The following is a 115,343-nucleotide window of genomic DNA, read 5'->3' on the forward strand; positions in this document are numbered from 1 at the left end:
GACAATCATACGCTTGAAGAAGTGGATCGTCTGACAGAAACGAGAGAAAGTACTACCTGGGAGAAGATTCACCCTTATGTATTTCCATTTTACATCGAGATGAAGTCCATGTATTCGAAGTTTGTGTACCCCCGCTTGCTGGGCTGGTCAGTAAAAGCCCTAGTGCTTAATGCAGTGTTGGCTGTGTTGCTGGCATTTCTATCCTACCGCCGGAAACAAAGCATCAAACCGCTGCAGCTTTTGTTGGTGCTATGTACCGGACTGTATGGACTTATAGCATTATGGCTTTTTAACGAGAAACAGCAGGAAACAAGAAATGTCATTCAATTAAAGTAGTAGACACATAATAACCCAAGATATAAGACTCAAGATGAAAGACTTCATTGGGTACAGATTGCCCTTCTAATAACAATTATTAAAAACAACAAATATGCAAAAAGTAGTATTAATGGCCTTGGTAGTATTAAGCGCTGCCTGCCAGACAAAAACCAATAACGCAGAACAAAACGAAGCTACAACAAAGGTCATGGCGGTTGAGCAGCTACTGGCCAATGCCGAAACAATGGTTGATACCGAGATTACGGTACAGGGTCATGTAACACACACCTGCAAGCACAGCGGCAAACGCTGCTTTATTGTGGGCGACAATCCTGAACTGAGCATCCGTGTTGAGGCGGGTGGCCAGATACAAGGGTTCAACCGCGAGTTAACCGGCAATACCATTGCTGTAAAGGGAGTTTTAAAAGAGCGCCGTTTAAGCGAAGAGTACATTGCACAGTGGGAAGAAAAGGTGAAACTGAAAGAAGCAAAGGAAGACGGCACAGCCGAAACCTGCGCCGCCGAAATGAGCAACATCAGCAACATGCGCCAGTGGATGGAAGCGAACAATAAAAACTACTACTCAATCTACTACGTAAACGGAGTGAGCTATGAAGTGGTCGACTAAAGTCAGAAAATGGCTCCGTATTATCCACCGCGATTTAGGCTACCTGTTGGCAGGCATAACAGTTATATATGGCATTTCGGGCTACCTGCTTAACCACATGGATGGCAAAGACCCGGCCTTTGACACCACTGAAGAAACTATCCAGATAAATAGTAAACTGAATAGCAATGCTTTGTATGCTGAGTTGCAAAGCAGACCTGACATGCCTGACTTAAAGCGCATCCTGCCACATGCCGAAGGTTTCTATAAGGTGTTGTTCGATGGTGGCATTGGGGTATATAACAGCCATACCGGTGAGCTGAGTTACGAATTTCATCGCAAGAAGCCATTTGTGTATGCCATTAATAAGCTGCATTACAACAAAGTGAAAGGCTGGACGCTGATGGGTGATTTTCTTGCCTTTTCACTCATCTTCCTAGCTGTTTCTGGCCTGTTTATGGTCAAAGGGAAGAATGGACTGCGCCAGCGTGGTGTATGGTTATTAGCTATTGGACTGACCATCCCAATTTTGTATATAGCATTTACATAACTAAAAAAAGGGAACCATTCAGTTCCCTTTTTTATTTGCTTCCTAATTATCAGCCATATCATCAAGCAGAACAATCTCTCCTTTTGAAATAATTTCTGTTTTACCAGCTTTTAGCGTATGGAACGGAGCATGTACACCCATTGAGAATTGAGAACTGACAGTTCCTCCTGCCCAGGTATTATCACCAATATAAAAGGTAAGCATACCTGCCATTTCCCATGATGCGTAGCGGCTTCCTTTGGTATAAACCCGGTCACGGTTAATACCTATATCAAATATAGACAGGCAGTTCTTGTCGTCCGGATTTGATTTGAGAGCCTCCATGAGGATATCAACTTTGCCATCGGCAGTTAAATCGGTAATTATACCATTTTTAAAGCTTATCCTGAGGTTGGTCATTACATCGCCACGGTAATTATAATGCGGAATGACCAATAATCCATTGGCCGATTGCGGTTCAACACATGTATAAACCTCACCTGCCGGTAACCAAGCTGATGTTGGGCCGCCATCATTGCTAAGCTTGGCACAATCACCACAATTTGTTCTCACTCCCGTGTCTGAAATCCTGAAGGTTAACATTGTACCTTCTTCACTTGACACTGTCATCTCGTGCCCCTTGGCGAGGTACTTTTTTAGTACTTCACTATCAATGTGCATTAGCTCATAGTTAGTATCAATAGCTTTCCAGAAGTTATTAAGCATATCAGCATAATTCATGCCCATCATATTAGCATACGATTCACTTGGGATACCGCCAGTTTGGCCAATATAAACCGCTCTGAATTTTGCCCGGTTAAAAGCGTCACGCAAAGCCATGTTTGCCGACCTGCTGGCCTTAAGTTTCTCTTCGGGCACATCGCTAAATAATGTTGGATCCTGCACAGAGCCAGCCGATATATAGCAATCAACCAGTCGCGCTTTCATCAGTGGATAAGGATTCACCATTTCCAGATACTCGATAGGTGTTTCCATAATGGCACGATGGTTAGCCGTTGGTAAGTCCAATTCAACAGAATAATGACCTCCTGCCTTGGCAATTTCCACTACCAGGGCTTCAATGAGCTCCAATTCGGCTGGCGTACCTGTAACAACCACCACTTCACCGGTTTTAACATCTAATGATTGATTAACAATTTTATCAGCTATGGACTGATAGTCTGGCTTTTCCTGAGCCATAAGAGACACAGTTAAGCAAGCCATAACAATAGTAATCAGCGCTTTCATAACGATTTGATTTTAAAGATTAGAAAAGGATGGAAAAGAGTAACAGGGCAGTATTGAGAGTTTGTGCAGGGTATAAATAGCAAACTCACCAGTTATTAAACCACATGCAACAATCGAACAAGTTTCACCAAAATTAACACATATACCAACTGATGGCAAGTGAAAGGTCTTTTTGCATTCACCAGTATAGCAAATATTATTACTAATCTGTCGTAATATGAAATTTTAAAAGGTGAACCTTACTCAAGCTATAGTCAGATTTTAATTAATTAAGTATCTTTGCATTCCTTATCTGTCAATAGATAAGTCTGTTATAAGTAAATAATTATAGATGAAGAATATACGTAATTTTTGCATCATTGCTCATATCGACCACGGTAAAAGTACTTTGGCCGACCGCTTGCTGGAATTCACCAAAACCGTTTCAGAGAAAGACCTCCAGGCACAGGTACTGGACAATATGGATCTGGAGCGCGAACGTGGTATTACCATTAAGAGTCATGCCATACAGATGGACTATGAGTTTGAAGGTGAAAAGTATGTTTTAAACCTGATTGACACGCCGGGACACGTTGATTTTTCATATGAGGTGTCGCGTTCTATTGCAGCCTGCGAAGGCGCTTTGCTTATTGTTGATGCTACGCAAGGTATCCAGGCGCAAACCATCTCCAACCTCTACCAGGCCATTGAGCACAATTTAGAGATCATTCCGGTAATGAATAAAATGGATTTGCCAAATGCCATGCCTGAAGAGGTGGAAGATCAAATTATTGATTTAATAGGCTGTGATCGAGAAGATATTATACGGGCCAGTGGAAAAACCGGCGAAGGGGTTGATGAAATATTAAGCGCCCTGATTCACCGCGTGCCTGCACCTGTAGGTGATGCGGATGCGCCTTTGCAATGTTTGATTTTCGATTCGGTATTCAACTCTTTCCGTGGTATCATCGCCTATTTTAAGGTGGTAAACGGAAGTATTAAGAAGGGCGACCATGTGAAGTTCTTCAATACCGGTAAAGAGTATCATGCTGATGAAGTAGGTGTCCTTCGTCTGGATATGGAGCCACGTAAAGAATTAAAGACTGGTGATGTAGGTTATATTATTTCAGGCATTAAAACCAGTAAAGAAGTAAAAGTAGGTGATACCATTACGCACGTAAAGAACCGCTGCGAGAAAGCCATTGGTGGCTTTGAGGATGTGAAACCCATGGTATTTGCGGGTGTTTACCCCATCGATGCCGAAGATTATGAGGATTTGCGCGCCGCCATGGAAAAATTACAGCTGAATGACGCCTCATTGACTTACGAGCCTGAATCGTCTGCCGCCTTAGGGTTCGGTTTCCGATGCGGATTCCTGGGCTTGCTGCACATGGAGATTATACAGGAGCGTCTGGACAGGGAGTTTGATATGGCGGTTATTACCACCGTGCCTAACGTGCCGTATATTGCGCACACAAAGAAAGGTGAAGTGATAAATATCCATACACCTTCAGAGCTTCCTGAGCCAACCGTATTAGAGAAAGTGGAAGAGCCCTACATCAGGGCATCGGTTATTACCAAGAGTGAGTACATTGGCAGTATTATGACGCTTTGCCTGGGCAAACGTGGCGAGCTGATTAAGCAACATTACCTGACAGCCGACCGCGTTGACCTGGAGTTTGACATGCCACTGGCCGAGATTGTATTTGATTTCTACGATAAGCTGAAAAGTATTTCGAAAGGTTACGCCTCGTTTGATTACCATCCGATTGAGTTTAGGGCTGCTAAACTGGTGCGACTGGATATTCTGTTGAATGGTGAAAGTGTGGATGCCCTGTCATCGTTGATACACTTTGACAATGCCCAGGTATTTGGTCGTCGTATGTGTGAAAAGCTGAAAGAGCTTATCCCGCGTCAGCAGTTCGACATTGCCATACAGGCCGCAATTGGTGCCAAGGTGATTGCTCGTGAGACCGTCAAAGCCGTTCGTAAGGATGTTACTGCCAAATGTTATGGTGGTGATATCTCGCGTAAGCGTAAGCTGCTGGAGAAGCAAAAGAAAGGTAAGAAGCGTATGAAGCAGGTAGGTAATGTGGAAGTACCACAAAAAGCCTTCCTGGCAGTATTGAAGCTGGATTAAAAAAAGCTCCCTGTTGGGAGATGGAAATAACTCGGGCTCGCTTAACTTGTTAAGCGGGCTTTTTTTTATACCACCTAATGACAGTCACACCCCTACTACAAGTAATTCACCTACAGAATGAATAACCCTCCATCTTCTAACAAAAAAAAAGCGGATGCTTTTCAACATCCGCTTTCTCAAATTAACTAATCAATATAATTATTGGCATGTACGTTTAGCCGGGCCAATCATATTTTCCGGCTTCAATATTTCTTTTAGTTCTTCCTCTGATAGAATACCTTCCTCCAGCACAATCTCATAAACACCTTTACCCGTTTTTAAAGCCTCCTTGGCAATGCGTGTACTGTTTTTGTAACCAATATGAGGATTTAAGGCGGTGACAATACCTATGCTCTTTAGCACCATATTTTCGCAAACATCTTCGTTGGCCGTAATGCCATCAATGCATTTAAGGCGCAAGGTATCCATGCCTCGCATTAAAAACTGGATAGACTCTAATATGCTATGAGCCAACACCGGCTCCATTACATTCAGTTGAAGCTGTCCGGCCTCGGCAGCAAAGGTCACTGTCAAATCGTTACCTATCACCTTAAAGCAAATCTGGTTCATCACCTCAGGTATCACCGGATTAACCTTACCTGGCATAATAGACGAGCCAGGCTGCATCGGCGGCAGGTTGATCTCGTTTAAACCAGCGCGTGGTCCTGACGATAATAAACGGAGGTCGTTACAGATTTTTGATACCTTAACAGCCATTCGCTTCAAAGCCGATGAGTAGATAACATATGAACCGGTATCAGGCGTTGCCTCAACCAAATCAGTCGCTAGTACTATAGGGTAGCCCGTTATCTCACACAAGTACTTCACACATGCTTCAGAATAGCCTTCCACTGAATTGATGCCAGTACCGATAGCTGTGGCACCCATATTCACCTCTCTAAACAGGTTGGCATTCTGCGTAAGTCGTTCAATCTCTTCGCTCAGGGTCATGGCATAGGCACAAAACTCCTGTCCCAAAGTCATAGGCACAGCATCCTGCAGCTGTGTACGGCCCATCTTAATGATATTTGCAAATTTATTCCCTTTCTTCTTGAAGGCATCGACCAACTGTTGCAAATGCTCAATCAGAATGTAATTCATTTTAATGAGCGATAGCTTAATGGCGGTCGGATAGGCATCATTGGTTGATTGCGACAGATTTACCACATCGTTGGGTGAGCAATGCTCATACTGCCCCTTTTCGTAACCCATTAATTCCAATGCCCGATTGGCGATAACCTCATTAGCATTCATATTGGTGCTGGTGCCAGCGCCTCCCTGTATCATGTCAATGGGAAACTCCTTGTCAAACTTGCCTTCCATAACCTCTTTACAAGCCTGTACAACGGCACTTTTCACCTTATCATCCACCAAACCCATTTCGTGATTGGCTTTGATAGCTGCCATTTTAACAACCCCAAGGGCCCATATAAAATGACGATATTGGCTCAGACGAGCCGTAGATATATTAAAATTTTCGACGGCACGTTGCGTTTGCACTCCATAATATGCATCAACGGGAACTTGTAATTCTCCTAGTAAATCGCTTTCGATACGTGTTGCCATAATAAATGGTTTTAATTTGTTTGTCGTACAAATGTTGATGTTTTTTCATATCAGAAACATGTCATTCGTCACTTTCAAATTAGGGGGTGTAACACCTCAAAACCATTTTAATAGCCAACCAGCCCCTTTTTAATTAAACTCACATGCCAGATTTCAGGCCATAGCCGAAAGATGACCTTTTATTATCTTTCACTTACAATTTGTAAGTTGAAATAAAATTTAGTGCTTATCTAATTTAGATTGCATATAAACAAAGTAACTCTAGAAGGCTTTATGTCAACAAAAAAAGGAGCCCGAAGGCTCCTTTTAAAGTATATTGAATGTGATAATTATTTACTAATCCACATTTTGGTTGAAATGAAGTTATCCCCATCATTTCCGTAGGTTGCCTGACGCTCCATAGCTGCGTTGATATTAGCCGTATTATTCATACGCTCCCTATCCGGGTAATCTAAACGACGAGGGCGAACACCACCTGTAATACCACCATTATGGAATGGAGTTGAGAAGAAGGCATCAGGAGTTTGCTCTACACCAGGAAGAGCGTCCTTGATGTTATCCCACTGATATTCTGGCAACTCAATATTTCTGTCATAAGGTATGCCAACAGGTGTTACCGAAACAAGCGTACGGTTCCATAACGCAAATGCCTCATAACCGTTCAGGAATAATGACTTCCAACGCTCCAGCTGAATAGTTTCAACAGTAGCAGCTCCCAGATTAGCAATGTAATCAGCAGCCATTTCTTCGTAGGTACGAGTATCACCGCTTGTTGCAGCATATTTGCTCATATAAGTTTCAGGTGAAGCACTTTCATTATACAAAGCTGGATATTTGCTGATGTTTAGTTCAACAGCCTTTGCTAAGTTTGTTGCAGCATCACCAGGCACGGTCCATCCTTTAGCAGCCGCTTCAGCAAGGATGAAATAAGTTTCATCACCTGTGAAGAAAATACTAGGTGCAGTGCGTGAACCAACTGTTTCAGGGTTGACAGCACACAAGGTACGATACTGTGCGTAATCTGCGTCGTAAGTATATGTGTAAAGCACGTTATCGCCGTCTTTTACTTCTACTTCATCACCAAGGCTACCTGCCGACACGAAATAGTCAGTAAATACCTGAACACCTTCTACTTTCATCAAACCTCTCACCGAGAATGATTCATCAGCACCACCTTTTTCAGGATTGAACACAACTGGCTTCCATGCCTCTCCCGGACGAGCTGCCTCTTCGAAAGGATTGAAGTGTGTTTGACCTGTCCATGCTATGAACTCACCATCCTGGTTTACAACCTGACAAGCTGTATAGAACAGACGCGGATCTTCATTTTGCTGTGCCAAACGTAAGTATTCCTCACCAACATAAGCATAGGCAAAACCACCTACTTTACCGTTGATAGCAGAACCGGCTCCATTTTCATGAATACCCCAAGGACCACCATTAGTACTGTGTTTCAATAGTGCAGCTCCCTCATCAACAGTTACGCCTGTAATAAAGCCAGCTGAATGTGCTGCTGCTTCTTCTACTACTTCTTTTGCCCATGCAGGATCCGCATTTGAAGCGCGCATACCAATGCGTAACAATAATGAATTAGCTAATTTTGCCCAGCTTTTACGTCTTGAATCATTGTCTAAATGTCCATAAATCAAGTCGTGGCTGCCAAAAGAATCACCATTGTCTGATAACAAGGTCTGTCTTGCAGCTCTTAACTTTTCAACCATTCCCTTATAAACATCTTCCTGAGTGTCATAAGCCGGATAGTAATTCAACTCATTGAATCCAAGACCACCTTCACTATAAGGAATATCACCATATAAATCGGTTAAACGCTGAGCAGCTAATTGAAGCACAATATCAGTCTGAGCTAACATAACAGCATTTGAACCATCTTCATCTTTTTCATTCAGGGTACGTTGCATATCCCTGGCATCTTTAACTACATTGGTATAAATAGCCGACCATTTAGCTTCTGAGAAACCATCAGAAAGTCCAAATGACTGCCCGGTGCGATAGCCACATTGGGTAATCCCCGAGATTGGACCTGTCATAATCAGGTTACCCCTCCATTCTTCATGTCCATTACCTGCATACATCAGCTGGATTTTGCCAAACTGAAAGCCGGCATCTAAATCCGTAACTCGGTTAGGATTGTCATTAATCGTCTCGAATTCATCGGTACAGGCACTAAACATTGTTAGCACTGCAGCGAATAATAATATATTTAGCTTCTTCATCTTTATTAAAATTTCACGTTAACATTGAAACCAAAGCTTGCCGGCAACGCCATGTTACCATACTCAATACCCTGACCTCCGTTACTAATTGAGTAAGTTGACTGAGGATCGATATTATCGGTTGAACGATACAGGTAACCAAGGTTTTTACCGAATAAGCCTAAACTTGCACCTTTAAAGTATTTGGCATCTTTAAATAACTGATTTGGCAGACGGTATGACAGGCTGATTTCACGCAATGATACGTAAGATGCATCATAAACAAATAACTCATCAACAGACGCCAGTGCACCATACAATTCTTCAGGACGGGCAGTTGTCCCCTGGCCTTCTAACTCTGAAGGATACCACACTTCACCAGCTACGTACTCACTTCTTCCCAGAGTATTTTCGTGCTTTCCACTTGCATAAGCAGAAGCTTCTGTTGCTGAATACACTTCACCGCCAAACTTAGAATCTAGCAATACATTCAGAGTAAATTGCTTATAAGTAAGAGTGTTGCTCCAACCCAGCATCACAGGATGGTAGGCGCCTCCTAGCTTTGTATACTCATTAGTTGCCTGTGGTAAGCCATTATCACCGATAATGATCTTTCCATCGTCACCGCGCTGGAATTCTCTACCCATAATTGTTCCGTACTCTTCTCCTACAGCTGCAATTACGTTAACACCAGCACCTGTCATCAGGTTAAGCTGAGTTACATCTTCAGCCAACTCTTTCACTTCGTTGATGTTATAAGAGAAGTTAACCGATGTATTCCATGAGAAGCTGGCGTTGCGATATGGTGTTGCATACAATACAACTTCCCAACCTTTGTTTTCAATTGAACCAGAGTTAACAATCGCCTGGTTATAGCCTGAAGTATTTGATACATCAATTGGCATAATCTGATCATCAGCAACCGAATTATAATAAGTTACATCTAATCCAAGACGGTTATTCAGGAACTTAATGTCTGCACCCACTTCGTATGAAGTCATAATAGAAGGCTTCAATGTTGCGTTAGGAATCGTACTTCCGTCAACACCTCCAACAACTATATTACCACCTCCCCAGTTTGGATGTGTATTGTCATCCAGCTTATACTGTAAAGCCAGTTGGTAAGGATCAGTATCTGAACCAACTTGTGCCCATGAACCACGTACTTTGGCAAAAGTAATCCAGCTAGGCATATCAACTACTTCTGATACAATGAAAGATGTACTTACAGATGGGTAGAAGTATGAGTTATTATCTGATGGAAGCGTTGATGACCAGTCATTACGGGCTGATAGGTCAACATATAACATGCTACCATAGCGGAATTGAGCAGTACTATACACTGAATTGATACGCTTGCGGCTATAATCAACTGCTTGTGTATTGTCTTTACCAAATCCTGGACGCTGTAAATCTGGCACTGAGAATCCAATCGAATAGACACTTAATCCTTCGTATTCACGATCCATTCGTGAGGCACCTGCATTCACCGTTAAACCAAACTTATCAGTAAAGTTACGGTCATAGTTAAGGATGAAGTCATAGTTCGATTCCACTTCATCAGCTTTCATCATGCTACCACGTCCATCCTCATAATAAGGAGTTCCAATTGGGTAAATAGACTCATTAGCAAAGAATGTCATATCACTACCCGCCCTTAATTGAGCATTCAAGTGGTCGGTAATGTGCAACTTGGCATTCACTAACGACATTACTCGTTTCTTTCTGTAGTTGTGATCAATCTCATTGGTTGTCCAGTAGATGTTGCTGTTACCGTTAACACCTAATCCAACAGGTAAACCTGTAACAGGATCTTTATAATTCTTAAGGTCGCTCAATGAAACGTTGTTTGGTACACCCAATAATTGCGATGTAGGGTTAAATGGTGTTGCACCCATCATGGCATTTTGAGAATCCTCATCCGTATAAGCAATCTTAGCATTAATCTCTAAACGATCATTAAAGGCTTTGGTACCACCTGACACGTTAAATGTATTACGGTCATATGAAGTTCCAGGAACCAAACCGTTATTGGTTGTGTTTGAGTATGACAAACGTAAGTTGGCTTTCTCTGTGTTGTGATTAACAGCTACTGAGTTAGTCCAGGTCATACCTGTATCAAAGAAGTTACGTTCGTTATCATGGAACTTATAGTCACGCTGCTCACCACGGTAGTTTACATACGAATCAACATCGCTGTATTTTGAACCCCACATAGAAGTTTGCTCACGGCCGGCTTCTGCAGTTTGCGGAGCCATACCGTTTGTACCCTGACCATATACTTCTTGCCAGTTAGAGTAGATACGTGCTTTGTCAAATGTCATGTTTGAGTTAAAGTCAACAGTTGTACCCTGCTCACCTTTACCTGACTTAGTAGTAACCAATACAACACCATTGATGGCACGAGAACCATATAATGCTGTTGCAGCAGGTCCTTTAAGTACAGAGATGTTTTCAATATCATCAGCTGCGATACCAGACAAACCGTTACCTGAGTCAACACCACCGTTATCTTTATCATCAGCGTTAGAGAACTGTGTATTTGAAATAGGCACACCGTCTACTACATACAATGGCTCGTTAGAGCCTGATAACACTGCAGCACCACGAATCAATACTGAAGATGAACCACCAGCACCCTGTGAAGACGTGTTGATTTGTACACCAGCCATACGTCCAGATAGTGCTCCCATTGGGTTAGCATCTTTCATATTTTCAAAAGCTTCCTCACCGACTTCAACAGCTGAGTATCCAAGGGCTTTCTTCTCACGCTTAATACCAAGAGCTGTAACAACCACTTCATCAACGTTCATTACATCTTCCTGCATGGTCACATCGTAAGAAGCTCCGGAAACCACGGCAACCTCTTGTGAGGCAAAACCGATAAATGAATAAACAATAGTACTGTTAGCTGGCACTTCTAGGGAGAACTGTCCATCTAAGTTAGTGATAGTACCAATTGTAGTACCCTTTACGGCTACGTTAACACCCGGGATACCCATTCCGAACTGGTCAACAACTGTACCGCTTATTTTAACTTTATCTTCCTGTGTATTAGCAGCAGCTTTGAACTCCTCTGCCAAGATGACAACCTGGTTGTCGTACATTTTGAATGTAGCGTTTTCAAGTACCTCATTCAATACTTTTTCTACACTTTCATTGATGGCATCAACAGATACTGTTTGATTAACATCTACCTGCTCTTCGTTATACACAAAAACCATATCACTCTGTGCTTCAATCGCTTTTAAGCACTCCTGAAGTGTTACTCCCTTCAATTTAAGGTTGACCTTTTGCTCTTTCAGCCGGCTGGATGCGAATGCATCATTAGAACCAAAAACCATGATTAAACAGGCAATTAAACCTGCTTTAATCAAATTTTTTGTTCTTACCGGAAAGAAAGATTTCCATTTCCCAGTGAAATTCATAAATTTGATGTTTAATTAAATGATTAAAAAATATTTAAGAGGGTGAGTTTTTGACCGAGCGCACCCTTTTATTGTTTTTCAAATACTACTTTATCTGCTACAATCCTGTAAGTCATTCCTGTTAAATCACACAAAGCTGAATATACCTGCTCAGGATCTTCATCTAATAATAACTTACCTGACAGTTGAGTTGGTACATTTATCAGTTCATGACTGATTACTAACTCACTATGATAAAATTGTTCTATCTGCTCAATTAATTTGCCCAAGCGGTTTTTATCCAGCATCAGGTAACCATCTTTCCACGACGTGTAAAAAGCGGTATTAACATTGGTTACATGCATCCTATCCTGCTTTGCTAGAAACTGGCTTTTTTGACCGGGTTTCAGAATCACCTTTTGCTTATTCAAAAGGGTCTTCTTTTCAACCTGTAACGATCCTTCTACCAGCACTGCGCTTACTGATGTACTATTGGGAAGTGATTGAATATTAAATGAGGTTCCCAGTACTGTGTAAACCATCTCATCAGTAATGACTTTAAATGGTTGATCGGCGTTATGAGACACATCGAAAAAAGCCTCGCCTATTAACACAACCTCTCTGTTTGGCTGCTTATTGAAGTGATCAGGAAATACAAAGCGGCTACCGGCATTAAGCCACACTTTGGTGCCATCTGCCAATAATAATTCAGCGGTTTTACCGTATGGCACAATAATCTGATTGATACCTGGCTTGGAGCTTTCGGCATCACCAATTTCCTCTACTACTTGCTTATCTTCCAGCAGGATTTGCTTCCCTTGCTCATCTACTTCAACCACTGAGTGTGAAGTTTCGAGCGTAATTTGCTCGCCGTCCGATAGGTTGATGGTCGTCTTTTCAGGCACTTCCGCAGCACTAGCTTCGGCCAAAATAGTCGAATAGTTGTCTTGAATATTGCTCATCAGATGAATAGAAACACCAACTACCAAAGAAATAGATGCTGCAATTGAAATAAATCCAAGCAAGCGTTTACCTTTCTTATTTGGCTTAACAGCATTGCCATATTTCTGCTCAAACTTTAACCAGTCGGCATTAGCCAAAGATTGCTGTTTCTGCTTACACTCTTGTTTAAGCTTAGTAAAAGCAACTTTGTTGGTTTCCGACTCATTAAGCCAGACATGAATAGCTGCTATCTCTTCGATTGATGCAGTACCATCGATATACTTTCCAACAAGCGTTTTTATATGTAGTAGATTATTATTCATCTGCGTGTGCTTACACCATTAATACAAGCTACAATGCAATACCCCACACTTTTTTTTGAAAATAAATTTACGGTAACAACGCCAATACAAATATGGCTGTTTTCAGATGCTTGAGTTTTGAACGTAGTGCCCTGTTGGCGAGAGTAATATGACGTTCAACACCTTTTGTAGTAATTGCTAACTCTTTGGCAATTTCGTTATGTGAATGTCCTTCAATTTTTGACAGCTGATAGACTTCCCGGCGTTTTTCGGGTAGACTTTCAATGGCCCTTTTTATTTCAGCCCAAACATAGAAATCGTCAGCATCATTCAAGGGCAATTCAAAATCATGTTTATACACCTTATCGATGGCCTCATAATTACTGGCAAATTCAATAAATTTCTCGTGTACCTTTTGCTGCTTTAGCTGATTGATGCATTGATTACGAATGGCGCGATACAGCCATCCAACCAAGGTTTGCTCCTCATTAATTGCCTCGCGATTATTCCATAGCTTAAAGAACGCCTCCTGCACTATATCTTCTGCTACATCAGACTGGTTGATAAACATAGCAGCATAATTAAGCAGACGCCTGAAATACGATTTATAAAACTCCTGGAATGCTTCAAGATTCCCTTCGCGAATCTGTTGGGCAATTTTTTTCTCTTGGATCATATCGCTTTTAGTAAATGCAAATAAATGTTAGCTGTGAATTTGCAAGGCTCGAAAGTAAATTAAAATGTATCCTGCAACAATGGTCAAATGTTCAGCAAGGTGGGTAAATGTGTAACCCCAAATATACACCTTGAATATCACTCACTTAGGAATACCCAAGGTCATTTATGGTGGGGTATATGATTGGTTAATCGCATGACAAACATCAGTTAAATAACATTATTTAAGAAATAAGTCTTTCAGGCATGTCCTATTTGTATACCATTTCACCACAACTTCTTTAACAAGAAGTAAGACTTATTTTGAAAGATTATGAATATTGATGCGCAATTAACCTTCGAAACTAATGACCACAAATGCGATTGCAATAAAAAAGGCCCCCTGAGATAAAGGAGGCCTTACTGCTGCTCTAGTTTTTTTATCTATTCTTTTTGCTCTAACTCATTTACATCATATGTCTTTAATGGATTCTTGCCAAGCTCAATATTCATCTGACGATTATGACAAACGTCTACCGCCAGGTACACAGCTTCTCTAAATGAATCTTCTTTTGCCTTATCCTGACCAGCAATTTCGAAAGCTGTTCCGTGATCGGGCGAGGTACGAATAAATGGCAGACCAGCCGTAAAGTTAACACCTTTTGAGAACGTGAGTGTTTTGAACGGCGCCAGCCCTTGATCGTGATACATCGCCAGAATGGCATCAAAGTTACGAAACTGCTCACTACCAAATAAGCCATCAGCAGGGTATGGCCCTAATGCCATAATTCCTTCTTCTTTAGCTTTATTAATGGCTGGTATAATAATATCCTGCTCTTCGCTCCCGATTACACCACCATCACCAGCATGGGGATTTAGTCCAAGAACGGCAATACGAGGACGACGTATCGAGAAATCTTGTTGCAAGGATTTATTTAGAGTACGTAACTTACTTAAGATACTTTCCTCAGTTATTTTAGAGGCTACCTCTTTAATAGGCACATGACCGGCAACCACACCTACTTTCATATGTTCCGAAACCATCAGCATCAAAGCTTCACCTTCACCTGCTTCCTGCTGCAAATATTCGGTATGCCCCGGAAATTTGAATGACTCCGATTGTATATTCTCCTTATTAATAGGGGCTGTCACCAACACATCAATCTTCCCCTCCTTTAAATCGCTCACCGCCATCTCAAGGGCTTTATAGGCTGCATCGCCTCCTATAGTGGTTGATTTGCCCAGCTCAACCCGAATATTATCATCTAAACAATTAATAATGTTGATACGCTTATTGTGCGCATCATCCACACTATTAATACTGTTTAAACTGAAGTTGGGAATATTAAGTGCCTTACGATGGTAGGCTGCCACCTTAGATGAACCATAAATAATAGGCACAAAAGCATCAAATACTCTGGCATCAGCCAAAGTTTTGAAGATGACTTCATACCCTATTCCATTAATATCGCCGTGGGTGATTCCCACTTTTATTTTATCACTCATAATTTCATTTTTTCTGCCACACACCTTGTGTTTCAGCTATTGGGCACTAAAATTAATATAATTTAGCAAACTAGCATCTGTTCTTAAGAAACTCATAGAGCATACGAACTCCAACTCCGGATGCACCAGAACCCCGATAACTGTCCTCTTTTTTAACAAAAGCAGGTCCGGCAATATCTAAATGAATCCATGGATTACTAACGAAATGGCTTAAGAACTTACCTGCTGTAATGGCTCCGGCCTCACGCCCACCAAGGTTTTTAATGTCTGCTATGTCCGACTTAATCAGCTCGCCATATTCTTCCCAGAATGGGAAACGTACGATGCGTTCGTACACACAGTTACCGGCTTTTTCAAGCTCATTAAAGACCTCATCAGATGCAGTACCCATACCTACCGTCGCATATTGACCCAATGCCATGACGGCACTTCCCGTGAGGGTCGCCAAATCAATAACCAACTCAGGTTCATACTTTTCTGAATACGATAAGGCATCGGCCAATATTAATCGGCCTTCAGCATCGGTATTCAGCACCTCGACTGTTTTACCATTGTGCATGGTAAGAATATCACCCGGTACAATCGCATTACCTCCCGGACGATTATCGGTCGCCGGAATTAAACCAATTACATGCACATGTAATTTATTGGCCGCAACAGCTACCAGGGTTCCAACTACAGAAGCTGCCCCGCCCATATCAGACTTCATATCATCCAGGCTACCAGGAGGTGTTTTCAGGTTAATTCCACCTGTGTCGTAAACCACTCCTTTACCTACCAATACAATGGGCTTGGCATTTTTTGCTTCTTCCGGCTTCCATTCTAGTATATGAAAAGCCGGAGGATCTACGCTTCCTTTATTGACACCCAGCAGGCCGCCGAACTTAAGTGTTTCAAGCTTTGTCTTGTTGAATACATCAACATCAAAACCATGAATGGCACCCAGCTCACTAATGGTTTCTGACAGCTCTTCGACATTCAAGGTTGAAACAGGTTCATTTACCAGATTACGCGTTACAAAAACGGCATTAGTCAGGAGACGTAGCTCATCTAAATCAGCTTGATTAAGAGCCGATGAAGCCACCCAGATGCAAATGTCCTTCGCTTCATCTTTTTGTTCAGTCTTATACTTATCAAAGCGGTATGATGATAAGGCAATGCCTTCGGTTAATGCCAATGTCAAAGGTTTATCGCCAATGACATCATATATACAAACATCTGACTGCTTATCCTTTTTCATGTTGGCATATACCGAGGATCCATCTTTACGCAGTGCCTCGTATAATTTGTTCGATGGCTCTTCATCGCTGACAATTCGCACATAGTAGACAGTGCTGTAGTTTTGGATGGTAATCAGGGTTTCCTTGGCCTCTATTTTAGCATCGACATATGCCAATGCTTCATTGTTAAAGCCAAAATCTTTTAGTACACTGGCATCTTTTACCAGGAATACATTGCGCACGCCATCAGGACGTTCGCCAGTATGTTTTATCGTTAATTGCATAATAATAGTTTTTAATCTGAAAGTTCAGGCGTTCCGCTATCTTTTGACTGACTCTGTGCCTTGAAATACTCGCGAATCATCACTTTCTTCATCTCCCGGTGAATTATCAGTTCAGTTAAGGCATCTTCATACGAGACACCTCCCATCTCTCGCTGATAAACGGCCACTTGTCCTTCTGTAACATCTATCCGATACAAAAAGTTGAGAAACTGCGAATAGTGTTCCCCCATGATGCTTTCAATGTGCACCTTCATTTGCTTGAACACCTCTTCGTAAAAGCCTTCAACATCGCCTGAAAATGATACTTCAAAGCCAAACTCGGCAAAATCCTTAATAATCTGAGCAGCTGCTTTTCTGATCAAATCTTCGCGGCCGCAAGCCTGTCGCAAAGCAGCACTATTTAGTTGTGGCAGCATAGTTTATTTAAAAGTAAGCGTATACATCAGGGCCTCCATTTGACGAATTTTATCTCGCTTATCAGGCTTCTCTGGAGAGTAAACAAAACCATCAGTTATTACCACGCGGTTACTTTTCTTGTCGTAATGCGCTTGCAAAACAAACGGCCCGCCCATCATATCGTTCTGCACCTTCCATAAACCGCGCATCTCAACCACCTCATTGCCATTAATTTCAGTTTTCTTGTATATAACCGGGTATAAATGTTCAGTTGTCATAAATGAACCTTTAGATGGCCCGGGAACATTTTTGTGCAAAATTGAATCGCGTTTATTAAGCAGATACTCTTTGGAGAAAGTGCCTTCACCCACATATGGAACCTCATATAAGAACATGCCTTGAAAACCCCAATCAGCCGCTTCATTCATCCAAATAAAAGACTTGGTTGACCTTTTATTGCTTAAACTATTGGGAATAGACATGTGCACGTGAAACGTTGAATCCGCCAGTTTCATCAATTCATCACTTGCAAATTTCTTATATTCTCCGATAAAACGCTCACGCTCGGCCTTATTAAAGAAACTAAGTATCTTTAATTGATTAGCTTCCACCAGTTGCTTCAAGCTGGCCGTATCTTTGGCCGTAATACTTACAACTGCCTGAGGTCTGGCCCATCTATCATGGTAAAATTTCACGGCCTCTTCTTTAACGTCAGGTTTAACGGTTACCATCACGATATTTCGAATCGTTCGTAAAAAATTGGCAAATGAACGGTGCGGCGCCACACTCATTTTGAAATGAGGTTCCTCCTGCGGCAGACCGAGGTAGGTTTCAGTTAGCAAAGCCTGAAGTTCTTCTCCACCAGGTGACGTTCTAATCTTATCGTCCATAACAACAAGCATTTCACCGGCCTTACCTCCAACATTAGGTTTATAGCCTGTTTGCTTATCCTTACAACCAACCATTAACACAACAATGGCTATCAGTAAATATTTAAAGTGTCTCATACTATGAAATTTTATTTGATTAAGGTTTTTATTACTTATCATCAGAGGATTAAGTACCACTTCCATTTATTCGACTACTTAATGAAGCATTATCAACCACATAACCATTATCTACCCTAAGTAGAGGTTTAGCGCTTAACTTTTCATCTGCCACAAAGAAATATTCTTCCTGCTTAACTGGCCGCCACACCCACAGACGCTGATTGACATACAGCTTTCGATTGGGTAAGTTATTCCAATAGATTATATCGCTGATACGACATTCATTGTCGATGGCAATTTTATGAAAGAACTCCCCTTTACTAACAACGTGAACCGCCAATCGTCTGCCTGTTTTGTCACCAACAGGTAAGGCTTCTGAAACAGGTGCCTCCGCATTTCTTAGTGCCTTCTCAGCCCGTACAAACTTAAGCACTCCGCTTTTAGGCAGAAAAACCGGCACTGCACTATTATTTACAGGAATGTACTTTTGCGTATATGAAGGATTTAACCACTCGATGATTTCCATAGAAGTTTGAGAGGCCTCCTTAATTTGCTCAAACGTGAGCGACTTATGAATATAGACCGTATCCACTTCATCAAACTTTAAAGGAGCAGGCGTTGCCACCACATCATGTCGCTGATAATTGTTCATTACATAATTAACCGCAATAAATGCCGGCACATAACTCTGCACTGCCTTTGGTAAGTATGGTTGCAGTTCCCAAAAATTGGTTTTACCTCCTGAACGTTCAATGGCTTTTTGCACTACCCCAATCCCACCATTATAAGCAGCCAGTGCCAATTGCCAGTCGTTCAGATTGTGATATAAGTACTTCAGGTATCGGCAAGCGGCCTCTGTACTTTTTACCGGATCACAGCGCTCATCTACATAATTATCAACCTTAAGGTCGAACATGCGTGAGGCATGATACAGAAACTGCCACAGCCCCATAGCCCCGGAACTGGATTTAGCTGTCGGCTCTAAAGCTGATTCGACTATTGCCAGGTACTTCAATTCGAGCGGCAAATTGTATTTGGCCAGATACTCTTCGAATAGGGGAAAATAATATTCAGAACGCCCAATGATATTGGAGAGATGCTCTCGTCTTTTAACCGTATATACATCAATATAGGCTTGAACTTTGGTGTTATAATCCAATTTTACAACGGTTGATTTATCCAACTCCTTTAAGCGGTTTTCATACATCCAGGCAGGATAGTGCGGATAATCATGTGTACCAACATATCGGGCAAATACATTTACCCCAGGTAAAATGATGGATAAAATTAGCAGCAATCGTAGCATTCAGAATTTAATTTATGGGTGTCGGAAATACACCAAAGGCCAACCCTCAATGAGGTTCGGCCTTCGCAATATACAATTGATAAGATCTAATGCTTACTTTGATGAATCGTCGATGGCCTCATTCTTTTTGTCACCATCTGACTTGTTATCATCGTCGTTACGCGCCTTCTTAAACTCTTTCATACCCTGTCCGAGTCCTTTCATTAACTCAGGAATTTTACGTCCACCAAACAACAATAACAAGGCAAGTATGATAAGAATCCACTCTGGTCCGCCGGGCAATGCCCATAATATTACGTAACTGTTCATCTCTTAATAGTTTTATTATACAAATTTAATAAACTCGCTTATTTAAAGAAAGCTTTAAAGATATCATTTCCATTGGCAAATAACAGTAGTCCTAACAAAAGAATCATGCCGGTTATTTGTGCGTACTCCATAAACTTATCACCTGGCTTACGGCCTGTTACAATCTCGTACATTAAAAACAATACATGACCACCATCCAGTGCCGGAATTGGCAAGATGTTCATAAAAGCAAGAATCATAGAAATTAACGCTGTGTTTGACCAGAAAACATACCAGTTCCAGGTTGAAGGAAACAATTTACCCATGGCACCGAAACCACCAACCTGCTTAGCACCTTCTTTTGTGAAAATAAGTCGTAGTTGTTTCACATAGCCCACTAAGATGTCAACACCTTTGGTAATACCTTTTGGACAAGCCTCCCAGAATCCATACTCATGACTTTGAATATCAACATAGTTATCAGCTGTCACAAGGTAGAATCCTATTTTCCCTGATTTAGGAACAACCAGATTAAGCGACATTAATGAATCCTGACGAACAAAACCCAGTTCAATTTCTTCCTCTACATTATCAGTTAATGCCTTGGTAAATTCATTGTAATAAGCTGTTGACGCCCCATTTATACTTACGATGCTATCACCAGCAAGTAAACCAGCTTCATCAGCACTGGAGCCTTTCATTAAATCTTCAACAACAACAGGAAAACGCACTTGCGCAAATGTTCTTACTTCTTCAGATATCATGCGCTGATCATAGCCTTCAGGAATGGCCAGCATCAGTGTTTGTACACCACGCTTAACAGTCAGCTGACGAGCATTTTCAAGTAAAATAAAACGGGCAATATCGCTACTTTCCTCAACTTCATGCTCATCAACCTTTAGCACCACATCACCATCCTGCAAGCCTATTTCTTTGGCCACTTCGTGATAATACAAACCATGTTTAGCCGACTGAACCGGTATATATTCCTCTCCCCAGGTATATAGCACCATCCAGTAGATAAAAAAGGCGGTGATAAAGTTCACCAAAACACCACCAACCATAATCATCAGTCGCTGCCAGGCCGGCTTTGAGCGGAACTCCCATGGCTGAGGCGGCTGAGCCATGGCTTCTTTATCCATCGACTCGTCTATCATCCCTGATATTTTAACATAGCCACCTAATGGCAGCCAACCAATTCCATACTCAGTTTCGCCTTTTTTATATTTGAAAAGCGTAAACCAGGGATTAAAGAATAAATAAAACTTCTCTACTCTGGTTTTAAATAAACGGGCAAAAAAGAAATGTCCGAATTCATGCAGTATTACCAGTATTGATAAGCTGAGTAATAGCTGCACTGTTTTTATAAAAATCTCCATCAATTATTCTGATTTTCTGAATTAAGCAACAAATATATTCTTTTCACATTAATAACCTGCTGATATTTCACAGCAGCTTAACTGTTGTATTGTAATAAACACCTCAAAACACAAAAAGGTCGAAGCAGCTCATTATCTGCCATTGATTATTTCTTCAGCAATGGCGCGAGCTTCTGCATTACTTTGTATGTAATCATCGAGTGATGGTTGATTAACAAGCGATGCCTTCATCATTGTTTTCTCAATCACATCCGACATTTCAACAAAACCAATTCTCTGCTTTAGAAAACCATCAACAGCCACTTCGTTGGCCGCATTAAGGATACAAGGCATATTACCACCTTTATGCATCGCCTGATAAGCCAGATCGAGGTTTTTAAACACTTTAACATCCACCTTTTCAAAGGTTAGCTCTGGATAATCCATAAAATTAAACCTCGGAAAATCGGACTTATAACGCTCGGGGAATGTCATGGCATATTGTATGGGCAGACGCATATCTGGCAGCCCAAGCTGTGCTTTAATGGAACCATCTTCAAACTGAACCAGCGAGTGCACAATTGATTGCGGATGAACCACTACTTCAATATCATCAGGCTTCACATTAAACAGCCACCTGGCTTCAATGGCTTCCAGGCCCTTATTCATCATTGATGCACTGTCGATGGTGATTTTATCGCCCATTGACCAGTTGGGATGATTCAAGGCCTGACACCTGGTGACTTTTCGCAAAAAATCAAGTTTCTTTCCCCTGAAAGGACCACCCGAAGCTGTAAGAATAATCTTCTCAATGGGATTATGAAACTCACCTGCCAGACACTGAAAAATAGCTGAATGCTCCGAATCAACCGGCAAAATACTTACCTTATTCTCCAATGCCAGTTTAGTTATAATATCGCCTGCTACCACCAAGGTTTCTTTATTGGCCAATGCAATCTGCTTACCAGCCTTGATGGCATTAATAGTTGGCAGTAAGCCTGAAAAACCCACCATGGCCGTTAACACAACATCAATGGTGCTGATTTGCACTACCTGCGCTATTGCATTATCGCCGGCATACACCTTAACATCGGTATCCTTGAGCGCATCACTTAATTGCTGGTATTTTTCTTCGTTACCAATTACAATGGTATTGGGATGATACTTTTTGGCCTGCTCAATAAGTAAATCAACGTTATTATTTGCAGTTAAAACCTCCACTTCGAATTGCCCAGAATGGGCATCAACAACCTCTAAAGCCTGAGTTCCTATTGAACCGGTAGAACCCAGTATCGCTATTCTTTTTGACATTAATTTTTACTGTTGTGTATATGTAAGTCACTATTCAAATGACATGTATTGCTCAGCATCAAGCGGCACACCATTGTACCACAATTCAAAATGCAAATGCGGGCCAGTGGTTAGCTCGCCTGAATTACCAACATTGGCTATGGCTTCACCTGCCTGCACCTTATCCCCCATGGTTTTGAGCAAACTTTCGTTGTGCTTATATATAGATATTAAATTATTGGAGTGCTGAATCTGAATGACATAACCAGTCTCAACTGTCCATCCGGTGAAAACTACTGTTCCGTCGAGAATGGCACTAACACGACTTCCGGGATTAGCCACCACATCAACTCCATAGTGTCCTTGGGTTTCTCCAAATTTATTCACCACTACTCCTTTAAGCGGGGTAAATAAGAAGCTGTGCTCCAGTTCAAACTTCGTGCCTTTATTGCCCAAAACTGCCAGATTAAATTTTTCTTCACGCTCAACCTGCTCACGGAATATTGAGTCTTCCTCTGACTTTTTGAAAACAACATTGCTGTTTGTACCTGGTCCCTCAGCATCCTCCAAATCTTCAGGCATGGCACCCTGTGGCACATCACCAGCCACAATTGCCCTTATGTCCTTGAAAAACTTATCGCGCCTTTCAATCTCCATAATAAGGCTATCTACTCGTTCGGAGTTTTGTATAATTAACCTTCGCTGCTGACCATCCGGGTAACCTGGTATATATTCGCGTAGGCCTGTAAATGCAATTAAAAAAATAACCAACACTATCAATACAGAAAGGCTTACTCCAACTATGGTAAACACATTGAGTCGGGATAAACGCATTCCAAAAACCTCCTCATAGGTTTGCTCATTAAAAATCGCTAAACGATACTTATGTCGGAGTTTATCAACTAATTTCTTTCCTTTATCTTCTCTTGCCATTAAGCTAAAAATTCAATTGAAGCAAAGGTAAAAAAAGTCATCAGAATACATTAAAAATACCGCAATAAGTCTTATCCTGCACTACATAACAACCTCAATTTTCCGCCACTATTAAAACAATATTAAAACATTGATTATCTTACCCTTAAGCCTTACAGCCTGTTTTTAAATTAATTTTAGTCAAAAAAAACAGTCCGTTTATGGAAGGCTTTTTTTTTTATAAGCGCCAACCACCCATTCAACATTGAAATTTAAACACTCATGGAATACCCTTTAAAACCTTTGGCTGAAACGGGACTGGCATCTACTTTTATACCTGAAAACAACACACCCGGACGGTTTTGTAAATAAGCTAAAAAGGAAAGAGTATGATTATTAAATTGATTACAGGACTTGGGGAAATACGTATGCACAGGAAAGTTGCAGGGATTGAGTTCCCCCGTAAAAACGAGGTTCAGGTCGTATTTAAAGATACTTATGCCGACTTGGTTATTCCAATTTCACCAGAGATGGATCACCAGCTTTTAGTTGGTATCTTTTACGATTACCTTAGCCACCCTGCCAGCCGAATTGCCATCGCATAATTATTTAGAAAGCATATCATAAGCTGCAAAAGAAATTTGAACTGAGATTTCTTTTGCAGTCTTTTTGATTTCTGTATCTTCATATACCTAAACATGCTATATATGAAAGATATCCAACTGCTCATTTTACTTCTGTCACTTATCATTTTTCAAACTTCCGCTCAGGACAGAATTACCGGCCTTAACTTTGCTTCGCGCAGTGAGGTCATCGCCCAAAATGGCATAGCCTGCACCAGTCACCCCCTGTCCACGCAAATTGCAATAGATATACTAAAACAAGGAGGTAATGCTATAGATGCCGCCATTGCTGCCAACGCAGCTTTGGGCTTAATGGAGCCAACCGGCTGTGGCATTGGCGGTGACCTTTTCGCCCTTATTTGGGATGCGAATACAAAACAACTATATGGGCTTAATGGCAGTGGTCGATCTCCTCAAACACTAAGCATCAACTATTTTAACAGTCAGAATCTTGATAAAATTCCTTCGTACGGTCCATTATCGGTGAGCGTTCCAGGCTGTGTAGATGCCTGGTTTGAATTACACCAGCGCTTTGGCCAACTTACAATGGAAGAAATATTAGCGCCAGCCATATCGTACGCCGAAAATGGCTTTCCCCTAAGTGAACTTATCGCTTATTACTGGGAGCGTTCGGTTAAGCTTCACCAAAAATATCCGAATGTAATTGAAACCTATACCTCCAATGGGAATATCCCCGTGAAAGGCGACATACTTAAAAATCCGTACCTGGCTGAAACATATAGACAATTGGCTAAACAAGGCAGAAACTATTTTTATAAGGGAAAATTGGCCGAAACCATTACCAAATTTATTAAGCAACAAGGCGGCTTCCTGAGCATAGAAGACCTGGCAAGCCATCGCTCACAATGGGTTGAACCTGTTTCTGTTAACTATCGCGGTTACGACATATGGGAATTACCACCTAACGGACAAGGCATTACAGCCCTCCAAATGCTAAACATTATTAAAGGGTACTCTTTTGAGAAAGAAGAATTTGGTACAGCACGCCATCTGCATCTTGTGACTGAGGCAAAGAAACTGGCTTTTGAGGACAGGGCAAAGTATTATGCTGATATGGATATGCAGAACGTACCTGTTGAGAAGCTTATTTCAGAAGAATATGCTAAGCAAAGAAGAGACTTAATTGATATGCAAAAAGCCGGACAATATATTGCCGGTACAATCAGCCATGGCGAAACGATATACCTGACCGTTGCAGACCGATGGGGCAATATGGTTTCGCTTATACAGAGCAACTACCGCGGTATGGGTTCGGGTATGGTACCGCCTCAATGTGGGTTTATGCTGCAAAACCGCGGCGAACTATTTTCATTAGATCCAGACGATGCCAATGCGTTAGCCCCTGGTAAAAGACCTTTTCACACAATCATACCTGCATTTGTAACAAAAAATCAACAGCCAGTTATGAGCTTTGGTGTAATGGGTGGTGACTTTCAACCGCAAGGGCATGTGCAGGTTTTAATGAATATTATTGATTTTGGCATGAATCTGCAGGAAGCTGGAGATGCACCACGATTCAGTCATACTGGCTCATCGCAACCAACAGGTAAAAGAGCGAAAGGGAAAGGTCAGCTAAATATCGAAACCGGTTTTAGCAACAAAACTATTTTAGAGCTCACAAAGATGGGTCACTCAGTAGGTTTCCTACCAGGCTCTTACGGCGGATATCAAGCTATATGGTACGACAGTAAAAGAGGCGTATACATTGGCGCATCAGAAAAACGGAAAGACGGAATGGCTGCCGGGTATTAAAGCGGTAAGTTAAAAACAAGTAAGCCCTTAACATTTTAATAAGCAATAAATCACCTTCAAACTATAAAAGTCGACCATTTGTCAAAAAAAGTTTAGTGCATATTCCTTTTTGAGTATTTTAAAAGTTCTTTAATCGGAAACCAGTATGAGTTTGACAAAACTGTTTGCAAATAAGAAATCTGTATTAAATCGTTTCAAAAAAATTGAACCGACCATTTACGACATTATTACACCCGTTAACCGTTATATTGGTCAGAAGTATTTTGAAGCCACAGCCATTCAGCTCTGTCAGCTAATTGAAGCAGATTATGTAATCATTGGCCGTTATTCAGCTCAAACAAATTCTGTTGAATCCATTGCCTTTGCCGATGGCACTAAAGTTATGCCTCAGGTCAATTACAGTCTTGAAAATACACCCTGCGACAACGTAATTGGCAAAAACACCTGCCGCATTACGTCCGGTGCCTGGGAGCGTTTCCCTGAAGACAGCTTTTTGGCAAATAAAAAAATAGAAGGCTATATAGGTATTCCGCTTTTTAATTCGGGCTACCAGCCCAATGGCATTTTTATTGCTCTTTACCGCAACCCAATTGCACAGGCTGAAGTTATCGAATCTCTCGTTTACCTCTTTACTCCGCGTATGAGTAGTGAAATTGAGCACATAAAGGCCAAAGAGGAACTCAACCTTAGAAATAAAGAGCTTGAAATCACCCACCTGGAGCTCAAGCGAAAAAATACTGAGTTGGACATTTCGTTAAAGAAACTGCATGAAGCGCAGAAAAAATCAGCAGAAAACGACCAACTCAAATCAACATTTTTAGCCAACCTAAGCCATGAAATCAGAACTCCCATGAATGTTATTCTCGGGTTTTCAGAACTACTAAAGACCGAATCCTTAAGTTCTGAAGACAGGGATGAGTATATCGGAATCATCAACCTGAACGGGCTACAGTTACTCAAGGTAATGGATAACCTGATAGATATTTCTAAACTACAGACCCGTTTAATTCAAGAAGGCCCTAAGCTTTTCAACCTAAATAGTTTATTGGAGAATATGCTAAAGCATTATATGCGTGAAGTTAAATTAATGCATAAACCTCTACAACTATACCTGGAAAAGGGACTGGAAGATAATAATGACCAAATCATTACCGATCAGCAAGGCCTGCTTAAGGTTTTAAATCACTTGCTTGATAATGCGGTTAAATTCACCAAAGACGGTTGGGTTAAATTTGGCTATACTATTGCAGAAGACCGTTTGTGGTTCTTTGTGAAAGATACCGGTATTGGCATACCTGAAGGAAAAGAAGAGGTGATATTTGATATGTTCAGACAGGTATCCACCTCCAACAACCGCGAATTTGGCGGCAACGGCTTAGGCTTGGCCATCTCACAAAAATACATCGACACACTAGGGGGTGAAATTTGGCTCGACAAAACCTATAAAGAAGGTGCTAAGTTTTGTTTTACTATCCCATTCCAAAAAACCCATAAACTAAGCAACGAGATTCCTAAAACAAGCCTTATGTAGCCATCAGAAGGCCGCCATCAATAAGCCTATATCTTTATAAGGCATATTAAACCTGCGGCCAATATAACTATTGGTCAGAATACCTTTGTAAAGGTATACGCCATTACTTAATCCAATATCCTCTTTAATAAGATGATGCATACCACCCGCCTCTCCCAATCGCAGGATAATAGGTGCAAAAATATTGCTTAACGCAATGGATGATGTTCGTGAAACGCGGGATGCAACATTTGGCACACAATGATGAATAACGCCATGCTTTGTAAATACCGGATGATCGAAATCGGTACATTTACTGGATTCAAAACAGCCACCTTGATCCATACTCAAATCAATGATTATGGAGCCCTTTTTCATCTGAGCCACCTGATCTTCGGTTACCATAAAAGAGCGTCCCGCATGCATATGACGTATGCTTCCCAGCACTGCATCGGCACTTTGCAATGCTTTTGTCAGCGCCTGCGGATGCAATACAGAAGTGAATATTCGTTGGCCAACATTACGTTCCAGCTCTCGTAGCTTGTGATAAGAATTATCAAACACTTTTACCGAAGCGCCCAGTCCCAAAGCAGCTTTGGCAGCAAACTCACCAGCCGTACCTGCTCCAAGTATCACCAAATCAGCAGGAGAGATACCTGTTACACCTCCCAATAAAACTCCTTTACCATTATGAGCTTTACTGAGGTACTCGCTGGCTATCATAACCGAGGTAGCTCCTTCTATCTCACTCATACTGCGTACAACCGGATAGCAGCCGTTTTCATCCTTTAGTAGTTCAAAAGCTATAGCATTCAAGCGCCTATCGAGCATTTTCTGCAACGATTCGCGCGTTTGATTATACAAATTCAGAAGGGAAATAATCAGCTGATTAGGTTCCAACTGATTGATTTCATCTTCGGTTAAAGCAGATACTTTAAGGATGATATCAGCTTTTAGTACTTGCGATTTTTCCTTAACAATCTGAGCACCGCATTCGGCAAAATCATGATCAAAATAATGCGCTCTATCACCCGCTCCAGATTCAAACAATACATTATGACCATTTTCGACCAATAGCTCCACACCCTGCGGTGTCAAAGCCACTCGGTTTTCAAAATGAGAACTTTCTTTTGGTATACCTATTGATAGTTTTTTCTTCTGTCTGCCTACCTCTAACATTTCCTCCTGCGGAAGCAGGTGGCTTTGTCCCATTGGGAAATAGGAAGTTTTATCGCCCATCATATTCTATCTGTTTACCTTTAATACAAGGCATCAAGATAGCAAAAAAAGACTAATAAAGGAATTAGCTAAACCTTCTGAACAGATATCTTTCTGCGTCCGTCTGTCATTTCCTCAAGGGTAACTTCCAGGCGGCCTTCAGGCAGCAAAGATGCAATCTTTTCAGGCCACTCAATCATACTATAATGCCCTGAATACAGGTAATCCTCGTAACCCATGTCGTAGGCTTCCTCCTCCTCCTTGAGTCGATAGAAATCGAAATGATAAACAACATCATCCTGAAGGGTGTGATACTCATTTACAATGGCAAAACTTGGACTATTAACCGTATCCTCCACATTAAGCACTTCACAAAGCGCTTTAATAAACGTTGTTTTACCAACCCCCATAGAACCATAAAACGCCAACACCCGTTCGCTTTTATAGTTTGATAAAAACTCTGCAGCAACAGCATTAATGGTATCCAAAGAATCAATGTAAAAAGTATCCATCGCATCAAATAATTAGTGAGGCAAAAATAATTGAAGTGCCTGAATAAGCAATAAAAGTAATACAAGTTTAGTAACGTTTTGTGTCATTAAACAATCTGTTAAGAGTTTTAAAAAAAAGCTAAAATTTCAGTCAATAGCAGATTGATATAACAATACCTTTTTAATGCTGTTAAGAACAATATCAATTCTAAAGGTCTGCTCCTATCAATTTCGAGATGTTCAGCTACCAATTTTCATTATCTACAATATGAATAATGAATAAAACCCAGCATCACCAGGTTTTACCAATTATCCAATTACTTCAACTCGTAACTTCATTCTTTTCTCTGAAACAACAAACCAAGAACTTCATTGCTTATAATCTGTCACTTTACTGCCACCACAAGCAGACGACAAACCTGACACTAAAAACCAAATACCGTTTGACAGTTGAGCAAAACAACTATTGTATTGTATTAACTTTAATTAGATATTTGCTCAAACAACAAGGAGCATAATTTAATATATTTGCTCAACACACTTTGTACATTCATTGGGAAATTGAGAACATATTTATGAGCACATTAACTGATAAGAAAGGCTTTGGAACAGCGCCAGTATTTTTTACTGCTATTTCAACAATTTTAGGTGCTATCCTGTTCCTGAGATTTGGAATGGCTGTTGGCAACCTGGGTTTCTATGGAGCACTAGGTATCATTATTCTGGGCCATATGATTACCATCCCAACAGCTTTGGCTATATCCGAAATAGCCACTAACAAACGCGTTGAAGGAGGTGGTGAATACTTTATTATATCCCGCTCATTCGGTTTAAATATTGGTGCCACTATTGGCATGGCACTATATTTCTCTCAAGCCATTAGTGTAGCTTTTTATGTCATTGCCTTTACCGAAGCATTTGAGCCTTTCTTTAACTGGATGCTATCATCTTTTGACATTGCATTGCCAAGACAGGTCATCAGCGTGCCAGCCATATTGATTTTAGCCTATATTGTATTACAAAAAGGCTCGGACATGGGTGTTAAAACACTATATGTTGTAGTGGCAGTGCTATTTATTTCTCTAACTCTCTTTTTTGTTGGACGCACATATTTTTTTGAAGCCGGTGATTACAGCCAAAACTTTGTGTTTAATAATCGTAACCAGTTTTTTGTGTGGTTTGCCATCTGTTTTCCGGCATTTACGGGCATGACAGCTGGTGTAGGGCTTAGTGGCGACCTTAAAAATCCTACCAAGTCAATACCGCGTGGTACTATGTGGGGTACCATTTGTGGCATGCTTATCTACATCTTTATCATCTATAAATTCTCTATTTCTTTAACCCCTGAAGAAATGAGCAGTTCACAGCTGGCCATGGCTAATGTGGCTGTTTTGGGCGCTATTATTATCCCGCTCGGATTAGGCGCCTCCACCATATCGTCTGCCATTGGGTCGGTGTTGGTAGCCCCACGAACCATACAAGCTCTGGCGGCGGATAAGAGCTTTCCGAGCGTAGCACTTAACAGATGGCTGGCCAAAGGCAAAGGCGAAACCAATGAGCCTTATAATGCAACCCTCATTACTATAGCCATCGCTCTGATATTTGTACTGATGGGTGAAGTAGATTTTGTAGCGCAAATCATCTCCATGTTTTTTATGATTACATATGGCTCTTTATGCCTGATATCCTTCCTGAATCATTTTGGAGCATCACCATCATACCGTCCGCAATTTAAATCGCATTGGGCCATTTCACTCATTGGCTTTTTATTATCAATGTGGGTGATGTTTAAAATCAATGCTGCTTATACAATTGCTGCCTATGTGGTTATCACTCTCTTATACCTGTACTTGAATTACATTCATAAGGAAAGAGGCGGCTTGCAAAAGATTTTCCTGGGAGCACTGTTTCAATTGAGTCGTCGCATTCAACTCTACATGCAAAAACACCGCAGCCATCAGACTGATGACGAAGAGTGGCGACCATCAGCCATTTGTATCTCATCCAACTCATTTAAGCACAGTAAGGTGTTTGATCTGATGAAATGGATTTCATACAAACATGGCTTTGGTACCTACTTTCACTTTCTGAAAGGGTATTACTCTAAGAATACAACTACAGAGGCCAAACAAATTGTAGATAAACTAATTGATGAACACCACGATCAGGAAAGCAGCCTGTATGTTGATTGTATGATTTCGCCATCCTATACCACTGCCATTGCACAGGCTATTCAAAGCCCAAGTATCAGTGGTATGGAGAACAATATGATTGTGTTTGAGTACAGGCGAAACGAAGCTGAGGCAATTGAGGCCATTTTGGATAATATTAGCCTGACCAGGGCTGGTAATTACGATGTTTGTGTCTTTTCTGATGCCAATAAAAATACGCATTTTAAAAATGGCATTCACATCTGGATACGTTCCATTGACATATTGAACGCCAACCTGATGATACTGCTTGGCTTTATCATATTATCGCACCCTGACTGGAAAAAGGGCTTCGTAAAAATATTCAGCATCTGCGACAAAGAAGATGTAGCCACAACGCGCAAACAACTGCAGGAGCTGGTTCAAACCGGGCGTTTGCCAATAACACTTTCCAATATTGAGATTATTGCTCAGGAGGAAGATAAATCATCAAAAAGTCTGATTAAAGATAAATCATCAAACGCAGGCCTGACCATTATTGGTTTTAGGGAAGAACAAACAAAGCACTCCGGATCTGAAGTTTTCGAAGGTTTTGATGATATGGGCGACATCCTTTTTGTTAACGCAAACAGGCAACAAACCATTGAATAAAAACTGATACAAGTTGGTGAAATGAATGTGGTTCTTTGTGAATTAATACAGATTTTTTAAACTGCTCAAACTAAGAAAGGAAACTTGACAATTGGATGCGCTTTCATAAAGCTCTTGCTCAGTGATAGAATGCGATAGTTTTATGATGTCATCTTAACTAAGCTTTACGTCTCTTCTAAAAATTAATAACTTTATTACTCATTTGATAAAACTCAAATCATGATGAGCCGTTTTGTTAGTGCATCCCTATTGTTATTGCTCTTTCTTCCTTTGAGAGCGCAGTACCCATCCACGCAAATAAATGAGGACTTGGAACTCATCCATCTGCAGGATTCTGTTTTTGTGCATGTTTCATGGGTAAATTCAGAAACTTATGGTCGCTTCTCATGCAATGGAATAGTCATTGTACGAAATAGTGAAGCTGTTTTGATTGATACGCCGATGAGCAATGAGCAAACCAAGCAACTTTGCGATTACCTGGTTGAGCATTTCAAAGTGACAATTCGGGCTTTAATTGCCGGACATTATCATGATGATTGTATCGGCGGGCTGGAGTATCTCCATTCTATCGGTGCCAGGTCACTAGCCTGCCAGTTGACCATTGATAAATGCGAAGAGGAAGGATTAGCGATTCCTAAAATTGCATTTGACAAGGAATACGACTGCCTGTTTAATAACGAACTGATTGAATGTAGGTTCTTTGGGCCTGGTCATTCATTTGACAACATCACTGTGTGGTTACCTCAGCAAAAAATCCTTTTTGGCGGTTGTCTGATTAAATCGGCTCAGTCGAAAGGTCTTGGTAATTTATCGGATGCTAATATTGACGAATGGAGCACCACCATAGAGAAAATTCAATATGCCTATCCCGATGCTAAATTAATTGTGCCGGGACATGGGCAAATTGGTAACAGTCAACTTTTAAGCCACACAATAACTTTAATTAAGAAGCAGAAAAAGGAATAAGCATATGCCCAGATACATTTCCATTCTTCGGGGCATCAATATTGGGGGTAAGCGGAAATTATTGATGACCGACCTCAAACAACTCTATCGTGAATTCGGATTTGACAATGTAGTTTCATACATACAAAGCGGCAACCTGATATTCACTTGCAACGTAACAAACACTTCTTTTATAGAGAATTCCATTGCAAAAGCGATTCTTGAACGTTTCGGCTATAATGTGCCTGTATTAGTTTTTAGCAGTGTTGAGTGGAAGCGCATGACCAGTGAAAACCCTTTCTCTACACACGACATTAACAAACTTCATGTTTCCCTATTGAAAGACCTGCCAACTGAATATGACGTGGAAGTTTTTAAATCTAAATATTTTACCCCGGATTTATACCACCTCAATGGGCAATATATCTATATTAAATGCGATGGTAAATACCACCAAAGTAAACTATCCAATACAGCCATTGAAAGACATTTAAAAGTAGAGGCCACAACCCGAAACTGGAAAACTGCGATCAAAATTTCTGAACTTCTAAATGAGTAAAAAAATAAAAGCACCTAGAAGGTGCTTTTATTTCATTATCTAATTGTCAACGGCAATTACTTCTACTATTTGTGGAACTGATTTCTTAACTACCATCTCCACGCCGCCTTTCAAGGTCTGCATACTAAGCGGACAGCCATCACACGAACCTTCCAAACGCACTTTTACTACAAAGTCATCCGTGATTTCCACAAGGCTTATGTCTCCGCCGTCTCCTTTGAGGTAAGGGCGGATCTCTTCAAGAGCAGCCTCTACCTGCTGTGTCAATTCTAGTTTATCCTCTCCCATGATTATCCAATTATTTCTTCATTTCAACAACCTTGGTTTCGGGCATGGTTTTATTTCTTAATTCCACCCGTTCAACCACTTTTTGTGCCAGATCTGCAAAAGCCAGTCCCGTCATTGAGCTTTCGTTCAATGCCGCTGGTTCACCAGCATCACCACCCTCGCGTATGCTTTGCACCAATGGAATTTGCCCCAGCAATGGGATACCCATTTTGTTAGCTAGTCTACTACCACCATCTTTACCAAAGATATAATACTTGTTATCGGGCAACTCGGCAGGTGTAAACCAGGCCATATTTTCAACCAGTCCTAATACAGGCACCTGTATATTTTTACTCTGGAACATACTCACCCCTTTCACTGCATCGGCCAGTGCCACATTCTGAGGGGTAGATACAATCACCGCACCTGTTATACTGATAGTTTGAACTATAGTCAGATGTATATCACTTGTACCAGGAGGTAAGTCAATTAACAAGTAATCCAGTTCGCCCCAGTTACCATCATTAATCAGCTGACGGATGGCATTGGTTGCCATGGCACCGCGCCATATCAAGGCATCATCAGGATTCACGAAATAACCTATACTCAACATTTTAACACCATACTTCTCCACCGGAAGGATTCTATCTTTGCCATCAATCTTCTCCAGCACCGGACGGGCATCTTCCGTTTGAAACATGATAGGCACCGATGGTCCGAAGATATCAGCATCTAATAAACCAACTGAATAGCCCGCTTTTGCCAAAGCCACAGCCAGGTTTGAAGTAACGGTTGATTTACCAACACCACCTTTACCTGAAGCAACGGCCACCACATTCTTCACATGTGGCAATGATTTCTGCTCTACCGGCTTTTGTTTAGGTTTTATTTTCACATAGATATTCCCTTCAATCTCGGCGGCCTCATCCACATAGGTCTTGATAGCCTGTACACAAGCTTTTTTAAGTGAACCAACCATTGGATCGTTAGCTCTGTCGAAAAGAAGGCTAAAGCTGATACGCTTCCCTTCAATGCGTATATCATCTTCTACCATACCCAACGACACAATATCCGTTCCTTTGCCCGGATGCACCACATGCTTCAATGCATCCAATATGAGATTTGGATAGTATTCCATCTTATCTTTATTTAAACCTTTTTAAAATTAGACTCAAAGGTATAAAAAAAAGAGAAACGTACTTTCTCTTCTTTATTGTATTATAAATGCTTTACAACAACTCGTTTGACGGGTCCCAAAACACTTCATTAAAATTTACAATCTGATTATCCTCTACCTGAACACCTTCATTTTCCAACAGTTCTTTCATCGTTTCTCCACCTGGAAAATGATGCTTACCGGTTAACAGACCTTTTCGGTTAACCACGCGATGAGCCGGTATAAACCGGTGCCAGCTGCTGCATTTGTTCAAAGCCCAGCCAACCATACGAGCACTGCGACTGCTTCCCAGGTATGTGGCAATGGCTCCATAAGAGGTCACCCGCCCTTGGGGAATTAATTCGGCTACCTGATACACCCGCTCGAAGAAATCTTTGTTGTCATTGGCCATATTGCAAGATTACTTACCCTTTCGACGTGCGTCGGCATGCTTAATAAGCGCCTCCTTCACTTTCACTACGCCTCGTCCGGCACTATGGTAGTTATCAAAATCTATTTCAATATCGGGTTCAATCCATTGCTCCCTGTCTTCGAGGTGAAACTGCAGGTACTTAATACTAAGGCCGTGCTTCAACCATTTGGATTCGTAATGGGTTTGAATCGACAAAATTTCATTGTCATAACCCGAACCATATAAATCACTTTCGTTGACTTCAACCTTAAAGCTGTTCTCTTTTGCCATCTCGGCCGTGTAAGTATAGAGGAAGTTAGAATCGGTTTTAAGATGAATCAAACCTCCCGGCTTCAGAAAGTTTTTATACAATTGCAAAAAGCGTGTTGATGACAGACGTTTATTCACCTTCTTCATCTGCGGATCGGGAAAAGTTAGCCAGATTTCATCTACCTCACTGGCTTCAAAAAAAGCAGTGATAAACTCGATGCGGGTGCGCACAAAAGCAACATTCTTAAGTCCTTTGTTTTTAGCATCGGTAGCCCCACGATGCATACGTGCTCCTTTAATGTCAATGCCAATAAAGTTTTTGTCTGGAAATAATTCGGCCAGTCCTACGGTGTACTCACCTTTACCACAACCAAGCTCTAAAACAATCGGATGATCATTTTTAAAAAAATTCTTATTCCAATTACCTTTCTGATAGAATGACTCTCCCTTCAGATCACTGTAATCGGCTTCAAAAACATGATCATAAGTTGCCATTTCGGCAAACTTCTTCAACTTATTCTTTCCCACCCTATTTATTCTTTTGCAACATTGGCCCGCTCAACTCTCAGACCAATATTATGAATTCCTTCCAAATCCTCATCGCGCATACCCTGCACTATTCTGAAGGAGTATGCCCCTGTTTCGGCAAATTTCACACCCAATTGATACGGTATCTTTGCATGATACAAATCGCCCCAACCTGAGCCTATCCATCGCCCGGCATCATCAGCCAAAACACAATCCACTTTATCTTGCATTGTTTGCCCCGAAGGACTGACCACCTCTACAAAAAGCCATAGGTTACTATTGGGATAATTGGAGCGGTTGCGCACATTTAATATTACATTGTATGGCTGCTCGGTGCTTTCTATATCAACTTTAAACACTGCCATCGAATCAACATGCCAGCCACCTTTGGGGATGGTTACATACTGATCAAATACAACTCCCCTATCGCAGGAACTCACAACAATGAGTCCTAACAATATAATTATGAGACTACTGCGCTTTATTTTGTCCATCGCCCCCTTGTTGTTTACGTTGATTATTAGGCCGGTAACGACGCTTGGATTTATTATACGGTTTCTTTCCACCAGCAGATTGCTGCTGATTGCTTTGTTTATTTTCAGCTGGTTTGGCATTTTGCTTACCTTCAGTTTTTTGAGCTCCCCCGCTTCGTCTTCGACTTGGTCTTCGCTTTTTCTTTTTCTGCTCATCAAACCTGGTCAAACTCTCCTGTCCAATCACATTGTCATAGGTAGGCTCAGCCACCACTGGCTTGAGTACTTCATTTGCCAGGCGATCCACCTTTTTACCTCTACGATTCAAACGAATAACCTCCTTCACACGATCAACAGAAACGGAAACAATGCCAGCCGGAATATCTTTGTCGGTGCTATACCACATGGTACGCGAGAAAATATCGGTTTTAAAATGGTAGTAGTTACCATCAACAGTTTCCAGCACAATGTTTGTACGAGGGAAATCCTGCTGTGCATCAATATAGGCATCCAGCTCGTAGTTGAGGCAACACTTAAGTTTACCACACTGGCCTGCCAGCTTTTGCGGATTGAGTGATATTTCCTGATAACGGGCTGCATTGGTGGTCACCGACACAAAGTTGGTCATCCAGGTAGAACAACAAAGCTCACGGCCACAAGGCCCAATTCCTCCTATTCGACCAGCTTCCTGGCGGGCACCAATCTGTCGCATTTCAATACGTACCCTGAAGGTTTCGGCCAACACTTTAATTAGTTGACGAAAATCCACCCGTTCATCGGCAATGTAATAGAAGATAGCCTTGGTTTTATCGCCCTGATACTCCACATCGCCAATCTTCATATCCAGATTAAGACGCTCGGCAATTCGGCGCGACTCCAGCATTGTTTCATGCTCAAGTCCCCTAGCTTCCTCCCATTTTTCTATATCAACAGGCTTAGCTTTCCTGTACACACGTTTAAACTCGAAGGTATCCAGATTAATATTATGCTTTTTCATCTGAAGCAGCACCAATTCACCAGTCAGTGTAACCGTACCGATATCGTGACCCGGCGAGGCTTCAACAGCCACAACATCCCCTTTTTCAATCCGAAGACCATTACTGTTTCTGAAATAGCCCTTGCGGGTGTTTTTAAACTGAACTTCTACAATATCGGTTGTATTGATGCTGGCAGGTAAATCGTCCAGCCAATCATAAACATTGAGTTTTCCGCACCGACTGGCGCAACCCGAACAACCCTTTTTCTCTGTATCTTGAATAATTTCTTCCATAAAATAAAAATAAAAGGCTCAGTGACCTTGTGAATCCATGCCTATTGCTTTAACAGCATAATTACCTTCAGGCACAAATCCATTAATATAATACGTGCATTCCCATTTTGTTCAAGATGAGAATGTGCCAAACTAAATTCCTCACTCAGTTGCAGTACATTTCCATCGTTAATAAACGGTGAAAAACGTACCGAGAAATTTTCCTCTTCAGGTGTAAGATACAATAAATCCTTTTCCTGAATGTTCATCATAAAATTTTCGCGAATTAATCGCAAAGCAAACTCAAAGAAGTTTTTCTGACGCTCTTTGGATTGACGATTCATTTCATCGCACCAATCTATCAGTTCAAATAGCTTACGCCCATAGGCTAAACGCATCAGACTTACAAACTTATCAAAAAAGAAGGTGCGTTCCTCGCTTTGATTGATTATTTCCCTGGCTGCCACATAATTCCCCACCGACAATTTAGCAAAGCGCTCACACTCTTCAGCACTCAGGCTATACTCTTTCTGCAATGCACCTGAGATATCCCCAATACTTAAGGCTGGTATATTCAGGCGCTGAGCCCGGCTCTGAATGGTTCCTAATATCTCATTAGGATTATCGGATACCAACAAAAACACAGTGCCCTCAGGCGGTTCTTCCAGTAGTTTCAGTAACTTATTGGCAGCTGCAACATGCATTTTCTCAGGCAGCCAGATGATCATTACTTTGTATTTGGCCTCAAAGGTTTTTAGGCTCAATTTTTTAATAATTTCCTGACTTTCCTGGCTATAAATCAATCCTTGTTTATCAGCATCCAGGTGATTAAACCACTGGTTAATATTAAAATAAGCATTGGACAAAACAAACTGACGCCACTCCGCAAGATAAGAGTCACTCACCGGATTTTTATACTTCGGACTTTTGACGACCGGAAATACAAAGTGCAGGTCGGGATGAATCAGCTTGCCATATTTAACACATGAGGCACACTCTCCACACGAATCTTCGTCCTGCCTGTTCTGACAATTAAGAAACTGGGCGAAAGCCAGCGCCAGGTTTACTTTCCCCACTCCCTCAGGACCACAAAATAACTGAGCATGACTAACACGATTTTCTCTCACCATGTTAATCAAATGTTTCTTTATACGTTCGTGTCCTATTACCTCGTTAAACTTCATTAAGCTGCCTAAAATTCAAGTCATCAAAGATAACAATTTAGTTGGTTGTTAAAAATGCCATTTTCGTTGGATATCCAGCTAACAAATTGGCTTGTCATGATCCAAATCATTAAGTGAAAAAGATGCGCATTAGCATTAAAGAACTAGATTTGCAAAAAAATTGTAGCATGTCTGTTTTTCTTTTTGATGAAATTGTTTTTGGACCAGTAAACAGTCGTCGTCTTGGCGTATCACTGGGTATGAACCTGATGCCTGTTAACCGAAAAATCTGTTCGTTTGACTGCATTTACTGTGAGTGTGGGCTCAATGGACAATTAGGCGATAAGAATGGACAGATACCTGAAAGACAAGTGGTGAAAGAAGCCTTAGGTAAGAAACTCACCAGCATGCTTAATAACAACTTAAAGCCAGACGTCATCACCTTTGCCGGCAATGGCGAACCAACACTTCATCCGGATTTTAAAGGAGTGATTGACGACACTATTGAACTGCGTAACAAGTATTGTCCGGAAGCCAGAATAGCCGTTCTTTCCAATGCATCGAGGCTTCACAAGCCGGAAGTAGTAGAAGCACTCCTTAAGGTTGACGACAATATTCAGAAACTTGATTCCGGATTAAAGGATACCATTCTGAAACTTGATCAACCGAACTACCCGTTTGACCTTGATACCACCATTGAGCAACTCTGTCGCTTTAACGGTCAGGTGATTATTCAAACAATGTTTGTTGAAGGTGAGACAAACAATGAAACCATCGATAACACAACAGAGGCCGATATTGCTGCCTGGCTAAAAGCTTTAGACAAAATCAAACCTGAAAAGGTCATGATTTACACCATCGAACGGGATACACCTTATAATTCATTAAAGAAAGTACCGATTGATAAGTTAAAACAAATTGCCCAAAGAGCGGAAGAGCAAGGACATAAAGTATCTGTTTCGGGATAAGCACTGCATGCGAGAGTTAGTTACTATATTTGTATAGTGACAGCCACCAACACATATCGCCGCATACTCGTTAGTCCACTGAATTGGGGCTTAGGTCATGCTACGCGTTTAATACCCATTGTTGATGCACTGGTCAAAAAAGGTCATTATGTGTTACTGGCTGGCCAATTGCCGTCTCTGGATGTATTGCGTCAAACCTTTCCCGAGCTCGACTGGGTTGAATTAAACGGATTTAATGTACAGCTGTCCGCCAGCAGGCATCAATGGCTACGCTTAATGAAGCAAATACCCTTTTTCTTTAGCTCAATTAAACAAGAACACAAACTCACCCAAAGCATCATCAAGCAATACAACATTGACTTAATTATATCTGATAATCGTTATGGTGTATGGTCAAAAGAAGTGCATTCTGTCATTATTACTCATCAAACAACACCCTCTGCCGGCAAGCATTTGTCATTTGTAAAACCTCTGTCGAACCTGGTAAGTAGACATTGGCTAAGAAAATTTGATGAATGCTGGGTGCCCGACATAGCTTCGCAAGATAATTTGTCTGGCACCTTATCAGGAACCATTAGTCAATTAAACACTCACCACATCGGATTGCCTTCAAGGCTTTCACTGGTCGATAGTACAACCGATGACACCTGCGAGGTATTAATCATTATTTCAGGTCCTGAACCTCAACGAAGCATACTGGAACATACGTTAATAAGTCGATTTAAGGATTCTCATTATCAAACCACCCTTTTGAGTGGAACACCAGGTGGATTCATCCGAAAAAAAGGCTCTGTTAAAATACTTCCTCATTGCAACGCCAAGCTACTAAAAAGCCTGATAATTAACAGCAGGTATATCATTTGCCGTTCGGGCTATTCAACACTAATCGATCTAATTCATTGCCAACAGACAGCCTTATTAGTTCCTACACCAGGCCAGTACGAACAGGAATATCTGGCTATTAGAGCAAGTGAACTGTGGGATTTTAGGTACATCAACCAACAACAGTTAGAGGAAGTGGCATTAGAATGCCTTTTACGCGAACAAAAAGCACCGCTACCATTCAACGGCTCAACCGAACTAAAGCTTCCAATGTGGCTTTAAATCCTTTTTTACACACTTCAACCATCATTTTGTGTCTTTCATCACAGAGTTTTAATATCTCATCAACAAAAACGTAACTTTTCCTGTCCATACGAGTATTACTAATCAGCATCGGCAAACAGATGCTAAAAATAATTAGCCCAGGTCTTTAATGGTTAAATATTATTAAAAAGACAAAATGACAACGCTACTCGTAATATTATTCGCACTTCTTGGATTCGGACTATGGTTCTGGAAAAAAGGTTTAGCACTTTTAGCTGAGAAAAATGCTTCCAAAGAACTGGAAAAAATTCTGTTTCCTAAGGGTGCCTCAGAAAAGGAAGCGACACTTGTCTCATTGCAAAAAATAACCAAAGACAAATACAACAACGATTTACTGTTAGATTATTTTCTCAAGATTAAAGGCTTACAGGTGATTAACATGTACGATCCGGTTAATTTCTGGACACGCAGGTTTTTAATGAGCCCTACGAAAGTTAAGCTCAACTACTTTGAACAGGTAAAATTTTACGAGAGCTTTTTAAATTATCCTCAAAGTTCAGCACGGATAATTTCAACTGCCAGTAAAGAATATATCACATCCGAATCAAATGGGGGCTTCTACAAGAAGCAACAACTGGCTTAGCCAGTTTAATAACAAAGGGAGCAAGCGGAAAACAATTGCCTCTTGCCAGGAAAGAGAAACGGGAAGCTAATGCTTCCCGTTTTGTTATATATCAAATCTGATTAAATTACTACTTCAACTCAAATGAACTTGTGCCAATATTAAATCCGTCAACAAACACATCAACCACATAAACACCTTTGAGCAATTCGCCATCTACAACTGAATAAAAGACGCATACATCAACATCTTCGCCACCATATTCAAACTCACGTTTCGCTGAAAAGTTAATGTCTTCCCCTTCGTATTCAAACACATTGTCTTTCGAACTAATCAGCAGCACCTCATCGGGTCGCATGATTCTTATATAAATGGTCTTCATTCCAACAGGTGCTGTAATGTTTTTCTCAATAGTACAACACATGCGGATTTTGGCAACATTTCTGATTTTTTTGGTATCGTTACCCTTGGCATTTAAGCCCATCAGTTCAATGTTCCGTGTTTCCAGTTGCGAGGCAATTTCCACTTTCTTATCCAACTTTTCTTTTACCTTTTCCAGCTCCTTATAAGATTGTGCTATTTTATCATGCTGCTTTCGGTACTCAATATTTTCCTGAACCAGCTCTTCATTCCGTCGGTTTAGTGAATCTATCTGAATCACAAAGTTACGCATCACCCCTCTCAAGGTAGAAAGCTCCTTTTTGTACTCCCTTATTTTACTGGCATTAGTGGCCTTAATGGTTTTAATCTCTTCTATCAGGTGAGTAATTTTTTCCCTTTCCTGCTCCAACTGCAGATTCAGTGTATCATTATTACTGTGCAGCGAATCATAATCCAAAGCCAAGGCCTGAAATTCTTCTGTCAATATCAGCTTTTCCTCTGTCATTTCTTCAACCACCGCCTGATATTGCTGCTTATTTGAAATAAACAAATACAATAATACAGCTATCACAACCAGGGCAATACTCCCTATAATGTATATTGCCTTGTTCGACGATGGTTTTTCAATATTATTCTCCATAATCAACAGTATTCTTTAAGGTCCAGGCACAAAGTTATTATTTTTTAGGTGGTCTGCAATGAACAAACCTTGTGTTAAGCATTGTCAAAAACAGGCTATGAAATTATTATTATAGCACATGTATGCATAATCTTTATAAATTTGTGACGAATAAAAAGCATCTGTTTTGAAGAAAAAGATATTTCAGTTAACCTTACTTGTTCTGTTAACACAGCTTTTCTGGTATTGTGCCAATGTTGGTATGCCAACCGGAGGCACAAAGGATGAGATTCCACCTGTTGTAATTAGGTCAATGCCTGAAGCTAATGCACTTAACTACACAAAAAAAACTATTTATATTGAGTTTGATGAGCTGATTCAGCTTAAAGACTACCGTTCAAAATTTGTGGTATCACCTCCGGTAAACAAACAACCAATCGTAGAAGCCAGAGGCAATCGGTTAATGGTGACTTTTGAAGAAGATCTGCAACCCAACACCACCTATACATTAGATTTTGCCGATGCCATTGTGGATAATAATGAAGGTAATGTTCTGGAAAACTATTCCTTTTCGTTCGCTACAGGCGAATATATCGACTCACTGCAGGTATCTGGCAACTTGTACGATGCCGATGACTTATCACCCTCAGAGGGCGTTCTAATCTTCCTACACAATAACCTGAACGATACAGCCATTCAAAAACTTGTGCCTATCCGCATGGCGAAGACCAACAAACAAGGACGATTCAACATTAGAAATGTGAGTCCGGGTAATTACCGCATCTATGCGCTGGATGATGCTAATCGTAATTACCTGTTTGATCAGCCGGGTGAAGCAATGGCCTGGTCTGATATCATTGTGGAACCCGGATTTGAATACCGGGAGTTTGCTGATACCATACGCATTGATTCGCTCGAAACTGATTCGATCCATTACTATGAAGAGCTTGTATATACGCCAGATAGCATCCAGCTTTTTAAGTTTCAGCACGATTACAAAAAGCAATATCTGATGAGTGAGGAGCGTAAAGAAAGAGCCAAACTCACCTATTACTTTAATCGTCCGCTGGAGGAAGATGCTAAACTAGTACTTACCGGCCAGGAGCAGTTGCAGAATGTTTTTTTAATGGATCGCTCAGTGAAAAATGATACGGTCTCGTTCTGGTTAAGAGACAGCACCTATTACAATCAGGACTCCTTATCAATATCGCTAAGCTACATTATGCGTGATTCACTGGATAATCCTTACACCAAAACAGATACCATCGCCATGTACTTTTTTGAGGTAAAGGAGAAAAAGAAGAAACGCAAAAAGGATGACGAACCGGAACCATTACCAACCATTAAATTAAGGAATGTCAAAAACAAGCTGGATGTATTTGGTCAGTTTCATTTTTCGCTACCGGCACCAGCTGTAGCCTTCGACACAAATGCCATAAAGCTATATAATCATAAAGACACTATACCTGAAGAGGAAACATTTGAGTTTATTCACAATCAACAGTCTATATTAAATTACACCATCAAAAACGACTGGGAACCGGGAGTTAAGTACGAAATGATTATTGATTCGGCAGCCATTCAAGATATATATGGACTGATGAATGATTCTACTAACCTGCAATTCACCGTAAAACCGCTCGACAGCTATGGTAAACTTTTTGTTAATATAGTTAACCCAGAAGACAATTGGTTAGTGCAAATACTCAATCGTAAAGAGGAGATTGTTCAGCAAACGTATATCAGAAACAAATCGGGTAAGATTGGTTTTCGCTATTTAAACCCGGGTGATTACATGCTCCGGATTGTAGTGGATGAAAACATGAATGGCCAGTGGGATAGCGGCAATTATTATGAGCGCATACAACCCGAAAGTCTGATGTATTATCCACAGAAGATAACCGTGCGCAAAAACTGGGAGATTGATGCTGAAACATGGGATCCGGCACTGTTTAATACCGATGAGTTCTCGAAACAATTCCGCAAACCAAAGAAAAAAGAAGAATAATGTCTGTACTACTTAACTTTGCTATGTTTCCTACCGACAAAGGAGACAGTGTCAGCCAATATGTCAGCCAGATAATCAATCACATTAAAGAAAGTGGCGTCAGTTATAAGCTTAATCCTATGGGCACAGCCATTGAAACCAATACCATGGAAGAAGCCCTTAAGATAGTGCAGGAAAGCTATGATATACTTGAACCAGTATCCAACAGGGTGTATTGTTCAATAAATATTGATGCCCAAAAGAACAAAGACAAACGCATTACCAGTAAAATAGCTTCCATTGAGGCAAAAATTGGTGATGTCAGCAAGTAAATACATGTAAAGGCACTGTTTTTGTAGCTCCCTGACTTTAATTTATTGATATGCAAAGATTAGTTTCGTTGATTCTTTTAACGCTGATAACACTGCAGATAAAAGCGCAATGCAACGATATAAATACTGCTTTTATAGCAGGTGAGCTTGTGAAATACCACGCCTATTACAACTGGGGTTTCATCTGGATCAATGCCGGTGAAGTGAGCTTTAGTGTGGATGCTGCCAGGGTTAATAATCAGCCTGGCTATCATCTGAAAGCACATGGAGCCACCTATAAATCCTATGATTTCTTGTTTAAAGTGCGTGATACCTTTGAAACAAAGGTAGACACACTCCACCTCGAACCATTTGAGTTTAAGCGCATCACCAACGAAGGAAGTTACAAGGCCAATTACCTGTACCATTTTGACCACGACAAACGTCTGATTAAAGCCAGTATCCAGAAAGAAAAGGCACCCAAACGCGATACAACGCTACAATGGAAGGATTGTTCTTTCGACTTGCTTACAATGGTATACAAAGCGCGAAATATTGATTACTCAAAATATAAGGTCAATGAAAAAATTCCCATCAGCATGGTGGTAGATGGTGAGATACATGATATTTACATTCGTTACCTGGGTAAAGAAACTATTAAGAACAGGGATGGCAGACGTTTCAAGTGCCTGAAATTCTCCCCTCTGTTGGTTGAAGGAACCATTTTTAAGAGTGGAGAAGATATGACCGTATGGGTAACTGATGATGCCAACCGCATCCCCATCATTGTTGAAGCAAAGATATTAATAGGATCGGTGAAAGCAGTTTTTGTAGATGCCATCAACACCCGCCACCCGGTAACAGCAGAAATTACAAAATAAACCGTGTACGCCAGTCGGCAAGAGGTGCTTCCGTTACTGCACACAAGTTGGTAAACTGCTGCTTCAATTCATCAGGGGCATTATCAACCACATATGTATTTTTAAAGGCACCCAGCATATCCAGGTCATTATAATCATTGCCCACTACTGACACATTAGCTTGCTCGACACCCTCCATCTCACATACCTCCAGTATCCCATTGGCCTTTGACACCTCACTGTGAAAACATTCCATCCAGATACTCACACCGTCAATAGGTGAAGTAGCCCTAACCACCTTTACTCCGTTCAATTTCTGCTCAATGGTTTTAAACATTTCCACATCTGGCATAAAGGCCAGTGTTTGGGTATAATCCAGCTGAGGCACACTACCATTAATCACCTCTGCATGTGCCTGGTTAAACTCCAGGTAGCGTTCAAAATCAGGATGCGGGTCGTCACCTTCGGGATGAAAAAACAAGTGGTTTTCTGGTATTGGATGGTGCAAGGTATACTCCACATGATGATGCTGAAAAACAGCCACCAACTCTTTTGTTTTCTCATAACCAAGATGCTTTGTTACCAGCAACTTTTGTTCTTTCCAGCAGTAGATACCCGCACCAGATGAGAACACAAGGTAATCAATCGGAAAATCACTATCTAAAACACTTAGAGCTGACTGCAAGGTACGACCGGTAGCCACTACCCGCACAACACCTTCGGTACCCAATTGCTGCAATACCTCAATATCTTTACGATGAAATGCGCCTTTATGAGCCAATATTGTTCCATCCAAATCGGTCGCCAGTAAATGTTTCATAACTATTGTATTTGTTCCAATTGAAAAGGAGTGGCCTGATATACGTAATAATTTAACCAGTTGGAATACAACAAACTGGCGTGACTACGCCATAAAACCAACGGTTCATTTTCTGGGTTATCATCCGGAAAATAGTTATCTGGAATTGCAATATCCAATCCTTTGGCTAAATCTCGGTCGTATTCCTCCTTAAGGGTTGAGGCATCGTACTCCGAATGACCCGTAACAAAAACCTGTCGCCTGTCTTTGGACATCACCATGTACACACCCGCTTTCTTCGATTTAGAAAGCAACACCAAATCAGGATGCTCCAGTATATCATTCTCCTTCACCTCGGTATACCTCGAATGAGGCGCATGGTACAAATCGTTAAACCCACGCATAAGAGGTTCTTCGGGCTGTTCAACAGTATGCTTGAATATGCCGAACATCTTTTTCTCAAGCGGATACTTTTTAATGCCGAAATGGTGAAATAAACCGGCTTGGGCTCCCCAGCAGATATGAAACGTACTGGTAGCATTCGTTTTGCTCCAGTCCATTATTTCGGTCAACTCGGGCCAATAGTTGACTTCTTCAAAATCCAGCAGTTCAACCGGTGCACCAGTAATAATCATGCCATCGTACTTATTGGAACGCACCTCATCAAACACCTTATAAAAGGCAAACAGATGCTCTCTGGGTGTATTCTTCGAAACATGGCTTGAAGTCATCAGAAAATCAACCTCCACCTGCAATGGACTGTTAGACAGAGCCCTCAACAGGTGTGTTTCAGTGGCAATTTTAAGCGGCATCAGGTTAAGAATCAGAATCCTTAGAGGTCTGATATCTTGATGCAGCGCTCGTGTTTCACCAATCACGAACACATTTTCATTTTCCAGCACATGACGTGCGGGCAATGCGTCAGGTATTTTAATTGGCATAATGTGGTATTAGTTGTGGTGGTTAATGTTTTGCTTGTTCTATCGTTTAACGATTCCAAAGAACAGAATATTCAGAATATTATCTATCTGTATCTTAAAATCATCAAAGTTATCCATGGACTGAAACAGCGGTCCTTCCAGCCCTTTCAGTGCTATGGCAATAGCGACGGCTGCCATATGTATATTTTTTACCTGGAAGCTGTTATCCTTCTGACCCTCCTCCAACATCTTGGTTAGTAAAGCAGCTTCTTCGGCCTCCCCCTTACCTCTCAATTTATCAAAGAAATCATAAACACCCAAAGCGTCATCCTTTAGCACCTTCATATAGTTTTCAAGCATATGAATGGTTTTCATCCGGGTAATCACATACTCCTTAAACTTATCTTTGGGTGATAAATCAGAATCTACCACCTTATTAAGCTCGGTAAAAAGTATGTCTTTTTCCTGCTCAATTACGGCCTGAAAAATTTCCTCCTTGTTCTTAAAGTAATAGTAAAGAGAACTTTTTCCCTTGCGCAGCGCATGCGCTATGTCTTCCATGGTTGTTTTTTTGTAACCAAACTTGGCAAACAGCTCCCTGGCTGCTTCAATGATTGCCACACGCATTCCATCACTACTTGTTTCAGATGGATAAGCAACTCCTAGTGTCATCCCGTCTATGTATTTAGAATTTTATTGCAACAAAAATATAAATACTTTTCCCTATTCAAAACCACCGACAAAACGATTCCAAAATAAAGCTGCATATTCAACTGAATTACTGCCCTTTAATAACTATCGAATTATTTAGTCGAATCGGCCTCACCATCAGCTAAAGCAAAATCCAACTGCTTCTTTTCGAGGTTAGCATTGGCTATCACAATCTTCAGTTGATCACCCAACTGGTACTTCTTATTATATTTACGGCCTACCAGGCAATAGTTGTCTTCGTCGAAGTGGTAAAAATCATCATCCAAATCACGAATAGGAATCATGCCCTCGCATTTATTCTCAATAATCTCAACGTATAGTCCCCATTCGGTAACACCAGATATCACGCCCTCAAAAGCCTGCCCAATGTGGTCTTTCATAAACTCCACCTGCTTGTATTTAATCGAAGCTCTTTCGGCATCGGCAGCGCGTTGCTCCATATCTGAGCTGTGCTCGCACATCTCCTCATAGGTTTCTTCACTCACTGAACGGCCGCCATCGAGGTAGCGTTGCAGCAAACGGTGTACCATCATGTCGGGATAGCGACGGATGGGCGAAGTAAAGTGTGAGTAAAACTTAAACGACAAGCCATAATGACCAATGTTATGGGTTGAATATACAGCCTTAGCCATGGTGCGGATAGCCAGCGTTTCAATCATGTTCTGCTCACCTTTGCCTTTCACTTCTTCAAGCAAGCGGTTGAGCGAAGCACTAACGGTTTCTACACCTTTAGGCATAGCTTCGTAGCCAAAGCGCCTCACAAACGAAGCAAAATTTTCAAATTTATCAGGATTAGGCACATCGTGAATACGATACACAAAGGTTTTAGGTTTACCTCGACTGCCTTTATCCAGTTCCTTATTGCCAATTAACTGAGCCACTTTTTTATTGGCCAGCAACATAAATTCTTCAATGAGCTTATTGGCATCTTTCGATTCTTTAAAGAACACACTTACCGGCTTCCCTTTTTCATCAATATTGAACTTTACCTCAACTCTTTCGAACCCTACAGAACCTTCACTGAATCGTTTATCACGCAGGGCTTTTGCCAGTTGATCAAGCGTCAATATCTCGTCGGACAAGTCCCCTTTACCTGTTTCAATAATTTCCTGGGCTTCCTCGTAGGTAAAACGTCTGTCGGAATAAATGACCGTTCGCCCGAACCAACTATTGATGACATTGGCCTGATCATCCATCTCAAACACGGCTGAAAAGCAAAGCTTCTCTTCATGCGGACGCAGTGAACAGATAAAATTACTTAAGCGCTCAGGTAGCATAGGCACCACCCGGTCAACCAGGTAAACGGAGGTAGCCCGGTCATAAGCCTCTTTTTCGAGCAGTGATTTGGGCTCCACATAATGTGTTACATCAGCAATATGTACCCCTACTTCCCAGTTACCATTATCCAGCTTTTGTAAAGATAAGGCATCGTCAAAATCCTTCGCATCAACCGGGTCGATGGTAAAGGTTGTTACTTGACGAAAATCGCGACGCTTCTGAATCTCTTCCGGCGATATTTCCGCATCAATGGTTTCGGCCTCGTCAATCACCTCCTGCGGATAGCGATACGGCAGGTTAAATTCAGCCAGTATGGCATGCATCTCTGCCTGGTTATCTCCCACATCACCCAATACATCAATGATTTCTCCAATCGGGTTTTTAGCACGTTCGGGCCACTCAACAATTCGTGCAATGGCTTTTTGTCCGTCTTTAGCACCATTAAGTGCCTTTGGCGGGATAAAAATATCATGGGGCATTACGCGATCATCGACCACCAAAAAGGCCAGTCCCCTGGATATTTGCATCACACCAACAAATGTCTCACGCTTTCGTTTCAGCACCTCAATGATCTCACCCTCAGGTTGGCGATTACGCCGGCGGGCATGCATAAACACTTTTACATGATCACCATGCAAAGCCTGATTCATATTATTGCGGGGGATAAAAATATCGCCACCCTCATTTTCCTCATCAGGCACCACATAGGCCGAACCGGTGGCAGTCATATCCACTACTCCTGTTAATGTAGAGCCTCTGCTCAGCAACTTATATTTACCAGCAGCCACCTCGGTAAGGTAGCCCGATTCAAATAACTCATTTAGTATTATCTGTACCTGTTGTCGGCCCGTTTTCTTTTTCACTTCAAGTAAGCCTGACACTTGCTTGTAATTAAATGTTCGTTTGGGATTATTGAAAAATAATCCTTGTATCAATTGTCTTAATTCCGTCTTTCTGGATGACTTCTTTTTCTTCTTTCCCATTATTAAATATTTAAGGTTAAGGGAGTAACTTTTGAAACGACAGGATGTTTCATTGATGAAGGGAATCTATTATTCACCTGTCTGTATAGTAACCAAAGGTATAAAATAATTCCGTTACCAAATCTTTTTAGGTTTATGATAACCTTTTAGTAATTTTTGAGTATAAAAAGGTCTATTGCAAATAAACATTTAACTACTACTATTCACCCAAAATAAAATGCGACACGCTTTTGTAATTATATGCCTGATAATAAGCAGCTCATTACTGGCTCAAAGCTATGAGCTTTATAAGGGCGACACAATTAACTGCACTGACCTGCAAAACCGCAAGCAAGGTTTGTGGATTAAATTTAATAATACAGGCGACAAGTTACTGGAACAAGGCCATTACAAGGCTGACAAAAAAGATGGCTTATGGGTTACGTATTTTCCAGATGGCAATATTAAGCACAAAATCACTTATAAGAATGGGAAAGCCATTGGACTGGCTCAGTTTTATTACGATAATGGTTTAATCTCTGAGGAAGGTATTTGGCACATTGACCACTGGCAGGGCAACTATAAGTTTTATAATAAAAACGGACGATTAGCTTATGACTGGCAATACGACGATAATGGCCAGCGAACGGGTACTCAAAAATACTACCACGAAAACGGCACCCTAAAATACACCGGCGAGTGGACAAATGGCAAAGCTACCGGCACATTAAAAATCTACAACGAAGAAGGATTATTGGTGACAGAGCGGGTATATAACGATGGTGAATTCATGGAAAACGTTGCCATAACAGAAACCATCACCACCGATGAAGTAGCTCCGCGGCAAACCCTGGCTCAGGCCAAGGACCATGGTACTTTTAAAGGAACTGGTAATCACACCGTCTATAACCTGCAGGGCTTGGTTGAAAAACAGGGATTCTTTGTCAATGGTAAAGTATTTACAGGCAAACATTTCTTCTATAATAACGATAAGCAGATAATAAAGGTAGTACACTACCAAAATGGCAATGTGGTGCAAACCGAAGAATATTAAAAGGTATTAACTAATAGCATTCAGCACCTCTTTCTCTCAGATTTTTGTAATTTAGCGGCTTGTTTAAACAATACGATTAGGTTTCAGCAAGCATGGAGAATACATTATACCTTTACAATACCCTTTCGCGTAAGAAAGAAGAGTTTCAGCCTATCAATCCCAAGCACGTTGGATTATACGTTTGCGGGCCAACGGTATATGGCGATCCGCATTTAGGTCACACACGTCCGGCCATCACTTTTGATATTTTATTTCGTTACCTGAAGCACAGCGGTTACAAAGTGCGATATGTGCGTAACATTACCGACGTGGGGCACCTGGAAAACGATGCTGATGCCGGTGAAGATAAGATTGCCAAGAAGGCACGCCTGGAGGAACTGGAACCTATGGAAGTGGTGCAGTACTATACCGATCGTTACCACTATTATATGGACCTGCTGAACGTGCAAAAGCCCAGTATTGAGCCGCGCGCATCGGGTCACATCATTGAACAACTACAAATAGTTGAAGACATCTTAAGCAAAGGCCTGGCATACGAGAGCAACGGTTCGGTGTATTTCGATGTAGAAAAATACAATAAAGACAATCATTACGGAGCTTTATCGGGTCGTAACATTGAAGACTTACTAAGTACTACCCGCGAACTGGACGGCCAAACCGAAAAGCGCAACAGCTTTGATTTTGCTTTATGGAAGAAAGCGGCTCCTGAGCACATTATGCGTTGGCCATCTCGATTCAGCGATGGATTCCCGGGCTGGCACCTGGAGTGTTCGGCTATGAGCGCCAGGTACCTGGGAACGGAGTTTGACATACACGGTGGCGGCATGGACCTGCTGTTTCCGCACCACGAGTGTGAGATTGCACAGAGCACAGTAGCCAATGGTCACACACCGGCCCGTTACTGGATGCACAACAACATGATTACCATCGATGGCCAGAAAATGGGCAAATCGCTGGGTAACTTCATCACGTTGGAACAAATGTTCTCAGGGAAACACGATAAGCTGGCCCAGGCCTACAGCCCAATGACCGTTCGCTTCTTCATTATGCAGGCGCACTACCGCAGCACACTTGATTTCTCGAATGAGGCATTGCAGGCATCGCAAAAAGGCATGGAACGTTTACTGGAGGCTACAGCCAATCTGGAAAAACTACAGGCGTCTGACAGCTCTTCATTCAGCGTAGCGGAACTGAAGGAAAAATGCTATGCAGCGCTTAACGACGACCTTAACACACCAATTTTAATTGCTCACCTGTTTGATGCGGTAAAAAGCATTAACAGCATGCTGGCCGGTAAAGCTTCGCTTACAACAGAAGATTTGCTATCATTGAAGCAACTGATGCACGATATGGTGATTGACATCTTAGGCCTGTCTATTAACACCTCAGGCTCGTCGGAAGGTAATGATGAGTTATTATCCGAAACCATTAACTTGCTACTTAACTTACGGATAGATGCCAAGGCCAATAAGGACTGGGGCACTGCTGATAAGATTCGCAATGAATTGCAGGCTTTAGGCGTTGAGATTAAAGACACTAAGGACGGCTTTGAATGGAGCATAAAATAAAACGATGCAGATGATATTAAAACATACAACAGCAGGTTTGGCACTGGTTGCCAGCCTGCTTTTTTTTAGCTGTAACTCAAAGAAATCGGATAACACATCAACCATTTCTACCAACAAAGCAACTAAAATAACAACGCCTGTTTTTAATGGCGATTCGGCATACAACTATGTGGCCCGGCAAGTGGCTTTTGGCCCTCGTGTACCCAATACACCTGAGCATGAAGCTTGCGCCAACTACCTGGCAGGCGAACTGAAGCGCTTTGGTGCCGATGTAATTGTTCAGGAAGCTGATGTGGTGGCTTTTGACAACACCATGCTGAAAGCTAAAAACATTATTGGACAGTTCAATCCTGAAAAAAACAACCGCATTCTTTTATTTGCCCATTGGGACACGCGCCCTTTTGCCGACTATGACAAGGATGCATCGAAACACAACACACCCATTGATGGCGCCAACGACGGTGGCAGTGGCGTTGGTGTATTATTGGAAATTGCCCGTCAGATTGGTAAAGCAGGTCACCACCTGGGCATCGACATCATCTTTTTTGATGCTGAGGATTACGGCCAACCCAATCACCTTGATTTACCATACAAGGAAGACACCTGGTGCCTGGGTTCGCAATACTGGGGAAAAAACCCGCATAAGCCCAATTATACAGCTCGATACGGCATATTGCTCGACATGGTAGGTGCTAAAAATGCGCTTTTCTACAAGGAACTTTATTCACTGGAGTTTGCACCTGAGCTGGTTAATAGAGTATGGAACACAGCTTCTGACCTGGGCTATGGACAATATTTTGCCTACGACCAAGGCGGCATGATAACAGATGACCATGTATACGTCTATCAATTGACAAATATCCCATGCATCGACATCATCCAGCACGACCCATCGTCGCCCACCAGCTTTGGTAGCTTCTGGCATACGCATGAGGATAATATGGACAACATTGATAAAAACACGCTGAAAGCAGTTGGGCAAACTGTGCTTGAGGTGATTTATAGTGAGAAGTGACAAGTCCGAAGTCCGGGGTAAGAAGACAAGAACGTCGGGTCACAACCACCCGACACTTCCTTAGCAACAAAAAGATGCTTAGGAAGTAGAAAGCACAAAGTCCGAAATCCGAAGCTGTCATTTCTAACTTCTGACCACTGACTAAAAAACCAAGACACCATGGCAAATTTACTTTCCTATCTACATAAAGACCTAATAGAAGCCGGTTGTGACGAAGCCGGGCGCGGTTGCCTGGCTGGGCCGGTGGTGGCGGCAGCAGTCATTCTGCCTCCCGACTTTAAGCACGAGCTGCTAAATGACTCTAAGCAACTGACAGAGAAACAACGTCAGAAACTGCGCCCTATAATTGAGCAGGAAGCTTTGGCATGGGCCGTTTCCTTTGTAGATCACCAGGAAATAGACGAGATAAACATTCTGAAAGCCTCATATGTAGCAATGCATCGCAGCGTTGATCAGCTAAAGACCAAGCCACAACATCTGCTGATTGATGGTAACCGCTTCATCCCCTACAAAGGCATCGACCACACCTGCATTGTTAAAGGCGATGGCAAATACCTGTCGATTGCTGCCGCCAGTGTGCTGGCAAAAACGCACCGCGACGAGTATATGGAGGCCATGCACGAGCAGCATCCGCACTACGCCTGGAACAAAAACAAGGGCTACCCCACAAAAGCACATCGGGCAGCTATTAAAGAACATGGCATCTCCCCCATTCACCGGCGCACCTTCCGCCTGCTGGACGAACAGATGAGTTTGTTTTAATATTGCTTTCCGGTTTTCAGTAGTCCTCCTGACTTCTGTTACATGCCAATAGCACTATCTGGATAAAGGGCTTGTTGAAAGGCTGAATCACCTTATCCTTTTATGTTATTCACAACTGTATTCATGAAGACTTCCAAGTCAGTTTTTCATTTTATGTATATACTTAAATACATTTTACCACATACTTAAATAAAACTTTAGTATATGGTAAAATATAAAAACACTTGCATATTAAACTGTTACCTGAGCTCACAACGGGCATCAACTAAACCTTAAACATCCATTAATACGCTTGTGTAAAAGCAAAAAGCCGGCATATGGCCGGCTCAATAGTATTTTTATAGTGCCTCTCAAAGGCAAAATACTGAAAACATCACTGATTCTCTTCACCAACTTCCATGACAGTCTCTGCCGCACTACTCCATATACCGGCTCCATTACTGACGTTACTATGTATTTGTACTGGTTCTGCAAACGGGTCTTCATCGTAATAGATATGCGATTGCACAGAGCTATAGTACAAGAATAAATCTTCATTGAGGTGCTGCAGTATAATGCGCAATGGTTTTGCACCATATGCATAGTGCGAGATACTTACACGTAGCTGATAGGTTTCCCCATCGAATAATGCATCGTCAAATACCATGTAGTTATTATCAGGATAATCGCTAAAATCGCTCTCATCACCACTTACCTTATTAAAATTCAGAACAGGATCAGACGAATTTATAAATGCCTTTACGTATCCTTCTTGAATTACATTACCATCATAATCATAAATGACATCATCTACATAAGCCAGCAAACGATAGTAATCATCGCCCGGCAGATCGGTTATAGCGAGTGTAACATCGGACATATAGGTATTTTCATTGTAAGCAGCAGATTGAATAATTACATCTGTCTTGGCTGGAACCTTGGTTTGACCAGTGATGGTTTCATAGCTTTTATGGCTAATCTTAAACGAATAGTTGTGTCCTTCCAGTGGTTTCAATGAAGCTGATCGGTAGTAACCATCCGGCGAATAAGGCAATACCTCCACCAACTCTTTATTTTGATACACTTCTACAACAGCGTCTCCAATTACCTTTATAGTTTCATCATCGAAGATGGTATTGCTGCGGGTTACCCGGCAACTGAGCAACGAGTCGGGCAATAACACCGAATTAACCACCATAAAGTTTTCAAGCTCTTTGCCCTTGTAGGCTATTTCCTTTTCGCAACTGCTCATCAAAAAGGCAGTCGCCAGTAATATATATATCGCTCTCATAGTATTAGAATTTATAGGAATAGGTGATTGATGGAAGTATTGGGAATAAAGACACTTGCTTCAGCACCTTTTGGCCACCATCGTTATGCCCGGTATAAATAAAGAAAGGATTTTTGCGGTTATACACATTATATACACTGATATTCCAGGTGCGCACACCCCGCTTCTTCTGCTTGTGGAAATTAATCCCCACATCCATGCGGTGATAATTGGGCATCCGATAGTTGTTTCGGTGCTCGTAGTACTTAACCGTTGGATTGTAATCACTGCCACCATCAATGCGTTCAATCTCGTAGGTTGGCAAGGTTATGGCATTACCGGTGCCAAATACCCAGGTGGTACCAATGTCTATCTTATCATTTATTTTATGACTAAGCACAATACTTGCATCATGCCGGCGATCATACCGCGCAGGAAACCACTCGCTAAAGTTCAGGTTATCAAACTGACGTTCCGTTTTTGACCACGTATAACCAACCCATCCGGTAGTGTTTCCAACATCCTTCTTCAGCATCAGTTCAACACCATAGGCCTTGCCCTGTCCAATCTCTACCTGCTCTTCCCATCCGCGCGATGAGCCAATAAATGACGCACCCTCTTTGTACTCAATCAGGTTATCCATCTCTTTATAGAATCCTTCAAGCGAAACATCAATATTCTTCAGGCCGCCGTAAACAGCACCAATTGCATATTGATGCGATACCTGAGGCTTCACACGTTTGGTAACAGGCAACCACAAATCGGTTGGCAGGCCAATGGTTGAGTTGCTTAGCAAGTGCAGGTATTGCTGCATTTTGGAGTAGGCCGCTTTAAGTGTTATCTGATCGGATGCCAGGTAACGTAAGCTGGCCCGGGGCTCAAGCGATGTGTACCAGGTATCTTCCACATTAAATGCCGAAGCATGCAGTCCAAGGTTGGCCTTTAAGCGTCCGGTGAGTTCAAAATCATCTTCGATATACACATTCATTTCATGTCCGTAGGTATTGTTGTTACCAATGGTGCGGTGCTCAATATCGCTCCCCTCACTATTATCCTTTATTACCTCAATACCTGGCTTAAAGGTATGGTAGATATAGGCCGACCCAAACTTTATCTGGTGACGTGGCGTAGGGTACCAGTCAAACTCTATTTTAGCACTCCAGTCCTCAATACCCGATCTATACTCATAAAAGGTATCCTGCTCTTTAATGCCATTCTCATAGCTTTTAGAATGGTCACTCACGTTGAAACGATAATCGCTGAAGGTTAGGGTGGTATTGGCAAACAACTTATTATTAAAAATATAGTTCCAGCGCAAGGCTGTGGTAATATTTCCCCAAAACAGTTTACTGTCGTATTCACTTTTGGAGCTACTACCCTCGTAACTGTAACTATCGTCATATTTGTTGTAGGCCTTATCGCGCCCGGCATAGGCGCTTAGGTACACACGGCTTTTATCCGAAAATTTATGATTCACCTTCACATTGGTATCATAAAAGAAATAGCCATTTGTCTCTTCCTGATTCATAAAAGGACGGGCAATCAGGTCGATATAGGTTCGACGTGCTGACACATGAAAAGCAGTACGGTCTTTTACAATGGGCCCTTCGACAAAAAAACGGGATGAAATAAGCCCGATTTGTGCTCCGCCATGAAATTCTTTTTCATTTCCTTCTTTCATGCGAATATCGACTACCGACGACAAACGCCCGCCAAAACGAGCGGGAAAACCACCCTTGTAGAGTGATACATTCTTTACCGCATCGGTATTAAACACCGAAAAGAATCCAAAGAGGTGACTGGCATTATAAACCGGCACGCCATCAAGCAACATCAGGTTTTGGTCAGGTCCACCACCACGTACATATAATCCGCTTGATGCTTCACTGCCCGACTGCACACCAGGCATCAACTGAAGGGTTTTCATCACATCAGCTTCACCCATGAATGCCGGCAGGCGCTCAATGGCCTCCATGCTGATGGTCTCCTTACTCATCTGCGAATCGGTTTGTTTATGGGTAACGGCTCCACCTACAACAGTCACTTCCTCAATAGCCTCAGCATAATTGAGATTGACATTTAACTGAACATCCGCAGTGAGATTAACCGTTTTGGTGATGGCTTTAAAACCAACGTAGGAATAAATAATGGTATACTGCCCGGCTGGAAGGGTTAAACTATAGAAGCCATAGACATTACTGACGGTTCCCCGAAGCTGTTCGGCCTCGTATACATTGGCATTTATCAGTTTTTCACCACTACCTGCATCGGTAATATAGCCGCTGAGGGTGTACTGTTTTGATTGAGCCTGCCCAATAAAACAGCATAGCAGCACCATAGCTGCTAAAAAAAGCTTTCTCATAAGTATAAGTTAGTGTTACGCCTTATTGACAAGTCAACACAGCTTTACCCGTATATCATTAAGCTTTTTTAACAACCAGTGCCGAGTAATAAAAAAAAGCCGGCACATGGCCGGCTTTATACTTTTATGAAGTTGATAAAAATTACTTCTTACCACCACCAATTTCGAAACCAACTTTAAATGACAAGTAGTTACGCGAATCCAATGCTGAATCAATTCCTGTTATTACGTTGTACTCCAAACCTAAACGGAAGTGCCCCATTAAAAGACCGGCACGTGGAGCAAAACCAAACTTTGAACCATAGTCTAATGTTCCCATGTTGCCATCCATAGCATCAACAGCACTATACTCCATAGTTCCCATTGAGTAGATACCAGCACCTAAACCTACAAATGGACGAACTTTTGAATCACCGAAATAGTAATCACCAGTTACTTGGTATGAACCCAAGGCCGAAATATCAACACTCATACCATCAACATCATCTGCTCCCATTACGGCCCATTCCATTTTTAAACCTAAAGCAATATTGTCAGTCAGGTTGTATTTAGGCTCAATGTAGAAACCAGCACCTGATTTTACACCATCTCCACCAGGGATGGCATACAATGCACCTGCATCTACTTTAAAGGCTTTGTAATTTTCGCTCTGAGCATTTGCTGAAGCAATACCTGCTACAAGTACTGCTACTAATAATAAAACTTTTTTCATGTTCGAATGTGTGTTAGTTATTTAATAACGAGCGGCTAAATTACATAATTTACTATAGCCACATATATCTTTTATCAATGTTTTTCATCCATTCATCAACTCATACAGCCCTTTCATCAACTACAGCTTGACTTTTACACACTAACCGTTTGCTAATTAGTCCTATTTTGACCGATACACCCAAGTTAATTTTGTTAATAGCATAGTCTGCTATGGGCATAAAAAAACCGGCACTAAGCCGGCATTTCTTTAGATTAAAACTATAATTCCCAAAATAAAGTAAGAAGCTTGTATTAACAGTTATTCCTTTATTGCAATTTCTTTATGTCAATATAATAGATAACTCCTGGTCGTTCAATACTAATTTTACCATCACTTATCTCTTTATAGAACTTCCAATAATGTCCTAAACAGACATACAGCCTATCTTCTTTATCTATGTATAAGTTCTCTATGTAGCACTTTAAAGGGAACGCAACTTGAGTAAACTCATCATCACATATTTTCTGTATTACCTGATATTCTATTTCGGCAAAGTTTTCTGATCCGTTTAAAACATCTTTAACTCGATAATTAACCTTTCTTTTAGCATCATAAACATTTCCAATCAGAGGATGAACTTCGTGATACTGAGCAGGCATCCCTAAATTCCAGCGTTGACCATAATCAATTGAATACACAAGCGGAGATAATCCAGCTTGTTGAAATTCAATACCTGATTCACCCTCAATATTCTGTCCTATGTAGCCCTCATACGCCATTATAGTATCGTTTTGGAAATGAAAAGATGAAAGGCCATGATTAGTTTTAAAAGTGTGTTTCCAACTTTTCCCCTTATCCACCGAATAATATAAATCATAACAGGTCATTGCAACCAAGGTATCATCAATACTTCCGTATACAGCTTGAATTACATCGCGCCCTGGGATTTCGATTTTTTTCCATTCCCCAAGCGTTGCAGGATAAACAAAATTACCATGTTCAAACTTATTATCAGATTTGTAACATGCCGAAAGCAACATTACAATCATCACAAATACTAAGATTCTATTCACCTCTGTCATCGGTTAGATATATCTATAAAAAAAGGCCAGATATTGCCCATAAATATGTATCAATAAACTACTTTAACTAGAAATACAACGAGAATCCTACGTTAACAGCCAGCCCTTTAACTTTCAATTTCATCTTTTCATCCTCTTTACTGGTAACTGTACCTCCTCCATAACCAAGACTAAAATCGATTGATGCAAATTCATTAATAAAGGCTGCAGCTCCACCGCCTATATCCCAGGCTGTAGCTTTTGCTTTACTTTCATCCACATCATTTTCTTCAGTTTGTGAACCGAAGTAGTATCCTGCCTGAACAAATGGCTTCACATTTGAGCTACCAATATAATAGCGTGCCATTGGGCCAACTAACAAAGAGTTACTGGTGATATCATCCTGTTTACTATTCTCAATATTGAAAGATAAACCCATAGCCAATCCATCTGCAACAAAATACCCGATGGTAGGTGTAAAATTAAACGATGAAAGATCTGCATCTCCGATTTCTTCACCATCATACTCCAAAGTCATTGTTGTAGAAGTGAGGCTAAGATCAGATGAACCCATAATAAACACTTTACCTTTTTCGGTTTGTGCTGATAAATTAATGGCTACCCCAGCCATCATTAATACAATCAATAAGATTTTTTTCATTTTGTCTAGTGCTAGATTTGCAATTAAGTACTTATAAATCTAATGATATTATATTAATAAACAATAGGCACAAAAAAACCGGCACAAGGCCGGTTACTAATTTTATATATAGTGAACAACTATTAGTTTCCACCAAATAATATGCCTACACTAAGAGCTACCTGCTCAAATGCAGTATCATACTTTACTTCTCCGTAGAATTTACCAAAGTTGATACCTGCACCCAAATCGATACCTATCTTACCCTCTGAGTCTTCAGCACTACCTGCAGCACCAAACATTGAACCTAAATCTTCACCCAAAACATCCTCAAAAAAGTCACCAACATCAACTTTTACTTTGGTATGGCTATAGTTCAAACCTCCTAAACCATAAATTGAAACAGATTCATTTGAATAGAAATGATACTGGGCATCGGCATTTAACTGCCATGCTTTTAAATCATAACCATCTGGTGCACCGGGGAAGAAATAAGTAATACCAGGAGAAACCTTGAACTTTTCGCTTATATCAAATACACCACGCACATTAATACCAAAACCAGCTTTATCTTCGAAGCTATCATTCATTCCCATTTTGGTACCCATTGTAACACCACCACCAAACTTAAACTGAGCTGAAGCAGAAGCCACAAATGCCATAACGGCTACAATCATTAAAATTTTTTTCATGTCTAATTAATTAAGTTAATATAAACTGGGGGACGAAAATATGATTTTATATGGTAAAACAAATAAGCTAAATATTACTTTAACATTAAAAAAAGTGTTATTAATCATCATAAATAAGCTATTCATCCTAAGTTTAATAACTTCCATCTAATTTTCAACAAAAACAGAATTATGGGGTTTATTGTTAATAGCAATGCGCTAAAAAATGGCCAGATATAAGACTCTGTCAGATTTAATGGAAAATTATATCTTTGACCGTCAAAATTAGATAATAAATTAACAGAGTTTGAAAGTTGAGCGAGCTTTGATTGTTGATAACTGTCCCATTTACAATCAATAATAACAATTAAAATTTGTAAGCAACTTCAAAATTTTAAAGGACAACATTTATGAGAAAGATTGCAGCATTATTGCTTATCAGCTGCCTGGGTTTTGTGCAGTTTGCCAAGGCAGATGAGGGGATGTGGCTTTTGCCACTTATTAATAAACTAAACATTGAAAAGATGCAGGAAATGGGCTTTCAGCTTTCGGCTGAAGACGTTTACAGCATCAACAACAGCAGCTTAAAGGATGCCATCGTTATTTTCGGGCGTGGCTGTACCGGTGAGATGATTTCTGATCAAGGATTGCTTCTTACCAACCACCACTGCGGATACGGCAATATTCAGGAGCTTAGCTCGGTTGAGCACAACTACCTGAAAGACGGTTTCTGGGCCAAGAGTCTGGAAGAAGAGCTGCCAGCTCCCGGTTTAACGGTTACTTTCTTAAAATACATGACCGATGTAACCGAAAAAATTACGGCTGAGCTAAACGATGAGATGAGTGAAGCGGATCGTGCCGCCAAAATCAAAGAAGTTTCAGCCAAATTGGTTGAGGAAGCCAAAGAAGGTAACGAGTACCAAATAAGAGTACAGGATTATTTCGAAGGCAACCAGTTTTTCCTGATTGCATACGAAACATTTGAGGATGTACGATTTGTTGGTGCACCGCCATCATCAATTGGTAAATTTGGTTTTGATACCGATAACTGGATGTGGCCTCGTCACACAGGCGACTTCAGCATGTTCCGTGTTTATTGCGGTCCTGATGGCAAACCAGCTAAATATTCGAAAGATAATAAACCATATAAGCCTGCTCATCACCTGCCAGTTTCATTAAAAGGTGTAGAAATGGATGACTATGCCATGACAATCGGTTTCCCGGGGAGCACCGAGCGTTACCTGACTTCATGGGGTATCACAGAACGCATGGACATTATTAACCATGCTCGCATTAAGCCTCGTGGCATTAAGCAAGATATCTGGTTAAAAGATATGCGTGCCGACGAGAAAGTGAATATTCAGTACGCCTCAAAATTTGCCCGCAGCTCAAACTACTGGAAAAACAGTATTGGTATGAACCGCGGCTTAGAGAAACTAAATGTACTTGGCAGCAAACGTGAACTTGAGAATGAGTTTACTACCTGGGTAAATGCCGATGCGCAGCGCAAAGAAAAGTATGGCAATGTGCTTAACGAATTGGAAAAAGCCTATGAAGCCCGTGCGCCTTTTATGTCAGCCACTTCATTTTTACTTGAATGCCAACTGCGTGGTGCCGAAGTTTTTTACTTTGCTTTAAATGCTCAAGGACTGGAAAAGGCCCTGGAAGAAGAAGACCAGGAGAAAATCAACAAAGCTGTTGAAGGTCTGAAAAAAGCCGGCGAAGGTTTCTTTAAAGATTACTATCCTGAAACAGACCGCAAAGTAATTGCTGCTTTGTTAAAGCTTTACAATGATGATATTGATGCACAATACCATCCTTCGTTCTATGCTGATGTCAACAAAAAGTTCAAGGGTGACTTCCAGAAATTTGCCGACAATGTTTACAGCAAGTCTGTTTTCATGGACGAGGCACGCTTCAATGCTTTCCTGGAGAAGCCTTCATTGAAAGTGCTACAAAAAGACCTTGCCTATATAGCTGGTATGTCATCACTGAACAAATACCGCGAGATTAAAGGCATGGAGAAAGAAAGTGCCATTGCTATTGACAAAAACAATCGTCTGTTCATTGCCGGTTTGATGGAAATGCAGCCTGATAAAGTATTCTATCCGGATGCCAACTTCACCATGCGCTTATCTTATGGTAAAGTAGGCGACTACGAACCTAAGGATGGGGTGATTTACAAGCATTTTACAACCATTGAAGGTATCATGGAAAAAGAAGATCCTGATAACTTCGAGTTTGAAGTGCCTGCTAAATTAAAAGAGCTTTGGAAAAACAAAGACTATGGCCAGTATGCCGATGCTGCCGGTTACATGCCTGTTTGTTTCACATCAAACAATGATATTACCGGTGGTAACAGTGGTAGTCCAGTTATCAACGCCGAAGGTCACCTGTTTGGACTGGCTTTTGACGGCAACTGGGAGGCTATGAGTGGTGACATTGCTTTTGAAACTGAATTACAGAAATGTATCAATGTGGACATCCGCTATGTGCTGTTCATCATCGACAAATATGCCGGTGCTACTAACCTGATTGATGAAATGACATTGGTTAAGTAGTCTGCTGCAGATAAGATATAGAAAGGGCTGCCGGAATATTCCGGCAGCTTTTTTTTTGTTAAAATTGTTTAAAAACACATTTAAATAATAGTAATCCCACTTATTATCTTGTAGTTTCGTGCCTCCCGATTAAAAGCTAACTATATCAATGCGAAATATTTTTGTCCTTCTAATTACACTAATGCTATCGCCTGCTATTAAAGCAGATGAAGGCATGTGGCTCCCCTTCCTGATAAGTGATCAACAAATTGAAATGATGCAACAAAAAGGTCTTGAGATACCTTTTGAAAGTATTTACAGCCACTCGGCACCATCACTCAAAGATGCAGTTGTTTCGCTCGACGATGGCGCCTGTACTGGAGAGTTTATCAGCAACAAAGGCTTGTTAATTACCAATCACCATTGTGGCTACAATGAAATCCAACAGCACAGTACACTGGAGCATAACTACCTTGAAGATGGTTTTTGGGCCAAAACGCTGGAGCAGGAATTACCGAATCCCGGAAAAACAGCTACACTTTTAATTGAAGCACATGATGTTACTCAGCGCATCCATGAGGCAGCACAGAATTTAATGGGAGCTGAACGCCAGCATGTCATTGACAGTATATGTGAAATAGTTGAAGTAGAAGCCTTTGAAAAAAGTAAGCTGGAAGCCACCGTAAAATCGTTTTTCTACGGCAATACCTATATCTTATTTTTGACCGAAACCTATGCTGATGTGAGATTGGTTGGCACACCTCCATCGTCTATTGGTAAGTTTGGGGGCGATACCGACAACTGGATGTGGCCCCGCCACACAGGCGACTTCAGTTTTTTCAGGGTGTATTGTGCACCGGATGGTTCACCAGCTGAATATTCGCCTGAAAATATCCCATTTACGCCTAAAATGCATTTTAAAATAAATTCGCAGGGCTATAATAAAGGTGACTTTACCATGACCATGGGATATCCGGGTTACACACAGCGCTACCTGACCTCGCACGGCGTTCAGGAAATTCAAGATGTAATAAATCCTGTTGTAGCAGAAGTGAGAGGCATCAAGCAGACCATATGGGCTGATGCCATGGAATCTTCACCAATCATAAACATTAAATATGCCGCTAAATATTCCGAATCGAGCAATTACTGGAAATACGCCATTGGCCAAAACCAGGCTCTCGAGAAGCTGTCGGTTATTGAGCAACGCGAGCAAACAGAAGCCTCTTTTAATAACTGGATTCAAAAGGATTCTGTACTGTTGAACCAATATGGCAAGACTTTATCAATTATAGAGGCCTCCTACATGCTGGGCAATAAACTAACTCTGGCGGAGACCATTACCGATGAAACCATGCTTCAGGGAGCAGAGTTAGTGAATTTTGCGCTGGAAACGAGCTCTTTATTTATGGAGTTAATGGAAACAGATGAAGCTGCTTCTTTGACATCGGTTAAGGATGAGTTGACTAACACAATTCAATCACTCTATAAGGATTACGACGCAGCACTAGACCAACAAGTGTTTGAGGCCATGTTGCAATTTTATCTGGAAGAAGTGCCTGAAAACCTGAGACCGCCTGTAGAAGAGCTGGTTGGTAAGAAATATGTGGATGATCTCTCCGGCTTTGTCAAATCGCTATACAAGCAAACAGCCTTTACCAGTGCTGACGAGGTGATGGCGCTGTTCAGTAATCCTGATGAGGAAGCGCTTTTTGCGGATCCTGCCATTGTATTCTCATACCAGGTACTTTCCTACCTCTACCAGATGATGGATATCCATGATAAATTACTCCTTCAGTTTGATGACTCGCAACGCCAGCTGATTAAGGGATATATGGAGCAGGATAAAGGGAAAACTTTCTATCCGGATGCCAACAGCACTATGCGGCTCTCTTACGGCTCCGTTGGCGATTATGAACCCAAGGATGGTGTAAAGTTTAAATACCTGACCACACTGAGTGGCATTATCGAGAAAGAAAACCAGGAGCTGGCAGATTTTCAGGTACCAGAGCAACTAAAGATCATCTTTAAAAATAAAGACTATGGTCCTTATCAGTTGGCCGATGGACAAATGCCTGTTTGCTTTTTAACCAGCAATGATATTACAGGTGGCAATAGTGGCAGTCCGGTATTAAACGGGAAAGGACAGCTCATTGGTGTTGCCTTTGATGGCAACTGGGAGGCCATGACAAGTGACCTGGCTTATGAGTCACGTCTGCAAAAATGTATTTGTGTTGACATCAGGTATGTACTGCTGGTAGTCGACAAATTGGCGGGAGCACACAACCTGATTGAAGAAATGGATATTGTGACTGAATAATATTTCGGGTTATATTTGTGGGCTAATAGCATCTGTTCATGGCAAAAAACAAGTACTACGTAGTTTGGGTAGGAGCAAATCCTGGTATTTATAACAGCTGGACCGAGTGTCAGGCACAAATAAAAGGTTATCCAGCGGCCAAGTTTAAGGGTTTTGCCACTTTAGAAGAAGCTCAAACGGCATTTAGCAGAGGTTATGCCAAATACATAGTCCCTGCCTCCAAGGCCAAAACAAGCAAACCTGTTACTTCTCATAGCCAGATTATTTCAAACAGTATAGCCGTTGATGCTGCCTGCAGCGGCAACCCGGGTGTTATGGAATATCAAGGCGTATATACCAAAGACGGCCGACAGCTGTTTCACCAAAAGTTTAACCTGGGCACTAATAATATTGGTGAGTTTCTGGCTCTGGTTCATGGCATATCGTATTTACAGAAGAACAAGCTTAATCTGCCGATTTATTCCGATTCGAAGATTGCCATTGGATGGGTCATGAAAAAACAATGCAAATCAAAACTGGCCGAATCGCCCAAAACAAAGGAACTGTTTGAGCTTGTGAGGCGCGCTGAAGACTGGCTAAAAAACAATACAATAAAGGTAAAAATCCTCAAGTGGGATACCAAAAACTGGGGTGAGATACCTGCCGATTTCGGTCGAAAGTAGTTTAGTTTAGCGTCATAAAAGGCACCTGAAATACCACCCGTGTGCCTTTTAATCCATAGGCCGATAGATCTTCTATCTTAAGTGTCACATCCTTGCGGTTTTCTTTATTATTTAACAAACTTAATCGTTCGTGTGTCAGGCTAACTGCCAATGATTTATGCTTGTGTTTTTTACTCTTGCCTTTAGCAAGCGAGCTTTTTATGCCAATACCATTATCCTCCACCGAGAACTCCAGCTTATCATCTTTTCTACGGAGATTCACATGTATGTAGCTGTTCTTTTCATTTAACTGACCATGCTCAATCGCATTTTCAAGAAAGGGCTGGGTTAACATGGGTGGTACCAGTACATTCTCCAGTTCAATGTGCTCATCAAACTCAATCTTATAGTTTATCTGATGATCAAAACGTCTGTTTTGCAAACTCATATAACGGTCCAGTATTTCCTTTTCTTTTTTTAAAGTAATATGCTCCTCTTTGGCATATTGCAATACCAGGCGCATTAAGCCCGAGAAATCTGCCACAAAGTCAATGGCATCTTCCTTATTGTTTTCCATGATAATGCATTGCAAAGCCGACAATGAATTAAAGATAAAGTGTGGATTCATTTGTGTACGCAGCACTTTTTGTTCCATGGACAAACGACGCTGCTTTTCCTTTATTTTAAGCACATACACCCATATAAGAACAATCACCGTGAGTAACAGAAAGAACAGTGAAATTCCCCACATGTACATACGTGTTCGTTCTTCTTTGGCCTTCAAAATAACCAGCTCTTTCTGCCCCTTTTCGGCATGATACTTTTTTTCGAGCGCAATTAATTTCTCCAACTGCTCCTGGTTGTATATGGAGTCTTTCAGGGCATAAGATTGTTCCAAGACATTGTTAGCCAACTCATACTTACCCAACTGCCTGTATACCTGATATAATTCATTCAGATTGTCAAGCTGCACTTCCCTCAATCCTACTTTGCGGTTAAAAAAGTTAGCTTGTTCATAAGATTCAATGGCTTCATTCACCATTCCTCTCTCAAGATACATTTCGCCAAGCATACTGTAGGTGTGTACCAAACCTATTTTATCATCCAAATTGGTAAACACTTTTAAAGCCGCGTCAAAATACTCCTGCGCCCTGTTATATTGCTTGTCTGTACCAAAAAGTCGCCCCAGGTTGGTGGCCACAGTCGCCATTTTTTGCTCATCGCCAATAGCACTAAATGCATCATAGGCTTTTTTATAATGATGAAAAGCTTTTTCACTATCCTGCATTCGTAAGGCAATCACGGCTATATTATTATTGACATCAGCAGCCGCTGAATGATTGCCCAGTTCATCGTATATAAGCAAAGCATTATTGTAATATTCGTATACCTGATCGTAACGTTCCCACTTCCCATATATAATACCCAGATTTTGATACGATTGTGCTATCCCCTCCTTATTGCCATCATACTTTTCATGCTCCAGTGAATGCGAATAGGCCTCCAAAGCACTATCATAATTGGCGCGTAGATAGTGAATAAGCCCGATATTATTGTATAACACTGCAAAACGCGACGAATCATTGATATTTCCAAAGTACCTCAAGGATGCCTGATAAGCCTTTAGCGAATTATCCAAATCCTGCATATAATAATACACCTCGGCCATAAAAGACTGGTAATAGGCAGCTGCTTCATCTTCACCTAAGGGACAGTTGACAAAATGCTGATTGGCCAATTCCTGTATACTATCAATATTATTACCCACTTCCCGGGTAAGCACATTGATACGCTTAATCCATTGTTCTCTATCTGATTCATCACCTTCACCAATGGCATTAAAAACAGCAGAAAACAATACTAAGGCCAGGAATAATAGTCGTTTGTTAAGCATGGTTATTTCGATAAGCAATCAAAAATAACACATTTTCTCTGATAGTAAAGAGTTAGCTAACATTAAGATGGACATTATTTTAGCATCAAAAGCATTGAACAAAACATCCTCTTCCTTTTACCAACAAATTTCCAGTACCTTAAGCCGTTAACGACGATTGTCAGCCATCAATATTTTTAATTACTTTGCCAGCTATTTAAAGGAGCAAACAGGCCTAGCAGTATGGATCACTTTATTCGGCTAAAAGACACAACTGGCGTTCACATGCCACAGGCATTCACTAATCCTTTCGATTACAGTGTTCACCCGCTGTGTTTGTCAGCCAAAGAACACCTTGAACACTATTTACCCAATCCACAAAAGATGGCTAAAGGTAAAATGTATGGAATCCTGTTGGTAAAAAATACGGCAGGCCAAATTGGTTACCTGGCAGCCTACTCTGGCAATGAACAAAATAATGCCAGTGAAAAGCATTTCGTCCCCCAGGTATTCGACATCACTCATCCTGATGGTTTCTTCAGAAAAGAAGAGGAACAGTTGAATATACTAAACAGGCAGATTGAACAGCTCTTGAATTCGCCTGAGCTAAGGGCCTTAAATGACCGCCTGATTGATTGCCAAAGAAACTCCGACAAACAACTTACCAATGCCAAACAAGCACTTAAACAAGCTAAAACTGAACGGGCTAAAAAGCGGGCCTTAACCAACAATTCTGAAACATTAAGTGGCCTGATTAGAGAAAGTCAAAGACAAAAAAGCAACTACAACAAGCTTAAAAAGAAGCTGCGCGAAGAAGAACAACAGATCGCTATAGCCATTAAAGCCTTTGACGATGAAGCTGAGCGATTAAAAAAAATGAGAAAGCAACAATCGGCCCTGGTTCAAAAACAATTATTCGACAGCTACGTGTTTTTAAATGCCACAGGTGAACAAAAAAGTGCAACCGCAATTTTTCAAACCACGCCTGTCAAAGTACCGCCTGCGGGAGCGGGCGATTGTGCAGCCCCAAAACTGTTGCAATATGCTTTTATGAATCATCTGCATCCAATTTGTATGGCTGAGTTTTGGTGGGGACCATCGCCCCTGAACGCCGTGCGCAAGCACAACTACTTTTATCCGGCCTGCAAAAGTAAATGTGAACCTATTCTTGGATTTATGCTTCAGGGCTTGAATATTGAAAAAACAAATAACCATCAAGCAGCTGCAATTACCATCCTTTACGAAGACCCTCACCTGGCTATTATCAGTAAACCAGCCGGACTTCTTTCTGTGCCAGGCAAGGAGATGGATGAGTCTGTACTAATTCAGGCTAAAGCATTGTTTAAAGATACCACAGGGCCTCTCATTGTTCACCGCCTCGATATGGCTACCTCGGGATTAATGCTGATTGCCAAGACTAAGGAGGTGCACGAACACCTGCAAAAGCAATTTTTATCACACTCCATCAAAAAAAGCTACGTGGCGATACTTAATGGCGTGCTTAAGACTGATGAAGGGGAAATTAACCTGCCGTTAAGGGTTGACTTGAATGATCGACCGCGTCAGATGGTGTGCTATAACCATGGGAAACAAGCTTTAACCCAATGGAAGGTCATCCAAAGACAAGAGGGCTTTACAAAGGTTCTTTTTAAACCTATAACAGGGCGTACACATCAACTGCGTGTGCATGCAGCCCATCACCTTGGCCTGAACACCGCCATTGTTGGCGATCCACTTTATGGCCAAAAAGCTACCAGGCTAATGTTACATGCCCGGGATATCGAATTTTATCATCCAACGCTTAAAAAACAGTTTTCTTATACACTACCTGAAGAAACGCAAGCAGATTGGAACGAAATTTGATATCCATCGCCACCCAAACTGATGACAAAACCTGTAATTATATGTATTTTAGAGAAAAAATGAATCATGCAGACTAGAACCTTTATTATAACTCTCTTGCTATTAATAAGCACCTTCACATCTAAGGCACAGGAATTTGACAGAGGCATAACCAACCCTGTTTTTATGCCCAAAGGTCAATGGATGGCCGGAGGTACGCTGTCATACCAGACCAATGATCAGAATAATTTTAAATTCCTTTTTATCGAAAATTGGGAGGGTAGTAACTACAGCTTTCGAGTGACCCCTTATTTTATGTATACTTTCAGAGAGAATACAGGTATTGGAGGTAAGTTTTCGTACAAAAGAACGTTTAACAAAATTAAGTCTTTTAATATTAAGATAGATGATAACACCTCGCTCACACTGAAGGACTACGAATCGGTGAGTCATATGTTTTACTCAACGGCCTTTCTGAGAAACTACCTGGCCATCGGCGAAAGCAAACGTTTTGGACTTTACGTTGATACCGAACTATCCTATGGCTTTGGTCAGAGTAAAATTGTTTCGGGTACAGGCGCCGACCTGAATGGCACTTATGAGACCATTAACGAGCTGCAAATTGGCGTAGTACCAGGCCTTTGCGCATTTATTAACAACAATGTAGCGCTGGAAGTTTCAGTTGATGTGGTTGGCATCAGTTTCAGAAACATTGATCAGGAATTTAACCGCATTGATACAGGTTCACTCACCACATCAGGTGCCAATTTTAAAATTGATTTATTCTCAATTAAGTTCGGTGTTTCAATTTATATCTAAGCACAAAAATTATTGATTATGCCAGGCAGTAAACTTATCAAACATTGCTTCTTCATACTAATTACAGTCTTGAGTGCCTGTATTGAAAACGACATACCCTACCCGACCATACTCGGCGAGTTTACCTCTTTTGAGGTAGAACACCAGAAAGGTAACAGCATCATCAACAGTAAGAGCCAAACAGTAGATATTGAGCTGGAAGAAACAGGTGACCTTGCGGCTGTTAAGGTACTGAATTATACTATTACCGAAGATGCTACCATCAACCCGGAAATAGCTGAAAATATTGACCTGCGCGACAGCGCAATTTATACCATCAGTACCTACCAGGACTATGTTTGGACTATCAAAGCTACACAAAGTATCGAACGCTACTTCAGAATTGACAACCAGGTTGGCAACCAACTGATTGATGCTGAGAAACGCACTGCCAAGGCCTTTGTTGTAAATGGGAGTGATCTTAATAACATTACCGTTACCGGTTTAAAACTGGCTCCGCCTGACGCCACCTATGATCCCGATCCATCAGCAATCAAAGACTTTACAGCTGAGGTAAGTATCAAAGTAAGCTACCGCGATATCGTTGAAGATTGGAGTTTATCGGTGGAGTACGGCGAAGGAACACCCGGACAGGATGATGCGGATATTGAAGCACTGCTTCTGGCAGAACAGGTTGATGGGAGTACAACAGAGATTGCTGACATAACCGTGGATCAGATAAATGGTTTTATTGACATCAACGTGAATGTTACTGATTTGTCAGCATTAACCATTAGTGACATTCGTTTGAGTGATGGTGCCACTTGTGAATGGCAGGTTAACGACCAGATTAATTTAAGCACTCCTACAGAACTGATAGTGACGGCCGGCTCGGGTAAAACCAAAACCTGGCTGGTGAGAGCTCATCCGGCTCTTGAGTTAAAAAACAAACTGTTTACCGAATGGCATATGGTTGGCAAGGTGTGGAATCCCTATCCTGAAAGCACACCGCGCTACTGGTGTACAGGTAATGAAGGTGTTGTTACATTAAGCGATAGTAATACCATTCCAATAGATAATGCAGGAAGCTATCAGGGAGCCAGACTCGAAACGGTTGACATGGGCTTTTTGGGAGGCATTGCCGGAACACCCATTGCTGCCGGAAATATTTTTATTGGCGATTTTGTAACCAACATCAGTAATCCTGCTCAAAGCGTTAAGTTCGGTAGGCCTTTTGCCGGACGACCAAAGCAGTTAAGCTGCCTGTTTGAATATTCTCCAGCCATCAATGAAGAAGCAGCAGATGGTATCCCACTAGGTAAAGGCGATGAGGACATTGGCCATATCTGGATCAAAGTATTGCATGTAGCCAATGATACCGGCGAATTTGATCCTGTAACACATTTACCTGTTGGAGCGGTAGTGATAGGAGAAGCAGAAATTGTACTTAACGGACAGTATCCGAAAGATAGTGAAGAAACTGTTTCTATCAATTACAACCTGAACCAAATAGATAAAGCACCTACCCACATGGCCATTGTAGCCACATCAAGCTATTACGGGGAGTTCTTTGTGGGCGGCGTTGGTTCTGTCCTCAATATAATGGAAATGGCACTGACCTATTAAGAGCTCAATCCATCAGAAGCTTCGAAATACAGCTTCTAAAAATTGAGCAAGACAAACAAAAGGTAGCCTGCTAATTTTCAGCATTGACTCATTTAAATATTTGTAATAAAAGAGACCACTTTGCGTCAATCGGCTTGCCGTATCTGCCTTGTAGGTTACTGGCACAAAATCAGCATTTAAAAACAAACTCCTTTTATTCAGGATATTGTGAAACATTTATACCACTAAATTATTATATTTAGGCAAAGCAAGCCTATGTACATTCGAGTAGTTCTAATATTTATTCTGTTGGGGGTACAACTGCACAATAACCTGTGCTGGTCGCAAAGTAGCATACACTTTAATCACCTCACCTTCAACGAAGGATTACCCTCGAATGCAGCTACATGTATCACCCAGGATGATAATGGTTTTATCTGGATTGGAACAGAAAACGGACTGTGCCGATTTGACGGATATGAGACTTTGGTCTTTAAGCACAACAGCAACGATGAGCTAAGCATATCTTCAAATAGCATTAGTGATATTTATGCTTTTAGCCGTGACAGTTTGCTCATTGCTACACGACAAGGTTTAAATGTATTCAGGCATAGCACGCAAACTTTTCATCCTTACATGACTGATGATACGCTGACAAATAACATACTAAATGAACGCGAAATAAGACAATTTTTTATCGATAGTTCAGGAAATATTTGGATTACGCATCCACACCTTGGCATAAGTATAATTGATTTAAAAAGTGGCAAGGGACGCTTTTTAGTTGCCCAGGATTACCTCAATGGAGTTATGCGCTATTATTATAAGCTCATTGAAGATAGCGAGGGTACGATTTGGGGGTACACCAAAGATGGCGATTTAGTTAGTTCGTTCAAATATACTGAAACGGGTAATATTCATTCAATTATCAGCAGTTCGATTGAACAGTACGTAAATAGCAGAATCACAGGTATCAGAACTATTGCGTCCTCTACAGACGGCAATACCTGGTTTGTATCTGATAAAAGAGCTTATCGCTTGAATTATAGCAATCAGGATGATATCGTTCTGGAAAAGATAGATTTCTCATTGGATGAACACAATGAATTGGATTATGTCAGACCACGATGCGTAACTGAATATAATGGACATCTGCTTGTGGGGTATCACAATGGTGGGGTTTACATGCACGATATTGCAAATAACACCAATACTCATCACCATAAATTTTCGAAGACATATTCAATTCCAACTAATGGAATAACGAATTTTAAAATTGACAGCAAAAACCGCTGCTGGCTCATAGGCTATAATTTTATTGGCCTTATTGATTCCACTTGCCAACAAATACAGATCTACCAACACGATCCAATTAATCAACATTCCATATACCCAGATTTCCGACATGATGAGAAAATAACCGAAGATGAATCCGGGACACTCTGGATACCAAGCTTATCAGCAGGTGTCAACTTTTTCAAACCCGAAAAGCAGAAATTTGATGTATTGCAACATCACCCCTATGATGCGAACAGTTTATCAAGTAATAAGGTACGGTCGATCTATGAAGATGCCAAAGGCTACCTTTGGATTGGCACTACCGATGAAGGGCTGAATATATACAACAGACAGACAAAGGTTGTAACACGCCTGGATAAGAACAAAGGTTACATAACAGATCGAAAGATCTATCAGATACGTAAAGATGGTGATGGTCTTATCATTGGAGACATTGAACTAAACAAGTATAAGGTCGATTACAGTGACATGAGTGTCAAACACCAATACACTCTGCAAAATAAAGATATAGCGGAAAGAGGGATAGCTGGATGGTTAATTAGTGCTTATTACGAGGATAACGATGGTTATTTATGGTTGGGATTTCAGGGACTTAATATTGTACATAAAGATTCGTTGCACAATGGTAACATCAAAAGCTTAAAATGTAACGATTCTATTGCCAATCATGCATTAAATCAACGAATATGGGATATCGCTGAAGATAGGGATGGTAACTTCTGGTTTGGTACTATAAATGGCATCGTTAAGTACAATCGGTTAACAGAGCAATTTCAGTCGTTCGTAATATCTGATGAAGAGAATTATGGATTGAAAAGTGACTTTGTTAATTGCATCCACTTGTCAAAAGATGGAACACTATGGTTTGCAACCAAAGGAGGAGGTATAAGCACTTATAATAATAAGACGCAGAAGTTTGAGACCTACACAACTGCTCAAGGGCTGGCTGGCGATATTACATGGGGAATACTTGAAGATAAAAATGGTCGTTTGTGGATTAGCACTAACAATGGCCTTTCGTGCTTTGATAAGCAAGACAATCAATTTACCAATTACAATGAAGCGGATGGATTGGTTTCCAGTGAATTTGCTGTAAATGCTTATTTTAAATCGAGAAGTGGAGAGATGTTTTTCGGAACCAATAATGGCATGAGCTTCTTTCATCCTGATAACATCATTCATAGCAATTATAAACCTAAACTTAAGATCACTAATATCCTGGCTAATGGTCAATCACTAATTAACGATTCAAATATTGATGATACTGAGCCCATTTGGAATAGAACGCAGATAGTTTTAAACCACCAACAGAAAGATATTGAAATATCCTTTTCTGCATTTGATTATGCATCACCTCAAAGTATTCAATATCGTTATAGAATTCTTCCGCGTGATACCAACTGGACTTATGCCTCATCAATGCAATCGCATGTGATGTATTCAAACCTTGAATATGGAGATTATACTTTTCAGTTGCAAAGTACTAATGCTGACGGAATATGGTTTGAAGATGTAACCGCAGAATTAAAGATACACTTACCTCCTCCTTACTACCTGACATTTTGGTTTTGGGCTCTTGTTGTAATCCTATTAGTAATTGGTTTTACAGCCTTTCACCTTTACAGATTGTATGCCATAAAACGGCGCAATAAGTTATTGGTTCAGGCTGTTGATATACGAACAAAAGAGTTGGTTAAGGTAAACATGCTATTGGAAGATAAGAAGGAAGAAATTATGGTGCAAAACGAAGAGCTGGTTAAGCATCGTGACCACCTGGAAAACATTGTTGAAGAACGAACCATAGAGTTAATAGATGCCAAAGAAAAAGCTGAAGAAGCAGATCGTTTGAAAACGGCCTTTTTGGCCAATATGTCACATGAAATTCGTACACCTCTAAACGCCATTGTTGGATTTTCTGATTTATTAACTCTAGGTGGCTTTTCTCATGAAGAACAAACAGATTATCTTAATCTGATCAATAAAAACAGCTATTCCTTAACGGTGCTAATCGATGATATCCTGGAATTAGCGAAAATTGAAGCTGATCAGTTAATCATCAATAAAAGAGAAATCCAACTTCAACCATTATTTAAAGAAGTGGAGGCATACTGCGATTTAAAAAAGACTGATAAGGTGCAAGTGTTGATGAACTTGCAGAATGATATTATGCAAAAAACACTATTGATCGATGATGTCAGGATAAAAGAAGTCATCTTTAATATACTTGAGAACGCCTTCAAATTTACAGCAGAAGGTATTATCAGTTTAAAATGTTATGCCAATGCTTCAAATCTTCATTTCGAAATAAGCGATAGCGGCATTGGTGTTGACGACAGTGAGCAAGAGCGCATTTTCGAAGCTTTTCATAAAGCAGTTGAAGGGAAAGATGCCATTTATGGAGGAACAGGACTTGGCCTTGCCATATGCAAAAAACTAATGCGCCTGATGGATGGTGACATTACCATAGAATCATCAAAGGGAAATGGTACCTCCTTCTCCTTTTGGTTACCAGTTACTCCAGGTAAAAATAACTAATGCCTTATTCAAAAAAACACGGGTACACCTACCCGTGCTGTACTATATAGTTTTTGCTTTCTACAATCCTGTCTTCGATAAAATTAACTACCTGTTGACATGATGAATAGCGGCTATTCAAATGGTTCCTTACTTCAATATCCGCATTTTCAGGTGCCTCAAATGTTGAGCTGATACCAGTGAAATTAGGAATGACTCCTGCTCGTGCTTTCTTATATAGTCCTTTGGGATCGCGCTGCTCGCACACTTCAAGTGGCGTATTGACAAACACCTCTATAAATTGATCATCACCAATAATAGCTTTGGCCTTTTCACGATCGGATTTGAATGGCGATATAAATGCCGAAATAACCACCATACCTGCATCGCACATGAGTGAAGCCACTTCACTTATGCGGCGAATATTCTCCTGCCGCCCCTCATCACTAAAATCCAAGTCATTATTCAAGCCTGAACGGATATTATCGCCATCCAGTATGTATGTTCTAATGCCCTTTTCCCATAAAGCCTGTTCTACATCGCCTGCCAACGTTGACTTACCTGAGCCACTTAGCCCCGACATCCATATAACAAGGCTCTTATGCCCATTCATCTTGTTTCTGTCTCGCTGATTGACTTTATGATTATGAAATGTAATATGCTTATTCATCGCTCCGTTTTTATTTATTTTTTTACTTACAATACATCATAATCCCATTGCTTAAGAGCGAACCTCCAATGCTCATTAACTTTATCAATGGTTGATGCGGCATAAGCATACTTATTTTTTTTATGCCCTCTCTTCTTGTCAATATATTCTTTGATGTCCCCTGACGCTTCCTCAAAGCCGCCCAGGTTAAGCCTATTATAAATATCATTGGTTAAATTAAATGCATCATTTTCAAAATCTTCAAATCTTAATTCGTACAGGTTACCAACAGGTATTAGCTGCTTATCGCGTTCATAAGCTTCAGCCATCAGCTGATAAATCTTCAGTATATTTTCCTCCAGCTCTTCATCACTAAAATCCTGCAGCATCAATGGTTTTATCACATTACTGAAATAATCTTTTGTGGATTCAAAAACCGTATAAGGATTACGCACCAGATAGATAAACTTGGCATTGGGAAATATTTCCAGCAAATCTTTTACCCGTCCTGTATGTGGCGGATTCTTTGATAAAAACCGTTTTCCTCCGGAATTGTAAAGAGATGTTTTTATCAGGCGTATAAACTCCTCTCTGAATTGTGTCTTTTCTTCTGGCGTAATACTATTAAATAACAGATACTTATCGCAATATTCCATGGTTTGTTTAGGAAAAAACCAGAAATTATAGAAGCTGACAGGCATTACATTACTAAATGCAAATTCTTCTTCCTGAGGCTGATCTGGTTTTAACTCAAGGTTATCAGTTGGTCGGCGATCGGGCATAATGGTTTGCATGATACTCTTAAAGAAAGGTTGCCCCCAAACCATCGCATTACTAAAGATAGTCTGATATGTTGTGTTGTACCCGAACTGTTTATCCTTGGATAGTACGTTATGCAAGAAAGTAGTACCGCTGCGCCAGTGACCTAATATAAATACCGGATCGTCGCCAACAGACAATGGTGCTACACGCTTATTGTATCGCCTGTTCTCCAGTGGGTAAGTCAAGCTCATGAGCGCAGAAATGGATTTGCTCAGAGCATACTTTAAACGATAGTCCTTATCAATTACACGATCTTTACTGACTGCTTTGAAATTATTGTAACGACTACCAAATAAGGGCGTTACAGGTAGTTTGTTGAAATCTAATTTAAGCATGATTTAATGTTATGTTATTGTGATTAGGTAAAAACAAATAACATACCATTGCCATGACAGTAAGACCAAGTAATTGTTAATCAATCATAAATAAGCTGAATATTATCTATCCATAACTTACTTTCAGGCGATCCAATATATGCACCGCCTTCATAACTGGCTGAAAATACAATGATAATATGCGTAATGTCATCGGCGTTATTACTCCACCCACTCTCAACATAGCCCACTTTTTGTCCTTTGCTATTGATGGCATAATAGGGATCAGCATCCGAGATCAGATTCATGTAGGGCTTAAATCCTGGTTGCTGACTGGCATCACCATAAACTACCGGTATTTGATAATTATTAATCCATTGCATCTTCGATTGTTCAAATCGTTGCCAGGCTGTACCTACGCGCTTAACCGTCAGGCTACCATCCGGATTTTCCTTTCTGCTTTGTAAAAGCATATATACTTCTGATTTATCGGCTCCAGCTATTTTTTTTACGGAGAATCCACCAGTGGCCTGCAAACGCTGCTGCCCGGCAATCAATTTATAATCAAATGACAAAGCCGAAGGAGCCTCATTAAAAGGTATACCCATCAGGGTGTTATGGCGGGGATTATTCGGTTCAATTATGGGATCAACCATGCTGCCCGTAAAGATACTTCCTGAGGCAATGGCCTTCACGTTGACGATGCCTAGTACAACTACTTTCTTGAGATTAGTCTCCAGCCGGGCACAATAACCATCTCCTCGCTTCTCGCGAAAAACTGATTGATTGGCAGCCCTCACTCCCACCTCTGCCTTTACATTTGAAGTAGCCCAGGGGGTAAGGTGTTCAATGGTGCCTTCTATTTTTTGAAAACGCGCATCATCAGGTCCCGGTTCGAAATAGATGACTTCACTTCCGCCTATCAATCTTGATTCTGTAACATGTCTGGACCACCAGGAATCCATATCGCTGTAAGGAATCTGCGCTCTTTTTAGAGTCACTGGTTGAGGTACATTAATTTGCGCAACAATTTGAACCAGTGAAACAAAAGAAATGGATATAATCAACAACAATCTACGCATTGGGCACAGTTCTTTAATATATTTGAGGTACAAGCTTTGCAATTACCTTGCCAACACTTATGCTACTTAATTAATCTTTTAGCCAAATGGCGCTGTACAGAGCACTTACATATTTCGTCGATACTGTCCTCCCACCTCATACAAAGCTTGTGTAATCTGACCAAGCGAACAATACTTCACCGTTTCCATCAGTTCTTCAAAAATATTGCCATCACTTAAAGCTACTTCCTTTAATCGTTCAAGGCAATTACCTGACTGTTCTTTATGATGCTGATGAAACTGATGAAGTGCATCCAGTTGCTGCTGCTTTTCCTCTTCGCTGCTTCTAATTACTTCACGTGGCAAAATGGTTGGCGAACCACTTTTAGACAAATAGGTATTCACGCCAATCAATGGCAGTTCACCTGTATTTTTAACCCGCTCATAATGCAGCGACTCTTCCTGGATTTTACCTCGCTGGTAATTGGTTTCCATGGCTCCCAAAACGCCTCCTCGTGCGTTGATGCGCTCAAACTCCAGTAATACAGCTTCCTCTACCAGCTCGGTTAGCTCCTCAATAATAAAAGCACCCTGCAATGAATTCTGGTTTTTGTTAAGACCCAGCTCGTGATTAATAATCATTTGTATCGCCATGGCACGACGCACCGACTCCTCTGTGGGTGTTGTAATGGCTTCGTCGTAGGCATTCGTATGCAAAGAGTTGCAGTTGTCATAAATCGCATACAAGGCCTGTAAGGTTGTGCGAATATCATTAAACTCAATCTCCTGCACATGCAGTGAGCGACCCGATGTTTGTATATGATACTTCAGTTTCTGTGATTTTTCATTCCCTCCATACTTATACTTGATGGTCTTTGCCCATATTAAACGAGCCACACGTCCAATGACCGAGAACTCAGGATCGATGCCATTTGAGAAGAAAAAAGACAGGTTAGGCGCAAAGGCATCGATATGCATACCACGCGACAAATAATACTCCACATAGGTAAAGCCATTAGCCAATGTGAAGGCCAGCTGAGTGACCGGGTTGGCGCCGGCCTCGGCAATGTGATAGCCCGAGATGGAAACCGAATAAAAATTACGCACCTGATTTTTGATGAAATATTCCTGCACATCGCCCATCATCTTTAATGAGAAATCCACCGAATAGATGCAGGTATTCTGCGCCTGGTCCTCTTTTAAAATATCAGCCTGCACAGTACCACGAACAGCGCACAGTGCTTCGTTTTTTAACTGTTCATACTCATGTGTATCCAACAGTTGATCGCCCGACACCCCCAAAAGCTTCAAGCCAAGTCCATCGCTACCATCCGGCAGTGTCCCATTGTATTGCACATAGTCTTTCTGTTTCGTCAGTAAGGCTGGCTGATGTGCTTCCAGGTATTGCTCACACTGCTGATCGATGGCCGCATTCAAAAAGAAAGCCATCAATACAGGCGCGGGTCCATTAATGGTCATGCTCACCGATGTGAGAGGAGCACATAAATCAAACCCAGAATAGAGCTTCTTTACATCGTCCAAAGTGGCAATAGAAACACCTGAGTTCCCCACTTTGCCATAGATATCAGGACGGACATCTGGATTCTCACCATAGAGCGTTACAGAATCAAAGGCGGTGGATAAGCGTCGGGCCGGCTGACCAGCCGACAAGTAATGAAAGCGCTTGTTAGTACGTTCGGGACTTCCCTCGCCGGCAAACATGCGGGTTGGGTCTTCATACTCGCGCCTGAATGGAAATACGCCTGCAGCAAATGGGAACAATCCGGGAAAGTTCTCTTTCAATTGCCAACGTAAAATATCGGCCCAGTTGCTATACTTCGGCACCGCAATTTTAGGAATCTTCAAATGCGATAGAGACTCTGTATACGTTTGAATGCGTATCTCTTTATCTCGCGGTTTAAATACAAACTCCTTCTGTTTGTAAGACTGTATCAACTCATCCCAATGTTCTATCAAAGCTTTGTTTTCAAGATACAGCTTATTCTCCCAATACTCAATCGTCTCACCCAGAGTTTGAACAGCATCACTTTCCTGCTTGATTAAACAAGCGCTTTGCTTTAAAGCCCAGAGTTTGCCAGCCACATCAGCCTGCTCTTCAGCCTCCTTATTATAGCTCCGCACCGTTTCACTAATCTCAGCCAGGTAACGTACCCGGTTAGTGGGTATAATGGTGTGCAATCCCGATTCTCGCCTACTGAAGTCTGCCTGCTTAATTTTCAGAGACGGAAAATCCTTCTCCAGTTGAGCTGTTAAAGCTTGGTAAAAGTGATTAACACCAGCATCAAAACAATGGGATGCATTCGTCAAATACACAGGCATCTCCTCTGTGGGTTGATTCCACAGCTGTTTATTGCGTTGCACCTGTTTCTTCACATCTCGCAAAGCATCATCAGCCCCTTGCTTGTCTGATTTATTGATAACTACCCAATCTGCAAAATCAAGCATGTCAATTTTTTCCAGCTGTGATGGTGCTCCAAACTCGGGTGTCATCACATAAAGCGCCATATTACTGTAATCAATTATCTGTGAATCGCCCTGGCCAATGCCCGAGGTTTCTAATATGATCAGATCGGCTCCGGCAGCTTTCAGCAACTCCACTCCTTCTTTCAGGTGAGCCGCAATGGCCTGTCCTGTCTGACGCGTTGCCATGGAGCGCATAAACACATTCTCGTGGTGAATGCTATTCATGCGAATACGGTCACCAAGCAAGGCTCCGCCTGATTTTCGTTTACTTGGGTCGATGGACACAATGGCTATTTGCAAGGCTGGCGCATCGATTAGCAGGCGTCGTACCAGCTCATCTATCAACGAGGATTTACCAGCGCCGCCTGTCCCGGTGATACCAATAACAGGTATAGATGTATGATCAGTCACTTCCAACAACAATGATTGAATACTCTGCGCATGCGTATTGCCCATCTCCAGCAGGGTAAAGCATCTTGCCAGACTCAGGGTATCACTAAAGACTGGCAGCCTTTTAATCAAGTTCAATTCGGCCAGGTTGTAATCAGCTTTTTTTAATAACTGATTCACCATGCCCTGCAAGCCCATGGAACGACCATCATCTGGTGAAAAGATGCCTGCAATGCCATATTGATGCAGCTCCTCAATCTCGTGAGGAAGAATAACACCTCCACCTCCACCAAACAGCTGGATATGTCCGGCTCCTTTTTCTTGCAGGAGGTCAAACATATACTTAAAAAATTCCATATGACCACCCTGGTAGGAAGTTACTGCGATGGCCTGCGCATCTTCCTGTATGGCACAGTCTACAATCTCTAAAACAGAACGGTTATGCCCCAAGTGAATCACTTCAGCCCCTGATGCCTGCATGATACGGCGCATGATGTTAATAGCCGCATCGTGCCCATCAAACAATGAGGTAGCCGTTACAATCCTGATCTTATTTTTTGATTGGTAGATGGTTTCCATAGCTGAATCCGGTTTATTCCATAAGGTTTTGAGCAATGAGCTCAGCAATATCCATATTTATGACTTCCTCTTCCTTGTTGGCAAATTTGATCCCATCCGTTAGCATGGTCATGCAAAACGGACAGGCCGTAGCCACAATATTGGCACCTGTTGCCAGCACATCTGATGTACGTTCTTCATACACTTCCTTTTGCCCCTTCTCGGCTTCTTTGAACATTTGCGCCCCACCAGCCCCACAGCAAAGCGAAAAGCTCTTGGTCCGTTTCATCTCCCGGTAATCAATATTAAAATGGTTAATTACCTTACGCGGTGCTTCGTAAATACCATTTCCGCGTCCGAGGTAGCAGGGATCGTGATAGGTTATACGTTTATTCTTCAAACCTTCCAGATTCACCTTAATCTGATCTCTGTCAACCAGTTGTTGTATAAACGCTGAATAATGGATGACTTCGTAGTCGCCTCCCAGTTCGGGATATTCGTTTTTGATGATATTGAAACAGTGTGGACAAGTACAAATGACCTTTTTCACACCATAGCCATTAAGCGTTTCAATGACCTGCATAGCCTGCATCTGAAAAAGCATTTCGTTACCAGCCCGTTTGGCCGGATCGCCCGTACAGGTTTCTTCAGTGCCTAAAACGGCATAATCAATATTTGCCGCATTGAGTATTTGCGCAAAAGCGCGCGTCACTTTCTGGTAACGTTTATCAAATGCACCGGCACAACCAACCCAAAACAGGTATTCTGGCTGATGCCCTTGTGCGCTTACTTCTGCCATTATCGGCACATCTATCTTTGTCATGTGTGAGATTTACGATTAAAATACATTAGGCCTCTGTCCATTTCAGACGGTCTTCGGCCGAATACTTCCAGGGTGCCCCGTTATTTTCGATATTGGCAAACATAGCGTTGAGCTCATCCGGTGCATCGCCCTCTTCCAGCACCAGGTAACGACGCATATCCATTATCAGGTTCGGATGACTGATATTTAAAGGGCATTCCTGTGCACAGGCATTACAGGTGGTACAGGCCCATAGCTCTTCTTTAGAGATATAATCGCCCAACAAAAATTTACCTGAACCATTCTTACTTTTTTCATCCATCCGGGCACGGATATCTACAAACAGTTTTCGTGGCGACAATAATTTACCTGTAATATTGGCCGGGCACACCTCTGTACAACGCCCGCATTGGGTACATGTCAATGCATCCATGTAATTTTTCCAGGTGATGTCCTCCACATCCTTCACACCAAATCGCTGGGGCTGTTCCAGTGGTGCAGCATTATAAGCATTACCACTGAGCATCAGCGCCACTTCTTTTTGTACTTCAGGCATCGAAGGCAGATAGGTTAATGGATTCAGGTTACTGAAAAACACATTGGGCAAGGACATGAACACATGAAAATGCTTGGAGTATGGCAGGTAATTAGCAAAAATAAAGATGAGCAAAATGTGCGTCCACCAATAAAACCGGTACATGACTCTTGCATCTATTGTCGAAAAATCGAAATAGGGCAACAACCAGGCTGATATGGGATAGGTACCCGGCAAGTCACTGCCATGCAGATATACATCAGTTATATTTAGTCCAATCAATGAAAGCATTAGTAACATTATAAAACCAAGTGCAATAGCAGCATCTGTTTTATTGGCTTTAGTCAGCTCAGCACCTTCAAACCGCCTGACATGCATCAACAGACGACGAGCCAGAAACAAAATGATTCCGGCCAGCACCACATAAGCAAAAATATCGCCGCTGGCAGCTATCAGGGTATATAAAGGACCAAGAACACTAAATGAGCGATGCCAGCCTGACACCCCGTCAATCACCATCTCAAGGCTTCCGATGGTAATCACAATAAAGCCCCAGAATACGAGAGCATGCATCAGGCCGATGAATGGTTTACGCAGAATTTTAGTTTGTCCCAAAGCAACTTTTGCGGTTAAACGCAGACGTTTCATCACCTGGCCATCAAACGCCACATCACGGGTAAGAGCAAAATTTGCTCGTATCTGCCAGAATGAACGTAGCAAGATTGCAATGGCGGCAATGAGAATAATTGTAAAAACAAGCTGATTCATAAACATAGTTTGCTAGTTGTCAGTCAGAAGGCAGTAGTTATAAATTAATTTAAGCAGTACAACTTTCTTCTTAATCGTTACTTATCCTCTTGAATATGCTTCTTGAACAAGGCATTCAGCTCCGGAATAATCTGAAAAGCATCTCCCACCATACCATAGTCGGCCACCTCAAAAATGGGCGCTTCGGGGTCGGAGTTAATGCCCACAATACATTTGGCACCACTCACCCCGGCCACATGCTGAATGGCCCCGGATATGCCAATGGCAAAATAGATGTTTGGCGCAATAATTTTACCGGTTTGCCCTACGTGCTCATCTGCCGGGCGCCAGCCATCATCGGCCACAGGTCGACTACAGGCAGTGGCGGCTCCCAGCGTGGCAGCCAGTTCCTCCAGCATCGCAAAATTCTCTGATGAGCGCATACCACGTCCTCCACTTACAACAATATCGGCATCTGCCAGCTGCACTCCTTCTTCGCTCAACTGTTTACCAACCAGTTCCAACCGCGAATTAGGCTCTTCAATATGTGGCTCGAAGCTTTGTATTTCCAGGTCCTGAGCATTTTCCCGCAAACCAAAGCTATTGAGCATGGGCGTCAGGATAACTCGCCCGGTATGGGCTGTGACCGTTGCAATAGCCTTTCCGGTAAAAGCTCTCTTTTTAACAGTGAAAGGTTCATAAGACGAAGGCAAATCCAATACCTGTGGAATAAATCCAGCTTTTAAACGTACCGACAACCGAGGTGCAATGGCTTTTCCCTGAGCATTATCGGGAAACAAAATGTATTTAGCATCCACCTCTTTGACTGCTTGCTCCACAATGCGTGTATAAACCCTGTTCACCCGCTGATTGTACTTTTCATCGTTTGCTTTAAGTATGCGGCTCATACCATAATTGCCTAATTTATTCAATTCATCATCAGTTATTGTACCAATTACCAAGCCTGTTACGTCAAGGTTTAAGGCATCAGCCATTGCTTTGGCATAAGCGGTTAGTTCAAGGCTTTGTTTCTTGAGTTGGCCCCCAACATTTCTGATATATACGAGTATTGACATAGTCCTGATTTAAGATGTTAATAATGGTGTGATTGCTTCTGGCGATTTCTTTTTGGTGTGTTAAATGAGTTTCGCCTCGTCACTCAGGCTTCGAACTAACTCTTCCGGCGTGTTAAGCATCTTCACTCCTCCTTTTGATGGTGGAGCAGCATACTCAACAAATTCTACTAAAGGTTCCGCTTGAATGGCTGGAATCACATCCAGCGGCTTGCTTCTGGCCGTCATAATACCACGCATATTGGGGATTTTAGGCACACGGGCGAATCCTTTCTGCACAATGAGTACAGCCGGCCCATCCACTTTCACCTGCTCCTTACCATTGGCCACATCGCGCTGGTAGATGGGTGTTACACCATCAAACTGAACAGATGATACCGAAGACACCGAAGCATAATCCAACAGTTCGGCCAGCATACCGCCAACGGCCGCCTCGTTGTAATCGCCCGACTCAATGCCGCAAACAATAAACCCACAATCTTTTCCTTGCATATAAGCTGCCAGCTGAGTGGCTGTCTGAAAGGCATCCAGCGGTTCTACATCAATCCGGGTTGCTTTGTCAGCGCCAATGGCCAGTCCTTTGCGGAGGATGGGTTCGCACCGTACGCCTCCTACCATTACTATCTCCACCTCATCCACAGGTGTACCTGCATCTTCCTTCAACTCCACTGCACGTGTCAATGCCAGTTCATCCCATGGATTAATCACCCATTGGATGGATGTATCATCGAGTTGAGTATTATCTTCCCTAAAGCGTATTTTGGTTGTTGTATCAGGTATATAACTCATGCAAACTAATACTCTCATAATCCTTGTTTTTAGATAATTAAATATTGCCGCTTTCAATGGCTCGGGACACCACAACCTTTTGAATCTCAGAAGTTCCCTCATAAATCTGTGTCAGCTTGGCATCGCGCATCAGACGCTCCACATGGTACTCTTTCACATAACCGTATCCACCATGAATCTGCACTGCTTCGGTGGTTACACGCATAGCCATATCGGCCGCATATTGTTTGGCCATGGCACTGGCAATGCCATACGGTTGTCCCTGGTCTTTGAGCCAGGCTGCTTTCAGACAAAGGAATCTGGCGGCTTCAATCTCAGTGGCCATATCGGCCAGTTTAAAAGCAATAGCCTGGTGCCTGATGATCGGCTTCCCGAAAGTCTTTCGTTCCATGGCATATTTACGCGCCAGCTCGTAAGCCCCGGAAGCAATACCCAACGCTTGAGATGCAATACCAATCCGCCCACCTTCCAGCGTTTTCATGGCAAACTTAAAGCCGAAACCATCTTCACCAATGCGATTCTCCTTCGGCACTTTTACATCGGTAAACTGCACCGAATGGGTGTCTGAACTGCGCATCCCCATTTTGTTTTCATGCGGGCCAACCGTAATTCCTTCGGCATGTCGATCGACTATCAGGGCATTGATGCCATGATGGCCTTTAGCCGGATCTGTTTGTGCAATCAACAAATAAACTGAGGCAGTATGGCCATTGGTGATCCAGTTTTTAACGCCATTCACCAGGTAATGATCACCCATATCAATGGCTTTGGTTTGCTGCGAAGTGGCATCCGAACCCGCACCGGGTTCAGACAACAGGAAGGCACCAGTTACTTCACCCCTGGCCAGTGGTTTGAGATATTTCTCTTTCTGCTCTTCGGTACCGTACTTCTCTAATCCGAAACACACCAGTGAGTTATTAACCGATATGATGACACCCACCGAAGAATCTACTTTGGAAAGCTCTTCCATGGCCAGTACATAAGACACTGTATCCATGCCGCCACCATCGTATTGTGGGTCGACCAGCATCCCCAGAAAACCCAGTTCAGCCAGGTTACGGATGTGTTCTGTGGGATAAATCGCTTTCTCATCCCGTTCAATCACATCCTGTATCAGCTCGCGCTGCGCATAATCACGGGCAGCCTGCTGAATCATTATTTGCTCTTCTGTTAATTGGAAATTCATTTGTCTTTAGTTATTTGATTAGGGAGATTTTTATTTACATTGTTTAAATACCATGCTTACCACCGTCTTATCATTGCCGCCCATATTCACTGTCATTCCGTAAGGTTTATTATTAGGAACCTTGATTTGTGCCTGCCCCGCCTGACCTGTTAGCTGTTCCCATATGGTCACCACCTGATGCACACCTGTGGCTCCGGTTGGATGTCCCCAGGCAATCAGTCCGCCTGTGGTATTAAAAGGGATAGTGCCATTACGTGCCGTGTTGCCTTCAGCCACATATGCTGCTCCTTTACCCTTAGCTGCAAAACCAATGGCCTCGGTTGCCAATACGCCGGCAATGGTAAAGCAATCGTGCGTTTCCACAGTTGCAAGCTGCTCTTTTCCGATGCCAGCCATGCTTAACACTCTGTTTACAGCAGCTTTGGTAGTACTTAATTCCAATGGGTCAGCCGGTTCTTCCATGATATTATCCTCAGCCTGGGCAAAACCAACCAGTTCAATAGCCTCATTCAGCGGAATGCCGGTGCGCTTTAATCCTTCCTCAGAAACGATAGCAATGGCCGAAGCTCCATCCGACACCTTGGAGCAGTCGGTATAATTAAGATGATCCACGAAACGGCTTCCATCGGGAGGCAGCAATCCCGTTTCCATCAGTTTATCACTTTTATTCTCATATTCCTGAGCTGTTTCACACAGGCGTGCATTCTCCACACAATTGACATACCATTTAGCCAGGCCTTTACGCATGTATTCTTCGCCATAGGCATTGGCATAAGCACCAGCCCGGTCGCTGAATTTTCCCGGAAAGAAATAGGCATGTCCATCTTTTCGTTTCGGATAATAATCCGCCTGAGCCAGGAAGTCGGCACCATACATGGCTTTCACTGTATTCTGAACTTCCACACCAACCACCAGCACCACCTCCGCTGTGCCAGCGAGTATAGACTTCACGCCCGTCATCACAGCCAACCCTCCGGAAGCACAGGCGCCTTCGACTCTAACGGAAGGTTTGTATTTCAATTTCTCATCAATAGATGGGATAAAAGCCGCCAAATGCGCCTGATTATTGAAACGAGAAGCAATGAAGTTACCAATAACGCTTTCGTCCACATGTTCTGCCCCGTTAATACGCTCTAGTACATTTCGTCCTGCCTCCTGTATGTAATGCGCCAGTCCCGGGTTTTCTTTTTTAGGATTGAACTCCGAACGTCCGCTCCCCAGCGAGATCGTATTATATCCGGCTACTATAAAAACACGTTTTTGCATGGCTTAAAAATTATAATCGTTAACGGGTCCGTACAAGTGATAAAATCCATTCATCATCACGGCATTGACATAATCGGTGGATGCAGTGACACCATCCTCCTTCAGTTGAAGACCTAAAGCTTTCATGGCTGCCATATATGTCTTCAGGAGTCGGGCACCTCGACTGTATTCACCGGCTAGCTGCTCAAAGGTTTCTTTCAGATGCTGCTCCCGATATTTAGAGCGGCTCAACTGATTCCAGGAGTAAACTTTTGTTCGTACGGATAAGTATTCATCAGCTTCCAAAGCAGGTGTTTCAATGCCTACATACTTATCGGCATCGATATCATACAATTCAACCGGACGGCCTTTTTCGTACCTGAACAAACCCTCTTTTTGGGAGCCATCATGATGTTGTCCTCCCCTTACCCCTTTTTCCAAAAGACTGGTTAGTAATGGACTGACTATCTCTTCATCGAGGTAAGTATTCATCACCTTCATAATCAACACACAGACATCGATACCGACATAGTCGACCAACTGAAAGATACCCATGGGGCGCATCATCAGCTCGTGACTGACCTTATCGGTAATCAGCAAAGCCTGTTGTGCATCCAGTTCTTTTCGCAGATCATTATACATTTTCTCGGCAAACAATATCTCGCGCATGAAAAAGCCATTGCCAACAAAACCTGCCACATCGAAAGAAGGCACGATGAGTTTATCCATGTGCCTGGCAAAACCATCCACTATTTTACTCAACTCAGGATGGCCGTCTTTCAACTCAACCACTTCGATCAGCTTCTGTACAGCCGGCGGATTATAGAAATGACAGCCAATGATGCGTCCATCCAATTGTGCTTTCTGATTCAGTACCTCAATGGGAATAGCACTTGTGTTAGTTAGGAAAAATGGTTCATGTGGATTATTGTCATTGATTTGTTTCAAAACAGATGACTTAATCGTCTCATCCTCAATAATGGCTTCAAAAACCAAGGTAGAATGATAAGCAGCCTCCATATTTATTGATGGTTTCACTAACGATAGTGCTTCAAACACAAACGCCTCAATGATGTCTTTATTATCAATGAGATGAGCCCGGTTAGCATAGAGCTTTCGCAGCTCAACAATGTTTTTTTCAGCCCACTTCTGCAGTTGCTCTTTCAGGTAATTCATTAATCCCAGCAAACGTTCAAAGTTTTGATCAATGGCATTAATAACAAAGGTTTGTCCCAAATAAGGTGCATGGTGCATCAACTTAGTGGCGTGTAAAACATTCATGAGTAGAATACCACTGCCCATTTTGCCAGCCGCACCAATGACACTAATGTTCTTAAATCTATCCAGATGGCTCATAATATATTGTATAATTGGGTTACGTTTACCACTGAGGTTTGCGTTTTTCGAGGAAAGCACTCATCCCTTCCTGCGCTTCGTTGTTGAATAAATAAGCAAAAGCCTCCTGTTCGGCATTACATCCAGCCACAAAGCCCTTCTCTAATCCACAATTAACGACGGCCGCTAAAGTTCTGGTAGCTAATGGTCCTTTCGATGTAATGAGTTTGGCCAGTTCCATTGCCTTATCCATTAATTCTTCATTGGAATAGACAGCCTGAACGAGTCCCATCCGAAGTGCCTCGGTGGCATCAAACATATTGGCTGTATACAGGTAATAACGGGCATTATTAAGCCCAATGGCACGCACCAGGCGCTGCGAACCTCCAAAACCGGGGATCAATCCCAGATTCACCTCAGGGGCACTAAACTTTGCCGTTTCGGCAGCCAACAGAAAGCTGCATGATAAAGCCATCTCAAGGCCTCCGCCAAAAGTAAAGCCATTGAGGGCCCCGATAAAAGGTATGGGTGATTGTTCTATGCGGTTCATCACATCATGTCCCAGGCTGGAAAAAGCTTTAGCCTCCTGCTCCGACTTCCCCTGCATCTCAGCAATATCGGCTCCAGCAATAAAAGCCTTGCCCTCTCCGGTAAGAATAATCACACGAATATCCTCACTGGCTTCTATTTTATCCAAAATTGTATTTAATTCCTTAAGTACTTCACTATTGAGAGCATTTAATGCTTTAGGACGCGAAAATGTAATGATGCCAACAGCATCGTGTTTTGTGTAAGTGAGGTTCATAAAAAGAGCTTAATTAGAATGCTAATCAAGTTAGGAAATCTATTTTAAGATATCAATGTCTTTTTTATAAAAAATTACAATTCACTTACAAATTGCAACTACCATCAATGAGTTTTTAATAAACACGTTATGACATAACACCAGACACATCAACACTTCATTCATTATAAACTATCAGCCACAGTTAACTAGCTCAGGTAACGAAAGAGCTTTAGCTGTCCGAGTATATTCTGGGAATAATTTGTGCTTTTCTATTGATGGCTGTTCACAGGTAAAAACGAATGGGAATAAAATAAAAAACTCCTAACCTCACAAAGGAGATTAGGAGTTCCATTCAAATTTCTTATGTTGCTATATCTTTATCATCTTCACACGACCAATCTGGCCAGTCTTAAGTTTACATTCAATCCCTTTCAGATGAAAAGATACCTCATCAATAATTTCCTGCACCACACCGTGAGTTAAATTTCCTGAACGCTCATCTTGTTTCTGAAGAATCGCCACCTTAGTTCCCTTTTTAATGTTTTTTCTTTCCCTTCCGTCCATTTTTACTCTAAAATAATAATTGACATTTTCTACTAATTATTAATACAGGTATTTTTTGGATACTGCAAACCATCCCTAATGTTATCTAGGATGTCTAATCAAGATCCTTCAATATCCCCCTAGTGTATTATATTTCTTATTCCCAATTAAAAAGCCGAACTCCATTTCTGAAATTCGGCTTATTTTGAGGTTCCTGGCGGATCTGAACGAACCTGCCTAACCTGCCGAATTTAAATCCGTTATCTTTTCGTAAAAAGATTAGGTAACCGAATCAGAGACCCTTTCATGCAAATTTTAGATGTTTTTGAGTTGAAAAATTACGTTCTAAAACATGAAGAATCCTCTGAGGATTTATTCCGCTACCCGAGTCCTTTACTAATCGATCTAAATTCTGTTTTACATCTTGTTGCTGACGTTCTAAAACAGCAACCTGTTCTTTTAATTGTTTGTTTTCTAGTGCCAAACGATTATTAAAATCCTTGCCGCTTAAGAGCCAAATTATTTCAGTATCAGAGAAAAGGTTCATACAAGCCTGTATTACATCAAATGAGGGATTATTCTTCCCCGTAATAATCCTTGATAAACCTTGCTCAGTCATTCCTACTTTTTGGCAAAACACCTTATTAGTCTTTAATTCTGAGACTTTTATAAGATGCTTCAATCTATCTCCAAATGTATTCATGGTACTAAGTTTTAATTTTTTTGCGTAAAATATTTGGATTAAATGAACTATCCTGTTAATATTGCAATCACATAAATGAACACAATGATTCATTTTAGATGTCAAATATAATCACTTTGGTTCATTTTCGCAAACATAGAATTAACCAATTGATTAGTTAAAAGATTAAGAATAAGCGCAGATACTATGAAAAAGAGCACTGACATACAGCAAAATAAGTACAGTAATAGTAATTACTTGCTGTTACTCTTAGGAAATGAAACACCTAAGAACTTGCCAATTGCGCCAGTTAATGCTGTCACAAGAATTGTTGTATTGCCAACATTGAGCTTATCAATTACAGAAAGCCATACGATTACACCAACCAGCACTCCAATTGCAATTCCACCGACAATGCTTTCCTTATTCTTTATTCGCTCGGTAGCTTCAATACGTTTATTAGCAGTTTCTATTTTTCTAAGCTCAATTTCAGTGTGCTTATCAGCCTTATATTTTTCTGCATCAGCATACTTATCAAGAGCCTTATCGACAGCTTCCATACCTTTTTCAACTATAATAGTTAGCAATGCACTGTCATCTGATTCTGACTCGTGCTTTTGTAATTCACTCATAATAATCAAGAATTTATTTAACCTAAAGCGCACACCCGAAAACGTTCGGCTCTGTGCGCTTTTCAAATATAATAATTAGCCCCAAAACCCAGTAACCTAATGAGAGACCGATCTAACAAAAAAATGATAGAACGCGACATGAAAAAGTATGTAAAGACAGATATTCAATATTTGCTTACTACTGTAGTTAATACATGCTCCTGTATTAATACTCTCAGCAATATTCTTGACACTTTGAGCAAGGGCAATGGCTTAAATAATCATGATGCGAACACATATACAGAAACGGTTCTGCAATTGAGAAAAAACATAGCAGGCATTGACTTGGTATGCTCAAGATATGCTTTCAGTAATTCTCTAAACAAAGAAAAGCAGCAAGCCTTTGATATGGCTACAACTAAATCAAGCGTTTACGATGCCCAGGAGCACTTTAAGCTATCAGTAGAGGAACATTTAAAATACCTAGAATAAAAACCACCGTGCAACACCCAGCAACGGCCAATTGATGGCCCGACCAATTGCGAGCAACGGAACGTTGCACGGAGTGAGAAAAGTTAAAAAAACTGAAAAAACGCGCCAAAAACGGAAGGAAACTGCCCAAAACCGAAAGTAACAATTCAAGGGGTTGGATATTGGCTCTCGTTTCAATTGGCTCGGCCAAATAAATAACCATTGGAATAGTAACCGATTTAATGCAAAAATCATGAAAGAACAACTAATCAACCTGGTTAACCAGGAATTCAAAGGAAAGGGTATGATAGCCTCAATTGAAAACGACAAAACAATAACAATTGCAAAAGCTTCGAAGATTGAAGCAATGCAGCTAGAATATAACAAAGAATCGGGAGAAATCTTTGTGATGCAAGTTGGGAGATATTCAATTAATGATTTGAGAGAAGCATAGTGATGATGGTTGCAATGAAGATATATTATTGCTCTTTCAAATCCCTATGTAGCCAGGGGGACACTCCCTTTTCCCTGGCTACTTCCTTTTTTAAGACCATACAAGCAAGGTTGGATTTTTATCATTCATCTTTGATTAATATAGAGGGGGTGGCTTTAGAACATGGGGCCGCTTTCTCATTTTTAAAGAACTATACGACCCAATGTGAGGCCGTATTTTTTTGGTTTCAAACATTAAGCGCACACTGGCAACGGCCTTTAAGTGCGCTTTTTTAATTGCACAGCACTATGGATTTACTCAAGAACATTTTGAAAATGGCCCTGAACGTCAGAGAGACCATAAGAAAGCACCATATGAAGCTTGAGCTATTAGGCTTTGACCAACAACGCGAGAAAGTGAAGTTTCATTCTTCGCTGAAAATGCGCAAAAACTAACTAATTCAACAACAATCTTCCCCGATTAGTAGAATTATGAAAATATCAGTTCCAGTAATATTACGTGAAAACGGACGAAAGAGCGAGTATGATGTACTTTTAAAGAACTTCATCGCTCAATATAACCAGGATAAAAAGAACGGTGATCAACTAAAGGAACCGCACTTGCAATTAATGCACGAGTGCATCTACTACGGCCAAATAAGGCTGAATATTGATAACCGTGAGCTAAGAAAGGACTTCTGCTTAAATACGCGCAACATTGGAGAACCTCTCCGCATCAACCTTAGCGCATACCTGGAAGCCAATAAGAATATACGCAGTGTTGACACCTTTAAAAGACGCATCAAGAGGCTAAAAGAAGCCGGTTTTATAAGCTCAAAACAGGAAGACTTTGACAAGCATGGTATCAGCAAAACAAGGCGTTCAGACGTGTTAATTAACCCTGAATTTCTGCTGATTTATGACCAGGCTAACCCCGATTATCAGCCTTACACCTCATTTTTTTCAGAAGCGGATTTACTGGCTTTGACTAAGATGAAAAGTGCAAATTGCCCTACTGTATCAGGTAAAGGGTTACCTCAGGAGCAAAGTAATAGAATAATGGATGTTGATACTGTTGATGAGAAAGGTGTCACGAATCATCGTGACGATTCACCAATGCTACCTGAACAGAACCAATTACCTGACACAACCACCAAGCAAAGCGACCGGATTCAAGAAAGCAAGCAAAAAAGCGAAAAAAATGCGCAAAATCCGACCCCCGAAACCGTACACACCGCTGCTCCGCAGCCAGGGGAGCAAAGTTCCGCGCGGCCGGCCGAAGAAAATGCGCAAAACACTGACAGTTTGGCAGAAATGCAGCTATCCTATGCGCGAACTTTCTACATCTACTTGATTCAAATGCTGTTTTCAAAGCACGAGATTTATCACGGTGAAACGCAAAAAGCCATTGAATACCTGGTACAAACTTACTTCTCCGGCATTGAGAGCGAACACCAGGCACGATACCGGTTGAAAGTGTACAAAACCAGGGTGGATATGGCTGCATCGTACATCAAACGCAACAACTTTGATTTCAGCAACATCTATCCATGTGCTTACCTGGACGTGAAGAACAAAAAAGGCTTTGCTGCAACAAGAGACTGGTACGACCAACGCTTGAGCTATAAAGCTGCACAGGCCAAACAAAAAAGGGAGTTTGCCAAGCAATTGGAAGAAAAGAAAGTGATGGAACAATTGCAAAAACAGTACTCCGACATGCCAACCCTGGCCGAAGTGAACCGGTCAATGGCATTCCTGGCGGCCCATATGCCCCACAAAAAAACAGAATACGTCCAATTCGTTCATAATCAACAGTAAATAACCACCCAAATAATCATTGAAAATGCAAAAAAGACCTACAAAAAGCGCAAGTAGAGAAACTTCCAAGTACAAATTGGTTGTTTTTATGGCTCCCAAAGGACAGCCAGGCCGCACACTAACCTTTTATTCGTTTCCGGCCGAGGAAGCCAAAGGACAGCAAGCCGTAATGGGCGGCCTTTATCAGCGCATTCTACAAAAGAGCCTGGGCATGAATTTCTTTTACGCTATACTGAAACACAACGATGGAAGTGATAAGGAATTGCGCACAATTAAAGGAAACCGGTTCATTGAAGTTAATGGACGAAAAGATTCATCGGTGCGCCTGGTAGTTTACAATGCCAGTAACAACAGAGAAGTGTTTTATCCGGATAACTACGAGCATGGCAAGAACCACCAATTTATCATTGGTAGTATGCAACAGCGCATATTGAACGGTCAATTGAATGGCCAGTATAAGAATGCCATGTTCATCAACACCGAGAATGATAAAGAGATTGCCAGGGTAAGAGGTAACGCATAAAAAAAGCGCTCCGACCAAAGAGCGCTTTTGAACCAGGTAGTAACCACCCCTGATTTAATGCAGCTCAAATATACAAATTTCCTAGTAGTTACTAGATATATATTAATCTATTATTCATTAAAATTTCATTGAAATGGAACAAAAAACCGAAAATGTAGGACAACACTTTTTGATTGGCATGATGGCCAATCAGCTAATGCCGTTTGTGATTAAAGGCGAAGACATTCAGAGCAGTCTGAATAATAAAGATGCAGTAATTAAGCGCTCAATTAATGTTGCTACAGTTATTGCCAAACAGATTCAAGAGCGTGTTGGTGATGAAGACACAGAAGTAGTACTAACTGCTGCATCATCTACTGCTGAAACAGTAGGAGCAATGATCGAAAAAGACCCAGGAGGCACATTTGCCAACCTAGAGAGCAGAACGAAAGTGGCGATTGATATGGTGATAGAGTTGAACGAGAGTGTTGAGAAACTGGATGAGAACGTTAACGAGGAAGAAGAACAGTAAAAGTCAACCTATCAATCACCTTACACAAATCTATCAGGGGGAGCTTCTCCCCCTACTTTAATAACCTTTCAAACGATAACAATGAGCAATAAAATCAAAGAGCAATTCGATAAAATATGCGAAGAAAGCGAACTATTTGAGGTTCCTGGTTTGTTTTCTCACATCTATACAACAGCCGCAAAACTGGCGAAACTCACCAACCCAATGAATCCTAATACAGATGCAGTGGCCAGTAACATCATTCACTACCTGGATGCAGAACCGGCTATCCTGGAAGCATCGGAACCGGAAGAAGAAACCAACGAAGAGCAGGAATAATGGTATCAAAACTCAGACCCTTTTTAGCTGAAAAAGCGCAAAATAACGAGTTGTCAGATGACTTCTACACTAGCGTTGGGATTACTTCCCAACGTGTAGAAGCAATCATTTTTGGGCGGTGTGGTGCAACGTTAAAAGAATTAAACAACGTTGCAAAGTATTTCAAAATACCTCAATCAGACATCCTGGAGCGCGAAGCTCCGAAGCTTTTCAACACCAAAACATGTGAACAATGCCAGGAAGAATTTATACCTGGTAATGCCAGGCAAGAGTATTGCTCCGACAAATGTAGAAACCGCGCTTTTCGCGCAAATAGTAAATAGTATGGAACTTAAAAAAATAGATGATAAAACAATGGCCATGCAAGGTAGTAATGATAGCATATACTCCACCTTATCTGCTTTGTATTCATATTACACCATTAGCTTAGAAAACCTGGAACGAATGGATACCCAAAACCACAAAGGGTTGAACAATATTTTTTTAGAGTATTCGCGCAAAGTTGATGAAGTAAAACACTTAATCTATCAATATCAATGTTTAATGGGTTTCGACCCTGTTGAATTGTAATTTATGAAAACAGAATCTATACAGCCAGGACAAACATACGAATCGCTCTACATGGATGGGGCCATAGCTGACACATTCTATGTTACCAGGATAAACGAGGGCACAGCGCATTTAAAGTCTTTATCCACCAGTAAGCCGGTTCGCATCGAACTTACTAAAATGGTGATTGATATGCAGCATGGACAACTGAAACTTAAACAATAGACCTATGAATATAAAAGAGAAACACGCTAAACGCATTAAGAACTTGAGGTCTCAAAAGGGATTAAGTCAGGAAGCTTTAGCTTTTGAAGCTAATCTTGACACCAAATACATGTCAGACATCGAGTGCGGGAAACGTAATTTTTCGATTCAGACATTAGAGAAGATTGTAAAAGCACTTAATGTGTCAGTATTAGAGTTTTATTCAGCAACAATATTTTAAATAAACCTATGAAAAAGCACTTTATAATCACTACCGATAAAGAAACAGCTTCCACCATCGAAGCGCAATGCAATGGCATTATACATGCACATAGAAGTTTTGAGCTAGGAGGCGTTAAACACGAAGAGCGTTACAGCCTTGTGAAAATTGTTGCTAAAACCGATGCCGGAATTACACCGGAAGATATCTTTTTCCTGGGCTACTTTGCCGGAATAAAAAAATAACTGAACCTGATCCGATGAATAAGAAACTACAAACCTTTTTAACGAACCTGGCATTACTAGGCATGATAGCGGAACTGAGCTACATCAACAGTAAAAGCTTGCTTCACCTGGCTAACAACCAGGGAAGCATTCACCAGGCATTTGCCATTGTTGGAGCCATCGCATTTAGTATCGTTACCATCATCATTATGCAGCAAAGCCACCTCAAATGGCAAAAGGTAGCCTTTCCGGTATTCGATGCCGCCCTGGTGTTTTTAGGTTTTAACCTGGATATACACCCTGATATGCGCATTTTCATGACCATATTCATGGCCCTGTTTGCAGGAATTATCATGTACAGCCTGGGCCTTATAGAATACCGGCAAGGTGAAACCAAAGAAAGCAAGCAACTGGCCTACCAAATAGCCAGGGCCAACTCACTTGGTAAAGAGTTGGAGGCGACCAAAAGTAAGTTGACCGACGCGCAACGTCACGTTGATGGCCTGATAAATGAGCGCTCAACATTAGAAAGTAAGAACGAGCAACTACAAAGTAACTTCACAATAGCGCAAAGTAAGTTAGACCTAATGGAGCCAATCTACCTCAAACACGAGATTGGCCGCATCCGCAAAAAGAATGCAGATAACCGCACAGAGAGCGAAAGGCAACTATTAGCAACTGCAAACTAACAGCTATGAAGACTTTAGAAAATCAAAGAGAAATACTCAAACAAGCTGCCGATGGAGATGGTGCAGCACTGACAAAAATAAGCGCATATTTAACGGATTGGGTGCAAAATCATGGACGCGATCATGCCAGGATAGAAAAGCAACAACTTTGCATTATTGCATTAGGTGTAACCACCACGGCAAATGTGAATGCCCTGGATGTTCTCATGGAAGAAATGATTAAGCAATATAAAATTAAACCTACCTGGTGTCCAAATTGTGGTGACGATGACATTTATGAAACAACGTTACCAGGCAATTACCGTTGTTATTATTGTCATTGGACTTGGGCACCATAAAACTAAGCTATGAAAATTGACAGAGCATTGATTATAAAAAAGATTCACCTGGACAAAATCTTCGACAATGGTAAAGTGTGGGAAATGCGCACAACCAAAACCAATATTACCGGCCGGATTGGACTAATCGAATCCGGTTCCGGTTTAATTGTTGGAGAGGCCATCTTAAAAGGATGTGTCGAATACGAAATTCCCAAAACTGACTTTTTTAGGAGATTTCACCAGGTTGATGACTTGTCGCTCCTGGACAAATGGAAGTATGCCTGGATACTTGAGGGAGCCAAACGATATGACAAACCAATACCATACAACCATCCCAAAGGCGCGGTTATATGGGTGAAATTAGAATAATAAGTTTAACTTTAAATTATGACACAATCAACAGCAAACAACAATCGTAACTTCCTCAATATTAACTCACATAGTTATTAACAACTTAATCTATTTATAAAATGTTATCAGATTTTTTTAGAATTAACTTACCGTATGGCCTATATAAAAATAAAAATGGTCAATGGATGGCTTTTAACAGGGAGTATTTACCTCTTGGATTTAATGATAGTCACACTAACCTAAGAGATAGTTTAGGAGTTCTAGACAGTCAACCATTTAATCAATTACCTATCCATACAGCCTATAAAGGACTTACAGAAAAAATTATTGAAAATATTGCTCAAGTTATTGATAGAAAAGAGAACGGTGAGATATGGCGATTTTTTCTTTATAATGATGAAACAAATCCAATGAACAATAAACCCTCAAAAAAAAGAGATAACTATTTTATTGAGTACTTTAAAAAGATTGAAAGACTATCAAAACTTAAAATAAAGAATCAAATCTAAAAACAACAACATGGGAACATTACAACAACAACCACCTAGAAACTACAGTAAAATTGATGAGAATCGACTCGAAACATTCATTGAAGAAATAAATGAAGTTGCGCAAAATACAGGTGTATCATTAGAAACGGCCTTAAAAGCACGTGAAATATTAGAAATAGAGCGAAGAAATGACTTGTTTGTGGCAAACGGTGATATACATGATGAGCAAATGGGTGGTTTTGGTGATTTACTTGAAAACCTTACCAATGCTATTAGTGAATTACAAAACAATGACGATTAGCCTAATCAACCTACAAGTTGATATATAAAAAGGAGCGGCCAGGTTTGGTTGCTCCTTTTATATATTTAAATCACCGCATAACACTTTTAAAAGGCACATTTTCGCGCGGAATACCAAAGCTATTATACACTTTGCGCACTTCTGCCGAATGCAATATCTTCCGGTAGCCAGTCTCCAACCCTTTACTTTTCATCCACGTAGTAAGTGTCTTTACTGAAACCCCGTATTCCAATGCTAATTGCTTCTTCGACTTGGCTTTTAAATCCAGGTTATCGCAGTTTATCCCATTGTTGTTCATTGCACTACATTTTTAGAAGTGCAACCAATCAATCACCGGCCTAAAGGTAGTAAAAAATTATATTCAATAAACCTTACCAGTAGAAAACCCCCTAAAACGGAAGAAAACCCCCTAAAAATGCGCAAAACGACCAAATAATGAAAAATGAGGAAGCAAACGGAAGCAAACCGAAAGTGACATTTTACGCGGCTGCACCTTTGTTTCATGCAAAAGTTATTCGTTACATCATTGGCGGTTGCAGGACTTGGTTACTTCGGTTACCAGGCATTTAAAGACAAGTTTAAGAATGCTACCAAAGCCTTTATCAAGGAGAATTTTTCAGTCCGACTATCGGGCCTAAAGATTCACAAGCTTGATTTTAAAGGTGTCGATGTTCGCATAACCCTTGATTTAATAAACCTATCATCAATCACGGCCAAGGCTGAGAACATTAGAGCCGAATTGTTTTACATGAAAAACGGTTCCCCCTCTCCCCTGGCAACCACGACTTTCCCGAGTACAGTATCAATAGCTCCAAAGGACACAACGCGCATTCCCGATATGCGCATTGTGGCTCCTTTAAAGAATCTGCTTTACAACTACGCCATGCTTAGCGACACCAGGGCGGAGTATAAAGTAGTGCTTACTGCCACTGTAAACGGTCAGACCTTTACTATCAATCAAAACTTTTCACGCTATGAACCCAATTAAGTACCTAAACGGCTTGGGTGTTGTGGCCAGTGGAAAACGCACCCTAAAGGATGGCAGCAGATACGACAAGTATTTTGCGCTTCCTAAGATGGATTATAAGTATCTGACTTATTCCGGAAGTACCAACGATACTATTGGCTTTATGGCTGATATTATCAAGAATACCCTGGCTGATACCAAAGCCATTGCCCCAGTATTGAAAGGACGTGATTTAGGCACGACACTATCAAACATCTTCTCCTTTGTATTTGACCACATCCAGTACAAACCTGATGATCCACAAAACGAGGAACTAAGGCGGCCCATAAGAGCATGGGCAGACCGTCAATCGGGTGTTGATTGCGATTGTTACTCTATTCTCATTGGTTCAATTCTGAGTAATCTGAACATTCCATTTGCATTGCGCATGGTGAAAATTGGAGGTAAGCCATACTTCCAACATGTGTATGTGGTAGTGCCTAAAAATGGTAAGAGAACCGGATTATCACGCGATTACTACACGGTAGATCCTGTACTGGACACATTCAACGAAGAGCATCCTTTCACTGGCAAATACGATTTATTTATGCAACCGATCAAATACCTCAATGGCGTGCCCTCTGCATCCTTGAATGGACTGCAAGGCAACGCTATTGACAACCTCTATTATTCAGAGGAAGCCGCAGAAACACCGGAAACAAACGTCATCTTCTTTGATGGTATCGACTATTACGACCGTGTGAATGTTCCTGGCATGAATGGCCTGAACGGTTTACAAGGTTTAGGCGACCTGGGATTCCTTAGAAAGATTTGGGGAGCCGTTAAAACAGTTGGTAAATCCATCAAGAAAATTGGTAAGAAAGCCGTTAAGCGCATCGTTCACAAAAAGGATGGTTCTAAGCGCGGTATCTTCAAACTGTTTTCAAAGAAAGATCGCAACCAGGAAGCCATGTCACCAATGGCCTCACAAGGTTTATCTCCGGTATCCGTTTCTGCACCAAAATCATTAACACCAATTGGCACTCCTGCCGGTTCCGATGCAAGTGTATCACCTAAAGACATGATTGACATTGCCAAGAACATGGATAACTCTATGGGCGTTGATTCAATCCTGAATTTAACCAGGTCATTGCTGCCGGATAACACAATGGTTGCACAGTTGATTGATGCCAAGGCACAAGCATCTGCCGCAGCTAACAAAGGAGTTAGCCCACTGGAAACGCGCTTAATGGCCACTGATGCTGCTAAAGCACAAACAGCCGAAGCAAAAGTAATGGCCGCAGAAAATAAAGCGGATATGCTTGAGACCATGTACAACATGAATCAAAAGCAGGCTGGATTCTCATTAAACAACCCAATGTCAATGCTCATGGTAGGAGGCTTACTCCTGGGCGGCATGATGTTGATTAAATCAAAATCTGCCTAGCCAATGACAACAACCATCTACTATGCTCCTGATGCCGTTGGAAGCCTGGCTTCCATCTTCACTGATGGCACATACTTGTATGAGCGTGTGCATCAAATCGGCAGCCTGGGCGCATTGGATGGATGGTTAAGACGCATTGGAAAGAAGTTTAAACGAGGCATTAAGAAGTTTGGTAAAGGCATTGCAAAAGTGGCTAAAAAGGTAGGCAAAGTAGCCGTTAAGGTGGTTAAAACAGCCCTGCCGATAGTCAATACCGCGCTGACTTTTATCCCAGGCGTTGGATGGGCGGCCAAAGCTGCACTCACCGTAGCAGAAGAAGGCATTAAGGCCATTGACAAAGCCAGTAAAAGGCGCAAACAGCGCAAACTTCAAAAGAAGCTGAACAGCATGAATACCAGGTTAGCCAAACGCGCTAACAAGGTTAAGCCAACTCAGCGAATTGACAAGGCTCCAATTTCTCAAATAAACCAGGTGAAGCTCACACCAGTCAAGCCGGCTCCACCGCGCTATTCTGCAATGGATTTCATGCGGATTAATGCAGCGGTACAGCGTGACAGAGTGAAAGTTGATGATGTTGTCAACCTCGTGCGAAGCCAGGTGAAACAAAACTATTAACGATTAAAAATTAACCGGCTAATGCCGACAAACAAGTAAATCAAATGAGTACAGAATTAAAAAAAATCGGAGCAGTAGCCGGTGGAGCATTTATCGGCGGAGCTGCCATGAAGATGACAAAGAAGTCCGATGGTACTTCTAATCCTATCGGTTCAATTGGAGCTGCCGGCGTGGGTATTTACCTGGCCATGAAAAGCAAATCACCAATCCTTAAAAACCTGGGCTATGGTTTAGCCGCAGTTGGTGTGGTGGGCGTTGTGGGCAATGTTGCTCAAAAGGTGCCAATGATGCAGAAATTCACGCCTACCATCAATGGTTTAGGTGAGTTGTACGAGGATGAAGAAGGCAACATCATCGAGTTAGGTGGTGTAAATGGGCCACAGCTTGTACAGGACAGCAATGGTAACACCTACATGGTTGATGGCCTGGCAGGTGATGACCTGAATGACCTGGTAGGTTTTGAAGACGAAGAGTTCGACGAGTACGAAGACCTTTCAGGGGTAGGCGAGTTGCAAGACTTAGTCTAAGCAACCTAAAGTAACCACCCACAAACAAAGCAAACAAGTGAAGAATACCACCGCCAGGTGCGGTGGGTTTTTAAGTAACTAAATAAAAAAGCAGTCAGATGTTAAAGACAGACTACACAAAAGGACAGCGCGTATTACTCGCAAAAAAAAGCTTGATGAACAAGCAAATGCAAGCGGATTTCCGTGATCAAAAAGTTCGCTTCATGGATTCAGATGTTAACCACATCGCAGATATCACAACTGCCGGTGGTGTGTACGACTTGTTGCGTACAACCAACGATAAGATTGTTGGTCAGAGTGATTTTGACAGTAACAAGCTTGAAGCAGGTGTAAACGTTGCTGTTGAGAAAATTAAAATTGGATATGGTAAGGCTGTTGCAGCTGATAACACACCAATTAAAGACATCGTATTCTCTTCATTGGCCGGTGCTATGCCTGAAGCCTTGAAGCGTGCGAAGTTGATCATTAAGCAAGACAACAAAACGTTGTTAAAGCTGCCTGTTGAGCGCTTCACACAAGGAGCCGTATCAACCAAAACCCAGGGCGAGGAAGATGCGCTTGAGTTAGGAACTCCACTGGTATTAATCGAGCAGAAGCCGATTGATATTCAAATTGAGTTTGGTCAGGGTGCCGATATTGTAGCCGGCCTTGACAAGCATTACTTACAAGTTCGCTTGATGGGTACTGAAACTGCCGCTAAGTAGGTTTTTTTCATAAAAGAGGGTTATTAATTTGAGAAAGGGTGGTGATTGTCACCACCCTTTTTTAATAAACACTAAAGCACAATGGAAAATAGAAAAGAATATTTCATCCAATCAGAAACAATCAGTTTTGCTACTGGCATAACCGCAGGAACCAGGCGTACTGAAGTGGTTCTAAATTCAGCCTACGAGCGTTGTATTGGTGTTGCAATCTTTGAGACTAAAGATGGTGGCGGGCCTTACCGTATTGGTCTTGATGACAAGGATAAGCAATACATCTCAGTAGTGCATAAAGACATGCTTATTTCATCACCGGCAGCCGGTATGAAGATTGAGGATCGCTTTTTAAAGCAAAACATCAAAGCCGGTGGCCATAAGGTGCAAATATCAACGGCCATTCCTGCCAACCTGGCAAGTGACCTGGAATATGATTTTGTATTCCTACTGGAACGTGAACCACAGAAATAGTAAAGCATGAATCTACTCAAAATGAAAGTGGTAGTTGATTCTGCCACTAAAAACAATGACACATTTGATGTTAACAATTGTGTGGGTTTTACGGTCATCAATAAAGGTGCATCGGACTGTACACTGCATTACGAGGGTGGTGCAGCATTAATGACAGTTGCCAAAGATACAGCACGTGAATTTCCTGGACACTCAGGTTACACCTACTTTGGAACCATGCAAATAAAGTTTGTCGGCTCCAACGAGGGTGATGTTGAAATCATCAAAAGCGTAGCATCCACCGAAGAATCGTAAAACATGAGTACGGGTAGAATCATACAAAATAATACAGGGCAAAAGGCCGAGGCTCCGATACAAGTTTATGTGTCGGATGGAACACACAAGTATCCATACGGCCACCCTGATTATTTCTCTTCGCTTAAACCCGATGGGATGGTGCTGTTAGACCTCAAAAAGAACGAGTACAGCGAGTTTCGTGTAGATACAGATCGTGACTTCACCATTTCACTATATCAACACATGGTTGGTTCCAGGTATAAGCTATTTGTGTACCGGAGTCAGGACACACCAATCAACATCCATTTTAATGGCGAAGCCCAGGTCTTTACCGTAAAAGGCACTCCTGATGGTCAGAGCTTCATTGTGCTTAATATTGAGGTAGCAGAACTTGCCGGCAAGCTCATTAACCGCATTGGTGCCACATCCGAGAAGTTGGAGGAATTAGTATCAAGCCTTAATAGTTCAGCCATTAAGTTGAGTGAGGATGTTACTTTCAACGGAGTTAGCCAGGGCAGTTATAATGATGGTGACACCATTCAAAAAGACACCATTCTAACGGAAATACTAAAGAAATTCGCACAGAAAACACTACCGGTTACTTACTCAGCTCCAAGTATGGGATTAACCCCATCGAGCCAAAGTGTAGAAGCCGGAACCAACGTTGCACCAAACATTGCGGCCACATTCACACAGCGAGATGCCGGTGCAATCAATCGCTATCTGCTTCAATTATCAACTGCCGGTGCTGCTAATGTTAACCTGGTAGATGCTGCCATACTACAAGCCTATGCCCAGGCAAACATCCAGGTGCAGGATGGTCAACACCTCAGTTACACGGCCACCATCTTTTATGACGAGGGCATTACCAAAGTCAATAATGTGGGCCAGGAAGATCCAACCGGTAAAATACTGGCCGGTAGCCTGGTAAAAAACCTTATTTACACAGGCGTTCGTCAAGCTTTTTATGGCATGGACACAACCAATGCCAATCCAACAACAAGTGCGCAGATTCGCGCCTTATCGGGTAAAAAATTAAATCCGGCCAACGGAACCACATTCGCACTAAACATACCGGCCGGAACCAAACGAGTTATCATTGCCTACCCTGACACATTGCGCGACCTATCAAGCGTGAAATATGTAGAGCTAGGTAATGCAGAGGTAGCGGACACCTTTACCAAACTGGCCATTAATGTAGAGGGGGCCAACGGCTACCAGGCTATTGGCTATAAAGTGTACGTGTACATTCCTGATGTGGCCTTTAACGCAAGTGCAACCTATAACGTGACTATTTAATGGCAGTACAAGCATTACCCATACCCAAACCATACAAGCGACTAGGCGCATTCCCAATAGATGAAGATTCAGTCTTTTATGACCTGGCTTCAATGGAGGCATACATAGCCGGTGGTTCAGCTTATCCTGGACACGTAGTTTCCCTGGTTAGCATCGTTCAAAATAAGGTTGATACCTTTAAGATTCTGCCGGATAAAAGTTACTTACCTACTGGTGGAACTGATGAGAAAAACAAAGGTTGGAAAGCCACAGAAGCACAACTAAACACCGACCTACCGGTTGGCGAAAGTGGTTGGTTTGCCCTGGTTGGCGAAACCGATACATTTTGGACATGGGATGCAGATACAAATGCCTGGGTAAATACCGACAGCAAACAAGCGCCAATATCGGTAGATGCCAATCCTATTGAGGGAAGCATGAATCCGGTTAGTTCCGGTGGTGTTTATGCTGCTCTTTCTGCCATAAAAACGCGCAGACAATTAAATCCAGGAACAAATATTTCATCGGATGCACAAACAATAAGCATCGACTGCAGCAAACAAGCAGTACACCGCTATTCCTTTTCCGATGGTGTAATAACTGGTATTATATCATTCAGCAATATATCGTCAATTGAAGAATACAAGAATAAACTAATCATTGATAATTCAGCCAACAATTCAGGGTTGACACTAACACTCAATGATAACAGCGGTGGAATAACATTAGACAATGCAACCAACGATTTTCCTGGCAATTATCCAAACATTAATATCCCCCCAAAAACCAAGTGGATTCTGAGAATTGAGAATGAAAGTGATTCTGTTATTTACATTAATTACATCGAAAGATAATGGCAGAGAACAGGGCTAATAATGCTTTAGCAGTTTTAGGTAAGGTAAATAATACACAGTTTGAAGATGTTATCCATACTGGAACTCCGCGCCCTGTACAAAGGGGTAGGTGCTACAATTTTACCGGACATGGAATTGAAGAGATACACATTCCTGCAACGAATGATGTGGTCACTTATGCAACTGCATTAGATATTAATGGAAATATTATTGATGATGTGGCGGCTCTTTTTTCCGTTGACAAATACATAGTCACCTATGGTAAGGCTATTTTCAATATCAAGCTATGGACAAAGGCAACCCCACCCACAAATGAGGAAATCTTTCAATTCTACCATAATGACTTTAGTGATTTATTTACCTGGTTAAAAGCAGATGAAGGTAGTGGAAGTATAGCATACAAGGCATGGTCCGGTGGTGTCAATGGAACTATCGTTGATGCAATTACAGTTCCATATGAACAGGACATGAATAGCATACATCAATATCAAGATATATTCAGTTGGCATAATGAAGTTGGTTATTCTCTCAAGAAATTCTATGACCTACGAGCCGAAAACTATTATGCTGATGACGCACCTCCTGTTTATTTGCACCAGGTATCTCAATTCGCATTGCAGAATGGTTTAGGTGTATTATACACTACAAGAATACGAAAACGAGTTCCGAGTTTAGGTGCTGGTGCTGAATGGGGAGTAGCATATATACCCCCAGTGGTTGGTGATAATAAAGCAATATTAACACCTTATCCTGAGGGGATCTATTTGTCTAATGATAGTTATGGAGCTTCCGGATTATCTATTGTTAAGGGAAGCACCGATCCAAACTTTCCAAATGCAAGATTTGAATTTGATGCTGAGTTTTTTGGTGGACAAATGAACTTAGTCGTTAGAAACTTAATAGACTTCTTAAAACCATTAAATGATAAGGTTACTGAAATAGTTAGTACAGCAGGATTAGCTAACAACTATTCAAATACGATTTACAACTGGTACACCACCACAGCTACCCAAGCCGAAAAGGACGCTTTAGATGCAACGATACCAAACGACATGGATGGTTCTAAAGTAAATTATGAGAGGTTTTATGATGACTTAGTTGGTGGTCACAAGGGCAATAAAATATCCAATATTGCAAACGAGGCAATCAAATACACCCATCCCACACCTATCACAGGTAAATTCACCTTATTACAGGGACAGATTCACAATAATAACACTTCGCACTTTGCTACACTATATAGTGGATTGGAGTTTTCAATAGCCTCAATAGCGATGGATTACAACAACCTGGGTGAAGAGAATAACTACATGCTACTGAAAGATGCTAGGCTCTTTACACTGGAAGATATTTTAATCCCCAGGGCAGAAGATATAAAACTACCACCCTTTAAAGATGTAACTGGTGGTCTATTAGATTACTTCGGAAAATGTCAGAATAATGCTGATTGTGTGAATAGTGCATGTTATACCGGTAACAACGCAGGCTTCTATCGTTTGACTGAAACCAATTTTACCAACTTAACAAATTTCGAGTTTAGTTTTTGGATTCAACCGCTAAGTGCGGATGGAGTAGAATTAAATTTAACAGTGGTTGCAAAATATAAATACAGCAGTTCTTCAAGTTTTCAAGTAACACGTACCGCAAGCTCTGGCCCGATTGGAATAAGTGTAACAGACGATACTGGTGCAACACATCGAATTGATATAATACCCAATGCTTCAATCATTAATAATATTGGGGCCGTTCTAAAAGGAACTGTAAAAATATATGGCACTACATTGAAAGGTTATTTCAATGATGTTTTGACCGACAGTACAACAATGAGTGGTAATATGCGTATTTGGGATGGTCCATTTACAATAGGAGCTACTAATGAAGGCGCAGGAGTCCTTAGAAATATTTACAATTTTCTACAATTTGAATTAAAGGAGCTAGATATTGCTGGTAATCAAGTTAAGACTTTATCATTTATAAATTTTGACCAACCTATAGTAGATCCAACTAACCACATCGCATTTTCAAAAACACAATCTAACCATGCAACTCTAATAAATGGCTCACTTGCTAACTATGGTCGTCAGAATGTCTTTCATGATTTAATGGTCAATGGATTTAGTGGAGGTAAAGCTGGTCAGTACGTTTTCAATATTACAAATATGAAAGAAGCCTTTGACAATGGACTATTCACTGTTGAGTTTGGGTCAGGTTCTGGGCATGCTTACAGATTTGAGTCAAATGGAGACTTAATTATGAGTGCTACTAGCTCTGGTTCATTTATAATAAAGTTCACTGAGAGGATGTACTACCTGTCATATACTGGAGATATGAATCTCACACCAAAAGTGTCTTATGTAAGGTGGCTTGGTAGTCAAACAGCAACCGACACATACCCTAAATCAGGGAAGCCTACCCAAAGCGATGGAAGACCTTCTATCAGCAATCCTGGCACTGGCTTTGGCAATATATTATTTATGGCATTTTTTAATAACGATACTGAATATACAATGAAATCTGTTTCGCTTAAATACGATGGAGAATGTATCCCTGCAAGTGTCGATGATCCAACCAAAGATGCTACAAATAACGTATTACAAGTTGTCCAGGACGGTAAATCATTTCTTGATTGTGGAACTGAGTTATTAGCACCTAGAACACCTGATTTTGTGCAGAGTGACATTAACGATAACATCCTGTTTGACATTAATGGCACACCCTTTCCCCAGTCATTTGCAAGTATCCAGGGTGTAAATGATAATAAATTCTTTGCCGATGTAAATCAAAAACCTAATGGCATTATTAGAAATATAAGATTCCATAAAGCACCATTATCAAGAAACCAATTAGACACTGAAAAACGCACTACAAACAATTAAGCCATGATTAAAATTACTATACCAAGCAAGTATATCAAGCGTTCAATCCTGAATGCTACCGATGAAACAATCCCTGCCCTGGTTGAATATGCGGCTCAAATGACCAATGTGTATGGGATATTACCAAAATCAAAAGGAGGCATAAGTACATCGGAACTAATTGATGATGCCGAAGTCGATTTTGACATTGACCATTTAAGGCTATTAAGCCAGGTTCCTGGTGCAATGGTTGTAGGCTTTAAGGCAAAGGCATATTTCAAGGTAGCAGACATGAATACGTTTGTTCCGGACTATTTACCCAACGCCATAAAAGCAGCGTTATTGGATGAAAACGGAGTTGAGATTGAACCTGCAAAATTGAAAACATGGAACGAATGGGTTCTACCAAACTATAAAATTGATGCCATTGAGGAAGATGTAAACGGTACAATAAAAACGTTCTATTGGTTTCTGAATTTTGCCGGAACTGGCTATTCCCTGCCATCTGATATTGTATTGCGACTATTTGATGAAAGTAGCATTGAATTGCTTAATGAGAAGCCTCTTTTAAATGTGTAGCAACTAATTGAGATAGCGAATTCTTATTACAATCCCCTTTAGAAAAACCCCCAAAAACCACCAAATCGGGAAGAAAACCCCCCGAAACTGCAAAAAACCGAAAGCGTGATTATGAAGACTAATATTTTAACATCGAAAATCAGACAAAAATGCGCGAGACGTTTAAAAATGCAGTTATTAACAACATCGGCAGAATCATTGCCGGTTTAATCGTTACTGCCGTTCTAGGAGTAATTTCAACCATTGTAGTTGAGCCAGTTAAAGAAGTGGTAAACATGCCAGGCGAAGTCAAAGAAGCTCTCCAGGACTTAGGCCAAAAGCAACAACAATTAGAATCCAGGCAAATACAACTTTTCAACACCCTGGACAAGCAATCAAAGGCCGATAGTGCTATTTATCAGCAGCTTGAGAAACTCAATAAATCCAATGGAATGCTACAAAAGGAAGTATCCGTTGTCAATACTAAGCTTGCTATTATACGCGATGAGCTACCGGCCCTGCACGAACGGTTCAATGATATCGAAAATACGGTAAAGAACATTAGAACATACAGCGATTACGCTTATCAACCATCATTTAATTCATATTTCAATGAACAACAAACCACTAATTAACCAGGTTAGTGAGGGCATTCAGTATGCCTTAGGAATGGAGCCAAAAACCAAAGGCACATTCGTTCCTAAACTAAAGAAGCTGCCCGAGGTGAAGATACCACCTACCAAAGAAGAGAAAAGAGCAGCTTACCTGAAAAGGCGCAAGAAAGCAGCCTTTAATAAGCGTTTTAACAACCTGGAAAAAGGTCAGAGAAGCACTACCAGGTTAAATCGCAGCTTGCATCATGGTGTCAAACAAGTTAACAGGGCCAAGCGTGAGCATGTGGCCATGAAGCGCACCATTGCATCTAATCGCAAAACCATTTCTCAATTGAAAAGAGAGATAAAGGCACAAAACCAACTTATTCGTCGCATGATGAAACGTTGGGAGCAAAAAAATGCGGCCACATTGCGTAGAATGGATGCGAAGTTTCGCAGTCAGCTAAAGCATAACCAGGAAATAGCCTTTCGCAAGTATGCTAAACAGTTAGCAAAAAAAAAGCGTCCATCATCCTTGGTGAACACAAGAAGAAAGGCCAAAGTTTCAACGCGGAGACCTTTAAAGCGTCGAAGTATTTCAAATCATCGTCGCAGGGTTATTTCTTCCCCTGGCAGAAGATCCTTTACGGCAAAGAAAAGGTCAAGTTCTAAACGCAGGGTTGTTCGTAAGCCGGTACGCAGAGTAATAAAACGCAGACCAACATTAAAACGCTCATACCGCAAACCAACCAGGCGTATTGTTCGCAGACCTACCAGACGTAAAATTGTTAGGAGGCCGAGCAGAGCACAAAGAAACCTAATCCGCAGACTTTCTAAAAGAAAAGGTTTCCGCAGGGTAATTAAGAAGCTTGCTAATCGTAAGAGGTTGATGAAGCGCTCATATCGCAAACCAACCAGGCGCATTGTTCGCAGACCAACCAGGCGTAAAGTTGTCAGCAGAAGCAAAAATTCAAAGGCTGAAATAGCCAGGCAACTGCGGGCACAAGCAGCCAGGGTAAGAGCCAAACACCTGGCTAAAATGCGCAAGCGCAGACGCTCACCGTTCAGACGATTATTCAGACGCAGATAAACTATTCATACATAAACCGCACTAATTATGGATATTAAACAGACAGCACAGCATTTACAGAGGTTGGGGCAACCGTTCGACGTTATCATTAGAGTTAATGGCGTCGAACGGCAACTTTACAAGAACCTTACACCAACGGACGTTGAATCTTTAATCAAAGAGGTTAAAGACAGTCATAATCCGGAAGCAATCATCATACAGGAGAAACGCAAAAACGGTTCGAGCAATGTAAGAGAGGGCGATCCCTACGCTGTTGCATTAAATGGACTTGAAAATACACCGGCTATGGCTCCATCTACACCACAGGCTTTAAACGTTCCGGCCGATTTTAAGGATTACATGATTCAGGACTTAAAAGAGAAATTGTCAAAAGCTGAAAAGCGCAATGACAAACTTGAGACTGAAAACGAAACCTTAAAAAAGGAAAACTTCGAGCTTGAAAAAGAAAACAAGTACAAGGATCAGGAGTTTGAATTGGAGCGCAAAGGCCAGGAGTACGAGAAAAGTAACGGACTTGCCGGAATAATGGAAACCGTAGCAACCAATCCGGCTTTAGCCACCGTTGTTGGAACACTGGCCGGTCGTATCATGGGTATTGAGGTTCCGCAGATGGGAGCCATTGAGCCAGGCCCCGAACAACAGGCAGGCCCAACAGCTGACACCATTCAAGCCAAAGTTTCTGAAAACATCTCTAACTGGTTAGACCAACAAAGCGATGAAGTAGCCGGTGCATTCTTCCAGTTGGTTCAGACCGTTGCAGCCGATGTATCAAGAATCCCTGATGTAATTAACTTCTTAAATGCAGAGTAATGAAGCCTATTAATATCCCAGTTCAGGCCAATGTAACTAATATGTCAGAAGAAATAGACCTGGTATCAAGCATTCAGGCCATAGTGCAGAATGTGAGTGTCGAGAATCTTAAAGTTTTGGCAGAAAAGAGCAAAAAGCCTGGCATAAACAAAAAGATTCAAACGTATAAAAAGTTTATGTAATGGTACCATTTTTAGCAGCCGCCGCTAGTGGCGACACCATGAAAAAAGTAGGCATCGTAGTTGGTGCCGGTGCATTATTAGGATTAGGCTATTGGGGATATAAATCATACCAAAAGAAAGCCAATCAGAAGCAAGCCGCCAGGAAGTATGGCGATGGTTCAAAAGAGGGCAAAGCCGTTGAATATGCCGGTCAGATTTATTCTGCTTTACATGCCGGTTGGTTCAACATGGTAGAGGATGAAAAGTCGCTTTACAAAACAGCTCTTGAAATGCACAAAAATGGTGTTAACATGCGCTTAGTTGGCGATGCTTATCGTGACCTATATTCCAAAGAGTTGATTATGGAGCTTAATCGCTTATTGAAGCCGGAAGAGCTGACCATTTTCAACAATGCTTTAAATGGCAAATATCAGCCGGTTTCACAAACGGCTAAATACCTGAAAGCAGCTTCATACACTAATCCATTATTAACTCCTTTAACCTGGTTTTCCTAATGAAGAATTTAATCGCATTTGCCGGCATTGCTGCATTGGGGTATTACTTATACAATAAGTACGAGAACAACAACAGCAATAAAGAACTGGCCAGTCAACCAGGAACCTGGCCGCTAAAACGCGGAGCCAATAACAACCTGGTTAAAGAGGTTCAAAAAGCATTGATTAATCGCGGTGGCGATACGGCTCACCTGGTACTATCTGCCGGTGGAGCAACAGGCGTATTCAACGAACAAACAGAAAAAGCACTGACAACATTAGGTTATCCGGCTCAATTGAACCAGGAACACTACAATATGTTGATTGCAGATTCTAAAGTATTACGCAATGTAGCCTATGTGATTGATGTGGATGGAGCAACCCTGTTTACAGGAGTTGGCAACAACCATAGCCAGGAGTATGGTTATGGACGTGATCCTTTCACACATTTACCGGTTCGCACTCACCTGGGAACATCAACCGGCAACTATAAAAATGGTCTGGTTGAATTAACCACAAACATTAACGTTAAGCGCGTTAAGTTTTGGGTACCTACCGATAAGGTGGCAATGGTAAGCCAGGCCGAATATGATATGATGAAAACATCAAAAATTCTTGAGAAGAGCGATGATGTAAAATCTAAACTACTAAAACTCTAAGCCATGTTTAAAGATATACTTCCCGAAATACTT

Annotated in this window: 114 protein-coding genes (2 of these 114 cut by a window edge); 62 read left to right on the forward strand and 52 right to left on the reverse strand. The window is 41.4% G+C overall.

Translation table 11 applies throughout. The features are described from left to right. From KDU71_RS02020 to KDU71_RS02030, 3 genes are all read left to right on the forward strand, one after another. A protein-coding gene (locus KDU71_RS02020) for a DUF4857 domain-containing protein (RefSeq protein WP_212188227.1) crosses the window boundary here: on the forward strand, positions 1–336 show its 3' portion. 915 nt of this gene lie to the left of the window's left edge; 336 of the gene's 1,251 nt are visible here — the last part of the coding sequence; the start codon falls outside the window, past its left edge; it ends in the stop codon at positions 334–336. Between the two features lie 94 nt (positions 337–430). Further along, a complete protein-coding gene (locus tag KDU71_RS02025; RefSeq protein WP_212188228.1) occupies positions 431–946 on the forward strand; it encodes a hypothetical protein in 516 nt (171 codons plus the stop codon). After that, on the forward strand, positions 930–1,475 hold the full coding sequence (locus tag KDU71_RS02030; protein WP_212188229.1) for a PepSY-associated TM helix domain-containing protein: 546 nt from the start codon (positions 930–932) through the stop codon (positions 1,473–1,475). Before KDU71_RS02025 ends, KDU71_RS02030 begins: the two co-directional genes overlap by 17 nt. A 42-nt stretch (positions 1,476–1,517) precedes the next feature. On the opposite strand, the gene KDU71_RS02035 is transcribed toward KDU71_RS02030, so the two are convergent. After that, positions 1,518–2,702: an aminopeptidase gene (locus tag KDU71_RS02035; protein ID WP_212188230.1), complete on the reverse strand. Its 1,185-nt coding sequence runs from the start codon at positions 2,700–2,702 to the stop codon at positions 1,518–1,520. Positions 2,703–3,033: 331 nt separating this feature from the next. Here KDU71_RS02035 and lepA point away from each other — a divergent pair, with 331 nt between their 5' ends. Next, on the forward strand, positions 3,034–4,821 hold the full coding sequence (gene lepA, locus KDU71_RS02040; RefSeq protein WP_212188231.1) for a translation elongation factor 4: 1,788 nt from the start codon (positions 3,034–3,036) through the stop codon (positions 4,819–4,821). A gap of 198 nt (positions 4,822–5,019) precedes the next feature. Here lepA and aspA read toward each other — a convergent pair whose 3' ends face one another. The 14 genes from aspA to KDU71_RS02110 all read right to left on the reverse strand — a co-directional run bounded on the left by aspA (position 5,020) and on the right by KDU71_RS02110 (position 23,514). Next, positions 5,020–6,426 (reverse strand): aspartate ammonia-lyase, encoded by a 1,407-nt coding sequence (gene aspA / locus KDU71_RS02045; RefSeq protein ID WP_212188232.1) that lies wholly within the window; start codon positions 6,424–6,426, stop codon positions 5,020–5,022. Positions 6,427–6,755: 329 nt separating this feature from the next. Further along, positions 6,756–8,660 (reverse strand): SusD/RagB family nutrient-binding outer membrane lipoprotein, encoded by a 1,905-nt coding sequence (locus KDU71_RS02050; RefSeq protein WP_212188233.1) that lies wholly within the window; start codon positions 8,658–8,660, stop codon positions 6,756–6,758. A 5-nt stretch (positions 8,661–8,665) separates the two neighbouring features. After that, entirely contained in the window at positions 8,666–12,067 is a 3,402-nt protein-coding gene (locus KDU71_RS02055) for a SusC/RagA family TonB-linked outer membrane protein (RefSeq protein WP_212188234.1), read from the reverse strand. A gap of 68 nt (positions 12,068–12,135) precedes the next feature. Beyond that, positions 12,136–13,311: a FecR family protein gene (locus tag KDU71_RS02060; RefSeq protein ID WP_212188235.1), complete on the reverse strand. Its 1,176-nt coding sequence runs from the start codon at positions 13,309–13,311 to the stop codon at positions 12,136–12,138. 67 nt (positions 13,312–13,378) lie between these two features. Then, the gene (locus tag KDU71_RS02065) at positions 13,379–13,966 is read right to left on the reverse strand and encodes an RNA polymerase sigma-70 factor (protein WP_212188236.1); all 588 of its coding nucleotides are present in this window, start codon (positions 13,964–13,966) and stop codon (positions 13,379–13,381) included. 422 nt (positions 13,967–14,388) lie between these two features. Beyond that, positions 14,389–15,450 (reverse strand): 4-hydroxythreonine-4-phosphate dehydrogenase PdxA, encoded by a 1,062-nt coding sequence (gene pdxA / locus KDU71_RS02070; RefSeq protein ID WP_244828074.1) that lies wholly within the window; start codon positions 15,448–15,450, stop codon positions 14,389–14,391. Positions 15,451–15,520: 70 nt separating this feature from the next. Then, a complete protein-coding gene (locus KDU71_RS02075; protein WP_212188237.1) occupies positions 15,521–16,954 on the reverse strand; it encodes a leucyl aminopeptidase family protein in 1,434 nt (477 codons plus the stop codon). A gap of 11 nt (positions 16,955–16,965) precedes the next feature. Further along, positions 16,966–17,370 (reverse strand): hypothetical protein, encoded by a 405-nt coding sequence (locus KDU71_RS02080; protein ID WP_212188238.1) that lies wholly within the window; start codon positions 17,368–17,370, stop codon positions 16,966–16,968. 3 nt (positions 17,371–17,373) lie between these two features. After that, positions 17,374–18,357, reverse strand: coding sequence for a DUF4837 family protein (locus tag KDU71_RS02085; RefSeq protein WP_212188239.1), 984 nt, complete (start codon positions 18,355–18,357; stop codon positions 17,374–17,376). 49 nt (positions 18,358–18,406) lie between these two features. Then, positions 18,407–19,645 (reverse strand): lytic transglycosylase domain-containing protein, encoded by a 1,239-nt coding sequence (locus KDU71_RS02090; protein ID WP_212188240.1) that lies wholly within the window; start codon positions 19,643–19,645, stop codon positions 18,407–18,409. A 93-nt stretch (positions 19,646–19,738) separates the two neighbouring features. Further along, a complete protein-coding gene (locus KDU71_RS02095; RefSeq protein ID WP_212188241.1) occupies positions 19,739–19,954 on the reverse strand; it encodes a Sec-independent protein translocase subunit TatA/TatB in 216 nt (71 codons plus the stop codon). Between the two features lie 38 nt (positions 19,955–19,992). After that, positions 19,993–21,312 (reverse strand): RIP metalloprotease RseP, encoded by a 1,320-nt coding sequence (rseP, locus tag KDU71_RS02100; RefSeq protein ID WP_212188242.1) that lies wholly within the window; start codon positions 21,310–21,312, stop codon positions 19,993–19,995. A 132-nt stretch (positions 21,313–21,444) separates the two neighbouring features. After that, a complete protein-coding gene (locus KDU71_RS02105) occupies positions 21,445–22,602 on the reverse strand; it encodes a 1-deoxy-D-xylulose-5-phosphate reductoisomerase (RefSeq protein WP_212188243.1) in 1,158 nt (385 codons plus the stop codon). Between the two features lie 30 nt (positions 22,603–22,632). After that, positions 22,633–23,514: a M23 family metallopeptidase gene (locus KDU71_RS02110; RefSeq protein WP_212188244.1), complete on the reverse strand. Its 882-nt coding sequence runs from the start codon at positions 23,512–23,514 to the stop codon at positions 22,633–22,635. A gap of 407 nt (positions 23,515–23,921) precedes the next feature. Here KDU71_RS02110 and KDU71_RS02115 point away from each other — a divergent pair, with 407 nt between their 5' ends. From KDU71_RS02115 to KDU71_RS02125, 3 genes are all read left to right on the forward strand, one after another. After that, positions 23,922–24,098, forward strand: coding sequence for a hypothetical protein (locus tag KDU71_RS02115; protein ID WP_212188245.1), 177 nt, complete (start codon positions 23,922–23,924; stop codon positions 24,096–24,098). A 102-nt stretch (positions 24,099–24,200) separates the two neighbouring features. Then, positions 24,201–25,889 (forward strand): gamma-glutamyltransferase, encoded by a 1,689-nt coding sequence (gene ggt, locus KDU71_RS02120; RefSeq protein ID WP_212188246.1) that lies wholly within the window; start codon positions 24,201–24,203, stop codon positions 25,887–25,889. A gap of 145 nt (positions 25,890–26,034) precedes the next feature. Next, positions 26,035–27,420 carry a GAF domain-containing sensor histidine kinase gene (locus tag KDU71_RS02125; protein ID WP_212188247.1) on the forward strand — a complete coding sequence of 462 codons (1,386 nt, stop codon included), beginning with the start codon at positions 26,035–26,037 and terminating at the stop codon, positions 27,418–27,420. A 3-nt stretch (positions 27,421–27,423) separates the two neighbouring features. Here KDU71_RS02125 and KDU71_RS02130 read toward each other — a convergent pair whose 3' ends face one another. Beyond that, positions 27,424–28,641: an alanine dehydrogenase gene (locus tag KDU71_RS02130; RefSeq protein WP_244828075.1), complete on the reverse strand. Its 1,218-nt coding sequence runs from the start codon at positions 28,639–28,641 to the stop codon at positions 27,424–27,426. A gap of 65 nt (positions 28,642–28,706) precedes the next feature. Continuing rightward, positions 28,707–29,129 (reverse strand): tRNA (adenosine(37)-N6)-threonylcarbamoyltransferase complex ATPase subunit type 1 TsaE, encoded by a 423-nt coding sequence (gene tsaE, locus KDU71_RS02135; protein WP_212188248.1) that lies wholly within the window; start codon positions 29,127–29,129, stop codon positions 28,707–28,709. Positions 29,130–29,683: 554 nt separating this feature from the next. On the opposite strand from tsaE, the gene KDU71_RS02140 reads away from it, so the two are divergent. From KDU71_RS02140 to KDU71_RS02150, 3 genes are all read left to right on the forward strand, one after another. Further along, positions 29,684–31,909, forward strand: coding sequence for an amino acid permease (locus KDU71_RS02140; RefSeq protein WP_212188249.1), 2,226 nt, complete (start codon positions 29,684–29,686; stop codon positions 31,907–31,909). Positions 31,910–32,128: 219 nt separating this feature from the next. Continuing rightward, positions 32,129–32,875, forward strand: a complete 747-nt coding sequence (bla, locus tag KDU71_RS02145) for a subclass B1 metallo-beta-lactamase (RefSeq protein WP_212188250.1) — start codon at positions 32,129–32,131, stop codon at positions 32,873–32,875. A gap of 4 nt (positions 32,876–32,879) precedes the next feature. Next, complete coding sequence (locus tag KDU71_RS02150) at positions 32,880–33,413, forward strand: DUF1697 domain-containing protein (protein ID WP_212188251.1); 534 nt, start codon at positions 32,880–32,882, stop codon at positions 33,411–33,413. Between the two features lie 39 nt (positions 33,414–33,452). Here the strand turns inward: KDU71_RS02150 and KDU71_RS02155 are convergent, their stop codons facing one another. The 7 genes from KDU71_RS02155 to holB form a co-directional block, all read right to left on the reverse strand. Continuing rightward, on the reverse strand, positions 33,453–33,701 hold the full coding sequence (locus KDU71_RS02155; protein ID WP_212188252.1) for a NifU family protein: 249 nt from the start codon (positions 33,699–33,701) through the stop codon (positions 33,453–33,455). 10 nt (positions 33,702–33,711) lie between these two features. Continuing rightward, positions 33,712–34,818, reverse strand: a complete 1,107-nt coding sequence (locus KDU71_RS02160; protein ID WP_212188253.1) for an Mrp/NBP35 family ATP-binding protein — start codon at positions 34,816–34,818, stop codon at positions 33,712–33,714. 91 nt (positions 34,819–34,909) lie between these two features. Next, positions 34,910–35,248: an MGMT family protein gene (locus KDU71_RS02165; protein ID WP_212188254.1), complete on the reverse strand. Its 339-nt coding sequence runs from the start codon at positions 35,246–35,248 to the stop codon at positions 34,910–34,912. A 9-nt stretch (positions 35,249–35,257) separates the two neighbouring features. Continuing rightward, positions 35,258–36,046, reverse strand: a complete 789-nt coding sequence (gene trmB / locus KDU71_RS02170; RefSeq protein ID WP_212188255.1) for a tRNA (guanosine(46)-N7)-methyltransferase TrmB — start codon at positions 36,044–36,046, stop codon at positions 35,258–35,260. A gap of 5 nt (positions 36,047–36,051) precedes the next feature. Beyond that, positions 36,052–36,540, reverse strand: a complete 489-nt coding sequence (locus KDU71_RS02175; RefSeq protein ID WP_212188256.1) for a gliding motility lipoprotein GldH — start codon at positions 36,538–36,540, stop codon at positions 36,052–36,054. After that, the gene (locus KDU71_RS02180; RefSeq protein WP_212188257.1) at positions 36,518–37,789 is read right to left on the reverse strand and encodes a PSP1 domain-containing protein; all 1,272 of its coding nucleotides are present in this window, start codon (positions 37,787–37,789) and stop codon (positions 36,518–36,520) included. The genes KDU71_RS02175 and KDU71_RS02180 overlap by 23 nt, the downstream gene beginning before the upstream one ends. Before the next feature lie 41 nt (positions 37,790–37,830). Further along, positions 37,831–38,952: a DNA polymerase III subunit delta' gene (holB, locus tag KDU71_RS02185; RefSeq protein ID WP_212188258.1), complete on the reverse strand. Its 1,122-nt coding sequence runs from the start codon at positions 38,950–38,952 to the stop codon at positions 37,831–37,833. Positions 38,953–39,119: 167 nt separating this feature from the next. Between holB and KDU71_RS02190 the strand changes: the two genes are divergently transcribed. The 3 genes from KDU71_RS02190 (at position 39,120) to KDU71_RS02200 (ending at position 41,628) form a co-directional block, all read left to right on the forward strand. Then, positions 39,120–39,899 (forward strand): radical SAM protein, encoded by a 780-nt coding sequence (locus tag KDU71_RS02190; protein ID WP_212188259.1) that lies wholly within the window; start codon positions 39,120–39,122, stop codon positions 39,897–39,899. Positions 39,900–39,935: 36 nt separating this feature from the next. Further along, positions 39,936–41,003 carry a hypothetical protein gene (locus tag KDU71_RS02195; protein ID WP_212188260.1) on the forward strand — a complete coding sequence of 356 codons (1,068 nt, stop codon included), beginning with the start codon at positions 39,936–39,938 and terminating at the stop codon, positions 41,001–41,003. A 178-nt stretch (positions 41,004–41,181) separates the two neighbouring features. Next, positions 41,182–41,628, forward strand: coding sequence for a hypothetical protein (locus KDU71_RS02200; protein ID WP_212188261.1), 447 nt, complete (start codon positions 41,182–41,184; stop codon positions 41,626–41,628). A 109-nt stretch (positions 41,629–41,737) separates the two neighbouring features. On the opposite strand, the gene KDU71_RS02205 is transcribed toward KDU71_RS02200, so the two are convergent. Continuing rightward, on the reverse strand, positions 41,738–42,628 hold the full coding sequence (locus KDU71_RS02205; RefSeq protein WP_212188262.1) for a hypothetical protein: 891 nt from the start codon (positions 42,626–42,628) through the stop codon (positions 41,738–41,740). 166 nt (positions 42,629–42,794) lie between these two features. Between KDU71_RS02205 and KDU71_RS02210 the strand changes: the two genes are divergently transcribed. From KDU71_RS02210 to KDU71_RS02220, 3 genes are read left to right on the forward strand one after another with little or no spacing between them, the layout of a single operon-like run. Further along, positions 42,795–44,615, forward strand: coding sequence for an Ig-like domain-containing protein (locus KDU71_RS02210; protein WP_212188263.1), 1,821 nt, complete (start codon positions 42,795–42,797; stop codon positions 44,613–44,615). Continuing rightward, positions 44,615–44,926, forward strand: a complete 312-nt coding sequence (locus tag KDU71_RS02215; RefSeq protein WP_212188264.1) for an MTH1187 family thiamine-binding protein — start codon at positions 44,615–44,617, stop codon at positions 44,924–44,926. Before KDU71_RS02210 ends, KDU71_RS02215 begins: the two co-directional genes overlap by 1 nt. 50 nt (positions 44,927–44,976) lie before the next feature. Continuing rightward, positions 44,977–45,786 carry a DUF3108 domain-containing protein gene (locus tag KDU71_RS02220; RefSeq protein WP_212188265.1) on the forward strand — a complete coding sequence of 270 codons (810 nt, stop codon included), beginning with the start codon at positions 44,977–44,979 and terminating at the stop codon, positions 45,784–45,786. Here the strand turns inward: KDU71_RS02220 and KDU71_RS02225 are convergent. The 4 genes from KDU71_RS02225 to rnr form a co-directional block, all read right to left on the reverse strand. After that, the gene (locus tag KDU71_RS02225; protein ID WP_212188266.1) at positions 45,776–46,585 is read right to left on the reverse strand and encodes an HAD family hydrolase; all 810 of its coding nucleotides are present in this window, start codon (positions 46,583–46,585) and stop codon (positions 45,776–45,778) included. The two genes, KDU71_RS02220 and KDU71_RS02225, sit on opposite strands and share 11 nt — an antisense overlap. A 2-nt stretch (positions 46,586–46,587) precedes the next feature. Continuing rightward, positions 46,588–47,505 (reverse strand): homoserine O-acetyltransferase MetA, encoded by a 918-nt coding sequence (metA, locus tag KDU71_RS02230; protein WP_212188267.1) that lies wholly within the window; start codon positions 47,503–47,505, stop codon positions 46,588–46,590. 39 nt (positions 47,506–47,544) lie between these two features. After that, positions 47,545–48,156, reverse strand: coding sequence for a TetR/AcrR family transcriptional regulator (locus KDU71_RS02235; RefSeq protein WP_244828078.1), 612 nt, complete (start codon positions 48,154–48,156; stop codon positions 47,545–47,547). Positions 48,157–48,287: 131 nt separating this feature from the next. Then, the gene (rnr, locus tag KDU71_RS02240; protein ID WP_212188268.1) at positions 48,288–50,456 is read right to left on the reverse strand and encodes a ribonuclease R; all 2,169 of its coding nucleotides are present in this window, start codon (positions 50,454–50,456) and stop codon (positions 48,288–48,290) included. Between the two features lie 217 nt (positions 50,457–50,673). Between rnr and KDU71_RS02245 the strand changes: the two genes are divergently transcribed. The 4 genes from KDU71_RS02245 (at position 50,674) to KDU71_RS02260 (ending at position 54,834) form a co-directional block, all read left to right on the forward strand. After that, on the forward strand, positions 50,674–51,489 hold the full coding sequence (locus KDU71_RS02245; protein WP_212188269.1) for a toxin-antitoxin system YwqK family antitoxin: 816 nt from the start codon (positions 50,674–50,676) through the stop codon (positions 51,487–51,489). A gap of 92 nt (positions 51,490–51,581) precedes the next feature. Continuing rightward, positions 51,582–53,057: a cysteine--tRNA ligase gene (cysS, locus tag KDU71_RS02250; protein WP_212188270.1), complete on the forward strand. Its 1,476-nt coding sequence runs from the start codon at positions 51,582–51,584 to the stop codon at positions 53,055–53,057. Positions 53,058–53,067: 10 nt separating this feature from the next. After that, on the forward strand, positions 53,068–54,072 hold the full coding sequence (locus KDU71_RS02255; RefSeq protein ID WP_244828080.1) for a M28 family peptidase: 1,005 nt from the start codon (positions 53,068–53,070) through the stop codon (positions 54,070–54,072). 159 nt (positions 54,073–54,231) lie between these two features. Then, positions 54,232–54,834, forward strand: coding sequence for a ribonuclease HII (locus KDU71_RS02260; RefSeq protein ID WP_212188272.1), 603 nt, complete (start codon positions 54,232–54,234; stop codon positions 54,832–54,834). A gap of 373 nt (positions 54,835–55,207) precedes the next feature. Here KDU71_RS02260 and KDU71_RS02265 read toward each other — a convergent pair whose 3' ends face one another. From KDU71_RS02265 to KDU71_RS02290, 6 genes are all read right to left on the reverse strand, one after another. Further along, the gene (locus KDU71_RS02265) at positions 55,208–56,104 is read right to left on the reverse strand and encodes a DUF4249 domain-containing protein (RefSeq protein ID WP_212188273.1); all 897 of its coding nucleotides are present in this window, start codon (positions 56,102–56,104) and stop codon (positions 55,208–55,210) included. Positions 56,105–56,108: 4 nt separating this feature from the next. Next, positions 56,109–58,445 carry a TonB-dependent receptor gene (locus tag KDU71_RS02270; RefSeq protein ID WP_212188274.1) on the reverse strand — a complete coding sequence of 779 codons (2,337 nt, stop codon included), beginning with the start codon at positions 58,443–58,445 and terminating at the stop codon, positions 56,109–56,111. Between the two features lie 142 nt (positions 58,446–58,587). Then, positions 58,588–59,157 carry an outer membrane beta-barrel protein gene (locus KDU71_RS02275; protein ID WP_212188275.1) on the reverse strand — a complete coding sequence of 190 codons (570 nt, stop codon included), beginning with the start codon at positions 59,155–59,157 and terminating at the stop codon, positions 58,588–58,590. Positions 59,158–59,465: 308 nt separating this feature from the next. Continuing rightward, positions 59,466–60,221 carry a hypothetical protein gene (locus tag KDU71_RS02280; RefSeq protein ID WP_212188276.1) on the reverse strand — a complete coding sequence of 252 codons (756 nt, stop codon included), beginning with the start codon at positions 60,219–60,221 and terminating at the stop codon, positions 59,466–59,468. 67 nt (positions 60,222–60,288) lie between these two features. Continuing rightward, entirely contained in the window at positions 60,289–60,861 is a 573-nt protein-coding gene (locus KDU71_RS02285) for an outer membrane beta-barrel protein (protein WP_212188277.1), read from the reverse strand. 122 nt (positions 60,862–60,983) lie between these two features. Further along, complete coding sequence (locus tag KDU71_RS02290; protein WP_212188278.1) at positions 60,984–61,532, reverse strand: outer membrane beta-barrel protein; 549 nt, start codon at positions 61,530–61,532, stop codon at positions 60,984–60,986. A 389-nt stretch (positions 61,533–61,921) separates the two neighbouring features. Between KDU71_RS02290 and KDU71_RS02295 the strand changes: the two genes are divergently transcribed. The 3 genes from KDU71_RS02295 to KDU71_RS02305 all read left to right on the forward strand — a co-directional run bounded on the left by KDU71_RS02295 (position 61,922) and on the right by KDU71_RS02305 (position 67,033). Further along, positions 61,922–64,072 carry a S46 family peptidase gene (locus tag KDU71_RS02295; protein WP_212188279.1) on the forward strand — a complete coding sequence of 717 codons (2,151 nt, stop codon included), beginning with the start codon at positions 61,922–61,924 and terminating at the stop codon, positions 64,070–64,072. 148 nt (positions 64,073–64,220) lie between these two features. Further along, the gene (locus KDU71_RS02300) at positions 64,221–66,371 is read left to right on the forward strand and encodes a S46 family peptidase (RefSeq protein ID WP_212188280.1); all 2,151 of its coding nucleotides are present in this window, start codon (positions 64,221–64,223) and stop codon (positions 66,369–66,371) included. Positions 66,372–66,409: 38 nt separating this feature from the next. Continuing rightward, a complete protein-coding gene (locus tag KDU71_RS02305; protein ID WP_212188281.1) occupies positions 66,410–67,033 on the forward strand; it encodes a ribonuclease H1 domain-containing protein in 624 nt (207 codons plus the stop codon). A 1-nt stretch (position 67,034) separates the two neighbouring features. Here the strand turns inward: KDU71_RS02305 and KDU71_RS02310 are convergent, their stop codons facing one another. Next, positions 67,035–68,906: a tetratricopeptide repeat-containing sensor histidine kinase gene (locus KDU71_RS02310; protein WP_212188282.1), complete on the reverse strand. Its 1,872-nt coding sequence runs from the start codon at positions 68,904–68,906 to the stop codon at positions 67,035–67,037. A 222-nt stretch (positions 68,907–69,128) separates the two neighbouring features. Here KDU71_RS02310 and KDU71_RS02315 point away from each other — a divergent pair, with 222 nt between their 5' ends. From KDU71_RS02315 to KDU71_RS02330, 4 genes are all read left to right on the forward strand, one after another. Next, a complete protein-coding gene (locus KDU71_RS02315) occupies positions 69,129–70,748 on the forward strand; it encodes an RluA family pseudouridine synthase (protein ID WP_212188283.1) in 1,620 nt (539 codons plus the stop codon). Positions 70,749–70,814: 66 nt separating this feature from the next. Further along, positions 70,815–71,546, forward strand: coding sequence for a hypothetical protein (locus tag KDU71_RS02320; protein ID WP_212188284.1), 732 nt, complete (start codon positions 70,815–70,817; stop codon positions 71,544–71,546). Between the two features lie 18 nt (positions 71,547–71,564). Beyond that, positions 71,565–73,151 carry a PCMD domain-containing protein gene (locus KDU71_RS02325; protein WP_212188285.1) on the forward strand — a complete coding sequence of 529 codons (1,587 nt, stop codon included), beginning with the start codon at positions 71,565–71,567 and terminating at the stop codon, positions 73,149–73,151. Positions 73,152–73,406: 255 nt separating this feature from the next. Continuing rightward, the gene (locus tag KDU71_RS02330) at positions 73,407–76,964 is read left to right on the forward strand and encodes a ligand-binding sensor domain-containing protein (RefSeq protein WP_212188286.1); all 3,558 of its coding nucleotides are present in this window, start codon (positions 73,407–73,409) and stop codon (positions 76,962–76,964) included. Between the two features lie 28 nt (positions 76,965–76,992). On the opposite strand, the gene cysC is transcribed toward KDU71_RS02330, so the two are convergent. The 15 genes from cysC to KDU71_RS02405 all read right to left on the reverse strand — a co-directional run bounded on the left by cysC (position 76,993) and on the right by KDU71_RS02405 (position 93,577). Continuing rightward, entirely contained in the window at positions 76,993–77,613 is a 621-nt protein-coding gene (cysC, locus tag KDU71_RS02335) for an adenylyl-sulfate kinase (protein ID WP_212188287.1), read from the reverse strand. 26 nt (positions 77,614–77,639) lie between these two features. Next, positions 77,640–78,749, reverse strand: coding sequence for a sulfotransferase family protein (locus tag KDU71_RS02340; protein WP_212188288.1), 1,110 nt, complete (start codon positions 78,747–78,749; stop codon positions 77,640–77,642). A gap of 80 nt (positions 78,750–78,829) precedes the next feature. Beyond that, positions 78,830–79,810 carry a PCMD domain-containing protein gene (locus KDU71_RS02345; protein ID WP_212188289.1) on the reverse strand — a complete coding sequence of 327 codons (981 nt, stop codon included), beginning with the start codon at positions 79,808–79,810 and terminating at the stop codon, positions 78,830–78,832. 105 nt (positions 79,811–79,915) lie between these two features. Further along, on the reverse strand, positions 79,916–83,242 hold the full coding sequence (locus KDU71_RS02350) for a methylmalonyl-CoA mutase family protein (protein WP_212188290.1): 3,327 nt from the start codon (positions 83,240–83,242) through the stop codon (positions 79,916–79,918). Positions 83,243–83,255: 13 nt separating this feature from the next. Further along, on the reverse strand, positions 83,256–84,044 hold the full coding sequence (locus KDU71_RS02355) for a (Fe-S)-binding protein (protein ID WP_244828082.1): 789 nt from the start codon (positions 84,042–84,044) through the stop codon (positions 83,256–83,258). 25 nt (positions 84,045–84,069) lie between these two features. Then, positions 84,070–85,326 carry a 4Fe-4S dicluster domain-containing protein gene (locus KDU71_RS02360; protein ID WP_212188291.1) on the reverse strand — a complete coding sequence of 419 codons (1,257 nt, stop codon included), beginning with the start codon at positions 85,324–85,326 and terminating at the stop codon, positions 84,070–84,072. Between the two features lie 77 nt (positions 85,327–85,403). After that, positions 85,404–86,381 carry an electron transfer flavoprotein subunit alpha/FixB family protein gene (locus tag KDU71_RS02365; RefSeq protein ID WP_212188292.1) on the reverse strand — a complete coding sequence of 326 codons (978 nt, stop codon included), beginning with the start codon at positions 86,379–86,381 and terminating at the stop codon, positions 85,404–85,406. 60 nt (positions 86,382–86,441) lie between these two features. Further along, positions 86,442–87,185 (reverse strand): electron transfer flavoprotein subunit beta/FixA family protein, encoded by a 744-nt coding sequence (locus tag KDU71_RS02370; protein WP_212188293.1) that lies wholly within the window; start codon positions 87,183–87,185, stop codon positions 86,442–86,444. A gap of 19 nt (positions 87,186–87,204) precedes the next feature. Beyond that, on the reverse strand, positions 87,205–88,353 hold the full coding sequence (locus tag KDU71_RS02375; RefSeq protein ID WP_212188294.1) for an acyl-CoA dehydrogenase family protein: 1,149 nt from the start codon (positions 88,351–88,353) through the stop codon (positions 87,205–87,207). A gap of 30 nt (positions 88,354–88,383) precedes the next feature. Then, positions 88,384–89,619, reverse strand: a complete 1,236-nt coding sequence (locus KDU71_RS02380; protein ID WP_212188295.1) for a thiolase C-terminal domain-containing protein — start codon at positions 89,617–89,619, stop codon at positions 88,384–88,386. Positions 89,620–89,622: 3 nt separating this feature from the next. Next, entirely contained in the window at positions 89,623–90,954 is a 1,332-nt protein-coding gene (locus KDU71_RS02385) for a 3-hydroxyacyl-CoA dehydrogenase family protein (protein ID WP_212188296.1), read from the reverse strand. Between the two features lie 25 nt (positions 90,955–90,979). Beyond that, complete coding sequence (locus tag KDU71_RS02390) at positions 90,980–91,738, reverse strand: enoyl-CoA hydratase/isomerase family protein (protein ID WP_212188297.1); 759 nt, start codon at positions 91,736–91,738, stop codon at positions 90,980–90,982. 351 nt (positions 91,739–92,089) lie between these two features. Further along, complete coding sequence (locus KDU71_RS02395) at positions 92,090–92,284, reverse strand: YwbE family protein (RefSeq protein WP_212188298.1); 195 nt, start codon at positions 92,282–92,284, stop codon at positions 92,090–92,092. Between the two features lie 283 nt (positions 92,285–92,567). Next, positions 92,568–92,966 carry a helix-turn-helix domain-containing protein gene (locus KDU71_RS02400; RefSeq protein WP_212188299.1) on the reverse strand — a complete coding sequence of 133 codons (399 nt, stop codon included), beginning with the start codon at positions 92,964–92,966 and terminating at the stop codon, positions 92,568–92,570. A gap of 233 nt (positions 92,967–93,199) precedes the next feature. Next, the gene (locus KDU71_RS02405; RefSeq protein WP_212188300.1) at positions 93,200–93,577 is read right to left on the reverse strand and encodes a hypothetical protein; all 378 of its coding nucleotides are present in this window, start codon (positions 93,575–93,577) and stop codon (positions 93,200–93,202) included. A gap of 138 nt (positions 93,578–93,715) precedes the next feature. Here KDU71_RS02405 and KDU71_RS02410 point away from each other — a divergent pair, with 138 nt between their 5' ends. The 17 genes from KDU71_RS02410 (at position 93,716) to KDU71_RS02490 (ending at position 100,978) form a co-directional block, all read left to right on the forward strand. Next, the gene (locus tag KDU71_RS02410) at positions 93,716–94,048 is read left to right on the forward strand and encodes a hypothetical protein (protein WP_212188301.1); all 333 of its coding nucleotides are present in this window, start codon (positions 93,716–93,718) and stop codon (positions 94,046–94,048) included. 232 nt (positions 94,049–94,280) lie between these two features. After that, positions 94,281–94,481 carry a hypothetical protein gene (locus KDU71_RS02415; RefSeq protein ID WP_212188302.1) on the forward strand — a complete coding sequence of 67 codons (201 nt, stop codon included), beginning with the start codon at positions 94,281–94,283 and terminating at the stop codon, positions 94,479–94,481. Positions 94,482–94,768: 287 nt separating this feature from the next. After that, a complete protein-coding gene (locus KDU71_RS02420) occupies positions 94,769–94,915 on the forward strand; it encodes a hypothetical protein (RefSeq protein WP_212188303.1) in 147 nt (48 codons plus the stop codon). Positions 94,916–94,951: 36 nt separating this feature from the next. After that, complete coding sequence (locus tag KDU71_RS02425) at positions 94,952–96,277, forward strand: hypothetical protein (RefSeq protein WP_212188304.1); 1,326 nt, start codon at positions 94,952–94,954, stop codon at positions 96,275–96,277. Between the two features lie 25 nt (positions 96,278–96,302). After that, positions 96,303–96,800: a hypothetical protein gene (locus KDU71_RS02430; protein WP_212188305.1), complete on the forward strand. Its 498-nt coding sequence runs from the start codon at positions 96,303–96,305 to the stop codon at positions 96,798–96,800. A 133-nt stretch (positions 96,801–96,933) separates the two neighbouring features. Beyond that, on the forward strand, positions 96,934–97,311 hold the full coding sequence (locus KDU71_RS02435) for a hypothetical protein (protein ID WP_212188306.1): 378 nt from the start codon (positions 96,934–96,936) through the stop codon (positions 97,309–97,311). An 81-nt stretch (positions 97,312–97,392) separates the two neighbouring features. Beyond that, a complete protein-coding gene (locus KDU71_RS02440; protein ID WP_212188307.1) occupies positions 97,393–97,629 on the forward strand; it encodes a hypothetical protein in 237 nt (78 codons plus the stop codon). Then, the gene (locus tag KDU71_RS02445; RefSeq protein WP_212188308.1) at positions 97,629–97,952 is read left to right on the forward strand and encodes a hypothetical protein; all 324 of its coding nucleotides are present in this window, start codon (positions 97,629–97,631) and stop codon (positions 97,950–97,952) included. Before KDU71_RS02440 ends, KDU71_RS02445 begins: the two co-directional genes overlap by 1 nt. 1 nt (position 97,953) lies before the next feature. Next, positions 97,954–98,199: a hypothetical protein gene (locus tag KDU71_RS02450; protein WP_212188309.1), complete on the forward strand. Its 246-nt coding sequence runs from the start codon at positions 97,954–97,956 to the stop codon at positions 98,197–98,199. 3 nt (positions 98,200–98,202) lie between these two features. Further along, a complete protein-coding gene (locus KDU71_RS02455; RefSeq protein WP_212188310.1) occupies positions 98,203–98,403 on the forward strand; it encodes a hypothetical protein in 201 nt (66 codons plus the stop codon). 4 nt (positions 98,404–98,407) lie between these two features. Further along, positions 98,408–98,623: a helix-turn-helix domain-containing protein gene (locus tag KDU71_RS02460; RefSeq protein ID WP_212188311.1), complete on the forward strand. Its 216-nt coding sequence runs from the start codon at positions 98,408–98,410 to the stop codon at positions 98,621–98,623. Between the two features lie 8 nt (positions 98,624–98,631). After that, positions 98,632–98,847 (forward strand): hypothetical protein, encoded by a 216-nt coding sequence (locus KDU71_RS02465; protein ID WP_212188312.1) that lies wholly within the window; start codon positions 98,632–98,634, stop codon positions 98,845–98,847. A 14-nt stretch (positions 98,848–98,861) separates the two neighbouring features. Beyond that, complete coding sequence (locus KDU71_RS02470) at positions 98,862–99,515, forward strand: hypothetical protein (RefSeq protein ID WP_212188313.1); 654 nt, start codon at positions 98,862–98,864, stop codon at positions 99,513–99,515. A 5-nt stretch (positions 99,516–99,520) separates the two neighbouring features. Then, positions 99,521–99,853 carry a hypothetical protein gene (locus KDU71_RS02475; RefSeq protein ID WP_212188314.1) on the forward strand — a complete coding sequence of 111 codons (333 nt, stop codon included), beginning with the start codon at positions 99,521–99,523 and terminating at the stop codon, positions 99,851–99,853. Between the two features lie 9 nt (positions 99,854–99,862). After that, a complete protein-coding gene (locus tag KDU71_RS02480; RefSeq protein WP_212188315.1) occupies positions 99,863–100,204 on the forward strand; it encodes a hypothetical protein in 342 nt (113 codons plus the stop codon). 101 nt (positions 100,205–100,305) lie between these two features. Beyond that, complete coding sequence (locus KDU71_RS02485; RefSeq protein ID WP_212188316.1) at positions 100,306–100,695, forward strand: hypothetical protein; 390 nt, start codon at positions 100,306–100,308, stop codon at positions 100,693–100,695. A gap of 10 nt (positions 100,696–100,705) precedes the next feature. Then, complete coding sequence (locus tag KDU71_RS02490) at positions 100,706–100,978, forward strand: hypothetical protein (protein ID WP_212188317.1); 273 nt, start codon at positions 100,706–100,708, stop codon at positions 100,976–100,978. 70 nt (positions 100,979–101,048) lie between these two features. On the opposite strand, the gene KDU71_RS02495 is transcribed toward KDU71_RS02490, so the two are convergent. Continuing rightward, the gene (locus tag KDU71_RS02495; RefSeq protein WP_212188318.1) at positions 101,049–101,276 is read right to left on the reverse strand and encodes a hypothetical protein; all 228 of its coding nucleotides are present in this window, start codon (positions 101,274–101,276) and stop codon (positions 101,049–101,051) included. 204 nt (positions 101,277–101,480) lie between these two features. Between KDU71_RS02495 and KDU71_RS02500 the strand changes: the two genes are divergently transcribed. The 18 genes from KDU71_RS02500 to KDU71_RS02585 form a co-directional block, all read left to right on the forward strand. Then, positions 101,481–101,966 carry a hypothetical protein gene (locus tag KDU71_RS02500; protein WP_212188319.1) on the forward strand — a complete coding sequence of 162 codons (486 nt, stop codon included), beginning with the start codon at positions 101,481–101,483 and terminating at the stop codon, positions 101,964–101,966. Continuing rightward, on the forward strand, positions 101,953–103,371 hold the full coding sequence (locus KDU71_RS02505; RefSeq protein WP_212188320.1) for a hypothetical protein: 1,419 nt from the start codon (positions 101,953–101,955) through the stop codon (positions 103,369–103,371). Before KDU71_RS02500 ends, KDU71_RS02505 begins: the two co-directional genes overlap by 14 nt. 3 nt (positions 103,372–103,374) lie before the next feature. Continuing rightward, on the forward strand, positions 103,375–103,986 hold the full coding sequence (locus KDU71_RS02510; RefSeq protein WP_212188321.1) for a hypothetical protein: 612 nt from the start codon (positions 103,375–103,377) through the stop codon (positions 103,984–103,986). A 44-nt stretch (positions 103,987–104,030) separates the two neighbouring features. After that, positions 104,031–104,513 (forward strand): hypothetical protein, encoded by a 483-nt coding sequence (locus KDU71_RS02515; RefSeq protein ID WP_212188322.1) that lies wholly within the window; start codon positions 104,031–104,033, stop codon positions 104,511–104,513. A 155-nt stretch (positions 104,514–104,668) separates the two neighbouring features. Beyond that, on the forward strand, positions 104,669–105,217 hold the full coding sequence (locus KDU71_RS02520) for a hypothetical protein (protein ID WP_212188323.1): 549 nt from the start codon (positions 104,669–104,671) through the stop codon (positions 105,215–105,217). 81 nt (positions 105,218–105,298) lie between these two features. Beyond that, positions 105,299–105,682 (forward strand): hypothetical protein, encoded by a 384-nt coding sequence (locus tag KDU71_RS02525; protein ID WP_212188324.1) that lies wholly within the window; start codon positions 105,299–105,301, stop codon positions 105,680–105,682. A 6-nt stretch (positions 105,683–105,688) separates the two neighbouring features. Continuing rightward, positions 105,689–105,976: a hypothetical protein gene (locus KDU71_RS02530; RefSeq protein ID WP_212188325.1), complete on the forward strand. Its 288-nt coding sequence runs from the start codon at positions 105,689–105,691 to the stop codon at positions 105,974–105,976. Positions 105,977–105,979: 3 nt separating this feature from the next. After that, entirely contained in the window at positions 105,980–107,257 is a 1,278-nt protein-coding gene (locus KDU71_RS02535) for a hypothetical protein (protein WP_212188326.1), read from the forward strand. Beyond that, complete coding sequence (locus tag KDU71_RS02540) at positions 107,257–108,090, forward strand: hypothetical protein (RefSeq protein ID WP_212188327.1); 834 nt, start codon at positions 107,257–107,259, stop codon at positions 108,088–108,090. Before KDU71_RS02535 ends, KDU71_RS02540 begins: the two co-directional genes overlap by 1 nt. After that, positions 108,090–110,966, forward strand: a complete 2,877-nt coding sequence (locus KDU71_RS02545) for a hypothetical protein (RefSeq protein ID WP_212188328.1) — start codon at positions 108,090–108,092, stop codon at positions 110,964–110,966. The genes KDU71_RS02540 and KDU71_RS02545 overlap by 1 nt, the downstream gene beginning before the upstream one ends. A gap of 3 nt (positions 110,967–110,969) precedes the next feature. Next, positions 110,970–111,524 (forward strand): hypothetical protein, encoded by a 555-nt coding sequence (locus tag KDU71_RS02550; protein ID WP_212188329.1) that lies wholly within the window; start codon positions 110,970–110,972, stop codon positions 111,522–111,524. Positions 111,525–111,673: 149 nt separating this feature from the next. Beyond that, positions 111,674–112,138, forward strand: coding sequence for a BAR domain-containing protein (locus tag KDU71_RS02555; RefSeq protein ID WP_212188330.1), 465 nt, complete (start codon positions 111,674–111,676; stop codon positions 112,136–112,138). Then, a complete protein-coding gene (locus KDU71_RS02560; RefSeq protein ID WP_212188331.1) occupies positions 112,116–113,186 on the forward strand; it encodes a hypothetical protein in 1,071 nt (356 codons plus the stop codon). The genes KDU71_RS02555 and KDU71_RS02560 overlap by 23 nt, the downstream gene beginning before the upstream one ends. Positions 113,187–113,213: 27 nt before the next feature. After that, positions 113,214–113,996 (forward strand): hypothetical protein, encoded by a 783-nt coding sequence (locus KDU71_RS02565; protein WP_212188332.1) that lies wholly within the window; start codon positions 113,214–113,216, stop codon positions 113,994–113,996. Continuing rightward, positions 113,996–114,178 carry a hypothetical protein gene (locus KDU71_RS02570; RefSeq protein WP_212188333.1) on the forward strand — a complete coding sequence of 61 codons (183 nt, stop codon included), beginning with the start codon at positions 113,996–113,998 and terminating at the stop codon, positions 114,176–114,178. The genes KDU71_RS02565 and KDU71_RS02570 overlap by 1 nt, the downstream gene beginning before the upstream one ends. Continuing rightward, positions 114,178–114,672 (forward strand): hypothetical protein, encoded by a 495-nt coding sequence (locus KDU71_RS02575; protein WP_212188334.1) that lies wholly within the window; start codon positions 114,178–114,180, stop codon positions 114,670–114,672. The genes KDU71_RS02570 and KDU71_RS02575 overlap by 1 nt, the downstream gene beginning before the upstream one ends. Then, a complete protein-coding gene (locus KDU71_RS02580) occupies positions 114,672–115,310 on the forward strand; it encodes a hypothetical protein (protein ID WP_212188335.1) in 639 nt (212 codons plus the stop codon). The genes KDU71_RS02575 and KDU71_RS02580 overlap by 1 nt, the downstream gene beginning before the upstream one ends. 3 nt (positions 115,311–115,313) lie before the next feature. Beyond that, a protein-coding gene (locus KDU71_RS02585) for a glycoside hydrolase family 108 protein (protein WP_212188336.1) crosses the window boundary here: on the forward strand, positions 115,314–115,343 show its start. The gene runs 585 nt beyond the window's last position; only the first 30 of its 615 coding nucleotides appear in the window; the start codon lies at positions 115,314–115,316; its stop codon lies beyond the right edge, outside the window.

The organism is Carboxylicivirga sediminis, from assembly GCF_018156225.1.
Lineage (GTDB): Bacteria > Bacteroidota > Bacteroidia > Bacteroidales > Marinilabiliaceae > Carboxylicivirga > Carboxylicivirga sediminis.

Bases quoted from the DNA above. Each gene is read 5' to 3' on its own strand.
- KDU71_RS02025 (WP_212188228.1), top strand. From the start codon at position 431: ATGCAAAAAGTAGTATTAATGGCCTTGGTAGTATTAAGCGCTGCCTGC.
- KDU71_RS02030 (WP_212188229.1), top strand. From the start codon at position 930: ATGAAGTGGTCGACTAAAGTCAGAAAATGGCTCCGTATTATCCACCGC.
- KDU71_RS02035 (WP_212188230.1), bottom strand. From the start codon at position 2,702: ATGAAAGCGCTGATTACTATTGTTATGGCTTGCTTAACTGTGTCTCTT.
- lepA (WP_212188231.1), top strand. From the start codon at position 3,034: ATGAAGAATATACGTAATTTTTGCATCATTGCTCATATCGACCACGGT.
- aspA (WP_212188232.1), bottom strand. From the start codon at position 6,426: ATGGCAACACGTATCGAAAGCGATTTACTAGGAGAATTACAAGTTCCC.
- KDU71_RS02050 (WP_212188233.1), bottom strand. From the start codon at position 8,660: ATGAAGAAGCTAAATATATTATTATTCGCTGCAGTGCTAACAATGTTT.
- KDU71_RS02055 (WP_212188234.1), bottom strand. From the start codon at position 12,067: ATGAATTTCACTGGGAAATGGAAATCTTTCTTTCCGGTAAGAACAAAA.
- KDU71_RS02060 (WP_212188235.1), bottom strand. From the start codon at position 13,311: ATGAATAATAATCTACTACATATAAAAACGCTTGTTGGAAAGTATATC.
- KDU71_RS02065 (WP_212188236.1), bottom strand. From the start codon at position 13,966: ATGATCCAAGAGAAAAAAATTGCCCAACAGATTCGCGAAGGGAATCTT.
- pdxA (WP_244828074.1), bottom strand. From the start codon at position 15,450: ATGAGTGATAAAATAAAAGTGGGAATCACCCACGGCGATATTAATGGA.
- KDU71_RS02075 (WP_212188237.1), bottom strand. From the start codon at position 16,954: ATGCAATTAACGATAAAACATACTGGCGAACGTCCTGATGGCGTGCGC.
- KDU71_RS02080 (WP_212188238.1), bottom strand. From the start codon at position 17,370: ATGCTGCCACAACTAAATAGTGCTGCTTTGCGACAGGCTTGCGGCCGC.
- KDU71_RS02085 (WP_212188239.1), bottom strand. From the start codon at position 18,357: ATGAGACACTTTAAATATTTACTGATAGCCATTGTTGTGTTAATGGTT.
- KDU71_RS02090 (WP_212188240.1), bottom strand. From the start codon at position 19,645: ATGCTACGATTGCTGCTAATTTTATCCATCATTTTACCTGGGGTAAAT.
- KDU71_RS02095 (WP_212188241.1), bottom strand. From the start codon at position 19,954: ATGAACAGTTACGTAATATTATGGGCATTGCCCGGCGGACCAGAGTGG.
- rseP (WP_212188242.1), bottom strand. From the start codon at position 21,312: ATGGAGATTTTTATAAAAACAGTGCAGCTATTACTCAGCTTATCAATA.
- KDU71_RS02105 (WP_212188243.1), bottom strand. From the start codon at position 22,602: ATGTCAAAAAGAATAGCGATACTGGGTTCTACCGGTTCAATAGGAACT.
- KDU71_RS02110 (WP_212188244.1), bottom strand. From the start codon at position 23,514: ATGGCAAGAGAAGATAAAGGAAAGAAATTAGTTGATAAACTCCGACAT.
- KDU71_RS02115 (WP_212188245.1), top strand. From the start codon at position 23,922: ATGCACAGGAAAGTTGCAGGGATTGAGTTCCCCCGTAAAAACGAGGTT.
- ggt (WP_212188246.1), top strand. From the start codon at position 24,201: ATGAAAGATATCCAACTGCTCATTTTACTTCTGTCACTTATCATTTTT.
- KDU71_RS02125 (WP_212188247.1), top strand. From the start codon at position 26,035: ATGAGTTTGACAAAACTGTTTGCAAATAAGAAATCTGTATTAAATCGT.
- KDU71_RS02130 (WP_244828075.1), bottom strand. From the start codon at position 28,641: ATGATGGGCGATAAAACTTCCTATTTCCCAATGGGACAAAGCCACCTG.
- tsaE (WP_212188248.1), bottom strand. From the start codon at position 29,129: ATGGATACTTTTTACATTGATTCTTTGGATACCATTAATGCTGTTGCT.
- KDU71_RS02140 (WP_212188249.1), top strand. From the start codon at position 29,684: ATGAGCACATTAACTGATAAGAAAGGCTTTGGAACAGCGCCAGTATTT.
- bla (WP_212188250.1), top strand. From the start codon at position 32,129: ATGATGAGCCGTTTTGTTAGTGCATCCCTATTGTTATTGCTCTTTCTT.
- KDU71_RS02150 (WP_212188251.1), top strand. From the start codon at position 32,880: ATGCCCAGATACATTTCCATTCTTCGGGGCATCAATATTGGGGGTAAG.
- KDU71_RS02155 (WP_212188252.1), bottom strand. From the start codon at position 33,701: ATGGGAGAGGATAAACTAGAATTGACACAGCAGGTAGAGGCTGCTCTT.
- KDU71_RS02160 (WP_212188253.1), bottom strand. From the start codon at position 34,818: ATGGAATACTATCCAAATCTCATATTGGATGCATTGAAGCATGTGGTG.
- KDU71_RS02165 (WP_212188254.1), bottom strand. From the start codon at position 35,248: ATGGCCAATGACAACAAAGATTTCTTCGAGCGGGTGTATCAGGTAGCC.
- KDU71_RS02175 (WP_212188256.1), bottom strand. From the start codon at position 36,540: ATGGACAAAATAAAGCGCAGTAGTCTCATAATTATATTGTTAGGACTC.
- KDU71_RS02180 (WP_212188257.1), bottom strand. From the start codon at position 37,789: ATGGAAGAAATTATTCAAGATACAGAGAAAAAGGGTTGTTCGGGTTGC.
- holB (WP_212188258.1), bottom strand. From the start codon at position 38,952: ATGAAGTTTAACGAGGTAATAGGACACGAACGTATAAAGAAACATTTG.
- KDU71_RS02190 (WP_212188259.1), top strand. From the start codon at position 39,120: ATGTCTGTTTTTCTTTTTGATGAAATTGTTTTTGGACCAGTAAACAGT.
- KDU71_RS02200 (WP_212188261.1), top strand. From the start codon at position 41,182: ATGACAACGCTACTCGTAATATTATTCGCACTTCTTGGATTCGGACTA.
- KDU71_RS02205 (WP_212188262.1), bottom strand. From the start codon at position 42,628: ATGGAGAATAATATTGAAAAACCATCGTCGAACAAGGCAATATACATT.
- KDU71_RS02215 (WP_212188264.1), top strand. From the start codon at position 44,615: ATGTCTGTACTACTTAACTTTGCTATGTTTCCTACCGACAAAGGAGAC.
- KDU71_RS02220 (WP_212188265.1), top strand. From the start codon at position 44,977: ATGCAAAGATTAGTTTCGTTGATTCTTTTAACGCTGATAACACTGCAG.
- KDU71_RS02225 (WP_212188266.1), bottom strand. From the start codon at position 46,585: ATGAAACATTTACTGGCGACCGATTTGGATGGAACAATATTGGCTCAT.
- metA (WP_212188267.1), bottom strand. From the start codon at position 47,505: ATGCCAATTAAAATACCTGACGCATTGCCCGCACGTCATGTGCTGGAA.
- KDU71_RS02235 (WP_244828078.1), bottom strand. From the start codon at position 48,156: ATGACACTAGGAGTTGCTTATCCATCTGAAACAAGTAGTGATGGAATG.
- rnr (WP_212188268.1), bottom strand. From the start codon at position 50,456: ATGGGAAAGAAGAAAAAGAAGTCATCCAGAAAGACGGAATTAAGACAA.
- KDU71_RS02245 (WP_212188269.1), top strand. From the start codon at position 50,674: ATGCGACACGCTTTTGTAATTATATGCCTGATAATAAGCAGCTCATTA.
- cysS (WP_212188270.1), top strand. From the start codon at position 51,582: ATGGAGAATACATTATACCTTTACAATACCCTTTCGCGTAAGAAAGAA.
- KDU71_RS02255 (WP_244828080.1), top strand. From the start codon at position 53,068: ATGATATTAAAACATACAACAGCAGGTTTGGCACTGGTTGCCAGCCTG.
- KDU71_RS02260 (WP_212188272.1), top strand. From the start codon at position 54,232: ATGGCAAATTTACTTTCCTATCTACATAAAGACCTAATAGAAGCCGGT.
- KDU71_RS02265 (WP_212188273.1), bottom strand. From the start codon at position 56,104: ATGAGAGCGATATATATATTACTGGCGACTGCCTTTTTGATGAGCAGT.
- KDU71_RS02270 (WP_212188274.1), bottom strand. From the start codon at position 58,445: ATGAGAAAGCTTTTTTTAGCAGCTATGGTGCTGCTATGCTGTTTTATT.
- KDU71_RS02275 (WP_212188275.1), bottom strand. From the start codon at position 59,157: ATGAAAAAAGTTTTATTATTAGTAGCAGTACTTGTAGCAGGTATTGCT.
- KDU71_RS02280 (WP_212188276.1), bottom strand. From the start codon at position 60,221: ATGACAGAGGTGAATAGAATCTTAGTATTTGTGATGATTGTAATGTTG.
- KDU71_RS02285 (WP_212188277.1), bottom strand. From the start codon at position 60,861: ATGAAAAAAATCTTATTGATTGTATTAATGATGGCTGGGGTAGCCATT.
- KDU71_RS02290 (WP_212188278.1), bottom strand. From the start codon at position 61,532: ATGAAAAAAATTTTAATGATTGTAGCCGTTATGGCATTTGTGGCTTCT.
- KDU71_RS02295 (WP_212188279.1), top strand. From the start codon at position 61,922: ATGAGAAAGATTGCAGCATTATTGCTTATCAGCTGCCTGGGTTTTGTG.
- KDU71_RS02300 (WP_212188280.1), top strand. From the start codon at position 64,221: ATGCGAAATATTTTTGTCCTTCTAATTACACTAATGCTATCGCCTGCT.
- KDU71_RS02305 (WP_212188281.1), top strand. From the start codon at position 66,410: ATGGCAAAAAACAAGTACTACGTAGTTTGGGTAGGAGCAAATCCTGGT.
- KDU71_RS02310 (WP_212188282.1), bottom strand. From the start codon at position 68,906: ATGCTTAACAAACGACTATTATTCCTGGCCTTAGTATTGTTTTCTGCT.
- KDU71_RS02315 (WP_212188283.1), top strand. From the start codon at position 69,129: ATGGATCACTTTATTCGGCTAAAAGACACAACTGGCGTTCACATGCCA.
- KDU71_RS02320 (WP_212188284.1), top strand. From the start codon at position 70,815: ATGCAGACTAGAACCTTTATTATAACTCTCTTGCTATTAATAAGCACC.
- KDU71_RS02325 (WP_212188285.1), top strand. From the start codon at position 71,565: ATGCCAGGCAGTAAACTTATCAAACATTGCTTCTTCATACTAATTACA.
- KDU71_RS02330 (WP_212188286.1), top strand. From the start codon at position 73,407: ATGTACATTCGAGTAGTTCTAATATTTATTCTGTTGGGGGTACAACTG.
- cysC (WP_212188287.1), bottom strand. From the start codon at position 77,613: ATGAATAAGCATATTACATTTCATAATCATAAAGTCAATCAGCGAGAC.
- KDU71_RS02340 (WP_212188288.1), bottom strand. From the start codon at position 78,749: ATGCTTAAATTAGATTTCAACAAACTACCTGTAACGCCCTTATTTGGT.
- KDU71_RS02345 (WP_212188289.1), bottom strand. From the start codon at position 79,810: ATGCGTAGATTGTTGTTGATTATATCCATTTCTTTTGTTTCACTGGTT.
- KDU71_RS02350 (WP_212188290.1), bottom strand. From the start codon at position 83,242: ATGGAAACCATCTACCAATCAAAAAATAAGATCAGGATTGTAACGGCT.
- KDU71_RS02355 (WP_244828082.1), bottom strand. From the start codon at position 84,044: ATGACAAAGATAGATGTGCCGATAATGGCAGAAGTAAGCGCACAAGGG.
- KDU71_RS02360 (WP_212188291.1), bottom strand. From the start codon at position 85,326: ATGAATCAGCTTGTTTTTACAATTATTCTCATTGCCGCCATTGCAATC.
- KDU71_RS02365 (WP_212188292.1), bottom strand. From the start codon at position 86,381: ATGTCAATACTCGTATATATCAGAAATGTTGGGGGCCAACTCAAGAAA.
- KDU71_RS02370 (WP_212188293.1), bottom strand. From the start codon at position 87,185: ATGAGAGTATTAGTTTGCATGAGTTATATACCTGATACAACAACCAAA.
- KDU71_RS02375 (WP_212188294.1), bottom strand. From the start codon at position 88,353: ATGAATTTCCAATTAACAGAAGAGCAAATAATGATTCAGCAGGCTGCC.
- KDU71_RS02380 (WP_212188295.1), bottom strand. From the start codon at position 89,619: ATGCAAAAACGTGTTTTTATAGTAGCCGGATATAATACGATCTCGCTG.
- KDU71_RS02385 (WP_212188296.1), bottom strand. From the start codon at position 90,954: ATGAGCCATCTGGATAGATTTAAGAACATTAGTGTCATTGGTGCGGCT.
- KDU71_RS02390 (WP_212188297.1), bottom strand. From the start codon at position 91,738: ATGAACCTCACTTACACAAAACACGATGCTGTTGGCATCATTACATTT.
- KDU71_RS02395 (WP_212188298.1), bottom strand. From the start codon at position 92,284: ATGGACGGAAGGGAAAGAAAAAACATTAAAAAGGGAACTAAGGTGGCG.
- KDU71_RS02400 (WP_212188299.1), bottom strand. From the start codon at position 92,966: ATGAATACATTTGGAGATAGATTGAAGCATCTTATAAAAGTCTCAGAA.
- KDU71_RS02405 (WP_212188300.1), bottom strand. From the start codon at position 93,577: ATGAGTGAATTACAAAAGCACGAGTCAGAATCAGATGACAGTGCATTG.
- KDU71_RS02410 (WP_212188301.1), top strand. From the start codon at position 93,716: ATGAAAAAGTATGTAAAGACAGATATTCAATATTTGCTTACTACTGTA.
- KDU71_RS02415 (WP_212188302.1), top strand. From the start codon at position 94,281: ATGAAAGAACAACTAATCAACCTGGTTAACCAGGAATTCAAAGGAAAG.
- KDU71_RS02420 (WP_212188303.1), top strand. From the start codon at position 94,769: ATGGATTTACTCAAGAACATTTTGAAAATGGCCCTGAACGTCAGAGAG.
- KDU71_RS02425 (WP_212188304.1), top strand. From the start codon at position 94,952: ATGAAAATATCAGTTCCAGTAATATTACGTGAAAACGGACGAAAGAGC.
- KDU71_RS02430 (WP_212188305.1), top strand. From the start codon at position 96,303: ATGCAAAAAAGACCTACAAAAAGCGCAAGTAGAGAAACTTCCAAGTAC.
- KDU71_RS02435 (WP_212188306.1), top strand. From the start codon at position 96,934: ATGGAACAAAAAACCGAAAATGTAGGACAACACTTTTTGATTGGCATG.
- KDU71_RS02440 (WP_212188307.1), top strand. From the start codon at position 97,393: ATGAGCAATAAAATCAAAGAGCAATTCGATAAAATATGCGAAGAAAGC.
- KDU71_RS02445 (WP_212188308.1), top strand. From the start codon at position 97,629: ATGGTATCAAAACTCAGACCCTTTTTAGCTGAAAAAGCGCAAAATAAC.
- KDU71_RS02450 (WP_212188309.1), top strand. From the start codon at position 97,954: ATGGAACTTAAAAAAATAGATGATAAAACAATGGCCATGCAAGGTAGT.
- KDU71_RS02455 (WP_212188310.1), top strand. From the start codon at position 98,203: ATGAAAACAGAATCTATACAGCCAGGACAAACATACGAATCGCTCTAC.
- KDU71_RS02460 (WP_212188311.1), top strand. From the start codon at position 98,408: ATGAATATAAAAGAGAAACACGCTAAACGCATTAAGAACTTGAGGTCT.
- KDU71_RS02465 (WP_212188312.1), top strand. From the start codon at position 98,632: ATGAAAAAGCACTTTATAATCACTACCGATAAAGAAACAGCTTCCACC.
- KDU71_RS02470 (WP_212188313.1), top strand. From the start codon at position 98,862: ATGAATAAGAAACTACAAACCTTTTTAACGAACCTGGCATTACTAGGC.
- KDU71_RS02475 (WP_212188314.1), top strand. From the start codon at position 99,521: ATGAAGACTTTAGAAAATCAAAGAGAAATACTCAAACAAGCTGCCGAT.
- KDU71_RS02480 (WP_212188315.1), top strand. From the start codon at position 99,863: ATGAAAATTGACAGAGCATTGATTATAAAAAAGATTCACCTGGACAAA.
- KDU71_RS02485 (WP_212188316.1), top strand. From the start codon at position 100,306: ATGTTATCAGATTTTTTTAGAATTAACTTACCGTATGGCCTATATAAA.
- KDU71_RS02490 (WP_212188317.1), top strand. From the start codon at position 100,706: ATGGGAACATTACAACAACAACCACCTAGAAACTACAGTAAAATTGAT.
- KDU71_RS02495 (WP_212188318.1), bottom strand. From the start codon at position 101,276: ATGAACAACAATGGGATAAACTGCGATAACCTGGATTTAAAAGCCAAG.
- KDU71_RS02500 (WP_212188319.1), top strand. From the start codon at position 101,481: ATGCAAAAGTTATTCGTTACATCATTGGCGGTTGCAGGACTTGGTTAC.
- KDU71_RS02505 (WP_212188320.1), top strand. From the start codon at position 101,953: ATGAACCCAATTAAGTACCTAAACGGCTTGGGTGTTGTGGCCAGTGGA.
- KDU71_RS02510 (WP_212188321.1), top strand. From the start codon at position 103,375: ATGACAACAACCATCTACTATGCTCCTGATGCCGTTGGAAGCCTGGCT.
- KDU71_RS02515 (WP_212188322.1), top strand. From the start codon at position 104,031: ATGAGTACAGAATTAAAAAAAATCGGAGCAGTAGCCGGTGGAGCATTT.
- KDU71_RS02520 (WP_212188323.1), top strand. From the start codon at position 104,669: ATGAACAAGCAAATGCAAGCGGATTTCCGTGATCAAAAAGTTCGCTTC.
- KDU71_RS02525 (WP_212188324.1), top strand. From the start codon at position 105,299: ATGGAAAATAGAAAAGAATATTTCATCCAATCAGAAACAATCAGTTTT.
- KDU71_RS02530 (WP_212188325.1), top strand. From the start codon at position 105,689: ATGAATCTACTCAAAATGAAAGTGGTAGTTGATTCTGCCACTAAAAAC.
- KDU71_RS02535 (WP_212188326.1), top strand. From the start codon at position 105,980: ATGAGTACGGGTAGAATCATACAAAATAATACAGGGCAAAAGGCCGAG.
- KDU71_RS02540 (WP_212188327.1), top strand. From the start codon at position 107,257: ATGGCAGTACAAGCATTACCCATACCCAAACCATACAAGCGACTAGGC.
- KDU71_RS02545 (WP_212188328.1), top strand. From the start codon at position 108,090: ATGGCAGAGAACAGGGCTAATAATGCTTTAGCAGTTTTAGGTAAGGTA.
- KDU71_RS02550 (WP_212188329.1), top strand. From the start codon at position 110,970: ATGATTAAAATTACTATACCAAGCAAGTATATCAAGCGTTCAATCCTG.
- KDU71_RS02555 (WP_212188330.1), top strand. From the start codon at position 111,674: ATGCGCGAGACGTTTAAAAATGCAGTTATTAACAACATCGGCAGAATC.
- KDU71_RS02560 (WP_212188331.1), top strand. From the start codon at position 112,116: ATGAACAACAAACCACTAATTAACCAGGTTAGTGAGGGCATTCAGTAT.
- KDU71_RS02565 (WP_212188332.1), top strand. From the start codon at position 113,214: ATGGATATTAAACAGACAGCACAGCATTTACAGAGGTTGGGGCAACCG.
- KDU71_RS02570 (WP_212188333.1), top strand. From the start codon at position 113,996: ATGAAGCCTATTAATATCCCAGTTCAGGCCAATGTAACTAATATGTCA.
- KDU71_RS02575 (WP_212188334.1), top strand. From the start codon at position 114,178: ATGGTACCATTTTTAGCAGCCGCCGCTAGTGGCGACACCATGAAAAAA.
- KDU71_RS02580 (WP_212188335.1), top strand. From the start codon at position 114,672: ATGAAGAATTTAATCGCATTTGCCGGCATTGCTGCATTGGGGTATTAC.